Below are 115,343 nucleotides of genomic sequence, written 5' to 3' on the forward strand. Positions count from 1 at the left end.
GGCGGAAATGGCGGCCTTCATGGCTGTGTACCGGATGCGCCCCATTTCCGTGCCCGAGCTAGCCGGCTTCCGCGAAGCGCTGCTCAGCCTCAGCCGCGACCCGGAGCTAGGCACCCACGACACCGTAGATATAGTAGGTACCGGCGGCGACGGTAAAGACACGCTCAACATCAGTACGCTGGCTTGCTTTGTAGTGGCGGGCGCGGGCTACAAGGTTACCAAGCACGGCAACATCGGCGTATCGTCGGTGTGTGGCTCGTCGGATGTGCTAGCGCAGCTTGGGGTTGATTTTGCAGTAAGCAACGACGTGCTGAAGCGGCAACTGGAGCAAGCCAATATTTGCTTCCTGCATGCGCCCTCGTTTCACCCGGCTATGCGCTTGGCAGGGCCAGTGCGGCGGGAATTGGGTGTGCGTACCTTCTTCAATATTCTCGGACCGCTCATAAATCCGGCCCGGCCGCGCTACCAGGTAGCGGGTACCTTTAGCCTGGAGCTGTTGCGCCTTTATCATTACTTGCTACAGCAAACTTCCACCTGCTATACTGTTGTGCATGCCCTCGATGGCTACGATGAACTGTCGTTGACGAGTTTGGCCAAGCTGGCTACTGTAGATGGCGAGCAAGTAGTATCGGCTGCCGACTTTGGCTTGACTGCCACCACGCCCGCCGAGCTAGCCGGGGGACGCAACGCCGCGGAGTCGGCACAGCTGTTTTTGAACGTGTTGGAAGGCCGCGCTACCCGCGCTCAGCGTGATGTAGTAACGGCCAATGCCGCCCTAGCCATCCGCTGCCTGGAACCTAGCTTCGGTTTCGCTGAGGCCTTGGCCGCCGCGCAAGAGTCATTGGACTCAGGGCAGGCACGGACGGCGCTGCGGGAATTGCTAGCTGCCACGCACAGCAAAGCCGTAGCTGTATAATGACCCGACCCAGCGTCTTGTCATTCCTATGCAGGAGGAGTCTAAGTGATTTTGGTTGAACCTATTTATTCAGATTCCTCCTGTATAGGAATGACAGCCGTAGAGTTAACGGTTAACCTAACAACGATTACCCTTCAACAAAGCGCGAAGCACCACCAAGTTCGCGCTACATCTAAACCGCCGCAAGCTGAGAGCTAGCGCTACTGAAATGCCGACCATCCTCGATAAAATCATCACCCACAAGCGCCAAGAGGTGAGTGACCGACAAGCGCTGGTGCCCGTGAAACTGCTGGAAAAGAGCCTCTACATGGATTCGCAGCCACTGAGCTTGCGGCACTATCTGCTGCGCGACGACTTGAGTGGCATCATCGCCGAGTTCAAGCGTAAGTCGCCAAGCAAGGGCGTAATCAATGCGCACGCGCCAGTGGAGCGGACCACGTTGGGCTACATGCAAGCCGGTGCCTCGGCGCTGTCGGTACTCACGGACGCCGAGTTTTTCGGGGGCAAGAACGAGGACCTGACTGTTGCCCGGCGCTACAATTTCTGCCCTATTCTGCGCAAGGATTTCGTGGTGGATGAGTACCAGATTCTGGAGGCGAAAAGCATTGGCGCCGATGCCGTACTGCTGATTGCAGCCGTGCTGACGGGTGAGGAGGTGCTGCGCCTAGGCCGTTTCGCCAAGAGCCTCGGCCTGGAAGTGCTGCTCGAAATCCATAATGCCGAAGAACTCGACAAAACCTTGCACCCCGACGCCGTGAGCTTGGTGGGGGTCAACAACCGCAACCTCCACGACTTCTCCGTCAGCCTCGACACCTCCGGCGAACTGGCCCAACGCATTCCCAACGACTACGTGAAAGTGACGGAAAGCGGGCTAAGCTCAGCGGCCGACATCGAAGCCCTGCGCGCCGTCGGGTATCGGGGCTTCCTCATCGGCGAGACCTTCATGCGCCACGGCCGCCCCGAAAAAGCCTGCGCCGCTCTGGTACAGCAGCTCCGCGCCACCGAAGCCGTAACCTTGCTCTAAAGTTGCTTCGTGCCGTCGCACTCCTTTCCAACCATGACCCCAACAACGCCTTACTTGAAAGTTTGCGGCATGAGGCAGCCAGAAAATCTGGCCGCTGTTGCTGCCTTGCGTCCGGATTTTTTGGGGTTCATCTTCTACCCGAAATCCAGCCGGTACGTGGGCACGCAGCTAAGTGAAACCGAGCTAGCAGCGCTGCCAACCGGAATTCGCAAAGTGGGGGTGTTCGTAGATGAAAGCGAGGATGCCGTGCTGGCGCGCGTAGCGGAGCTAGGGCTGGATCTGGTGCAGCTGCACGGCCACGAAACGCCTGCGCAATGCGCGGCTATTCGAGCTGCCGGCATACCGGTTATCAAGGCCTTTTCGGTAGGAGAGGAGTTCGACTTCGACGTACTGTATCCTTATTTAGGCAGCGTCGACTACTTTCTTTTCGACACCAAAGGCAGCCAGCCGGGCGGCAACGGCACTGCCTTCGACTGGAACTTGCTGACTGCTTACAACTTGCCGGTGCCTTATTTCCTGGCTGGCGGCCTCAGTTTAACCCAAGCCGACGCGCTACGGAACTTGCGCCTGCCGGGCTTGTTTGCACTGGACCTGAATAGCCGCTTCGAAATTGAACCGGGCCTGAAGGACGCCGAAATGCTGCGGCAAATGTTTACTGAACTACGAACCCAACAGGATTTGCCGTAATAGACCGAAGTGGACAGCCGCCAAATTTTGCGCTACGCCCCGAATCACTCCGCAAGCAACTGCATCATCCCCACCGAAACCCTACGAGCCATGACGCCTACAACCTATAAAGAACCCACTGCCCGCGGCTACTACGGCCAATTCGGGGGCGCCTTCATCCCCGAAATGCTCTATCCCAACGTGGAAGAGCTGCGCGACAACTACCTCACTATCCTTGCCGACCCGGAGTTTCAGCGCGAGTACCAGCAACTCCTTCGCGACTTTGTGGGGCGGCCTACGCCGCTGTTCGAAGCCAAGCGGCTGTCGAAGAAGTATAACACGCGCATCTTTCTGAAGCGGGAAGACCTTTGCCATACGGGCGCCCACAAGGTCAACAACACGGTAGGGCAGATTCTGCTGGCGCAGCGCCTCGGCAAAACCCGCATCATTGCCGAAACCGGCGCCGGGCAACACGGCGTAGCCACGGCCACGGTGTGCGCGCTGATGGGCATGGAGTGCATCGTGTATATGGGTTCAGTGGATATGGAGCGGCAGCGCCCCAACGTGGAGCGGATGCGGCTGCTCGGTGCCGAAGTTCGCCCCGCTACCAGCGGCAGCCAAACCCTCAAGGACGCCACCAACGAAGCCATCCGCGACTGGATTTCCAATCCTGTTGACACCCACTATATCATTGGTTCGGTGGTAGGTCCGCACCCTTATCCGGATTTGGTAGCGCGTTTGCAAGCCATTATCAGCGAGGAAATGCGCAAGCAGTTGCTAGAGAAAACGGGCTCGGAACTGCCGCAGTACGTAGTGGCTTGCGTGGGCGGCGGCTCCAATGCTGCCGGCGCGTTCTACCACTTCCTCGATGAGCTTTCGGTGCAGCTGATTGCGGTGGAAGCGGCCGGACACGGCATTACCTCCGGCCACTCGGCCGCGACGTCGGTGTTGGGCAAGCCCGGTATCATTCATGGCTCGCGCACGCTGCTCATGCAAGACGAAGATGGACAAATTACCGAGCCGTATTCGCTGTCGGCGGGTCTAGACTATCCGGGTATTGGGCCGCTGCACGCGTATCTGGCAGCGGAAGGCCGCGCGCGGTTCATTTCCATTGAAGACGAACCAGCTTTGCGGGCGGTAGCGGAATGTAGCCGTTTGGAAGGCATTATTCCAGCGCTGGAAACCGCCCATGCGCTGGCTGCTCTCGGTCAGCTAGGCGCCGGGCCTGATGATGTAGTCGTCATCAATCTTTCCGGCCGCGGCGACAAGGACCTGGAAACCTACATGAAGTACGCTGATACTATTAAGTAAGAATTAGCCCGCAGGGGCGCAGATGGTTTTGTGAAAGTTGCAGAACCCCGTGCCCTTTGTGCAATCCTCCGTGCCTGCCGCGGAAACCCGATAATGAACAACCGAATCCAACAAGTCTTCCAAAAGCAAGGCAAGAAGCTGCTCAACGTGTATTTCACCGCCGGCTATCCGCGCCTGCATGACACGGTGCCGGTGCTCAAGGCCCTGACCACTGCCGGTGCCGACCTCATCGAAATCGGAATGCCATTTTCCGATCCTCTCGCCGACGGCCCCGTGATTCAGCAGAGCAGCACCGTAGCCTTGCAAAACGGCATGAACATGCGGGTGCTGTTCACGCAACTCAAGGACATCCGCAAGGAGGTGCCCGAAACGCCGATTTTGCTGATGGGCTATCTGAACCCGGTGATGCAATTTGGGGTGGAAAACTTCTGCCGCGAAGCTGCTGCTGCTGGCGTCGATGGCGTTATCCTGCCCGACTTGCCACTCGACGATTATGTGGATGAATACCAGGAAATATTTCGGCGCCACAACCTGAAGCCGGTGTTCCTAATTACGCCCCAAACGGCTCCTTCCCGCATCCGCCGCATCGATGAGCTAACGGATTCGTTTCTGTACCTCGTCTCGGGGCCAGGTACTACGGGCGGTGCCAACACGCAAGGCGAAGGCGTGCAGGATGCTTATTTCCAGCGCATCGAGGACATGCAGCTGCGCAACCCGCGCCTCATTGGTTTCGGCATTGCCGATAAAGCGTCGTTCCAGCATGCCTGCCAGTACGCCGAGGGTGCTATCATCGGCTCAGCTTTCATCAAAGCGTTGGAAAATACCGATGATGCCCCCGCCGCCGCAACGCGGTTTGTGCAGTCAGTTCTTAATTAAATTATTTTCCTGCCGAGTGTGAGCTATCAGCTCTTCTTCATCTGTCATCCTGAGCTTGCGAAGGACCTTCTCACGCGTAAACAGCCCGCGAGACAGTGGCTCATGCTAGCGTGAGAAGGTTCTTCGCAAGCTCAGGATGACAGATGACGGATGACAAACCACATATGCAGGAAAATATTGGCCAATTGGGCCTAGTGCCTTTTGATTTCTAAAGTATGATCATCCAGCTCGATCCCCACATCACCGAAGCCGCGAAGGCGGATATTCTGGCGCACATCAAGGCTGTTAAATACAAGGCCACGGACGTAACCACGCAGCGGGCGCACTACCTCGTGGCCATTGGCAAGGCCGACTTCGACCTGCGTACCATCGGCCAACTGCCGGGCATCCTCGACATTCATCGGGTGTCCGACGACTACAAGCTGGTGAGCCGCAAGTGGCGAGTGCGCCCGACGGTGCTCGACCTCGGCGACGGGGTGCGCATTGGGGAAGGCAGCTTGACGCTGGCCGCCGGCCCGTGCAGCATCGAGAGCGAGCTGCAAATGGAGCTAATGATGCAGCACCTTATTGATAACGACGTGCGCATTATGCGTGGGGGCGTATTTAAGCCACGTTCGTCGCCGTATTCATTTCGGGGGTTGGGCATGGATGGGTTGAAACTGTTCCACCAGATGGCCCGGGCCCGCGGCATCAAAATCATTACCGAGGTGATGCAGGTGTCGCAGGTAGAAGAGATGCACGACTATGTGGACGTGTTTCAGGTGGGTGCTCGCAATACACAGAACTTCAACCTGCTCGATGCCTTGGGCGGTGTTGATAAGCCGGTGATGATTAAGCGCGGCATTTCGGGTACGCTGGAAGAATTGCTGTCGTCGGCGGAATACGTGTTTTCGGGTGGCAACGAGAAGCTGATCTTGTGCGAGCGGGGTATTCGGACCTTCGAAACAGCCAGCCGCAACACCCTCGACCTAAACGCAGTACCCATTCTGAAAGAGAAAACGCACTTGCCCGTCATCGTGGATCCATCGCACGGCATTGGCATCCGGGAGTACGTACCTACTATGGCCCTGGCTGGCGTGATGGCCGGTGCCGACGGCATCATCTACGAAGCCCACGAGAAACCCGAAGAAGCTGCCTCTGACGGCGCCCAAACCCTGAACTTCGAGGAGTCGGGACGCTTGATTCGTAATCTGCGCAGGGTGTACGCGCTGCGGCAGGAGTTAGAGTGAGTTAGTGCTTCGGGCCGCGTGCTTGGTGCTTAGTTGGTAGGGATATGGTATACTTAGGTTGTCTGATTATCATGCACTAAGGATGACCTTCTATTTCAGCGCCTACAGTAGTTTGTTGCTGCCTTTCTTTCTGCAAGGAGTGGTAGTGAGCATGGTGCTGCTGACGCGTGGGCGGCGGCATGGCACAGCTTCCGACGGGTGGCTGGCTTTGCTGCTGCTGCTGCACACCATCCGATTGGCGCAGTGGATGCTCGGGTTTGGGGGCTGGTACGATGCGCACAATGCGCTGTCGACCTTTATGTTTTACTTCCCTTTTGCGAATTGGCTGGCCCTAGGCCCGACACTTTACTTCTATTTTCGCAGCCTTACCAATCAAAACTTTCGGTTTGAGCGGCGTCAGATGCTGCATTTTGTGCCGGCGCTACTGTATTTAGGTTGGCGGGTACTGGCATTTGGCATCGATGTAGGGTGGGAATATAGCGTACGCGGAGTGCCGTTTCCGTACCACTTCGGTACGAAAGGCCAACTAGCGGCCATGCAGGAGCGGGTGGGCTTTGGGGTGGAGGCACTGGGCTACGTATCGGTGGCGTGCTACGCCTGGCTGACCCTGCGCGAGTACCGACAATACCGCCGCTACATCAACGATTATTTCTCGGATACCGAGCAAATTCGGTTTGTGTGGCTACGCAACCTGCTAGTGGCTATGCTCTTGGGCGTGAGTATCACTTTTCTGTTCTCCGTGGTGAACGTGGGTGTGATGTCGCTCAACTACTACCAAGCATGGTATGAATTCCTGGCCACGGGCATCCTGATTTACTTTCTTAGCATTGCCGGCCTGCTCACCAACGACCGGCTGGCCGCGCCGCTGCATTTCAGTCCTGCCCCTGCCATAGCCAACGGGTTACAGCCTGATGCGCCGTTTGTAGCGGTGCCCGAGCACCCAACGGAAAGAGAACCCGCCATTCGTGCAGCGCCTGGTATGGTTGCTACTTGGCAGCCTACTGCTTTCGATGCGGTATCGGCCGCCGGAGCATTGGGCGGAGCAGCCATTGAATCCACCCCGCCCGTTGCGGTTGCTGAATCGGCAGCGCCCGATGCCGCCGACCCGGAAGTAGCCCGTTGGGTGGCGCGCCTGACTGACCTTATGGCTACCGACCAGCCCTACCTGGCGCCGGAACTAACGTTGCCGGAACTGGCCGCTCGCTTGGGCACCAACACGTCGCTATTGTCGCGGGTTATCAATACGGGTTTCCAGCAAAACTTCAACGACTACGTGAACGAGTACCGGGTGCGCGAGGCTGAGCGTCGCCTCCGCGACCCGCGTTTCCGGCACTATACGTTGCTGGCAGTGGCGTTGGAATCGGGGTTCAACTCGAAATCCACGTTCAACAGGGTGTTCAAAAAGCTGCGTGGGGCAACGCCAAGTGAGGTTGCGGCAGGCCTCAATTCATAAGTTGGGACGTCCCGGAAAGTAATCTGAGGCGCTTGGGGTGGGAGTGAGGTGGTCCTTTGGGGCATTGTTTCACTACCCCTAACTCCTTTGCTTATGCATGCGCTGGTTGCCCTTCACCGTCAGTCCCCGTTGGCTTTATTTGCTGGTTTGCTGTTGCTAGCTACCGCGTGCTGGGGCAATGTTCACTCCAACTTATTTATTGAGCCCGGCAAGCAGTTTGTGCTGGGCGGCGAGCAGCGCAGGGCTTTCAAGATAGCTGCGCGCAACGTGGGCAAGGTGCCCGTTGAGTTAAAAGAGCGGCCTGCTAACGGAGCCCTCGTCGGCAAAGCTACTCTCAAGCCCGGCCAGCAAGCTACCCTTCGTTTTGCCGCTGGCTCTGCGGCCGTACTGGTCAATACCACTAGCACGAAAGCCAACTTGGATGTGTACATCACGGGCGAATCCGGGCTGAGAATGAGCACCGAGGACAACAATCAAGGAAATTGAACCCCAACTTCTATCACTATCAATTCCTTGCTTTGCTCTTATCTCGCCATGAAAAAGCTCTTGTTTGCCACCCGACCCTTCTCGTCCCGCTTCGCCGACATGGCTTGGCTGTTTTTCCGGCTGCACCTCGGGCTGTCCATTGCCATTGGCGCCGGTTGGGCAAAACTCGTTAACCTAACTACCACGCAGGAAGCGGCCAAGCTAGCGGCCGGTACCACCCCGCTGGGTCCGCCCGACTGGTTTGTGTTGCAAGTCGCTGATCTGGGCTTCACGTATCCCACGCCTTATCTGTGGGCGTGGCTGGCGGCGTGGGGCGAATTTGCGGGCGGCCTGCTGGTAGCAGTGGGTTTGCTCGCCCGTTGGAGCGGGCTACAGTTAGCTTTTCAGTTTCTGGTAATTGCCTTTCTCTGGTATGGCGAGCCCGAAGTTGTTCTGGGCATGTATTATCAGCAACTGCTGTTCTGGTCTTTTGTGCTCGTGACAGGGGTTGGTGGCGGGCGCTACTCACTGGACTGTTGGCTGGTGCAGCGCAGTGGCAGTTTTCTCCCAAGGGTGCCACTGAGCAGTGCATTGAAAGCCCAAACGACAACTGTGCTGGTATTCCTGATGGTTGGAATGGCCGTCGCCCAGGCACCAACTGCTCCCACTCAAGTGACCATGCATGAGCTGAATGCTATTGCCCAACAATGGCAGGGCTCCCTCACGTACCTCGACTACACCACCAAGAAGCCCGTCACCCTTGCTACCTCACTGAGCGGAAGGCAGTCTAGCCCGCAGGAACTGGTGTTGAATTTCATCTACCAAGAACCTGGAGGCGGACAGGTAAAAGGTTCTGACAAGTTACAGCTCTCCCCCAACGGGACCCGCTTGGTTTGGGACGGTACCCCACTGGAAATTCACCGAAAAACGCGCATGCCCAATCAGTCATTAGAACTGGTACTTGAAGGCCGCGGCCAAGATGACAACAAGAATTGCCTAATCAGGCGCACACTCATGCTAGGAGCGCACCAGTTTTCCGTGCTCAAAGAGGTGAAGTATGATGCTGCTATGGGCTTTATCGTTCGCAATAAGTATGAGTTTCACCGTTAGAATCCCAAGCCTATAGTTCTAATGGCATCTACATCAAAAATGCCTAATATTTATAGAAGCCCCTTGAATGTAAAGGGGGTATAGCAGGAAAAAGTAGTGGATGAGTGTGTTTTGCCATTCAGTTAAAAGGGGGATATTGTTATTTTTGTATAAATTTTTGTTTGTTCATAAAAAAGAGAAGCTCGACTGATACATCTTGTTTTCTAAATTCTATATATTTGTTGCCATGATGTCGTGCCAGCAAGTGAAACAATTCTGTCTATCCAATATTCGTCCCGCGCGGGACGGAGTCGGGCTGCTTTGCCGGTACGGAAGCTAGAAGCGAATTATGACGCTTAACCTCTGAAACCTTATAAGCCCGACTCCTAACACAAGGAGCCGGGTTTTTTTCTGCCTTATACCCATGTTACAGCAACACTACGACCGGTACACCGCCCATGACCAACTGGTTTGGAAAGTATTGTTCGACCGCCAAACGGCTCTGCTGCACAAACGTGCCTGCCAGGCTTTCGCCGATGGCCTGCAACGCGTTGGGTTTCACCGCAACGCCATTCCTAATTTCGAGGAGACGAGCGAGCGGCTGCGGCAGGCTACCGGTTGGCAGTTAGAACCCGTGCATGGCATGCTCAACGATGCCGAGTTCTTCGGTTTGCTGGCGCAGCGCAAGTTTCCCGCCACCGTCTGGATTCGCTCCATGGCACAGTTCGATTTCATCGAGGAGCCCGATTTATTTCACGGACTATTCGGGCACGTGCCGCTGCTCATGGACAAGGCCTTTGCCGATTTTCTGCATTTTCTGGGGCACGTCGCGGCGCAACATTTAGATGAGGCCGCCGCCCTGGAGCGGCTGGAGCGCCTCTACGGTTTCACGGTGCAGTTTGGGCTGGTCGAGGAAAATGGCGCTACCCGTATGTACGGGGCTGGTTTGCTGTCGTCATCGGGCGAGATTCACCATTGCATTGCCGATGACAGCACCCGCCGCCCTTTCGACTTGGCCACCGTGCTGCACACGCCCTACAGTGAAGCGCATTTGCAGGAGCAGTACTTCGTGCTGCCCAACTGGGAGCACCTCACCGGCAGCGTAGCCGAACTAGCAGCCATTCTAGCTTCCGACTGGCAACTTAAACCGGTAGAGTAACTTCTTTATCTTCATAAATACAACAAGCAATAGTGTAGGAGCCTGTTCTGCTACCTTTTAGGTTGTATGAAGCAGGGCAGTGGGAGGGGGGATACTAGTACCGCCACTGCTTCCAACTTGAAATAGCCGGGTGGGTTTCTACTCTATTTGCTTGTTGAAGTGAAGCTTAACGCATAAAGGTTATCCGTTAGCCTATAGTAAGCTTTTAGAATAGATCCTTAATGATTGAATTTTCTTTGCTAAGCAAACGAAACAACGTCCTCAGCAAACAGTCTAAATAACTAAGAACGGTTTATATCATAGTTGCTTTTACTAGTCTAGTTTGTATCAAGTCAGTAAATCCGTCAAAAGCCCGCTTGTACTTACAGGCGGGCTTTTCCTTGTTGGCGTCGTATGTTCTTGAAGTTAGTTGCGACTCTTGCGGCGCAGGTGGCGTAGCGCTAGGGCACCGCCGGCAGCGAGCAGCAGGGAGACGCCGCCGTCAATGGGCACCGCGGTTGGCGTTGGTCCGCCCGAGCCAGGGCCCTGCGCCTGGGTTGGAGAGGACACCAAGATCAGCATCAAAGAAGCCAGCAGAGCGCTGAGAGAAAATCGGAAATTGATTGTCGAAGATTTCATGGAACTAGAAGCTGGAAACAAGGAATGAGAACATAGCTGACGGATACCAGAGTAGAAAAAACAGAGCTTGCTTTTTATTCGATTATCAAACGCTTTGTGGCTATTCCGCTAAGCGTAGTTAAGCGGAGCGAGTAGATTCCTTTGGCCATACCGCTCAAGGATAAGGTGTGCTGCTCGCTCCCTTGGCCTGCCAGTAAAGTGTATGTGCGCACCGACTGCCCCAACTGGTTCAGCAGCGTAGCCGTGACGGCTTGTTTGTGCATGGCTGTTGGCAAGAGCAGCGTGGCGGCATCGTGGGTAGGATTGGGGTAAAGCTGCACTTGGTGGCTGAGAAGGCTGCTAGCGTTAGTTAAGATGCGAGCGTAGCTGAGCAGCAGTGTGAAGCGTGAGCCACTGAAAGAGGCATCCATGCTAAAAGAGTAGGCTGGGCGCTGGTCTAGATCAATAGTTGCACCGGTTTGCGCATCCTGCAAGTAGGCATAGCAGCCGGCAGGCAGGTTCTGCACTTGAACGGCTTCCAAAATATAGGTGCCTGTAGTTGGGACTCGAACACTTAACGGTACGGCTACGTCGGCACGGGTTAGGGTAGGTAGGCCGCTGATAGAAAGTTGCTCGGCGCCAGCCACAAAAGCTATCTGGAGCCCGTTGCTGTTGCTGAGCTTATGGGCATCGAAAGCCCGGTCGAAGTTCGGAGTGGCACCTTGTTCGAAGTAGAGTATAGCGGCGTCGCGCCGGGTGCCACCTACCAGATCAAGCTGTATTAGGGGCCGAATTTTTGCGTTCTGATTCCGATTGAAATCCGGGTTCAGATAAGAGGTGAGGCGAGCTGCATTTGTGAAGGTTAAGTTACCAGGACTGCCCGGGGTGCTTGCCCGCACAAAAAACGCCTGCCCCACGGCAATAAAGCGGGCATCGCCGACGCCATTCACGTAGCTGCTGTAGCTGCCCTCATAGGGTCCCGATGATTTAAACACGTACACTGCATTATCGAGCCCCGACAGGCTGAGCCCCGTCGAAGACCAATCGATAGGTGCCGGATAGGGGTTGCCGAGCAAGTGCCAGCCCGATTCAGTTTGGGTTCCATACGTGAGGCCGGAACGGCTTATTGGGCCGTTGTTGAGCGTGCCCACAAAGTCAACGGTAGCAGTTGCCGCGATGTTGACTGTGAAGCCCAGACCCGGCAGCATAACGCTGGAGAGGGCAGTCGGCGAAAACCAGCCTTGCTCAAATGAGGGAGCCGCACTGGTAATACGGGTTTCATCGAAGCCGAATATATTAGGATAAGGCTGCACCGCCGCCGGATTCGATGCCGTATTGAAAGCCGGATTCACGACCGGAGTGAAGCCTAACGTAATTAGGTCGGCTAGGGTAGTGTTGCTTACTGGCGAGCTATAGTGCCGGTAGCCGTTATCTGGGTTCAGTGAGGGGCTAATGTAGCGTTGTACCGTTGCAGAACCTACTACTGTTGCGGCGCCATTATTAACAACCATAGCCGTGCCCGTAGCATTAGAGAGTAGGGTGAGCGGTTGCGCGTTGGTGGTCAAAGTGCTGTTGAGGGTGAGCATCCGGCTTACAGCCACCGGGCCGGCAAGCTGAGTTCCGCTGCCACCCACCGTGAGTTCCCCCACCGATATCAGGCCGCCGCCGCCCACGCTCTGCTGTGCGCTACCCGCCGTAACCAAGGTGCCCGGTCCGGTGCAGCTGCCATTAGCTAGCAGGGTGCCCGTGAAGGTTAAAGTGCCGTTGGTAGCTAAGGTGAGCGTGGCGCCGGTGGCAATAGTGAAATTGTTGGTGCTGGCTGCCGTGCTCAATACCGGCATCCGAACGGCCGAAGCCGGAATCGTGACGTTGGTGATACTGGTCGGCAGCACATTGTTGCTCCAGTTGGCGGGTTCCGAGTATGCGGTACTCACATTGCCCGTCCATTGCCCGTTAACTGCTGTGGGCGGATTTACGATAACCGTTATTGGAAACTGCCGGGTGGCTACCGGGGTACCATTGTCGGTAGCTGTAATTAAAATAGTGGAGGTGCCTACATTACAAGGGCCTCCGGTCACGCTTAAATTTAGTGTTGGATTGATGCCCCCACTTATTGTGAAAAGGGCATTACAGAGCCCATTAGTATTCACGGCTAGCGTAATAGCTTGGCCGGCCTCGGGCCCCGAAAACTGCGGAGCAATGCTGACGGTTTGGCCCTGATTTACGGTGATAGTGTTATTTAGAGGCAAGTTTGTGGCCGATGGTGGCAGGTTGCCACTAGAAAACAAGGTGTAGGAAATGCACTGATCATCCAGCCAGTTTACCCCGCTAGCATTCACGTTGTCGGGGTGCGAGGCATCATTGAGGTTGAAGCGTCCAGTTTGAATAAACTCATTGTTGATGCCCCGGTTGGCACCCACCGTGGCTAGCGTACCACCAAACCCACTAACTCCACCCGATGCACTGCCTGTTGTCCATTGCATATCGCCGTAGGCAAACAGGGCATCATCGGCTACGGGAACTGTGGTGTTGGAGCGCAGTACAATCTGAAATGTATTTTTCTTATCAATCTGATTAGCAAAATAGCCTACCCGATTCCACGTCACCACCAGCCGGTCTGGGTATATCTTATACCAAACCCGGCCACTGTTAGCAGGCCGCGTATCCACATCAGCCCAGAAGCCAGCCACCATCGGTGTGCTGATCGGGAAGCCCGAGGCCGAATATTCAGAGAGCGGCGCGTTGAATGTTATGTTGCCGTTTGTGTTGATGTAGACCGACGTGTAGGGCGTGCCGAAAAGCGTATAGGTGAAGCCTAAAGCAACCGGTCCGAACGAGCCGTCGTCGTTGCGCGGAATGGGTATGTAGCCGCCGGCTGAAGGAGCCGATACAGAATCGAGCGGTTCGAAACAAGCGGGCAACTGTGCGGCTGAACTTGTAGTGATACTTCGAAATTGATTTGGCGCCGCGCTAACGCCACTAAGACTAGCTTGACGTAGCTTACGGATGGTGTACAATGGGTCAGTGCTGGCCGGATCGTGGACCTGTGGAGTGGTTTGGGCTACGGCTTCCTGCTTTACTAATCCGGCTAAACAAAGGCTGGACAGCAGCCATACTACTGGCAAAGAGAAAAGATTTCGCATAAGTGAATAAATTGAAGTTGAAATTGGCTGGTGCGAGGCGGTATAGTGATACCCACCGAGCTTAAGAAGATGCCAGCAGATGAGTTATTTATTAGTTTTATTGAATATATGGGCATTATATATTTAATGAAAATATGTCTTAGAAAATTTATATAAAATTTGTTGCAGTCTATATCTTCCACAGCCAGTTTACTTTAGACGGTATTATCCTTAGGAAACACTGAAAAAGAAAAGGAACCACCTGTTGAGGCAGTTCCTTGATAATATGGCTTCAGGTCATAGATGGGTCAGTGCCGAGCTTTTAGATTTTCAGCTTGAAGTTTTTCTTGAGGTAAGCCACCGACAAGGCGTGAGCGTCATCGCCGAAGGCTTTGTTGTACTTGGGGTTGGAAGGATTGGCAAAGGCGTGGTCGGCGTCGTAGCTCTTGATGGTTACCTTCTTCTTGGCAGCGGCCATATCCTTCTGAAACTGCGTTACCACTTCCGGATTGATCCACTTATCCTGGCTGGCGAAGATGCCGAGTACGTCCGTATTCAAGTTTTTAAGCTTGGCAACGTCTTTTTCTGGCATTCCATAGTACATCACGCACCCGACGGCCTGTTTGCCGGCCAGCAGCGCAGTTTGCAAGCTCCAGCCCCCGCCGAAGCACCAACCGACACTTGCCACCTGAGCTTTCGGGCCAGCGTATAACACCGCCCCTCTGACGATGGCCTGCGCGCGGTCGGTTTTTACGGCTTGCATGTAGTTGCCAGCTTCTTCGGGGGTGCTGGCCACTTGGCCGTCGTAGAGGTCGAGGGCAATGATGTTGACGCCAGGCAAGTCTTTGGCGTATTGCGCGGCTTCCTGCTTGATGTAGTCGTTCAGGCCCCACCACTCGTGAATCACGAACAAATAGTTGTCAGATGGCGTGCCGGCTTTGATTTCGAAGCCTTTGCCGGTTTTGCCGTCCGGAGTTTTGAACTCGATAGGTTGGCCTGCGCCGGCGTAGCGGAAAGGTAGAGGCGCATCGTGGCCACCCGAGAAATCCTCGTTGGTGGCGAGCATGGCAAATGCCTCCGTCGCGTTTTGGCTGGTGGGTTTTGCGCAGCAGCTCATGGCACTTTGGGCCGAAGCCATGGTAAGAGTGCTTAACAGCACCGCAAACAGAGTCCAGATTTTTTTCATGGAAATAAAAGTGGGTGAAAAGTAGTCCCGCTCACACCTACTCCTGTAGCGACACGAAGTAAGGGCAAGCGGGACGCCGCAACGGGCAAGCTAGGCAACGATTTAAGGGAAGTGCAACTAAGCGGCGGCTGTGCGTACTACGGCCCGCAGTTCCGTGAGCAAAGCGTAGAGCCCTACGTACGTCCGGTTCAGGTAAATGAAATGCTCGGAGCCGCGCGGTTCGCGCTGCTGGCGTAGCTCGGGCTGCTGCATCAGGTCGTCGCCGAGGGCGTAGAGCGCCTGCATGTACGAGGGGTCACCGAAGTCGAAAACGTCTTGCCGAAACGGGCGGCCTACTAGCTCCAGCGACGCTTGCATGGTGTTCAAGTAGAAGTCTTGCCGGGTAGCGGCATCATCGGGCCGCAGAATGCCGGCTTCGGTAAGCAAGGTGGCCAAGCGGCTGCGGTCGGCCAAGGTTTCGGGCGTAAGCAGGTCGTTGAAAAGGCGGTGCACGTTGGCGGGCACTTCTTTCACGCAGCCAAAGTCGAGCACGCCGACGGTGCCACCGGCTTCGGCGCGCAGCAGAAAGTTGCCGGGGTGCGGGTCGGCGTGCACCATGCGCAACTCGTTGAGCTGAAACATGTAGAAGTCCCACAGCGCCTGCCCTAGCTGATTGCGTATGGCCTGGGTGGGTTCGGTAACCAGGAACTCCTTGAGGTGCAGGCCGGGCAGCCAGTCCATGGTCAGGATGCGGGCCGAGGACAAGGCCGGATAATAAGCGGCAAATTCCAAGTGGGGCAGCGCGGCACACTGCGCGGCTATTTCCTGTCCGCGCCGCAACTCTAGCGCGTAATCGGTTTCCTCGATGAGGCGGGTTTCCACTTCCTGCAAGTACGGACGCACGGTGGCTTCGTCTAGGCCCAGCACGCGCAACGCAATGGGCTTCACCAGCCGAATATCCGAGCGGATGCTGTCGGCCACGCCGGGATACTGCACCTTCACGGCCAACGCCTTGCCGCCTTGGCGCGCAAAGTGCACCTGCCCGATGCTCGCCGCTTGCCGGGCGTTGATGTCGAACTCCTCGAACACCTCGAACGGCGACTTCCCGAAAGCATCCCGGAACGCCTTCACCACCAATGGCCCCGATAGAGGCGGCGTTTGGTATTGCGCCTGCGCAAACTGGTCGGCGTAGGCAGTAGGCAGCAGGTTCTTCTCCATTGCCAGCATCTGCGCCACTTTCAGCACCGAGCCTTTCATTTCGCTCAGCGTGCCGTACAACTCGGCCGCGTTAGCCGCGTGCAGATCATCGGTCGTGCTTTCGGCGCCGACTGCGCGCTTGGCATAGTGCTTCACGTAGTTGGCTCCTACGTTGAGGCCGGTACGAGCGAAACGGGCTGCCCGCGCTACTTTGGTGGTGGGAAGGGAGGAAAGAGAGTTGCTCTCGGGTCTGTCGGACATATGGGATTGTACCCCGAGTGGCGTTTCAGCCGCAGGGAAGTAAAAGAAGCGAACTAAAGGAGTGTCATGCTTCGAGAGGCGGACGCCAGATCGAGCATGACGTTCTCTTCTTCAAATTGAGGAGCACTGCCTAGCGGCGGCGCCGGCTGTGCAACAGAAAGCGAATGAAGTCGGTGGCGGAATCTAGCGTGTTGCGGCCGACTAGGTCGAAGCTTAGCGTCACGGCTTTTTCGATGGCCGCATCGGTGCGCTCGAAGTTGATGCTTTCATCTTTGGCGAAGAAGCCGAGCACAAACAGTTGCTGCTGCCAGAAAAACCGCGGATAACCGTCTTGGATTAGCTGGCGGCTGGCTATTTCGTCGGTGCGGCGGCCTTCGCGCAGAATTTCATCTACGAAGTCCTCAAACTCCTGCCGAAAATCATCAAGCACCCGAGGCGTCAAACCGGGCATTTTCGAGAGGGAACGGCGCAGGGCATTAAGGGCGTAGCTACGGTTGCGCTTAAGAATCTCGATGAGCGTGTAGTAGAAGGCCAGCAGCTTTTCGCGGGCGCCGTACTGCTCCCAAACGGGCTCCTTGGCGGCCGTAGCCCGCGCCTCCCGGCCAAAATCAGCCCACAACTCCCGGTCAATGGCATCGAAGTTGGCGTAGTGCAGGTAGAACTCCTGCTCCGGCAAGCCTAGCTTCTTGGTGAGCTTGTAAACCGACGCGGGCTGGTGGCCTTTGTCGAGAACATAGTCGAGGTAGGCTTGCTTGATCCGGACTTTATTGGCGCTAGCTGTCTCGGGCGTTGCTTGAGGCGAAGGTTGCTGTTCCATAGTGCTGCTATAACCATCGGGACAGCCGATTAGTTGAGTTTATTTAAATCTGCTTCAAGCTCTGCGCTTACGCTACACAGTTGCCGCTCGGTACGCAGCGCGCAGGGTCTCAATGGCTCGTTGCCGCGCAAATTTGTGGTCCACGATGGGCGCCGGATAGGCGCTGGTGCCGTATTCGGACACCCATCTTTTCACGTACGCAAGCTCGGGGTCGTACTGCTTGAGCTGGCTTTCGGGGCTGTACACCCGAAACCAGGGCGCGGCCACTACGCCGGTACCGGCCATCCACTGCCAGTTGCCCACGTTCTGGCTCATGTCGTAGTCGAGCAGCTTGTCGGAGAAGTACTTATCACCCCACCGCCAATCAACGAGCAGCTGCTTTACTAAGAAACCCGCCGTGGCAATGCGGGCCCGGTTGGGCATGTAGCCGGTTTCGTTCATCTCGCGCATGCCGGCGTCTACCAGCGGGTAGCCGGTGCGGCCTTCGCACCACGCCCGGAACTCGTCTTCGTTGTTGCGGTAGGGTACGTGGCGCAGGCGGGGCTCGTAGCTTTCGGTGGCGGTGTTGGGGTAGTGCCAGAGCAGCATCATGAAGTAGTCGCGCCAGATAAGCTCGGCCAGCAGCTTGGGGTTCAGCGTCTGCGCCTGCCGCATCAGTTCCCGCACGCTCAGCGTCCCGAACCGTAGATGTACCGAGCGGCGGGTACTGCTATCCACCCGGCCCGGCGAGTTGCGGGTGAGGTGGTAGTTGCGCACCAGCTCGTCGGTAGGCAGTTCGGCAGCGGGTACAAACTGCCGGAACTCCTCGAACCCCATGTCGGCCAGCGTGGGCCGGGGCGGCGCGTCCGGGAACTTGGCGAGGTGGGAGGCATCGTAGAGCTCGGCGGAAGGATACGGTTGCAGGTGCTCGTCGCGCAAGGCTTCCAGCCACGCCTTGCGGTACGCCCCGAACACCTTGGACGGCTTGCCCGACTTGCCGAGCAGCTCGTTTTTGGCGAAAATAACTTGGTCTTTCAGCGCCTGAAACGTGGCGCCGTGCTGCTGGCAGAGCTGGGCCACGGCCGTGTCGCGCTCGGCAGCATAGGGCTCGTAGTCTTCATTGGTGTACACGGCGGCTACTTCGTGCGTTTTTAGTAGCTGCGCGAAAACCTCCAGTGGCCGGCCGTAAAAAGCCAGCAACTGCCCGCCCGCTTGGTCGGTCTTGCGTCCTAGTCGTTCTACCTCGTCGTAAATGAAGGTGACGCGGGCATCGCGCCGGCTCGGCAGCAAATCCAGAATTTCCCGGTCGTAGATAAAGAGCGGCACCACGGGAAAGCCGCTTTGCAAAGCCGCGGCCAAGCCTGCGTTGTCGTGGAAACGGATGTCGCGCCGGTGCCAAAAGAGCGTGATTTTCATGGGCGGTAGGCTGTAGCGCGAAGCCTGCGCTGCGCGCATCATTAAACAATAAACAACACTGTTGGTACGGGGCTAATCACTCGACAACACGCGAAGCTCAGGCTTCGCGCTACAGCCTACTTCAATCGGCCCATCCCGCCGTCTACGGGCATAACTTGGCCGGTGATAAAGGAACTGTGGTCGGAGAGCAGGAAGGAAGCCATGTAAGCCAGGTCCTGCGGCTGGCCGATGCGCTGCAAGGGGTGGCGTTTGGCGCCGGCTTCCACCTTTTCGGGGGTGTTGAGCAAGGCCGCAGCCAGGGGCGTATCCGTCAGGGACGGTGCTATGGCGTTGACGCGGATGTTGCTGGCCGCATACTCGGCGGCCAGGGCGCGGGTAAGGCCCTCCACGGCGGCTTTGGCGGTGGCAATACTGGTGTGGAAGCTCATGCCCGTGTCGGCGGCTACTGTGCTGAACAGCACCACCGAGCCGCCGCCCGCCTTCTTGAGCCGCTTCATCGTGGCTTGCAGCACTTGCACGGCGCCGAGCACGTTCAACTCGAAATCAGCCCGAAAATCAGCCACCGGAATCCGCTCGAACGGCCGCAGCTTGATGCTGCCGGGGCAATACACCACGCCGTGCAGCTCCTCGGGCAACCCATCGAGGGCGGTGCCAATGGGCTGCGTTACGTCTAGTTCCAAGAAGGTAGTGCCTAGCTCGGCCAGTTCCGGGGAGAGGTGGCGCGACGCCGTGTAAAGGTGAGCGTTGAGCTTATGCAGCAACCGGGCCGTGGCTAGCCCGATACCCGACGAAGCCCCAACGAGCAAGATGTTCTGGTTAGCAAATTCCATGCAGTGAAGTCAGATGAAAAGGGTTTCATGACAACTGAATGGTGCATCTAAGGTTTGCCGACCACTTCAATCAGTACAGTTACTTACTAAGGCTGTAGTAGCATAAATCTTAATAGGCAGATGAAAAGCTGAGTAATTTGACAATTTCTGCCTGGAATTATTTTGAAAAGTACTTGTAAATAAAAGTGAAAGCGAATTTTCGCTCCTATTTCCCAACTCTTTGAGTAGCTTGCCACACGCATTCTTGTTCTACTTTAACACCGCATATTTCAAGATGAACATTCGCAAGCTGCTAGTCGCCAACCGGGGCGAAATTGCCATTCGCGTCATGCGTGCTGCCACCGAACTCGGTATTACAACGGTAGCGGTTTACACTTACGAGGACCGTTATTCGCTGCACCGCTACAAAGCCGACGAGGCGTATCAGATCGGGCGCGATGACGAGCCGCTGAAGCCTTACTTGGATATTGAAGGTTTGATTCGGACGGCTAGAGAAAACGGCGTTGATGCGATTCATCCGGGCTACGGCTTCTTGTCGGAAAATGCCACGCTAGCCCGGCGGTGCGCCGAAGAGAACATCATCTTTGTGGGGCCGCGGCCCGAGGTGATGGACGCGCTAGGCGACAAAGTAGCCGCCAAGAAAGTGGCCGTGCAGTGCCAGGTGCCCATCATCGAGAGCAGCACCCAAGACCTTACTGACTTACCGATTGCGCAGGAAGAAGCGCACCGCATCGGCTACCCGGTGATGCTGAAAGCGGCTTCGGGTGGGGGAGGCCGGGGTATGCGGGTTATTCGGGACGATGAGGAGTTGGAGCGCGGCTTCTTCGAGGCTCGTAACGAAGCCTTAAAAGCCTTCGGCGACGATACCGTGTTCCTGGAAAAGTTTGTGGAGCAGCCCAAGCACATCGAGGTGCAGTTGGTAGCCGACAACCACGGCGGCCTGGTGCATCTCTACGAGCGGGACTGCTCGGTGCAGCGGCGCTATCAGAAAGTGGTGGAAGTGGCGCCCTCGCTGAACCTGCCCGACCACATGCGCCACCTTTTGTACGAGTACGCGTTGCGCCTGGGCCGGGCCGTGCGCTACAACAACGTGGGTACCGTCGAGTTTTTAGTAAACCCCGAGCAGGACCGCATCTACTTCATCGAGGTGAACCCCCGCATTCAGGTGGAGCACACCGTTACGGAGATGATTACGGGCGTGGACCTCATCAAAACGCAGCTTCACATTGCTGATGGCAAGCGCCTCACGGACCCCGAAATCGGGTTGGGCGGCGACAACAAGCCGCTCAAAAACGGCTACGCTATTCAGTGCCGCATCACCACCGAAGACCCCATCAACGACTTCAAGCCCGATTATGGCACCATCACCGCGTACCGTTCGGCCGGCGGCTTCGGCATCCGGCTCGACCAAGGCTCGGTGTACACCGGCGTGAAAGTGTCGCCCTTCTTCGACTCCTTGCTGGTAAAAGTATCGGCCCACGCGCCCACGCTCAGGGAGGCAGCCACCAAAATGGCCCGGACGCTCGACGAGTTCCGGGTGCGCGGCGTGCGCACCAACATCCAGTTTCTGCAAAATATCATTGCGCACCCTATTTTCGGGAGCGGGTCGGCCACCGTCGATTTCATCAAGGACCACCCCGAACTGTTCAAGTTCAAAACCCGCCAAGACCGCGCCAGCAAAGTGCTCAACTTCCTGGGCGAAATCATCGTGAACGGCAACCCCGACGTGAAAGGCCTCGTGGATGAGCGCAAAGAACTGCGCAAGCCGCGCCTGCCGCAATACGACCCCGACACGCCCTTGCAGCCCGGCACGAAAAACAAGCTCACGGAGCTAGGCCCCGAGGAATTTGCGAAGTGGCTGCGCGACGACCAGCAGATTCACTACACCGATACCACCCTGCGCGATTCGCACCAAAGCCTGCTCGCTACCCGCATGCGGACCTCGGACATGATGAAAGTGGCTGAGCGCTACGCCCACCAGCACCCCCAAACCTTCTCGCTGGAATGCTGGGGCGGCGCCACCTTCGACGTGGCGCTGCGTTTTCTGCACGAAGACCCTTGGGCTCGCCTAGCGCAGTTGCGTAAAGCCATTCCCAATATTCTGCTCCAAATGCTGATCCGCGGGGCCAACGGCGTGGGCTACAAGGCCTATCCCGACAACCTGACCGAGCGGTTTGTACAGCAAGCCGCCGAAACCGGCATCGACATATTCCGCATTTTCGACTCGCTGAACTGGATGCCGGGCATGGAGGCGTGCATAGGCTTCGTGCGCAACAAAACCGACCGGTTGGCCGAAGCCAGCATCTGCTACACCGGTGACATCCTGGACCCCAAGCGCAACCAGAAGTACAACCTCGAATACTACCTGCGCCTGGCCCGCCAGATCGAGGAAGCCGGCGCGCATATCCTGTGCATCAAGGACATGGCCGGGCTGCTGAAGCCCTATGCGGCTACCGAGCTTATCACGGCCCTGCGCGACACCATCAGCTTGCCTATCCATCTGCACACCCACGACACGTCGTCGTTGCAGGCGGCTACTTATTTGAAGGCGGTGGAAGCGGGCGTTGATGTGATTGACGTGGCGCTGGGCAGTTTGTCGGGTTTGACGTCGCAACCCAATTTCAACTCCGTGGTGGAAATGCTACGCGGGCAGCCGCGCCACCGCGAGTTCAACCAACCCTCGCTCAACGAGTTCAGCAACTATTGGGAGACGGTGCGGGAGCACTACTACCCGTTCGAGTCGGGCTTAAAGGCGGGCACCTCTGAGGTGTTTCAGCACGAAATTCCGGGCGGGCAGTACAGCAACCTGCGGCCCCAAGCGGCATCGTTGGGCCTGCTCGACAAGTTCGAAACCATCAAGAGCACGTTTGCGGATGTGAACCTGCTCTTCGGGGACATTCCCAAGGTGACGCCCTCCTCGAAAGTGGTGGGCGACATGGCGCTGTACCTGGTTTCCAACAACCTCACCACCCAAGATGTGGTGGAACGCGGGGAAAGCCTCAATTTCCCAGAATCGGTACGCGACCTGTTCCGCGGCGACATTGGCCAGCCCGAAGGCGGCTGGCCCGAGGATGTGCAACGCGTTATTCTCAAAGACGAGCAGCCTTTCACTGACCGGCCTAATGAGCACTTGGCGCCTATCGACTTCGAGGCGGAGTGGCAGAAGTTCGAGGAAAAGTTTGGTACCCGCGCCAAGTTCACGGACTTACTGTCGTGGCTGCTGTACCCGAAAGTGTTCGAGCAGTACTGGGCGCACTTGGTGCAGTACGGCGACGCCAGCATCGTGCCCACGCCCGTGTTCTATTATGGCTTGCAGCCGGGCGAAGAAACCATTGTGGATATTGCCCGCGGCAAAAGCATTATCGTGGGCTTGCAATCCGTTGGTACGGTGAACGAAGATGGCAACCGCACCATCTTCTTCAACCTCAACGGCCAGACCCGCAACGTGGAAGTGCGCGACCTAAGCGTGGAGGTGAAGCGCGTACTGAACCAGAAAGCCGACAAGGTGAACACCAAGCAGATAGGCGCGCCGCTGCAAGGACTGCTTTCGAGAGTGCTGGTAAAAGACGGCGAAGAAGTGAAGCGCAATTCTCCACTCTTCATCATCGAGGCCATGAAGATGGAAACCACCATCACGGCTCCCGAAGATACCACTGTGCAAAGCCTGCACCTGCCGGAAGGCACCCTCGTCAACGCCGACGATTTGGTGCTGACGCTGGCGTAGTAAAAGTGGAAGCTATTATATTGTTTGAAAAGTGGCAAAGCTTGAAATAAAGGCCATTAACCACTTTTCAGATATAGTTTAGTTCTTAAGGTATGACTGCGCATTTGTTTTCTATTGCTGTTTTGCTGCTAGTTGGTTCGGTGGCTTCTGCCCAAAGTGCCTCCCCACCGCCCGCCGAACAAACCGGCGCGGCGGCGCGGGCCAATATCGATGCGCTCGGCCGGGGAGACGCCGCCATCATACGCAAACCCACCAGTGCGGGAGTGATAGGGTCGCCGTACGTCGACAATCGGTGGCTGTTGGCGCGGCTCACGCTTTCCACCAAGCTACCGTTGGCACCGGTGCCGCTTAAGTACGATGTGCTGAATCAGCGCCTACTCATGCGGCCCCTCAACCGGGCGGCCGATTCTCTGCAACTTGATGATCGGGCCGTGACGCGTTTCGAGTTGGCAGAACCGGTTGCGGGTACTACCACGACCCGACAGCGGGTGTTTCGGCGTTTCGAAGAAGCGCCCGTGCCCAACCAGCGCACCGACTACGTGGAGGTACTGCACGAGGGGCGTTACGCACTGCTGAAGCGGTACGTAAAAGTGCTGCGCAAAGCGGGCAATACGGGCGCTTACAACACAGGAGAGCAATACGACAGAGTCGAAGATAAAAACGTGTATTATCTGCGCCGCCCCGATGCCAGCCTGTTGCCGGTTAAGCTGAATGTGAAAGCGCTGCAAGCTGCCGTTCCTGAGTTAGCTACGGCCCTCAAGCAATCGGCAGCAGCTCAAACGGCCAAAACCGATGTTGATTGGGTTGCCGTGCTCGATGCCATTGACCCCAAGTAGAGAAGAATGTTCGGAAGACGAGTTCCGTGTAGTGGCGTCAGAACTGGTATTTCTGGTGCCGCTACACGGGCTGACTTGTTTAAATGCAGAGGTATCGGTTTCGAGGGAGTAGGACGCTTTTTCATCGAAGCAAAGCTTGCCACGCGGCGCTAGCGCAGATACACTGCGTGGAGCACGGCTTCGGGCTGCGTTGCTGCCTCTGCGAAAAGCCGCAGCGTGTCGCCGCTGATTTGGTAGGTGCGTGTATTTGCCAGGGCGTTTAGGAAGCTAGTTTCGGTGGCGAGAGCCGGACACGCCATTTTGGTGGAAAGTAGCGGCCCAAAACGAAGTTGCCCATCGGCGGGGAGTTCAAAGGAACCCCGGAACCGGTTGCAGCCGGCGTTGCCCTCGGTATTCAATTCGTTGGCCCGTAGTAGCAGATACACTTCGCCTTGGGTTGGGGTGGGAGCGGGCTGGCCATTCAGGGTTTGAAGCACCCAGCGCGTGTTACGCAAGGAGGCCAATGGGGTGGTAGGTGATGACTGCGAAGTTGGGGCTGTGGATCGACAGGCGGCCAGCAGCGAGAGTAATCCGAGTGCTACACGGAGCAGAAAAAGCATAAGGCGAAGTAGAATAATGTGCACTGCCAACTAAAATACGAGAAGGTAGCAATTGAATTGTACAAGCAGACGAGCAAAACGGTTATTTTGCGTCATGCGTAAATTCTTCCTTCCCGTTCTGTTTCTATTGCTCTTTGCTTTTCAGTTACAAGCCCAGAAAAAAAGCACTCCCGCACCAGTCGGAGAGGTTTCGGCAACTACTGTGGAGCGCGTGATACGCACGTTGGCGGCCGATGATATGCAGGGCCGGGCGGCCAGCCAGCCGAGTGGCTTACGGGCCGCGCAATTCTTGAGCACCGAATTTCAACGGATTGGATTGCAAATGCTGCCCGGTATCACCAGCTACGAACAGGTTTTTCCGGCGTATGAGACGCGCGTGGAGTCCTTGCTGGTGACGCTCAACAACGCGCCCGTAGCCAAGGACAAGGTGTTGCTTGTTTCCAGCCAGCCCAGCCTGAACTGGACCGATACCGACGAGCCTGCCACGCGGGTTCTGGTTGTGGGTCCGCAGGAGAATCCCCAGCAATATATGCGCGATATGTTGCGCCCTCGCGAGAATACCATGGTGCTGCTCGACCCCGCGCATGTCGCTAATTTCAAACGCATAGCCGACTACGTAAGCCACAGCAGCGTACGGGCGGAAAAAACGGGTAGCCCCTTCTCCAGCGTTGTGGTGCTGACGCCGGCACTGCCCGCTGGCAAGGTCACGTTCAAGGTGGCCGCCAGCACAACGGTGCGTACGGTGGAACTGCGCAATGTGGTGGGGGTGCTACCGGGCAAGAATTCCGCCCGCGCCGCCGAACAAGTCGTTTTTTCGGCGCACTACGACCACATCGGCTTTCTGCCGCCCGTGGCCGGCGACTCGATTGCCAATGGGGCCGACGATGATGCTACTGGTACCACAGCTGTGGTAGCTTTGGCCGAATATTTCAAGAAGAAAAACGACAACGCGCGCACCTTGGTTTTTGTAGCTTTCACGGCCGAAGAAATTGGGGGCTTCGGGTCTCAGTACTTCTCGAAGCAACTCGACCCCGCCAAGATTGTGGCTATGTTCAACATCGAAATGATTGGCAAGCTATCCAAGTTTGGGGCTAATGCTGCTTTCATCACCGGCTTCGAGAGGTCCGATTTTGGCCCGTTGCTGCAAGCCAACTTGCAGGGTACTTCCTTTCATTTCGAGCCAGACCCATACCCCGAGCAGAATTTGTTTTACCGCTCCGACAATGCCACGCTGGCCCGCTTGGGCGTACCAGCGCACAGCATCAGCACCGACCAAATCCCCACCGACAAGCTTTATCATTCGGTAGACGACGAGGTGGAATCACTGAATCTAGCGAATATGACAGCTACAATCAGTGCTATTGCCCGTAGTGCTACAGGCATCATAGCCGGCCAGCAAACCCCCACGCGTATTGCGCCGGAAGCCGCTGCTACGCAGAAACCTTAAATGAACAAGCTGATCGGAATTTTGCTTGCTTAGCAGAACGGCTCAACCACTTCCCTACCAACAACCCAAGATGGACGCGCGGGCTTCAATGCACAAAGTGTAGGCTCAGGCAGCGGTATGGGTTTGAAACGACGGCTGACTTCGAGCTGGGGTAACCTCGAAAATCTTACCGGCAATGGGTAGGGTCACCCATACCACTGCGCCACCTTCCGGGCCCGCGCTCATGCCCAAGGTGCCCCCGTGGCATTCAGCAAAAGTTCGGCATAACTGCAAGCCTAAGCCCGTGCCTTGAGCCCGACCATCGGAAGTAGTGACTCGTAGTTGCGGCTGCTGTGGGTGCAGCACTTGCTTTAATTGGCTGATGGGCATACCTGGTCCCGTGTCTGTTACAGATACACAGATCTGCGTTGGGTCGGTGGTATCGGGGGTGGCTTGTAGCCGAATGGTGCCGCCCGTAGGAGTGAATTTAAGGGCATTGCCAACAAGGTTACGCAGAATAGTGCGCACCATATTCTGGTCGGCGTACAAAACCAGCTGTGGATCCGCGCTATATTGGAGCTGAATCCGATTGGAATGAGCAGAAGTCTGAAACAACTCGTAGCACTCCGACAAAAGCTCGCGTATGGGGAGCCGCTCGGGTTGGCAACTCAATTCTCCCGTCTGACTGACAGCCCAATTCAGTAGGTTATCGAGCAGTCCGTTGAGGCTTTGTGCCGACTCCCGTACTAGTTCGGGCAAGTGGCGCAGCCCTTCCTGGTCGTTGGTTCGTTGATAGAAATTAATCAGTTCGGTGACCCCAGCAAAGGCCATCACGGGCCCGCGCAGGTCGTGCGCGATAATGGCATAGAGCCGAGCCTTGGAATCGGCTAGTTGGCGAAGCTCATGGGCGGCATTCTCCAAGGCCGAGTTTTTGGCAGCCACTAGTTTGTGTTGGGCGGCTAGCTCTTGGCGGCCTCGCAGAAGCTGACCGTAAAGCAAGCTTCCTACCGCCACAAGCAACAGCAACCCGCCCACAATCACCCCTAACAGGCGAACTTGGTCCTCGTCCCGATCGGCGCGTAGCTGCGTTACCTTTTGGCGTTGAGTTAGAAGCCGGATATTGTCTTCCTGTTCGCGCGCATTGTAGCGGCTTTGCAGCGTAGCCATGGCCCGTGTGTTCACATCCGTTACGAGGCTATCACGCAGGCGCTGAAAGCGTTGCTGCATGACGTAGGCCCCCTGGTATTGTCCTAGTGCGGCGTAATTTTCGGCAAGCTGCTGGTAGGCGTTCTGCAAGCGTTCGGGCGAACCTACTTGCCGTGCGTAGCGCATACCTAGCTTGGCAGCATCCAAAGCCGGTCGTAGCTGCTGCTGCGCCTGCAGCACTGACGATAAGTACGTGTACGTTCCAGACAAGCCATATTCATCGCCCAGCACACGATACAACATCAAAGCCTCCAACAAACTTGTCCGTGCCGAATCGGGCTGTTGCTGTCGGGCCTGCACCTTGCCTAGCGTGAAGAGGCTATTAGCTTGACCGGAAAAGTTGTCGAGAATTGTGAACAGCAACAAAGCCCGCCGGATATACTCACTGGCCTGATGAGAGTTATCTTGCTGCAAGGCCAAATCGGCCAAATTACTTAAGAATAAAGCTTGATCAGCCGAGTCGTGCCGTTGCTCGGCCAAGAGCAAACCCTTGCGGTAGAAGGTGGCTGCGGTAGCGAGATGATTGTGCAGGATATGACATTTGGCAATGCCGTTGTAAGCGTAGCCCATAGCTTTTCTCATGCCCAAGGTCTCAAAGAGGCGCAAAGCAGCTAAATGCTGCCGCAGCGCTTCGTCAGCGCTACCGGCCAGGGCCAAGCAGGTGCCTAAATCGTTGTGGCAACGAGCTTCACCGCGCGGATAGTTGAGTTTTTGAGCTAGCGCAATGCCTTGCTCGGCGTAGCGGCGGGCGCGTGGCAAATCAGAGTGGCTCAGGTTCCAGCAAAGCTCATCGAGCAGCAGTACACGCAACGTGTCAGTGGGCTTGGTAAGGGCTAGTTGCCGTTGCAAGCTGTCAAGAACGGCTGGGCTAGCACTTTGCGCCTTTACCGTCAAGATGCTGAAACTGAATAGCGTTAAAAAAAGTAAAAGTGTTTTCACGATAACCCGGCAAGAATAGCCATAAACTTAATTATCAAATCTACGTATTATTCTATAACATATTCAGTTAAGAAAATCTTAACTTCTACAAATAAGGTAATCAAATGAATTTAATACAAAGATTAGGGCGCATATCCAGTAGCGGCGAAACGTTCTGTATACACTGTGGTGATTTTAGTACATTTGGAGTGTCCCCAAGTCTATTAGATATCTTTTAACTTTAAATAAAATGCACAAGTGAAATTGAAACAGGCGTTTGCTGGTAAAGTGAAAATATTTTGTATCATAACTATTTTTATAAAGTAAGAAAGTCTTCATACATATAATTATTGAATGCCTGCTCGTTGTCACGCATTGTAAGGGCAACACGCAGAAGAAAGAATGGAAACATAGGTTGATAGGAAGCTGTTAATTATGCAATTAAATCTTAGTGCTGCTCTTCGCCATGCCGTGCGCTGCCAAGAGGTATATAGTTTAGCGAAGAAACCGAAATGCTTACCTAAAAGTCTATTCAAAGCTAAGGTGCCTAAGTACTGGCCGCCAGTAGTGTAAGCGGCTTTGAAGCCCCGTTGCCAAAAGCCTAAGTCAGCCTCTAGTCTGAAACGCTGAGCGAGTTGTTACGACATCAGTAAATGGGCAGTTGGCTCATATACTTTGTCGGTACAAAAAGCATCACCCTTGCGTAGCGCCATTTCAGCCAGTACCACCTGAGAGCGGTAGCCCTGATTGGATGAAGCCAACATTATTGCCCCTCCCGTGAGCGGCGCGAAGCCCGATGGACCTGTTACTGGGGTTGAAACCGACGGTCTGAGGTCAGGTGCAGGCTGGGCCAGCTAGCGTAAGACCGGCGAGAGTCAGCAGGTATAGTTGTGCGTATTCTTTCCCGCCGCCAGTATGCTGAAAAAAGGTCTACTATGTTGGAAACGTATCCTATGGGAAGTGTGCTCCGCCTGGAGCAAACTCAATGCTGCACGGTGCCTCCCACTTAATAGGTGATAGGCAAGAAGTACAGCGTAGCGGCCGTTGCTAGCTTACTGAACTGATTGCTAGCTATAGATACTTCTATGAACCGCTTCGCAGCGCCCGGCAGTGGGTAATATCACCCTATGGTGGGCAGGATTCCTTCCAACATCGCCCACAACTTTGTTAAAGACCAGTATGACGACGCCGGTGGGGTTCCTAACGCCATACTAGTCTTCGACGAAGCTAGAAGCCTTGCCCGGGCTAAAAAAGCAAGCACACTAGTTTAATGGGTAGCGTGGCTAGTCATCTTCATAATCCAGGCCCAGACACTGGTTTAGAGCCTGTTGCAACTCGCTGGCGGCGTGCATCTGACCAGCTTGGCGGCTCACGCGCAGTCCTTCGCGGTAAACCTTTTCGGCCTCTTCCGGCTTCTGAATCTGTTCGAGCAGCTTGCCTGCGTGGTAATAAGTGCCCACGTAGTCGGGGTGTTCAACAAGGAGCTTCTGAAAATATTCCAAAGCCCGTAGCGGCTCAGTTGCCTTGTATTCGGTGGCTAAGGCATATATCGTAAACGGGTCGTTGGGCTCGGCTTGGTAGAAGGCCAGAAGTTGTTGTAGGCGGCTAGGTTGGGTTTCCATCAGGCAGGAGTTTTCAGTATCTTTGCCCCAAATTTGGGGCTTTCCCGTAGTTTATCCTCCCATTCAAGCAGCCGTAGATGAAGTTTCTCGTTTGCATCAGCAACGTACCCGACACGACCACCAAAATTGCCTTCACTCCCGACAACAAGGAGTTCAACAAGGCGGGTGTCCAATTCGTGATTAATCCTTGGGATGAATATGCCCTCACGCGCGCCATTGAGCTAAAAGAAGCCCAGGGCGGCGGCACTGTTACGGTGCTCAACGTGGGCGAAGCCGACACCGAACCGAACATCCGCAAGGCCTTGGCTATCGGGGCCGATGATGCTATCCGCGTGAATGCATTTCCGAAAGACGCTTTCTTCGTGGCGCAGCAAATTGCCAACGTAGCCAAAGAAGGTGCTTATGATGTGATTTTGATGGGCAAGGAGAGCATCGACTACAACGGCTTCCAAGTGCACGGCATGGTAGGGGAATTGTTGGAGATTCCAACGGTTGCGCCCGCCATGAAGCTTGACATGAGTGGCAATACCGCTACGCTCGAGCGTGAAATTGAGGGCGGGAAAGAAATCGTGCAAGTGAATACGCCCTTCGTAGCTTCATGCCAGCAGCCGATGTGTGAACCCCGCATTCCGAACATGCGCGGCATCATGACGGCCCGCACCAAGCCCTTGAAAGTGGTGGAGCCTACCACCGACGCGCCTCGTACTGCCGTAGCAGAGTATGCACTTCCACCCAAAAAGCAGGGCGTTAAGCTTATTCCCGCCGAAAATGCCGGTGAGCTGATTAGGTTGCTCCGCAACGAGGCAAAAGTGATTTAAATCAATTAAAAATTAAAAATTGAGAATTAAAAATTGGCGTTCACGAGCGTAAACCGCTTACCATATACTATTGGCTGCCAGTTGCCAAGCCTCAATTTTTAACTTTTAATTCTCAATTTTTAATTGAAAAGAGATGTCTGTTTTAGTTGTTGTTGAATGTGATGGCGGCGAGGTGAAAAAATCGTCGCTGGAAGTGGCTTCCTATGGCAGCCAGGTAGCTCAAATGCTCGGCACCACCGCCACGGCAGTTGCCGTAGGCGAGGCTACCGAAGCAAACTTGGTTAAGCTAGGTGAGCAAGGCATCACGAAGGTGCTTTATGATGCGGAGCCCCGCCTCAAGGACTTCGTGAATGGCGCCTACACCAAGCTGATTGCCGCGGCCGCCCAGAAAGAAGACTCCAAGATAATTGTACTAGCCAACTCCAACATTGGTGCTTCGGTGGGCTCGCGCCTCTCGGTGCGGTTGCAAGCCAGCTTGGCTACCAACGTAGTGGAACTGCCCAAAACCAATGGTGGCAGCTTCGTAGTGAAGCGCGGTGCTTTCTCGGGCAAAGCCTTTGCTGACGTGCAGCTGGAAGGTGAGCGGAAGATTATTGCCGTTAAAAAGAACTCCATTGAGGCGCTGCACGAAGCCGGCAAAACGGCGCAAGTGGAAAGCTTCTCGGCCCAACTCACCGATGCTGATTTTGCTGATGCGCCTAAGCAAGTGGTGATGCAGGACCAGGCCGGTGGCATTCTGTTGCCCGAAGCCGATAAAGTGGTTTCCGGCGGCCGCGGCATGAAAGGACCCGAAAACTGGAACCTGATTGAGGACCTAGCCAAGGCTATTGGTGCAGCTACGGCTTGCTCCAAGCCCGTTTCCGACGTAGACTGGCGCCCTCACCACGAGCACGTAGGTCAGACGGGCATCACCGTGTCGCCGAACCTGTATATCGCCTGCGGTATTTCGGGCGCTATTCAGCATTTGGCTGGCGTTAACTCATCGAAGGTGATTGTTGTTATCAACAAAGACCCAGAGGCTCCGTTTTTCAAAGCGGCCGATTACGGCATTGTTGGCGACGTATTCGACGTGCTGCCGAAGCTGACGCAGGCTGTAAAAGAGCTAAACTAGAAACTTGGGGACTTGGTAAACTGCTGCTTTGGATGAAACCAAGTGTCGGCTTACCAAGTCTTTTTTCGTTTCTTTTAGTACGAGCCGGAAGCCTTTGTTTTCTTTGCACGTAGTAAGGCCGAAATCCAAGTCTTAAGTCTCAAAGTCACCAAGACCCTTGAAAAAAATACCGCTCGAAATCCTCGGCCTCTCCTCCAGCCAGTCGCAGTCCGGTTCTTTCGCCTTGATACTAGGCGAGAAAACCGGCAACCGCCGCCTGCCCATCATCATTGGTATGTTCGAGGCACAGAGCATTGCCATCCAGATAGAAAAAATAAATCCTAATAGGCCGCTCACGCACGACTTATTTAAGTCTTTCGCTGAGCATGTGCACGTGGCCGTGCTGGAAGTGATAATCTCGGACCTGAAAGAAGGCGTCTTCTACTCGAAAATCGTGTGCTCTGACGGGGCCACCACCTTTGAACTAGACTCCCGGCCTTCCGATGCCATTGCCATTGGCCTGCGCTTCGGAGTGCCTATTTTCACGGTGGAAAGCGTGTTGAGCGAAGCCGGTATCATCCTGTCGGAGCTTGACGAAAACGCCGAAGATTCCGATGATGAAGATGATGACGACGACGATGACAGCCCAACCGGGCCCGCAAAGCCCGAGCCTGCACCCCGCGACCCTAGCGGGCAGGTATCGTTGGACGAGCTAACTAAAATGCTGGCTCAGGCGCTGGAACGCGAAGATTACGAGAAAGCCGCCAAAATCCGGGACGAGCTAAACAAGCGCGACGGTTAATTTTGCTTTCAAATAGCCGTAAAAACAAGGCCACATCTGCTCGGGTGTGGCTTTGTTTTTACGGCTAGTTGAGGCGGTAGCGCGAAGCCTGAGCCTCGCGTCTCGGCGAACGAGTCGGCGGGAAGATACTGCGCCAACGATACGCGAAGCTCAGGCTTCGCGCTAACGCCTAAGAACTGTTCTGAATGCGTAGACTTGTGCTGCCTTAACGGGTATTTCGTTGGGCGCTTATTCTAATTACCATGGATGTTTCCCCTGACTTGCGCTATCCGATTGGTCAGCCCACGCTGCCCACGGGGCCGCTAGAGGCCGGCGCGCGCACGGCCCACATTGCGCACATTGCCTTACTCGCCGATCAGGTACGGGCTGCCGTTACGGGCCTGAGTGTAACTCAGCTCGACACGCCTTACCGTCCCGGTGGCTGGACTGTGCGCCAAGTAATTCACCACTTGCCCGACTCGCACCTAAACAGTTACACCCGATTCCGGCTGGCTCTCACCGAAGAAAACCCCACGGTACGACCCTACGACGAGCAAGCCTGGGCCGAACTGCCTGATATAGCAGCTACGCCGCCCGCCGTATCATTGGCCATACTGGAGGCCCTGCACATTCGATGGACCATCCTGCTGCGCAACCTCAGCAACGAGCAATGGCAGCGCACCTTTTATCACCCTGGCACCCAGCGCGACTTTACGCTGGATCAGGCGCTGGTATTGTACTCCTGGCATGGCCGCCATCATCTGGCGCATATCACTGAACTGCGCAAACGGCAAGGCTGGTAGGCGGCTGTCAGGGCGAGCAAAGCCAAGCAATTCGTCCTCTCGAAGACGTATCTTCTCTAAACCAACAAGCCCTTGCTACCACGCGGGGAACAAGGGCTTGTCGCATTTCTAGGTCTCAGCACTTAGAGGAAGGATTGCTTCGCTCTGCTCGCTCTGACAGCGGAAGCTATACTTCCGATAGGGGCTCGTTGGCCAGGGCTTCGAGGCCGCCTTCTGATTCTTCGTCGACCCGTTTGGCGGCCCGGACGAGGCTGCTACTGAAGATGAACTCGCGGAGCTCCGGCACTTTGGCGTTCAGAATCTCATCTTTGTTGCCGTCCCAAAGCTTCTCGCCTTTGTGAAGGAAGATGATATGGTCGCCAATTTCCACTACCGAGTTCATGTCGTGGGTGATGACGACGGTGGTGATGTTGTACTCGTGCGTGATTTCGTGGATGAGTTCGTCGATCTTGATGCTGGTAGCGGGGTCGAGGCCGGAGTTGGGTTCATCGCAGAAGAGGTAGGTACAGTTGGGCGCAATGGCGCGGGCAATACCTACGCGCTTTTTCATGCCGCCCGAAATCTCAGATGGCATCTTGTTGCCCGCATTTTCGAGGCCTACACGCTTGAGGCAGAACTCCACCCGGTCGCGGCGCTCTTCCTTGCTCATTTCGGGCGTTAGCATCTTCAGCGGAAACTCGGTGTTCTCATACACCGTCATCGAGTCGAACAGAGCCGAGCCTTGAAACAGCATCCCGATTTTGCGCCGGATTTCCTGGCGGATGTCCACCTTGTTGTTGGTGAACACCGTGCCGTCGAAGGTGATGCTGCCCAAATCAGGCTTCATCAAGCCCACAATACACTGGAGGAGCACACTTTTGCCGGTGCCCGAGCCGCCGAGCAACAGATTGCACTTACCCGTTTCGAAGATGCAGTTAATTCCTTTCAAGACGGGGTTGCCGTTGAAAGCCTTCTGAACATTATGTATTTCAATCATACTACAAGGATCTAGTCGAGAGCCGCTAACAGTGAGAAGACGATAAGCCATTCTCCCCACTGTTAGCTTCTTGTTAATTAGAGGAGTAACGCAGCCAATACGAAATCGGCAAGTAGAATGGCGATGATGGAGTTGGTAACCGCTCCGGTACTGGCAGCCCCTACTTCCAGTGCGCCTCCTTCGGTGTAGTACCCTTTGAAAGCGGATATGGCAGATACAAGGAAGGCAAACACCACCGACTTGATTAAAGCAAACGTGATGTTGTAAGGAATAAAGTCGCTGCGAATGCCTTCAATGTACTCCGAGGCGGATATTGCTCCGGTAAGTGTGCCCGCCAGGTAGCCGCCGAGAATGGAAAGTAGCATGGCCAGAATAACCAGCAGCGGGAACATCAGGATAGACGCTATAATGCGGGGTAGCACCAAATACGACGCCGAATTAATGCCCATAACCTCGAGCGCCGATACTTGCTCGGTGATGCGCATAGTGCCTAGTCCACCCGCAATGCTCGACCCAACTTTTCCGGCCAGCACGATGCTGGTGATAGTGGGGGCGAGTTCCAAAATAGTCATCTCGCGCACCATATACCCAATCGTCGATTTTGGAATGAGGGGGCTAACGAGGTTATAGGAGATTTGCACGCAGGTAACGGCGCCAATAAAGGCCGCCACGATAGACACAATGAAAACCGAGTCGGTACCGATGAGGATACACTCGTCGATAGTACGGGCCCAGAGCACTGCAAACCGCTCTTTCCGAACGAGCATGCTCTGGATGAAGAGAAGAAAAGAGCCGAAAGTTTTGACCATAAGGAGGGAAGTGAGAGTAAAAGCGGAAACTTGCGGCAGAACGCCGATAGCAGGTTCAAACGGCTGCAACCTCTTACGTAAAAAGCGCAACAGTAATCAAAGGAATGGAAAAATATGTCGTGGTAACTGGAGGAACAAAGGGTATTGGGCGGGCCGTGGTACTACGCTTCCTACGGGCCGGGCGGCCGGTCGTTACGTGTGCCCGCTCCGCGCCCGACCTCACCGAACTGCAAACAGCCACAAGCAAAGAAATTCCCGGTGCCGTACTGCATACGTTGCCCGCGGACTTAAGTAAACCCGAGGATTGTCGTCGTTTCACGGATTTCGTGTTGGGCTTGGAAGGAGAGGTGGATGTGCTGGTTAACAATACGGGTGCTTTTTTGCCCGGAAGGTTGCAAGACGAACCCACCGATGGCTCTCAATTGCGCCAAATGTTAGCCGCTAACCTGCTCAGCGCCTACGACGTGACCCTGCCGCTGCTGCCCGGCCTGATTGCGCGGCGCCAAGGCCATATCTTCAACATCTGCTCCACGGCCAGCATTACGGCCTACCCGAACGGTGGCTCCTACGGCATTGCCAAGCATGCCCTTTTTGGCCTAACCCGCAACTTGCGCGAAGAATTGAAAGAACATGCTATCCGCGTAACGGCCGTATTGCCCGGGGCTACCCTCACCGCCAGCTGGGCCGGCGTAGACTTGCCCGCCGCGCGCTTCATTCAGGCCGAGGATGTCGCCGAGGCCATCTTTTCAACTTACAGCCTCTCCCCGCATGCCGTAGTGGAGGAACTGCTTATCAGACCCCAGCTAGGAGATTTGTAGGTGCTATTATCGTACCGGTCGGCGCACGTACGTTACGTATATAAAATCAAGTAACACGGCCCAAAAACTCACAGCCAGCAGACTTTTCACCCAAGGAAGAAATAGGCGGGCGGAGATGCCCAATGTCACAGAAAACAAGCTTAGCGCAATCATTAGGCTTAGCTTGAGATAAGCTAATCGGCTCTTGTGGAGCTTGCGTTGAAACCAAACGGCGTAAGTGCTTAGCAAGATTATTCCGCTGCTGGTTAAAAGAATAGCACCGCCTTTCCAGTGTGAAATGAGAAAAAGCAATCCAACGCACAAGCCTAAAAAGCCTAGTAGGAGCGGTAATAGGAAAGACATAGCGTGCCTTATTGTACCGTGCCAAGCGACGAGTAGCAGCAGGCTAAAAGCTACTAGTTGACAGCCAAAAGCCAAGGTGTTTGAAGGTGTTGTAAACATAAATCGAAGCGGAAACTGCCCCTTACTCCCGCACTACGTTGCCTTTGCCGGTTATCCGGATTTCAGTTTGAGTGGGGTTGCCGGTGTAGTAGATAGTGCTGGTCCCGGCGTGGGTCCCGTTGAAGATGCCGGACGTGTTGATATAGATTGCCCCGTCGGCGTAGAGGGAAAGATCGAGGTAGCAGTAATTGGCCACCTGTAAGCCAGACGCTAGAAAGCGGCCTAGCCCGCCGCCGCTTAAGTGTAAATCATTGGTTTTGCCTCGCAGGCGGTAGTCGCCTAGCTCGTACTGATCGATCCAGAGATACTTGCTGTTGATGTCCAGGTCGTAGTCGCCGGCGCCTTTCAAGTGCAGGAAAAGGGTGTCCTTTTGGAATTGGCTTGCAGTCCGGATGTTGCCTTGGCCGTACAGTGACATATCCGGGAGGGAGGGCACGTGCAGCGTTACGTCGTGCGGCACCGAGTAGCTGCGGGCCCAGTTGCAGGTGCTTTCGTTGCTGAGGTAGAGGTGCTGGTCGCGGACCTCAAGCTTTAGGTCTTCTTGCAAGTGGGAACCCGTGCGGACCTCGGCGTAGGTTTCGGTGTCCGGCACCAGGGTGATGTTGACGTTGTCGGTGGCGGTGAGTTCGTTGAAGGCCGCTAGCTCGCGCCGTTCGGTGGTTACGGGACCGGCACTTTTCAGGCAATCATTGTCTTGGCAGGCTGTTAATGGCCATGCGAGCAGGAGCGCGCGTAAAACCCAGTGTAGGCCGCTAACTTGCGGCGCGTATCCAATCCGAATCATCATCTTACAGCCATGGAACTAAGCGGCAAGGTAGCCATTATCACAGGCGTCAGCAAAGGTATTGGGCGCGCTACCGCCGACGCGTTGCTGGCCAAAGGTGCCCTCGTGGCTGGTTGGGGGCGCACCGCGCCGGAAGGTCTTGCGCACGAGCGGTTCCAGTTTTTCGAGTGCGACATCCGCGACGAAACGTCGGTGCAGGAAGCGTGCATGAACACTCGCCGGGAGTTAGGCGCTGAAATTCATGTACTGGTCAACAACGCCGGCATCGGCAACTTCGGGCCTATTGACGGTTTTTCTTCCGAGGAGTGGCACGCCATGTTCGATACCAATGTGCACGGAATGTTCTACTGCACCAAGGCGGTGTTGCCGTACATGAAACAGCAGCACGAGGGCCATATCGTGAATGTAGGCTCGTTGGCTGGTACGGCGGGCACGGCAAATCTGGCGGGTTACTGCGCCACGAAGTACGCCGTACGCGGCTTCTCCGACGCCTTGTTCAAGGAAGTGCGGCCCGATGGTGTGCGCGTAACCTGCATCATGCCGGGCTCGGTGGAAACCAACTTCAACGGGGCCGTCCCCGGCCAGGAGCCTAATCCGCACATGATGCAACCCGAAGACATTGCCGCCGCCATTGTGCACGCGCTGGAAGCTCCTTTCGGCGTCATGATTTCCGAAGTGCAAATGCGGCCTACGCAGCCGAAGTAAAACCAAAAAGTAGCGTGAAGCTCCAGCTTCGCGTATCGTTGAACGATTCAGGCCGCGCTATTGTGGTGTCGTTTAACATCAGCAATGACGCGCGAAGCTGGAGTTTCGCGCTACAGTATATGGTAGAAGTTAAACATTTGACGAAGACCTTCGGCGCTCAAACCGCCGTGAATGATATATCTTTCACGGTTGGGAAAGGCGAAATTCTAGGGTTTCTGGGGCCAAACGGCGCCGGCAAATCCACAACCATGAAGATGGCTACCGGGTATTTGCCGCCTTCGGCGGGCACCGTCCTCATCGAAGGCTACGACGTGCTGACGGCCCCGCTGGAAGTGCGCCGCCGCGTAGGCTACCTGCCCGAGCACAACCCGCTCTACCTGGATATGTACGTGCACGAGTACCTGGAATTTATCGGTTCGGTGCATGGGCTACGCGGCGCAGATTCTCGCCGCCGCGTGCAGCAACTCGTGGATAGAGTAGGGCTGGGCCGCGAGCAGAACAAGCAAATTGGTGCCCTCTCGAAAGGCTACCGCCAGCGGGTGGGCTTGGCCCAAGCCCTCATCCACGACCCCGGCGTGCTGATTCTCGACGAACCCACCACCGGCCTCGACCCCAACCAAATAGGCGAAATCCGCAGCCTCATCCGGGAGCTGGGCGAAGACAAGACGGTCATTTTCAGTACCCACATTCTGCCCGAAGTGGCCGCGTTGTGCAGCCGCGCCGTCATCATCAACCGTGGCCAGCTAGTAGCCGACTCGCCAGTATCGGAGCTAGGCGCAGGCGCTAAGGGGGAAACCGTGATTCGCGCCGAGTTCGAGCAGGCTATTGATACCACATTGCTGCAAGCTTTGCCGGGCATCAGCCAGGTGGAAGCGGAAACCGGCAATACCTACCGCATCCGGGCCACGGCCGGCACCGACCAGCGCGGCGCTATTTCGCGGCTGGCTGCCCAGCAAGGGTGGGTGCTGCTTGGGCTGCGGCAGGAAGAGCAGTCGTTGGAAAAGGTGTTCCAGTCGTTGACTAAATAAATTGGTGAAGGGCTGCATTGTTAAAAGGTTGGTCGTGCTGCGACCCACGCTAACAATCAACCTTTCAACAATTCAACAATTAAAATTAGATGTACGCCATCCTTCGCAAAGAATTCAATTCCTTCCTTAACTCCCCGGTAGCCTACGTGGTCATTGGGGTGTTTTTGGTTGCTACTGGCCTGTTCGTGTGGGTTTTCCCGGATAGCTCGGTGCTTGATTACGGCTTTGCCGACTTGCAGACGCTGTTCAACATGGCTCCCTGGATTTTCCTGTTCCTGATTCCGGCCATCACCATGCGCACGTTTGCTGAGGAGAAGAAAGCCGGCACCATCGAGCTGCTGCTCACCCGGCCGCTCACCGATGGGCAGATACTAGGCGGGAAGTACTTGGCTTGCCTGTTGCTGGCGTTGCTGGCGCTGCTGCCCACGCTGTTGTACTACTATTCGGTGTACAAGCTAGGAAACCCCGAAGGCAACATCGACTCGGCGGCCACCGTCGGCTCCTATCTTGGGTTGGCGCTGCTGGCGGCGGTTTTTGCGGCTATTGGCGTCTTTGCCAGTGCCATCACCCGCGACCAAATCATTGCCTTTCTGGTGGCGGTAGTTGGCTGTTTTCTGGTGTATTCCGGCTTCGATTCCTTGGCTTCGGTTTTCGACGGGGCGCCGGCTTACTACATCGGGCAACTCGGCATTGCGGCCCATTACCGCGACATCAGCAAAGGCCTGATTGACTCCCGCGACCTGATGTACTTTTTCAGTTTAATTATCGGCTTGCTGTTGGCTACCAAGCTGGTGCTGCAAAGCCGAAACTGGTGAGTTGCCTCACCCCCTAGCCCCCCTCCTTCAGAGAGGAGGAACTAGCTCCTAGTTTTTTAAAGCTAGTAATAACAGAAAATTAAATAACCAGAAGTTAGTTTCCCTCTCTTTTGGAGAGGGGGCTAGGGGTGAAGCCCCTCGATAAAACATGCCCGAACAACAACTCCCAAATCAATCCCGCAAACGCCGTGACTTGCTTCGCTTTCTGGCGGTTATCGGGGTATTGCTGCTTGTCAACTTCATCGGCCAGCAGTTCTTTTTCCGGCTCGACCTCACGCAGGAAAAGCGCTACACCATGTCGGCGGCCACTCGGCAGCTGCTTACGGGCTTGAAGCAGCCTATCACAGTGACGGTGTACCTGGATGGGGACTTCCCGCCGGCGTTTCGGCGCTTGCAGCAGGCCGTGCGCGAAACCCTCAACGAAATGCAGGTTTACGGTGGCGGCAATCTGAAATACGTGTTCATCGACCCGTCGGCGGCCGGTACGGAAAAGGCGCGCAACGAATATTACCAGACCTTATTTAAGAAAGGTCTGACCCCCACCAACCTGGGCGCCAACGAGAACGGCAAGCGGGTCGAGAAAATCATTTTCCCGTGGGCCTCGATTTCAACGGGAGGCAAGGAGCAGCAGGTACTGCTGCTGCGCGGCAACCAGGCCGCTCCTTCGGATGTGCGCCTCAACCAAAGCATCGAAGGCTTGGAGTACGAACTGGCCAGTGCCATCCGCAAGCTCAGCCCCGGTAAGCGCAAGCTGATTGGCGTGGTGGAAGGCCACGGCGAGCTAAGCAATGCGGAAGCCGGGGACCTGATTGGCTCGCTTGGCCAGTACTACGAAGTGTACCGCGTCGACCTTAGCAAAGTGCGCGACCTGCGGGCCCTTAGTGCCGTTATCGTAGCCAAGCCCGCCACGCCCTATACCGAACCCGAGAAGTTCAAGCTCGACCAATTCATCACGCAGGGCGGCAACGCGCTGTTCTTCGTGGACGCCATGCGCGTCAACCTCGACAGCGCCGCGCGCACCGGTATGCTGTCTTTCCCGCAGCCCGTGGGCCTCGACGACTTGTTCTTTAAGTATGGAGCGCGCGTCAACGCCGACCTGATTCTGGATCTTAATTCCGGCGTGATTCCGCTCGTAACGGGCAAGGAAGGCAACAAGCCGAAGGTGGAACCCATGCCCTGGCAGTTCTACCCGCTGGTCAACAACTTTAGCACGCACCCCATCACCCGCAACCTCGATGCGGTGTACACCAAGTTTGTGGGCACTATCGACACGGTAAAGGCTACGGGTATTCACAAAACGCCGCTGCTCTTCACCTCGCGCTACTCGCGCGTGCTGCCCTCGCCGGTGCCCGTTAACCTGAACGATGCCCGCCTGCAACCCGACCGGAAGCTCTACAAAGACCAGTTCGAGCCCGTTGGCTACTTGCTCGAAGGCCAGTTTCGCTCCCTCTACGCCAACCGCGCCCAACCCGGCACCACGCAGTTTCAGCCCGCCGTTTCGCCCCAGGCCAAGCCCTCCAAAGTGCTTGTGGTTTCCGACGGCGACTTTGTGCGCTCGGAGCTGGACCCCAAAACCGGCCGCCCTTTCCGCCTCGGCTTCGACCGGCTCGCCAACACCGAGTTTGCCAACCGCGAGCTGGTGCTAAACGCCGTCGATTACATGCTCGACGAAACCGGCCTTATCGGCGTGCGCAGTAAGCAAATCACCCTGCGCCCCCTCGACAAGCTCAAGGTTATCGAGCAGCGCCGGAGTTGGCAATTACTGAATCTGGTGGCGCCACTGGTGCTGCTAGGCGTGTTTGGTGCCGTGCGCGCCTGGCGCCGGAAACGGCGGTATGCGCGGTTTTAAAACGACATAATTTTTATAAATTACTGCATGTCCCTTGTGCTATAAATCAGAAAGCTAGATGGAACAAGTATTGGGCTTCATACTAGAAGGTATAACAGAAGGAGTTGTCAATACTTTAGTATTTGCCTCAATTGGTTTTTTGTATCTGTACCTACGATACCGTAACCGCATACGAGTACGGCGGATACTAATCAAGGAGTACGACACCAGCTATACGAATGCCGGACAGGTGGTTGTGCTGAATACCGTAGCAGCTATCGGCATACTACTAGTGGTAGGCTTGATCATAGCTACATTGGTTTAGTCAGTAGCTTGTTAATTTCAAATCAACCGCATAGCGGCTACAGGTTGGTAGAAGTTTGAGTATCACGTTTGGTAGTGCCGCATAGTGGTACTAGAAACACTGAATGCTCTGTCACTGCTGTGGCTCAACTTGTTTTCAACCAAGAAATTAAAGCTTACAGAATAGTAGAATACAAAAGCCCGGCAAGTAAAGCAAACACCGCGTCTGCTCTACTTGCCGGGCTTTACCCGTTTCGGGGGTAAAGCCGGTTACAGTGTTACGTTGCCGGTGAGGCGGATGTCGCGGGAGGAACTGCCGACGAGCACGCCGAATTTGCCGGGCTCCAATACCCATGCCTTCTTGGCCTCATCATAGAATTGGAAGGCGTTGGTATCAAGGGTCAGTGTTACGGTCTTGGACTCGCCGGGCTGGAGGAATACTTTCTGGAAGCTTTTGAGCTCCTTTTCGGGGCGCTTCACGGAAGCTTGGTCGTCGTGCACATATACTTGCGCTACTTCGGCGCCAGCTACCTTCCCGGTGTTTGTGACGGTGAACTTGACAGTGGCGTTCTGCTGGCCGGGCGTGACGGTGAGGTTGTCGTACTTGAAAGTGGTATAGCTCAGTCCGTAGCCGAAAGCGTACTGCGGCGCCACTTTGTAGGTGTCGAAGTAGCGGTAGCCTACAAAGATGTCATCCTTGTAGTGCTCGACCACAGCGTTGAGGTCAGAAGGATTGTCGGTGGGGTAGTTGCCGAGTTTGTGCGCCGGCGAATCGGCCAGCTTCACCGGGAAGGTCATGGGTAATTTGCCCGAAGGATTGACCGTGCCGAGCAACACTTTGGCTATGGCGTTGCCGCCTTCCATGCCGGGGTACCACGCTTCCACAATGCCTTTAGCCTGCTTTTCCCACGCCGACACATCGATGGGGCCGCCGCCCATCAGCACTACTATGGTGTTGGGATTGGCTTTGAGTACGGCCTGGATGAGCTGGTCCTGGCCGAAGGGCATGTTCATGTCGGGCTTGTCGGGGCCTTCGGCATCGTAGGCGTTGTCGTCCCATACGGCGTAGTTGTAGCCGTGCGTCCAGCCGCCAACTACGATGGCTACATCGGCTTTGGAGGCGGCATCAACGGCCTGCTGAATCATGGCAGCGTCGGCTTTCTGGTTGCGGGCTATTTTGTAGCCTTGCACGTAATTCACCGTCACGCCGCTGCCTAGCTCGTTTTTTAGGCCTTGCAAGGGTGTGATTTCATACTTGGCTTTCACCTGCGAACTGCCCCCGCCCATCGAGTTGGCCCGGTCGGCATTCTGCCCGATAACGGCAATGGTTTTGATGGAAGCTTTCTTAAGTGGTAGGATGTTGCCCTCGTTTTTCAGCAGTACAATACCCTCTTCAGCTACTTTGAGGGCCGTGGCGGCGTGCTCTTTGGTGGCGTAGGCCCCAGGCGTACGCTTAGCGCCGTCCATCATGTTGGTTTTGTACATCACGCGCAGAATGCGGCGTACTTTATCGTCAATCAGCTCTTCCTTCACCTTGCCGCTTTTCACCAGCGTCACTACGGTGTCGCCGAGGAAGAACTTCGGGTACACGGTGCTGAGCTCCACCTTCTTAGCGGGGCCACCTGCCGTCTGCGACACAGTTTGGTTCATCAGCAGCAGGTCAGTACCCATTTCCATGTCGGTGCCGTTGTTGATGGCTTCCATGGTGCTGTGCACGGCGCCCCAGTCACTCATCACAAAGCCCTTGAAACCCCACTGATCCTTCAGAATCTTGTTCATCAGGTAGTCGTTGTGGGTGGCCCATTGCCCCCGAAACTTGTTGTAGGAACCCATAAGCGTGTTCACCCCCGCTTCCTGCACAGCGGCCTTGAAGCCGGGCAAGTAGATTTCGTTTAGGGCCCGCTCACTCATGTCCACGTCAACGGTAGTGCGCTTGGTTTCCTGGTTGTTGGCCGCGTAGTGCTTTACGCAGGCCGATACGCCCTGGTCCTGCACCCCTTTAATGTAGCCCACCGCCATGCGCGACACCAGATAAGGGTCTTCGCTCTGGTACTCGAAGTTGCGGCCGTTGACCGGCGTCCGGATAATATTGATGCCGGGTCCAAGAATCACGTCTTTGCCCCGGAATTTCGCTTCGCTCCCCAATACCTGACCGTACGCGTAGCCTAGTGCCGGGTTCCAGGTGGCGGCTAGTGTGTTGCCAGTGGGTAGATAGGTGCCCGCGTCATTGACGTCCTTGTCGGGGGCCCAGTCGCGGCCGAATTCGGGGCGTACGCCGTGCGGGCCATCGGAGGAGGTGAACTCAGGAATGCCCAACCGCTGCACGCCGCCGGAAGTGAACGAGGAACTGCCGTGAATCATGGCCACCTTTTCTTCCAACGTCATCTTCTTGATGAGGGCGTTGATTTTGGCGTCGTTGGTAGTGAGGGTTGCCTGCTTGTTTTGCGTTGAAACCTGGCCTGACTGCGTGGTCAACTTCTTTGGAGCGGCAGCTGGCTTGCTTTGCGCTAGGCCTGCGCTACAGTGCAGCAAGCAAGCGGTAGTGCCGACAAGCAGGAAATAAGGATGGGGTTTGGAAGGCATACAGACAGTGGTAATTAAGAAACTTTTATGTGGGAATTTTCAATGCAATTACGCGTAACAGCGCTTTAGCTCCGTGTCGGTAGAAACTAAAGTGCAGCCGTAGCAAGACATGCTAGTCCTGCTACGGCTGCGCGGTCGGTGCCGCCAGCAAGCGCATGGTGTACGTGTAAGAATATTTCTTGTCGAGCAGGCGGTACTGGTCGTGGGGGAGGGCGCCCCAGCTGTTGTCGCCGCCGAGGCCGCGCTGCTTGAGGTCGAGGTGCAGGAATACGGCATCGTGCCGTTTCACGTCGTTGAGGTGCTGCTGCTTTTTGCTTAGGCCGGGGTCGAGGTCTTCGGTGCTGGTGTTCAAAGCGCTAAAGCAGAGCGGTTGCAGGCCTTCGAGGCGCAAGCCCTGACCGGCTTTGTTTTGCAGCATCAGCCAACGCACATCGGTGTGGTAGCCGTTTTCCTGCGGCCGGATGTAGTTGCTGGTGAACATACCAGCTACAGAATCTTGATACTGCCCCAGCAAGGCCGCAAAATTTCGGTCGTTGTAGTTTTCCCACGGGCCGCGGCCATAGTAGCTGACGCGGTTGTATTGGCCCGGCAGCTGCAAGCGCATGCCAAAACGGGGCAACTCGGGCAGCTGCTTACCAGTCACGTCCAAGGCGGCCGTTACTTGCAGCGCGCCGTCGGGCTGCACCAAGTAGGTTACCATGTAAGGCACCTGCAAATCAGTTAGCAAGTATTCCATCGTAACTCGTACGCCGTCTGGGGTTTGCTCACCAACGGTAGCTTTTTGCAACGGCCGGTTGGCATGTGCCGTGCGCCACGCCCCAAGGCGGCGCGGCATGTCGTTGCCGAAGTCGTTGTCGGTGGGGGCGCGCCAAAAGTAGGGTTCCGGGTACTGATTGATAACACTAGGCTGGTCGCCGTTCCGGTAGTTGGTGAGGCGACCCGTCTTCAAGTCAAACGAGCCGCGCACGTCGCCGGCCGTAAACGTGAGTCGGTCGCCGGTGCGCTCCACTTGCAGGTTGCCGGTAGCAGTGGCTGGCGCTTTCTTCGGGGCGAAATAGGAAGAGGGGGTTAGCATAAACTGTTCTCGCGCCACTTCGTGCCCGGCGGGTATTAGTTCGGTGGCGGCCTTGGTGCGCGCAAAAACCGCCAGCGTATATTCGGTGCCGGGCTCCGCCTTTAGCTTGGGCAGGGCCAGCTTCACCTCTCGCTGCTGATGCGGGGCCAAGCTTACTTTCACTGCACCATCCTGCACTAGCTGACCGTTGCGGGAAAGTTGCCAGCGGATATCGTAGCTGCTCAGATCGGTAAAGTCGAAGCCATTGTAGACGCGGATGCGGCCCGTAGCCGGCTGGTCGGCGCTGAAACGAATGTTCTGGTAGCCTTTTTTCACTTCGTACAACTCGGGTTGAACGGCCCGGTCGGCCGAAACCATCCCGTCGGCCACGCCATTCTCGTCGTTGAAGCGGTCGAAGCCGCCCAGGTCGCCCCCGTAGGCCCACCACTTCTGCCCGTACGGCGTGGTTTGCTTGATGCCCTGGTCCACCCAATCCCAGATAAAGCCGCCTTGCATGTGCGGGCTGCTCCGAATAATATCCCAATACTCCTGAAAGTTGCCGTTGCTGTTGCCCATGGCGTGCGCGTATTCGCACATGATGTAGGGCCGCTTTTTGGTGTTGTCGTTGGCATATTTTTTCATCGACTCGATGCCGGGGTACATGGGGCACACAATGTCGGTATCCACGTCTTCGCCGGCCTGCTCGAACTGCACTGGCCGGCTGGGGTCGCGCTGCTTGATCCAGGTGTAGGCTTCGTGAAACACCGGCCCGTTGCCGCACTCGTTGCCCATGCTCCAGATGATGACCGAAGCGTGGTTCTTGTCCCGCTCCACGGCCCGCTCGATCCGGTCGCGGTGGGCGGGAGCCCAGGAGGGGAGGTAGGCTACGTGCTTGGTTTTGTCGAAAGGGCCTTGCAGCTCGGCGCCCATGCCGTGGCTTTCAATGTTGGCCTCGTCCACCAAATACAACCCGTACTGGTCGCAGAGCTGGTACCACAACTCGTCGTTGGGGTAGTGGCTGGTGCGCACCGCGTTGATGTTGTGCAACTTCATCAGCTGAATGTCCTTCACCATCAACGCCTTGGTTGGAACGTGGCCGTTCACTTCGTCGTGCTCGTGGCGGTTGACGCCGTGTACTTCCACGGCCACCCCGTTCACGAGCAACTGCGCATTCTTGATTTCCACCTTCCGGAAGCCCACTTTGGTGCTCGTCACGCCACCGGGCACGGGTTTATCGGCGGCGTCAACCAAGGAAAGCAGGCAGGTGTAAAGCACCGGCGTCTCGGCGCTCCAAGGCTGCACTTTCGGCACCGCCCCGCTGAAGACGAGCTGCTCGTCGGCGGCCGTACCGTTCAGCTTCAAGGTTTTCAGCAGCACCGGTTTGCCTTGCGGACTCAGCAGTTCCAGCCGCACGGCTGCCGGCCGGGGCGTTGCCGCGCTACCCTCGCGCCCGAAGCGCCGCACACTCACGTTGGCGCCGAACTGCCCGGTTTTGTAGGTGGCATCCAGGTCGGGCTTCAGGAAAAAGTCCCACAGGGTTTCAGCGGGCAACTCCTCCAGATACACGTCCCGCTCGATGCCGCTGATGCGCCAGAAATCCTGGTCTTCGAGGTAGCTGCCGTCGTGCCAGCGCACCACCTGCACGGCCAGCTGGTTGTCGCCGGGCTTGATGTACTTGGTTACGTCGAACTCGGCGGGCGTTTTGGCCACCTTGCTCATGCCCACCCGCTGCCCGTTCACATACACGAACGCGCAGCCCGTTATCGACCCGAAATGAAGTAGCACCTGCTGCCCGGCCCAGGCGGCGGGCACGTTGAAGCTGCGCCGGTAAGTGCCCACCGGATTATCGCGCCCATCAATGTAAGGCGGGTTTTTCGGGTGCGGGTATACGATGTTGGTGTAAATCGGAATTCCGAACCCATGCAGTTCCCAGTTGGCGGGTACGGCTAGGCTGGCCCATTTCGTGTCGTCGAAACCCGGCGCAAAGAAAGTAGTCGGCGCCTCGGCGGGCCGGGGGGCGTAGTGGAATTTCCAAGTGCCATTCAGCGACTGATAATGCGAGGAACGCGCCCTGTCGGCGGTCTGCGCGTCGGCCGCCCGGTCGTAGACGTAAAACGAAGCCCGCGGAGTTAGTTGATTTTGGTTAAGCAGCTTTTCGTCTTGCCATTCCGTCGGGGTTGGCGCCTGCGCACCGGCAAGCCGGGCCGCTAATAAACCAGTTAGCAGAAGTAAGTTGTTTTTCATAGGAAGTAGGGGAGGGAGGCTGCGTAAACCCGTATCCTCTCCGAGAGGAAGTGAGATGGGTTTACACTTAGTTCAGGTAATTTCTTGGTCAGGTAGTCATCGGGGTTAGCTGCGGGCTTGTGGTTGCCGGTACTCCGTATTCGACTGCTCCTTTAGCTGCTCGCTGCTAATTTGAAAAGTTTGAAGGAGTAGCCAAGTGCCCCTCGACAACCTTTGTCGATCCGAATTTGGACCGGTTCAAAATTGCCCTTGAATCATCTGAAATCAAACCATAAGCTGCCACGAATGGGGGTGTAGTTGAGCATTATGTTCTTTTGGCTCTGCGGCCCCATGGCGGCAGCGGCCTGAAACTTGGTGCCAATGGGCGCAATAGCGTTCAGGAAGCCAAGGTTTCCTTCGGGGAAAGCCGGCGAAGTGTTCTCGTTTTTAGCTCCCACCGGGCGGGCCGGCTTCAGCATTTGCAGAAACAAGGATTGGTCGTCGGTGTAGACCGTGAAGGGCGACTCCTTGTTTTCCACCACCACCCAATACATATCGGCGTGGTAACCCTTGAACTCGGGGTACTGCCAGGTTTCGCCGGTGATGGAGTTATTGTACTCCTTGTGCCACACGCCAAACTGCTGGCCTTTCATTCGGTTTTTCCAAACCCGGTACGGCCCCCGGCCCAGCCATTTCATGCCCGTTATTTTCTCTTCGGGGTAGTTGAAGATGATGCCCATGAAATCAGCCTCGCCCTTCTGCGAGTACTGGTATTCCAGCTTAGCTGGCTTGCCCGCCTCGAAAATCCATTTCACTTGAAAGTTAGAAGGACCTTCGTAGATTGATTCCACTACGTTAGTAGCGCCTTGCACCGAATGTTTGAACTGCTTCAACGTGTGCGCCACGCCCGCCTGCACCGGCCCCCCCGACAAGGAAATGTCGCCTTTCGAGTTGGTGACCTTCTGCACGTAGCCCGTGGTTTTGTCGAAGGAGTAGCTAATGCCATCTGCTTTTACTACCAGCGTGTTCGTCTCGTCAACCACTTCCACCTTCCCGGCAACTTGCGTTGCCGCGTACTTCTTCGTTATGCTTTTGGGGTAGCTGATCGGCCAGCTCCACGTGAATATTTCGCGCTTGTCGGGGCCATAGGCGGTCAGATACAGAGCGTTGCTGTTGCCCCAGGTGGCGGGTAGTTTCAGCGTAAGCACGCCCTTCTCACCGGGCGCCAGCGCCCCTGGCTGACCAGTGCCGGCAGCGTCGGTCTTGGGGGTCGTGGTTTTCTCGGCCGGCAGCGGAAACGAAACCAGCTTCCAGGCGAAAGTGCACTGCCTGAGGTTGGTATACAGGTAGCGGTTCTCGATTTCCAAACGGCCATCGAAGCCGGGCGCCAAAGATTTCCGGTCGATAACCACCGGCGACCATAGCTCCTGAATGGTGAAGAAGCTGGCTTCTTTCTCGCGGTGCGGACCCAAGATGCCATCCGGGCCGGAGTTGCCGGCGGCGTCTAGCTTGCCGTTTTGGTCGGTGCGGGCCACCGCCTCGTCATGAAAAGACCACAGAAAGCCCCCGCCGAAGTAGGGATGCCGCAGCATCAGGTTCCAGAAGTCTTCGAGGGCAGCGCCGTGGCCGCCGTCGTAGAGGCCGTGCATGAACTCGGTGGGGAAGTACACTTCCTTGTCGTAGAGGGCGGAGTTGACCACGTAGTTGTAGTCGGGGTAGTGCTTGGTGTCGGTGTTGTTGAACCGCTCCCACGGGTGAATGACCGGGCGTTTTTGCGGATCATAGAGGGCATAATCACCGTCGAGGGCGAAATTGAAGCCGCCTTCGTTGCCGTTGTCCCAGAGGATGATGGACGGGTGATTCACGTCGCGCACCACCAACTCGCGCACCAGCTTGCGGCCCACCGTCGTGTCGTATTTTGCCTGCCAGCCCGTTAGCTCATCCAACACAAACAGCCCGAGCGAGTCGCACGCGTCCAGGAAATGCGCGTCGGGCGGGTAGTGCGACATGCGCACGGCGTTCATGTTCATTTGCTTCATCAGCTTCACATCAAGCAGGCTGATTTCCTTGCTCAGCGTGCGGCCTGACTCCGGCCATTGGCTGTGGCGGTTCACGCCCTTGAGCACAATCCGCCGGTTGTTGACGAAGAGGCCCTGCTGCGGCCGTAGCTCCATAGTGCGGAAGCCAAACCGCTGCTTCACTTGGTGCACAGTGCCTTTGCTGTCGGTGAGCGACACCACCACGTTGTAAAGCTTCGGGGCTTCCGGGTTCCAGGTTTGAATGCCCTTGAATTGCTCGCGCAACGTGGTTTTCTCTTGGCCGGCTGCAACTTTTCCGGCAACCACGTTCCCAATGCGCTTGCCGCTCAACTCCTGTACTTCCACCTGAAGCTGCTGGCTGGCTTTGGCATTCACCGGAAACACATCCACGCGCAGCGAGCCGTTGGCCCTGGCATCTAGCGCAATCCGGTCGATGTAAGCGGGCGGCACGATTTCCAGGTACACCGGCCGGAAAATGCCTCCAAACAGCCAAAAATCTGCCTTACGCTCGGCTTGGTTGACCGATTCGTTGGCGGAATGCTTGCTTACTTTCACTTCCAGCAGGTTGTCGGTGCCGGCGGGCTTCAGCAGGCCTGTGATGTCGTATTTGAAGCGGTAGAAGCCGCCTTGGTGCACCGGCCCCGCCAACTGCCCGTTGATCTTCACCTCGGTGTCGGTCATCGACGCCTCGAACACGATAAACACGTGCTTGCCATTGCCCGCAGTAGGCACCCTGAACATATGCTTGTACAGGCCCTGCTCGTCGGGGTTTACTTCGTCGCGGAAATAGTTGTAGGTGCCAAAGCCTTGCTGCTCCCAGTTGGAGGGCACCGCTATTTTGTCCCACTTGCCGCTTTTCTGGCCCTTCGTGCAGTAAAAATCCCACGTCACAGTGTGGTCCTTATCAGTGCCAGAGAGGTACTGCATAACCGTTTGCTGCGCAAACGTATTCAAGCAAGCAAAGGAAAGTAAGCTACCGAAGAGTAAAGCAATTTTTCGCATCTTGAGGTTGTGTAGTTCGATTTCAGAGAGTGGCTTGTTGGTTCGGCGGCCTCGGCTAAGGAAAAGTACAGGATTTAGCGCGTAACCAGTTGTCTAAAAACGATATTAGCAGCGCAAGGCCCGCGGGTACTACGTTCAAGCAGCGCACTACTAGCCTCAGATCAAGCACTTCTTTAGGATCAAGCAACGCATCAGATTAAGGCTACCAGTCGGGGTTGTGCACCGTCGTAGGATCAATCTTAGCCTGCGGGAGCGGGCAAGCAGGGTTTGCCAGCAAGCAAGACCTCCTGGCTCTATCCCCAAGTAATTCAGGTGGCGGCACTGCTCTGGCAGTAAGGAATTGCCACTGCGAAAAGGCGCTAAAAAATAGACCCTATTACCTATCTTTGTCTCCCTTCCAAAAAACCCTTTCGCCCCCAATCTCTGTATGAAGTTCATCGTCTCGTCTTCCGCCTTGCTCAAGCAACTCCAGAGCATCAATGGCGTGGTCACGAACAATCCCGTGGTGCCGATTCTGGAGAACTTCCTCTTCGAGATTGAGGAAGGAAAGCTAACGATTACGGCCTCTGATTTAGAGACCAGCATGATGACGGAGCTGCCCGTGGAAGCGCGCGAAGCCGGCCGGATTGCGGCGCCCGCCCGCATCCTGCTCGACACGCTCAAGAACCTGCCCGACCAGCCCGTGACCTTCACCCTGGACGAGGAAACGTACACCATCGAAATTGCGAGCAGCAACGGCCGCTACAAACTGGCCGGCGAAAACGCCACTGATTTTCCCCGCGTGCCCGTGGTGAAAGGCTCGACGCCGATTGAAATTCCGTCGTCGTCGCTGGCCCGCGCCATCAACAAAACCATCTTCGCCGTCAGCACCGACGAACTGCGCCCCGCCATGACCGGCATTCTGGTGCAGCTAGCCGACAACCAAGTAACGTTTGTAGCTACCGATGGCCACCGCCTGTTGCGTTACCGCCGCTCCGATGTAGGCGCCGGCCAAACCGCCAACCTGATTATTCCGCGCAAAGCTTTCAACTTGCTGAAAGGCGCGCTGCCTTCCGAGGCTACGCCGGTAAAGGTGGAGTTCAACAACTCCAACGCTTTCTTCAGCTTCAACCAGATGCGCCTCGTGTGCCGCCTGATCGACGAGCGGTACCCAGATTACGAAAACGTAATTCCGGTGAGCAACCCCAACAAGCTCATTATCAGCCGGCAGGAAATCCTGAACTCGGTGAAGCGCATCAGCATTTATTCCAACAAGACCACCCACCAAGTCCGGCTGCGCCTCGCCGGTTCCGAACTTACCGTTTCGGCCGAAGACTTGGATTTCAGCAACGAAGCCAACGAAAAGCTGCCCTGCCAGTACGACGGCGAGGACATGGAAATCGGTTTTAACGCCAAATTCTTGCAGGAAATGTTGTCCAACATCGATTCCGAGGAAATCACGCTGGAACTCAGCACGCCCAACCGCGCGGGCCTGCTCATGCCGACTCTGGCCGACGATAATGAAAGCATTTTGATGTTGGTGATGCCGGTAATGCTCAACAACTACGTTTAAATAACTTGATGGCTGAATTGTTAATGGTTGGTCGTTCTAGCGGCCGACCATTTTTCTTATTTAGCTGCCCTGATTTTCTTTCAAATGGCTGAAAGCAGTAACCATTCAGCCGTTTATTAATTCAACCATTTACCCATGAAGAAATCCGAAATCCGCTTCAGCATTGCCCTCGACGACCAGAAAGTGCCCGAGGCCATTAGCTGGACTGCCACCGATGCCGGCCCCGATATTCACTTTGCCAAGGCCATCAACATTGCCCTTTGGGACCGGGACGAGCGAGGCACTATGAAAATCGACCTCTGGACCAAAGAAATGCCCGTTGATGAAATGAAGCGCTTTTACGTAGATACCATGGGCGCCATGGCCGAAAGTATTATCACGGCTACTAACGACTCGGTGATGGCGACCAAGATGCGCACTCTGTGCAAAGAACTCATGAGTCATATCGACGAAGAGGAGAGCAAGCAGCAAGGCTAATACGCAACACTTATTGGTCTCGAGGTGAAAGCTCCACGTAACTCATACTACAGCAACAGAAAGCCCCATCAGCAAGTGCTGATGGGGCTTTCTGTTAAAGCTAAGCAGGTTTGTTTAGCGGGTTTGCTTGGGCGCCGGTGTACGGGCTGGTGCAATAACGGCACCGCTGGTAGCTGGCGACGGATTCTGCACCGATTTCACGAAGTTGGAATTAGCGTTAGCTGAGCGCGAGGCATAATCCCGGTCGTATTTGCGGTAAGTGGAGCGGGAGCCGTAATAAGTGCTGTACTGATCGTTGGAAAGAACAGCTTGCAACTCTTTGTCTCGCTCTTTGCACACTACGTCGCACTGTTGCGTAATCAGTTGAGGGTTACCGGCATTACGCTGTTCAATGGCCGCCATCTTGGCTACTTTGTCTTCGTTGATGGCCCGCAAGCGGGTCGACTGGTAGCCGTTCAGGCGCAAGTCGCGCGCCATTTGGTCGGAAAGGCGTTTCGCGCGTTCCTGCACCTGGCTTAGGCGCGGCGACGACTGGGTTTTATCGGCAGGAGCGAGGGATGTCTGTTGCTGAGCCTGGGTGCTAAGTGTGCTAGCAAACAGCAAAGAGGCGAGGGCAAGTTGCTTTCTCATCGGTCGATATATCAGTGGAGAGTTGAAAAAGAAGACATCCAACTGCCTATCGATACTGCAAAGCGGCCGGATGTCTCTTTACTAACGAAAAACAATGCCAAGGAGTTTATTGCAAGCGCTGAGTTTCTTGAAAAACAACCAACTTGCGTTACGAGGAATCAATTAGCGCCTCACTAAAACCTGTTTTTCCACATCATCGACTCCACCGGCTTGTCGGTGCGGTCGTTGTATTTGGCGTTGGCTTTGCGGTTGTAGAAGGTTTCCACGTTGCCCTGCACCGTAAAATAGATGAGCTGGCCCACTGGCATGCCGTAGTAAACTCGCACGGGCATCGACACGCTGATTTCCAGGGTCCAGTGGTTGCAAAAGCCGATATCACCCTTACCCGCCGTCGCATGGATGTCAATACCGAGCCGGCCGACGCTGCTTTTGCCTTCGAGGAAGGGAACGTGGGCGTGGCTTTCGGTATACTCTTCGGTGACGCCGAGATATAGCACGCCGGGTAGCAACACGAAGCCCTCGGCCGGAATTTCGAATTGTTCTATCTCATTGTGTTTGCGGGCGTCCAGCACGACGTCGCGGTAGGTGGCGAGGTAGCGGCCCAGGTGCACATCGTAGGAATTGGTGCCGAGACAGGTGCGGTCGTAGGGTTCAATAATAATGTTGCCTTGCTCTATTTCGGCTAGAATCTGCTGGTCGGTAAGGATCATAAGTGCGTTCTGAAGTATTAACTGTTCTCGTCCTCGTCCTCGTAGCGGTCTTCGGGTAGCGCATTGGCGGACCGTCGAGTGGTGGGCGTACCCGTTTGGCGGTCTAGCTCGTCGGTGAGGGCGTCGAGGCGGCTGCGCATATCCGGCAACACACTGGTAACCAGGAAGAGCAGCAGCAAAAGGGAGGCGCCAGCTAGCATCAGGGTCAAGTAGTCCACCCAATCGTGCTGAATTACCTTATCGAGGGGGCGCGGGCTGCTACTAATTACCGGAGCGGGAGTAGCGTCGGGGGAGGGACCCGCCTCTTCGGCGGTGGTTGTCAGAGGAGCATCGACGTCGGCGGGCGGTACGGCGGCACCATCGGCCGCTAGCTCATCGGGGGCGGCATCCTCGGAAGCATTGAACTGCGCGGCGCTTTGCTGGATGAAGCGCTCAAGTCCGCGAATAAGCGATACCCGCTCGTCGCGGGGCAGCACCCGCACAAAGAACTCGAAGTTCTTATCGACCAGAATACTGCGCAGTTGTTTTTCGAACTCTGCTAGATCGGTGCGGTTCTGCCCGAAGCGGTTTTTATAGCGCTCCGATACGCCGTTATAATTCTGAAACAACGTTTGCAGATCAGTGCGGCCGTCGAAGTCGTTGAAATCTTTGCGGGCTTTGGCAGTGCGCAGTGAAACCGGAAATTTGCGCCGCGTAAACGATTTGTCGTACACGGTTTCCATGGTCCGAAAATTCAACTCGTCAACGGTGCGGTCGAACAGGCGTTTGTTGGCCGCCGCGGCCGATTCGGTTTGGGCCCTAATTAGACAAGGCGCTGCGAGCCATAAAACCAGGAATAGCGGCAGGAAGAGTCGAAGTCGAGGCATAGGGGCAAAGAAGTTTAGCGGCAAAGGTAACCGGTGTTTCCCCTGGAATCTACTACGAAAGCTAATTTGATAGGGGTAGCACTTGCAGTTGAATTAAGCTGTAGTTGCTCAACAAATTGCAATGGTTGTCTTATCAGATATTACCGGAATTGCGCAAAGACTCTTTGCGTAGTTTGTAAGGCTTGTTATTTATTTTGCGTAATTATTTGCGCTATACCTGCTGCTTATTTTGGCTCTTCGATAATTATTTGTTGCGCATTAGAATTATTGAAATCAGTAAAATATATTTTCTGCCATATATAGTATATGAGGTTAAAAATTGCTGCTGCATAGGCATAACCCCCTGTCAGTGAGCTTATATTGTGGTAGGCATTTGTTACTAAATTGTTAAAGCGAAGCGAAATCCAGCTGATTAATTGGATATAAGTATTTTGTACTTTACTTATTGAATTAAACTATTCTAATGTATTTAAGAATTTAGTTTCTTCACTGAACTATAAGCGTAATATTCTTATTAGTGCCACTGGATATTACATGCCTAAATTTGTCATCGATTTATTTGCTGGCTTTGGTGCTTGTATTTCTCAGTTGGTTTTAATAAAAAGTTTTCGCCGTTAATGAAAAAAAAACTACTTGGATGCAGTAGCTTGATGCTGCTACCATGCCTGGCTTTTTATCCAGTAAGCATTGGTAATCCTGCTCTTTGGCAAGCTCCGTTTGCCCAAAACACAGAGGAAGCGTTTGAAACGGGTGCCAAGACCGACTATCCTACCGGCTCGGTAGCGCTTAGCACTGGTAGCTGGGTACTGGATGATGCCGTGCTCGGCAGCTCGGTAGCCGACCACAAAAACGGAACCCAGGCTGCCCGCTTGCAGCAAGGAGGAAGACTTACGATGGGTTTCTTTCTGCCAACCGGCGCCTCTACCGTAACCGTACAACATGCCGTGTACGGCACCGATGGCAGTAGTAGCTGGGAGCTTTTCGCCCAGTCGGAATCGTGCAACTGCAACAAGTGGACGAAGGTTGGCTCCACAGTCCTGACGACATCGTCTACGTTGCAGGCAGCGGCTTTTACCGTTAATATTTCGGGCCGCGTCAAATTCGAAATTCGGAAGACCTCTGGGGGCAGTGCCCGCCTAAACATCGACGACTTCGTTGTGACGGAGTTTGGGGTAGCGCAACCCTCCATCGACAACGACAATCTGGCGCTTGGCAACCCTAGCGGCGCAATTGCCGACGTGAGCAGCCCCAACAACTACTTGCTGGTCAAGCCGCAGTTCACCGTAGGCTACAACCGCGACCAAGGCAAACCGAACTGGGTTTCCTGGCACATCGACAACACCAACCGCGGGGGCATCGACCGGCAAGACGACTTTCGCAACGATACTGCCTTGCCGGCCGGCTGGTACCAGGTGCAGAGCAGCAGCTATACCGGCTCGGGCTTCGACCGGGGCCACAACTGCCCGTCCGCCGACCGTACCTCCAGCGTCGCCGACAACTCGGCGACTTTCCTGATGACCAACATGATGCCTCAGGCGCCCAACAACAACCAAAAGACCTGGGCCGATCTGGAAAACTACTCCCGCACCTTCTTGCCCAACAACGAGGTGTACGTGATTTGCGGCAGCTACGGCGTGGGCGGAATAGGCTCTAATCCGGGTGGTGCCGTGGTGAATACGCTCGATCAGGGCCGCATTACGGTGCCCTCGCGCTGCTGGAAAGTGGTGGTGATTCTGCCGGTTGGCGACAATGATGTGGCGCGCATCAATGCCAACACCCGCGTTATTGCTATTGATACGCCCAACGACAACAGCCTGAATTCCAACTGGGGTACGTACCGCACCACCGTTGATGCTATCGAGCAGGTCACAGGCTACGATATTCTTTCTAACCTGCCGGTTGACGTGCAAAACGCGCTGGAGTCGAGAATAGACAACGGCCCGGTTTCCTGATTTCCATTTCCTTCTTCAACTGGTTTTTGCAGCCTCGCTGTCATCATATGAACATGACTTCTAATCTGTTGCGTCCTAGCCGACCGAAACGGATAATCACCAAGCTACTACTTTGCGTTTTAAGCTTCACGTTTTTTTCTCCGGTAGACGTTGAAGCCCAAGTACTTCTCACCAGTGCCGCTCCCAAAACCGAAACCTTCGACGGCCTGAGCACCAGCGTTACGGCGCCCGTGCCAACGGGCTTCAAGCTAGCAGTCGGTAGCTCGGCTTCTTATTTCGGTACTACCACCTCGGCTACTACCCGCGCCGGTGGCACATCGGGTACCGGGGCAATGAATAGTAGCTCGGGTGGGGGAGACTACAACTTTGGCAATGGCGTGACGGCCACGGCCACTGACCGGGCACTGGGCTTTTTGACCAGCAGTTCGGCGGCCTCGCCTCGGCATATTCTGCTGGCTATCAAGAACAATACGGGTTCGGTTATCAAGGACTTGACCGTAGATTTCGCTATCGAGAAATATCGCACGGGTACCAGCAGCTTCGTCTGGAATTTCTATAGTAGCACCGAAGGCACCGCCTGGACGGCGCAGTCTGCCGGTGATGCAAGCTTTGCCGCAAGTCCGGCGGGCACCCCCAATGCCGTAGTTGATCCGGCCACGTCCACTGCTAAAAGCGTTACCCTTACGGCTATCAACTTGCCGGTTGATGGCGTGTTTTATTTGCGTTGGAGCCACGTAGGCGGGCCGTCCAACGGTCAAGCCCTGGGTCTCGACGACCTGGTGCTTACGCCCACCTTGGCTACCGGCAACCCAACGCCAGTGGCCGCCATTACGACGGTGCCCTCCGCTTACAACAGCCCGTATTGCTTGAGCGGAACTGCGGGCAGTACGCCCTTTGATGTGGCTTATACCGCGTCGGGCACCTTCACGGGAAGCTTCAAAGTTCAGCTATCCGACGCCGCGGGAGCTTTCCCGGCCAACACCACCGACAACATCATTGGCAGCGGCAGCACCTCGCCCATTGCCGCAACTATTCCGGCCAGTACGCCCAACGGGACCGGCTACCGGATACGGGTCGTGAACGATGGCCTGGCCACGTATGGCAGCACTAACGGCACCAACCTGACGGTTAGCTCAACTCCGGCTACGAACACGGTTAGTGTTGCGCCGGCTGGTTCGCAGACGATTACCGCCGCGGGTACGGGCGCTACGCTAACTGCCACGGCTGCCGCCAATTCCACGTTCAATTGGCTGTACAGCACCTCCGCTACGGGGCCGTTCACGACGGCAATTGCTGGGGCCACCAATGCAACGTACCAACCTAAGGGTTCAGATTTCAGTGCTGTCGGCACCTACTACGTGGTTGCTCAGGGCACGCTCACCACTACTTGTGGTACAGTTAAGGGCCTAAGCTCGCCGGTAGCCATAATGGTGTTGACCTCGAATCCGGAAATTGTGGCAACCCCAACGGCAGTACCCGACTTTGGACAGGTTGCCGTGGGCGCTGCTTCAATGGGCAAAAGCTTCACCGTGAGTGGTACGGGTCTAACGGCACCGCTGCTCGTGACTCCGCCCGCCGGGTTCGAAATTCGGACGGGTACCAACCCGTTTGCTTGCTGCGTGATTGAACTACAGCCCACCAACGGCACCGTAAGCGCAACTACCATCGAAGTACGCTTTGCGCCTATGGCTGCGCAGCTCTATCAGGCCACTATTCCGGTGAGCAGCACGGGTCTGCCCCAGCAGACGGTAGCAGTTAGCGGCACCAGCCAGGCACCCGTGTATCCGGCTACGGTTGCCTCCACTGCGGCAACGAACGTTACGGCAACAAGTGTTAGCACCGGCGGCACGGTGGAAGCCGACGGTGGCAGTCCAATTACGGCGCGTGGCGTGGTATGGGGGCCGTTGCCGAACCCGGTGCTGGGCACTACTGCTACCAATGAAGGTAGCGGCACGGGCACGTTCACAAGCAGCATCGGCGGACTAATGCCGGGCACCACCTACTTCGTGCGGGCTTACGCGACCAACGGCGCCGGCACCACGTATGGCCAGGAATTTAGCGTAACCACAACCACGGTGCCCTTGGCGGCCGAACCCACGCAGTCGGCAACGGTAACGGCCAGCCAAGTGACGAGCACGTCGCTGAAACTGAACCTAACGGGTGGTAACGGGACCAAGCACTTGGTGGTGGCCCGCATCGGCACCACCGTTGATGCGCTGCCGGTTGACGCTACCACGTATCGGGACAGCACTGCCTTTGGGCGGGGTGCGCGGCTGGGCACCACCAACTACGTGGTGTACGCCGGTAGCAGCGACACGGTGACGGTTAGCAATCTGCGGCCTAACACCACGTACGCCTTTTCGGTCTTCGAGTACAACGATAACAACACCCTCTACGCCGAGAACTACCTGACTGCTACGCCGGGCACTTTCACCCAAGCCACGCTGGCTATTCCGGCCGCCTTGCTGCTGGAAGAAAACTTCCCGTACACGGCCGGTAGCTCGGTAACTACCAACAATTGGGCGGTCCACAGTGGTACGTCGGGGCCCGTTACGGTGGCGAACACCGGCCTCGGATATACGGGGTACGGCGCCAGCAACATCGGCAACGCGGCCACCATAACGCCTAGTGGCCAGGACGTCAACCGCCCATTTGCTCCCGTTTATGCCCGGACACCGGTGTACGCATCTTTCCTGGTGAAAGCAACAAGCGCCAGTACCACCGGTGACTATTTCTTCCACCTCGGGCCTGCTGCGTTAGGCTCCACATACAAAGGCCGGGTATATGCCCGCCAAGGCTCCGCGGCCAATAAAGTGGTTTTCGGTATCAGCGGCAGCGGCACCGCCAACACTATCACCTACACCAGCGAAGAGTACAACACCGGCGACACGTATCTGCTAGTGGTGAAATACGATTTCGATGAGGCGGGCAATACCAGCAAGCTGTTTGTCAACCCGGCGCTGCAGGCCGAGCCAGCTACCGCCACTGCCACCAGCACCGAAACCGGTGGTTCACCGTCCGATATTGGCTCGGTGGCCCTGCGGCAGGGCAGCACCACGCCTAATCTGGTGCTTGATGGAATTCGGGTGGGCACTTCCTACCGGGTGGTACGCACGGGCCTGACTTGCCTGGAACCCGCCCCGGCTTTCGCAGTGAACACCGTTTGCGTGGGCACGCCCACCGTTTTCACGGATTCTTCTAAAGTGGTAGAACCCAATGCCACCTACGCCTGGGATGTGAACAACGACGGCGTGGTAGATTACCGAACCAAAGGCAACCTTACGCACACGTATGGTGCTGCGGGCACTTACACCGCTAAGCTTATTATCACGCAAGGCACTTGTTCGGATACCATCACCAAGCAGGTAACCGTGTGCGCACTGCCAACGGCCGTGCTAAGCGGTACGGCTACCATCTGCGCCGGCACCAGTGCCCCACTGACTATTCATTTAACGGGCGCTGCTCCCTGGCAGATAAGCTACGCTGCAAATGGCGGCCCGGCTATTCCCTTGACCGTCAACGCCGCCGGGGTAGATGCCAATGGGAACTACACGTTTGTGGTAAGACCAACGGCAAATACCACCTACAGCTTGGTTACGCTAACTGATGGTAATTGCACCGGCACCACCCTAACCGGCACTGCCACCGTAACTGTAAATACGCGGCCAGAACTTGCGGCTCCTGTGGTACCAACTGCCACGGCCGCGTATGGCCAGCGCACGGCTTCCGTAGCGTTTGCCGCTGCGGCTACGGGCACTCCGGCGCCCGTTGTTACCTATTCGGTTGTGTTGAACGGCGCCGTAACGCCTATAACGTCGCCTTACAGCTTCCCGGTAGGCACTACCACCGTAACGGCCACGGCCACCAACAGCTGCGGCACGGCCACGCAAACTTTCGTGGTGACCGTGCAGGCCACGCCTGCGAGCTTGAGCGTGCTGCACCAGAACGCCGATGGGCAGCTCACCAACAATGCCATCAAGCCGAATCTGCAACTCGTCAACCTCACCAACGCGGCTATTCCGTACCAGGAACTGACCGTGCGTTATTGGTTAACAGTCGAAGACTACGCCGCCGTACAGGCGGTTACGGACTATGCACAGCTGGGCACTGGCAACGTGCAGGCGCGCTATGTAGCGTTGCCGCAGCCTTACCAAGGCGCGTTTGGCTACGTGGAGTACAGCTTCCGGGCCGCAGCGGGCAGCTTGCCCGCCAAAGGCAACTCGGGCGCTATTCAATCGCGCATCAACAAGCAGACGCAAACCAACTTCAGCGAAGCCGACGACTATTCGTATGCCGCCAGTAGCTCGTACCAAACCAACGACCGCCTGACTGTTTACCGCAACGGCCAGTTGGTAGGCGGGGTGGAGCCAGCCCCGGTAGCCGCCGCCCAGAAGCTAGCCGTATGGTCGCAGAACAAGAGCAACCGCGCGGTGTCCAATACCATCAGCACGTATTTGCAGGTGCGCAACCTGGGCAACACGCCGGTGGCTTACCAAGACCTAACGGTACGCTACTGGTTTAGCCCGGAAGGCGCGCAGCAACTTAATTCGTATCTGGATTATGCGGAGCTGGGGGCTAACAATGTGCAGGTAAGCTTCGGCCGGGCCGGCACCGAAACCTACGCAGAACTGCGCTTTACCGCCGCGCTAGGTAGCTTCTCGCCGCTTAGCAACACGGGCAACATCCAGTATCGTCTGGCCAAAGCCGATTGGTCTGATTTCAATCAAGCCAACGACTTCTCGTACCAGGTAGCCGCAAATGCTTTAGCGGAGAATGTACGCATTACAGCTTATGTGCAAGGTCAATTGGTGTACGGTGAGGAGCCCGCTGGCGCCACCCAAACCAGTGCCCGCGGACAAGGCACCACAGCACTGGCCGCAAAGCTGGCCGCTGGGGCCAGAAACGTGGTCAGTAGCTACCCTAACCCATTTACGGGCCGCACGACCATCGCCTTCACCGCCGCCCAAGCCCAGGATTACCAGCTGGACATCTATGATATGCAGGGCCGCTTGGTTAAGCGTCTGCAAATCGGCAAAGCCCAGGCCGGGCAAGTGGTGCAGGTGGAGTGGCAAGCCGATAGTGCTCCGGCGGGCGTGTACATGGCGCGCCTCACTACTGGTGCTACCGTGCAACAGCTAAAGTTGGTGGTTCAATAAATCCAATATCAACGCACAAAAAAGCCGGCCCTGTGTAGGGCCGGCTTTTTTCGTTTACTGGTAATAGCGGAAATGCAAAGCTTGGCTAACGGGGCTCAGAGGCTACAACCCGTGCGCCTCGCGCATGGCCTCACGGCAGGCCGTAAGGTAGACCTCCACCAATTCATCGGTGATGGCCGTGCTCACGAACAGAGCTTCGTACTGGGCCGGGGCCAGGTAGATGCTACGTTGCAGCATGGCGCGGAAGTAGCGGCCAAACGCCTCAGTGTCGGAGTGCTTGGCGTCAGCTAGGTTGTTGACCGGCCTATCGGTGAAGAATACGCTGAACATCGAGCCTACCTGGTTGACCGTGTAGTTCAGACTCAGCTCGGCGGCAATCTGGCGGGTGCCGTCGGCGAGGCGGGTGGTGATGCGGTTTAGCTCGTCGTAGAGTTCGGGGTGCTGCTGGAGGTAGGTGAGCTGAGCAATGCCAGCAGCAGTGGCAATGGGGTTACCGGAGAGCGTGCCCGCTTGGTACACTTTGCCCGCGGGGGCCACGTTGTCCATGATATCCTGCCGGCCACCATAAGCGCCGACCGGCATGCCGCCTCCAATGATTTTGCCGAGCGTGGTCATATCGGGGGTGATGCCGTAGAGTTCTTGCGCCCCGCCCGCTGCGAGGCGGAAGCCGGTCATTACCTCATCGAATATAAGGACGATGCCGTGCTGGGTACACAAGTCGCGCAGGCCCTGCAAGTAGCCTGGGTGCGGCGCTACCAAGCCCATGTTGCCCACTACGGGCTCCAGAATCAAGGCCGCCACTTGGCCGTCGTTTACCGCCATAATTTGCTTAACAGCCGCCAAATCGTTGTAAGGCACCGTGAGCGTATCCTGGGCTACGCCTTCCGTTACGCCGGGCGAATCGGGGGTGCCGAGGGTAAGGGCCCCAGAGCCGGCCGCAATCAGAAACGAGTCGCCGTGACCGTGGTAGCAGCCCTCGAACTTGATGATCTTGTTGCGCCCCGTGTAGCCCCGCGCCACCCGAATAGCCGACATGGTGGCCTCCGTGCCGGAGTTTACGAGTCGCACCTTCTCGATGCTCGGCACCATTTGCTTGATGAGTTCGGCCATTTCCACTTCGCGGCGCGTGGGCGCCCCAAACGAGAGCGAAGCCGGAATGGCCGCCTGCACGGCATCGAGCACTACGTCGGGCGCATGTCCCAGAATCATTGGGCCCCAGGAGTTGATGAAATCCAGGTACTGGTTGCCGTCGACATCCGTTAGCCAAGCTCCTTTGGCTGACTGCATGAACACGGGGTGGCCCCCCACGGCGCGGAAGGCCCGCACTGGCGAGTTGACCCCGCCGGGAATGTGGTTTTTGGCGCGCTCGAAAAGGTCGGCACTGGTTTGCAGGGCAAGTTCGGGGGCGGTGGTAGGCGAAGGAAATGGCATAGCAGAAAAGTAGCGCGAAGCTCCAGCTTCACGTATCGTTAAACAAGTATTGTGACGACAACACAAAACAGGGCGCAAAACTGGAGCTTCGCACCACCATCAATACAACCTAGCGGATGCCCACCGGGTTCAGTACTTCCAGCTCCAACCGCTCTAATTTGGTAAGCGGCACGTACTGATTATCGTGCGCGCCGCCGGGGTAGCCGATGCCCTGAAACACGGCTCCCGATACCGGGCCGGCGTTGGTAAGCTGCTGCTGAAAAGCCGGCCCATGAAGGTGCAACTGGGAGCCGAAATAGTACAGCAACTCGAAGCCCGTAAAGGCAAACACGGATGGCGGTAGGTTCTGGCGTTGCATATACAACTGCCGAAACCGCTGCACCCCGAAACTGGTACGGTCTATATACTTCGGATGCACAAAGTACACGTCGCGCGCATCAAGTTGCCCTAGGCCGATGCGGTTGTTGTCGAGCCAGGAAGAATAGGTGAGCAGGGGCGGCCGGGCATCCTGCGCTTTCAGGGCACTCAGCGTATAAGGCCCTATCTTTTTAGCGTCGGAAGCAACTACCAAGTGCCCAACGTTTTTCAAATCGAGGCCGGCAAAGCCCGCACTCAACGATTCTTCCACGTTGGAATTGATGCGGCGTAGCTCTACTACCCGGCCGCCCAGCGCCTCGTAAGCCTGCTTATAAGCTAATCCGAAGGCCGCTTCATCCCGGGTATCCTCGTGCAGCACCACGGCTGTCCGCGTCCCGCCCAGCCGGGTATAGGCGAATTGCGCCGCCTGCCGGGCCTGCGTGACCATGCTCGGCTCGAAGAGGTAGTGCCAGGAATTGTCGAGCACCAGGTCGCCGTCCTGGGAAAGCGGATTCACGCAAACAATCTGCTTCTGCTGCGCATACCGGGCCAAAATCTTGCTGCCCGACTTATACACCGGGCCGATGATGAGGTCCATGCCCGCCAACTCTGGCAGGGTCAGCACCTGTTTGAGCTGTAGCGTATCAGCGCCGGTGTCGTAGGCGAAAAGCTGCACCGGATGGCCCTCGCGCTGCAAGGAATCCTGCGCGAGGCGCAGACCCGCGTACAGGTCCGTCACGAACTGATTTTTGCGGCGCGTTTCCCAACTCGGGTCGTTGAATTCGAAAGGCAAAAGCACTCCTATGTTATAGGTGCTCTTCTTGAGGGCGCGGGGGCGCGGCGTGTAGCGGCTGCGGTCCAGCGCAAACTGCGTAACAAGTTGGTCGAGTTGGCCTTTGTCGGCGTCGGTGTACCAGCCCCCGTTGGCCAGCTTATCGGCGTAGGCGCGCCCCAGCGCCACTTCCTGCGGATAAGTTTTCAGCAGGTTTTGGAAAGTAGGCTTGTCTTTTACGCGAGGTAAATACGCCGCTTTCATGTTTTCCCGCTCTTGCACAAGCTTGTCGGTGGGGAGCAGGGCTAGCACCTTCAGGGCATTATCGAAGTCGTTTTGCTCGAACGACACTTGTCCTTGCAAAAACAACGCGTCGGGCATACCGGGCCACTGGGCATACTCGCTGCGCAACAAATTCAGCATTTGCTCGGCTTCGGCCCATTTCTTGGCCCGACTAGCCGCCACGGCGTAGAGGTAGGCGGCTTCGGGAGCTTGCTTAAACTGATTGCCAGCGGCCGCAACAGGCTCCAACTCAGTCATGGCCAAGTCGTAGCGAGTCTGGCCGATGAGGGTTTTGCCATTTTTATAGCGGGTGTTTAGGTCCGAAGAACCCAGGTTAGCGGGCAGGGGCGGACCAGTGGGTTTGGGAGGCGTGCTAACTGGTTTCGAGGCCGTAGTTGCGCCCTCAGCAATTGATTTGGTTGCGGCGGACACTGTCGATTTAGTGGCTGAGGTTGTGTTAGTAGCCGCTGGTTTGTTGGCCGCTGTGCTCATTTTGCTGGCAGCCGGGGTAGCAGATTTGTTGGTGGCCGGGGTGGTTGGCTTGCTAGTGGTTGGGGTAGCAGGCTTGCTGGTAGCAGCCGGCGGACGGGTAGCCGCGGGCTTGGGTGTGGCTTGTTGGGCTTGGTTGGGCAGGGCCAGGGCCAAGCAGCTACCCAACGCGGCAAGTCGCACAAAAGAGAAAAACGGCATAAGCCAAAAGCCAGAAAGTGAGGCGTGATAGAAACCAAGCTGCAACACCGCAGTTTGTCAATCAAATGTACGAAGGAAGGCTGGGGAAGGTATACAAAGCAAAGGCTGTCCGCCCTTGCTACTGCCCGTCAGTGTGCCCAACCCCAGGCCATCCTACCTGGGGTGTAAGCAGGATGGAACAAGGTGTCGGAAACTAAGAATTTGTTTAGTGAGTCTCCAACCGTCATGCCAACGTCGCCAAAGCGCCTGTTTCAATAATGGGTTACTCAGCAGCTTGCTGTATGCGAATGAGAGTGTTGAGGGCTGTTGCTCTATTCAAACCGGAAACACTACGAGCGTGGTCTACGTTGTTGCTGATGGAATGATGTTGCACGTTGACGCCACCCACCTATGGCCCTGCTACCTGGCTTAAAGCGCCGCCCCCGAACCTATAGCGACGAAAACCCCCGTGACCCCAGCAAGTGGGGCTGGTATATTATGGCTGTTATTGCCGTGTTGTGGCTGGCTTACTCCTTGTTTTTCAACAAGTAGCCACCGCCGCTTTTCAGTGAATGCGTTGTAACTTTCAGTGCTGTGCCAGTCTATAACTGCCTGATTGGATACAATCTGCCGTTGAATTTTCCGTTCTTGTGCCTATGTCGGTTCCTCTCGCCACTCTAGCGCTGCCCCAAATCCGGCAGCGTCTCAACCTGATTTTACTCCTAGGAGCTTCTCTGGCCCTGAGCGTAGTGCTGATTGCGTTTCGAGTGTTTTTCACCCACCAGATTACGTTTGTATTTCTGCTCTGGAACTTGTTTCTGGCGCTGATTCCCTTTGGATTGAGTACCATGCTGGGCCTTTCGGCTGGCCGCCTAAAAGCACGGGTACTATTGCCCGTGGGGTTGGTGTGGCTGCTGTTTTTTCCTAACGCCCCGTACATCCTCACCGACTTATTTCACCTCGAGCGCCGCGTGAGCGTACCGTACTGGTACGACCTGGCACTTATTCTGAGTTGCGCCTGGAATGGGTTGATGCTGGCCTACGCCTCTCTTATTGATATGCAGGCTTTGGTAGCGCGGCGGCTAGGCGCGGGCGCGGGCTGGGCGTTTGCCACGGTAGCGTTGCTGCTGAGTTCGTTTGGTATCTATCTGGGCCGCTACCTGCGCTTCAACTCCTGGGATGTTGTTACCAACCCGCTTACTTTGTTTTTCGACATCGTAAGCCGCTTACTACATCCTTTTGCCCACCCTGGCACTTGGGGTGTAACACTGCTCTACGGAGTTTTTTTGGTGTTAGGCTACGCTACCGTCCGGCTGCTAGGCCGCATGGGGGAGCCGGTATAACTCTCATCTGTTCGCCTCCCATAACTAGGCTAGCAGCTAGCTTATTTTTATACGAAAAAGTCGCAACTGAAAGCCAGTTGCTACAGGCAATAGGCTCCAATTAAGGAGCCTATTGTTTTGAAAGGACCTTTTCAAAACGGATGTGACGCTAAAACTTCTTCTTAATGAAGAGAGCCATAGCCCTGCTATGTTGGCTACTGCAAGCAGGTTCTAACTGTTAGTACAAGGTAATGCTATCAAGTATGCATTTTATAATAATAGCAAGATGATGCATGTCATTTTGAGTTAAGCATTCGTTTGCATAAGCAACAAAGTGATATATAATTAGCATAATTTACTCTCATACTTTAGTTTCTATTCAGTTATACGGTTGAGATTTTATATTTTTTATTTTTTCAATAAAAAGGTAGCAACTGAATGAAATAAAATTATCTTGCTTTATCATTCAGTCTGTATTAATCAGACTATCTCTTATTATTGCTTTGTTGTCAACGTCCATGTTTCCCTCTCCGATTGTGCATGCTATGCGGCTGTGGCAAGATATGCTAGGCCAAGAACACGAAACTCCTCGCTCTTTTCTGTGGCAAAATGTGGAAGACATGGAGCCCGACGAGGCGGGGGCTATTGATTGGCGAAACCAACAGGTCAAGACGCGAATTTACTTTAAAGGCGACAAAGTCATTTGCGTTCTGGGCGAATACAGCTACTGGCGTCGGCAATGGATGGCATTCGCCAAATGGCAGGAAGTACCGCTCACACAGGCAAGGCCAAATTAATCGAGGATACCTTTTACTTGCCCTCTACGGAGCTTCGCAGGCAGGTATTCTCTTTTGTGCTTCTATTGTAGGCAGGTTATGGCGGTAGCTAACGGGGTGGGAAGTGGTTGCTGAACACAAACAAGCATATTTCTTAAGTGCAGGACCAAGAAGCAGGTTTTAGGCCTTTGCCGTACCTTGCCATCCTGATGATGCACCTCCAAACCGATTTTTCCAACACGCCGGCCATGACCTGGGAACGGTTGCTGAGTCGCCGCCGCTACCCCGAGCAGCCCCAGTTGCACGTTGTGACCGATGCGCCGCCCGTGCGCGGGGCATTTGTGGCTGATTACGACCGGGTGGTGTTCAGTTCTGCGTTTCGGCGGATGCAGCGCAAAACGCAAGTGATGCCGTTGCCCGAAACCGACTTCGTGCACACCCGCCTCACGCATTCCTTGGAAACTGCCTGTGTAGGCCGCTCCCTAGGGCGCCTCGGGGGCCGGCTGCTGCTCGAGGAAACCGAGGGCTTGGCCCAAACGCTGCCCCATCTCGATTCCGACTTTGGCGATATAGTAGCGGCCGCCTGCTTGGCCCACGACATCGGCAATCCGCCTTTTGGCCACTCCGGTGAAGACGCTATTTCCACCTACTTCCGGAGTCCGGCTGCCGAGCCCTTTGTGCGAGTACTCAACGCCGCGCAACGCGCCGACTTGCAGCGGTTCGAGGGGAATGCGGCTGGCTTTCGGACCCTTACGCACACTTATGCGGCTCACAGTAGTGGTTCGGCAGGGTTGGGCTTAACGTATGCCACGCTGGGGGCTTACACCAAGTACCCGCGCCCGTCGGTGCTTGAAGAAGAAGCGAGTACCCGCGGTACCAGCGAGAAACGGCACGGTTACTTTCAAACGGAAGCCACTCGGTTTCAGGAAATAGCGCAAGAACTTGGCCTGTTGCCCAAGCCACCCGGCTCGGCCGCCGGTTTTTACCATCGCCATCCGTTGGCCTTCCTCGTAGAAGCCGCCGACGATATATGCTACCGCATCATCGACTTCGAAGATGGTCTCAAGTTGAATTTGATTCCTTGCCAGACAGGCCTGCGCCTGCTCCGCGAAATGCTCGGCGATGCTCCCAACCGCAGGGGCTCTGTGGAGTGGCGCGACTGGCGCGAAGAGTTGGGGTACTTGCGTGCGCGTCTCATCAACCGGCTTGTGCAGCAAACGGCGCGCCTCTTCGCCGATCGAGCCCCTGCTTTTCTCCACGGCCGTGCGGACGAACCCCTGGTGCAGCAACTCGACTGCTGGGAGCAGCTTCAGCAGATGCATGCCCTCACGGTAGAGCACCTCTATCACAGTCGCCCCGTGCTGGAAATAGAGGCGGCTGGCTTCGACGTAATGGCTGGTTTGCTCGACGCTTTTCTGCACGCCACCTTCGACCCGTACGCGGGCTCTCGTTCTCGCAAGCTTCAGCAGCTACTACCCGTACAGTTTCGTGCCAACGGCCCCCACGGCTCCCAAGAAGGAAGCTCGGCCTACGAGCAAATTATCCTGCTCACCGATTACATCGGTGGCCTTACCGACCAGAACGCGCTGAGTTTGTATCGCACCATTCGGGGTATTGACCTGCCGAAAGTGTTCTGAAGCAAAGGCGCTGCTTTGTGTAGCTGCTTATGCGGGAGGTTCTGACAGTAAACCTTTATCAGGCCGATCCTTTGTGCTTGAGCAGGTTAGGTTTCGTACTGATCTAGTACTTCGCGAAGGTCGTCTAGGCGCCGGCTGATCAGCGTTAAAATATCGTCAGGAATAGGAATTGGGCTGCCGTGGCGGGTAGCCAGGTAACGCACCAGCGCCAGAAGACCTTGTAATTCTTCTTGCACTTGATTGCGAAGTAGCCGCCATTGGTCTTCCCCCAATTCAGGGCTTTGCAGGCAGCAGTGACGCACTGCCACCATTTGGCTAACTAAGGTGGCTATCTGTTCTAAAAGTTGCTGCTCGCCCTCGCTTAAATAGCGCGGCTGAAAGTCAATTATGCATAACGAGCCAACGCGCCGCTCATCGGGCATGCGTAGGGGGGCTGCTGCGTAAAAACGAAGCTTTTTGTCTCGGGCAGCTTCAGCTGCTTGAGGAGTGATAAGTGGCGAAGATTCGTGGCTTAAATCAGCGTATACTACGGCTTTGCTGTCGAGGATAGCCGTTGAGCAAAGTGCTTCTTCCCGAGGCTGAGCCAGTAGGTTTGAGAGGCCGTAACTTGCTTTATAGTGAACCTGCTTCTCTTCGATGAGAGCAATCAATGAGATTGGTAGATTGAAAATACGAGCTGCAAGTGCTACAAATTCGCCAAAAACAGCTTCCTGCAACGAGTGCGTAACGTCGTATCGATGAATCGAACGAAGGCGTTGGATTTCGTCGGCAGGAATGAGTATTTGGGGAATTGCGGTCATGCGATAAGTAGATGATAACTAACTAGAAGAACCTCTTCTAAAGCAATTTGAGGCTTTAGAAGATAAGAAAAAAGAAAGAATTAGCACTTCTTTATAGACCACTATTTATTCTACTAATCATTCACATCTTTTCTTTTTTCTGTGCGTTGCAATAGCCGCAAAGTAGTGTCTAGGCGTTGGGTGCGGATAAGCTGTTGGTACTGCTGCCGTAGGTGCTCTTGCTGCTGGCGCTGCTCTTGCTTCTGAAAAGGACGTACTTTGTAGGGGGTGCCCGGCTGCCGGTTCAGGTTCACGAAAATTAGTCCCCGGCTGGGCCGGTTGGCGGCTTCGCCGCTTTTAATGCGGGCCACCCGCTTTTCATTATTGCCAAATAAGGCCTGCATCGGACTCAGCCCCACGTACAAATTGGCTTGGCCATCGAGGCGGTACTCACCACTTACGGCCAAGTCGGTTAGATTGCTGTTAAGGTGCAAGCCCGGCACCACTACCCGGTTGCCATCCAGCACGAAACGAGGACTGACTGGTTCGAAATACAAATGATTTGTGCGCTTGTCACGCAAAAATTTCAGGGCTTGTGCCAGGGCCTCTACATCCAGTAATTCCAGGTCACGGAGGTCGGTTTTCAGGTAAGCATAGGTTTCCGTGAGGTTGGGCAGAAAAACGGCGTTGAGGTTGGTATGCAAATCGGCTTCGCAACGCATAGTGCCCCGAATGTTGGCGGGGCGGAGCACATCGAAGCGCAACGCTTCCGCCACCCGGAATAGCGCCGGTAAATCCACATCCTGGAGGCGCACTTGCGCGCGTAGGGGGTACTGAGCAGTGCCTGCATCAGTTTGCATGCGTCCCTGCAAGGAAACAATTCCGCCGAAGGCGCGCAACGAACAACTTTCCAGTCGCGCCGCACCGGGTTCTAAGTGGCTGATCAATTGAAAATTACTGCCTCGTATCACAGCATACTGGACTCGGTCGGCCGAAACGCGGACTTGTGCCGTCACGGTGCCGTCTAAGAAGGGTGAGGTGACCGGCCGCGGCTGAGCGGTAGTTGTAAACTGAGCTTTCGCTGAAGACGGTGGCGTCAGGGCTGCCAATAATCCAAGCAAGCGTTGCACATCGAGCGTGCCGTAGCGCAGATCTACTTCGGCGTGCGCCGCCGCTAATTGGCCCTCCGCAAGCCGGGCACTGGCACTTACGCGGCCTCGTCCCCCGGCACTGGTGCTAAAGTTCAGATAAGGAACTTGAAAAGTTAGCCCTGCTTTATGGATGCGCAACTGAAGGTTGGTTAGGTTCTCGCCGGCAGGTAAGCGCAGAGTTTGCACAGTCGCTACCACTTGGCCATTGGCACTTAGCAGGGCTTGGTACAAACTAGGGTCGGGAGGAGCGGAGGAGGTGGTAACCGCGCGGCGAGGCCGGCTGAGTAGAGCCAGCAGGCGCTGGTATCCTATTGTATTGAAGCGTAGGGCCAGTTGCACGTTCACGGGACGCATCCGCAGCGTATCGGTGGGCCAACTGATAGCGCCACTCACGAGGCCGCCCCACACCTGAGTTTGCAGGCTGGTAAGCTGCACATAGCGACCGTTGTGGCGTATTGTGGCCGCTAGCTGCCGTAGGGTATCGGCGGGCAGCACCAGTCGGCCGCATTGCAGCCGGATGTTGAGATGAAGACCAGCAGGCAGCAGGTTCATAGCCCGCGCGGCTAGTTCTTGGTTGCGCGGGCGGCCAGGGCGCCCCACTCGGGGGGCGCGGCGCGGCCGCCCTATCGGTGGCGCCAACAACTGGCGCAGGCGGTCGAGGCGCAGTTCATCTACCACGAAGCTGCCCGTAACGGTGGTAGTTGGGTGCTGCCCGTTGAAATACGAAAGCAAATAAGTGGTAGTAGCATTAGCGCGGACGTTCATACCGTTGAGGCGGCCCGTCAGGTTTTCCAGCAGCCACGAGCTGTCGCGCAGTCCTAGCCGCACATTCAACCCCGACATATCGGCCCCACGGCTGGGTATCAGAAACGAGGCGTTTTCGAGGGTGATTCTCCCGCGTACGGCCAGAGGCGGTGAAGTACGGACAGGAACGCTGCTAGCCCGGCTGGCTCGCCGAATTGCCCGAGTTGGTATTTCGGGTAGGGGGCCATTGAGCGTCAAGTCCAGAGTTGCATTGCCGTGGCGGGCCCGCCATAAGCCCGGCGCTACCACGGCCGCTAGCGTTTGGAGTTCCGTGCGCCCGCGCACCCGGCCGCTCAGGATAGGGCGGGTGAAGTCGCGCGCGGTGATGGCAGCGTCCAGTTCTCCGGCCGAGGAATATAAGCGGCACTGCTCGAAAGAAAGGGAGGTGGTACGTGGGGAGTGCTCGGCTCCATTGTCGAAAGTGCCGCGGGCGTCCCAACGGCGAATACGCCGCAAAGAATCCGTCCACTGCAATTGTGCATTGCGCAGTTGAAACTGTAGAATAGTGCGCGGGCGAGCAGTAGGGCCACTCACCCCTTTGATGGTGTACCAAATGCGGGCATGGCTGGTGCTGCGGGCTCCGAGCAAATAGCGGTGCATACCATTGGGAAGGGCCACGTGCAACACTTCAAGCAGCGGTTGCGAGCCAACCATGCGCAAGTCGAGACGGGTACCGCGCGATTGTCCTGGTGCTGGCGCCTGATGAGTGCCTCTAATAAGTACAGTGTCGCCGTTGAGGGTGGCGTGGGTACGCAGAAATGTGCCTTTGCGCTGCTCGAAATTGTATTGGTAGCTGACCCATGCCCGCACTGATTCTTGCACAAACAGGTTGCCGCGCCCACTCCGCAAGTATACTAGCTGCCCGTCTAGGGTGCCGCGCACCTGGGCCGTACCATCTCGGCCGCGGGCCCATAGCCGCGCCTGCCGCACAACGGCCTCGAAACCGCTGTTTTGCAGATCGTTGCGGTCCACCATGCGGAAATCAACGAGCGTAAGCGAGTCCAGATCGAAGTTGGGCGGAGACGCGGCAGTGGACCGGCGGGGCCCTTTGCCGTGCAAGCCCCAGTCGTGGCCCGTGGAATCGGTGAGCTGGCGGAACTCGGTGTTGTAGAGCGTGAGGTGGTGGACGTGCACCCGCCCCCGCAGCAACTGGCTGAGTTGTAGCCTGGCATCGGCATGACCAATGCGCAAAACCGGCACTACCGCCCGGGCAGTGGTATCGGTGAGTTGGAAGTGGCGCAGCGAAACCGTGAAATCCGGGAAGTGGCGCAGCAGTGAGAACTCTACGTTGAAAGGAGCCAGCACTAAGTCGGAATTGCGGGCCAGCTGCTCCCGCACTAATTGCTCTACTCGCCTTTGCCCCCAGCTAGATCCTAGCAAAACTGCCCCCACTAAGAGGGCAAGCAGGAAGCCCAGCAACGAAAAGCCCAGCAATTGACGGAATGAAGGGCGTTTCATATAAAATAGGAGGGCAGCATGAAAGCAGAATCGGAAGGTGGTCAGCGCTTGCCGCTTCTACGCAGAAACTACTGTTGTGGTACGACGCCTATTAGCAAGGCCATCCAGCAGCCATAAAGACGTTGCCAGTAAGGCAGGATGAAAGCAAAAAAAAGAATTTATTTAGACATTTTCTAAATAATTATACATTTGGGCCTCTCATTCTCTCTGTTGTTATGGCCCAATTCTTTCATCACAACGATTTTGGCTATTGTGCCCGCTGCCCACGTACCTGTCATTTGCACCTTTGCTTCGGCAATGTAGCCTTAGCCGCAACTCCCCCCGAATTCGCGGAGTTCCGTCAGGTAGTTGCAGACACTTGGCAGCACCATTGCCTGCGCACTACCGACCCCGAGGTGCGCTGTATTGCATTGCGTACACCGGCTCCGCACCTGGCTTTGGTTTTCTCGCTCGTTGAATTAACCCAACTGCGCGATATTCTGGAAAATACGGCGCTGTTGCTGGAGGTAGAGCAACTGCTAAGCCCCAAAACGTTTGAGTAGTAGGCCGCAAATGCGAAAGGCCGCATTACGTTGCAAACCTTTTCTGCGAGTGCTTCGCTTGAAGTATTCCTGCCTAGCATAACCTGCCGTCAGCAGCAAAAGCCGGTGTTTTATACCTCGGCCGGCGAGGCTTTGCTGAAACTAAACAAGCAGCCGAGGCGGCTTCTAACGCACGAAGGGCCGCCAGCACAATGCCAGCAGCCCTTCACTCAGTTATTCAATTACTCACTTGCCGCCTATTCCCACTCGATAGTAGCTGGCGGCTTGCTGGAAATGTCGTACACCACGCGGTTGATGCCGCGCACTTGGTTGATAATTTTATTGCTGATTTCGGCAAGGAATTCATAAGGCAGATGAGCCCAGTCGGCGGTCATGCCATCCACGCTGGTTACGGCGCGTAGGGCCACTACTTGCTCGTAGGTGCGCTCGTCGCCCATCACGCCAACACTTTGAATAGGAAGCAGCATCACACCGGCCTGCCAGGTTTGGTCGTAGAGGCCATGGGCTTTTAGGCCGTTAATGAAGATGGCGTCGGCGCGTTGAAGCAAATCCACTTTTGCAGGGGTGATGTCGCCCAGAATACGAATGCCTAAACCGGGGCCGGGGAAGGGGTGACGGTGCAGAATGTTGGTCGGCAACCCTAAGGTGTGGCCTACTTCGCGCACTTCATCCTTAAACAAAGCCCGCAGCGGCTCCACCACCCGCAAGTTCATTTTGGCTGGTAGGCCGCCCACATTGTGGTGGCTCTTAATGGTTACGGCTGGTCCTTTCACCGACACCGACTCGATAACATCGGGATAAATCGTGCCCTGGGCCAGCCAACGGGCGCCGTCTACTTTTTGCGCCTCCCGGTCGAACACCTCAATAAAGGTGCGGCCAATGGCTTTGCGCTTCAACTCGGGGTCGGTGAGGCCCGCTAAGGCCGCGTAGAACTCCGTGGAGGCATCTACGCCCCGTACATTCAACCCCAGGTCCTTATAGGAGTGCAGCACATCTTCGTACTCGTCTTTGCGCAGCAGTCCGTTGTTGACGAAAATGCCGTGCAGCCGACTCCCGATGGCGCGGTGTAGCAGCAAGGCTGCCACGCTGGAATCGACACCACCCGAGAGCCCCAAAATCACCTGGTCTCGCTCGCCAATGGTGCGTTGCAGCGTATCCACCATCGAATCCACAAAATGCTCGGGCGTCCAACTTTGGTCGAGGCCGCAGATGTTTACCACAAAGTTCTGGAGCAGCGTTTTGCCGTCGGTGCTGTGCGTAACTTCCGGATGGAACTGGATGCCGTAGGTGGGCTGGTTTTCGATATGAAAAGCGGCTACATCCACTTCTGGTGTGCTGGCTATAATCTGGAAACCGGCCGGCAAGTGTTTGATGGTATCGCCGTGCGACATCCACACCTGCGACTCGGTAGGCACGCCATGCAGCAAGGGGCTTTCATGGTTGACGTGCGCCAGACGGGCCCGGCCATATTCCCGGATGGTAGCGGGCATTACTTCGCCGCCCTGCTGATACGCGAGTAGCTGCGCACCGTAACAAACACCGAGTACTGGCACGTGACCAAGATAGGCGGAAAGGTCGGGGTTAGGCGATTCGGCGTCGCGCACGGAGCAAGGGGAGCCGGAAAGCACAACGCCCCGGATATCCTCAGTGAGGTCCGGGGCGTGCGTATAAGGGTGAATCTCGCAGTAAACGTTCAACTCCCGAATGCGTCGGGCAATAAGCTGAGTGTACTGCGACCCAAAATCAAGAATCAGAATCTGTTGAGGCATAGGCAAAGGTAAGCAGGGACTAAGGCAGCACAAAATTATGAGCCTCTACCAGCTAATATTCCCTGTTTGGCCATGAAATTGTATAATTAATGTCCAATCAAATAGTATTAGTTTAAAAATTAATTGTCTTATACATTGATGTTATAAATATTCTATATATACTTGTATCATCAAACACTGGTTTGCTAGTAATGCCAGCTGTAATACTACCTCTTTACTCGTCCCATTATCCCCCACACCTGCTGCATGAAATTATTTGTACACTTCCTCTTTATCATGACAAGCCTTTTCTTGTCAACAGCTGCTAAAGCGCAATACGCTACCAGCACAACCTCAAACTCCCGGACAATGCCTAAAATGGCCATTGCCATGAGCATTGCACCAGTACCCACTCCTTCAGCCGCACCGATAAAAGAAGATGTTCCTCTGGAAGTAAAAAACTTTAAAGGAACAGTGATTGATGAATTAGGAGAGCCTCTGGCGGGGGTAGTGGTATCAGTGGTGGCAAGTAAAAATCAGTTCAGCCTCGCAACTACTACCAACGCGGAAGGGGAGTACTTGCTACAGACCACTGCTGCCTCGCCCGTGTTATTGGTGAGCTATGCTGGCTATGAGGATGTACAGCAGCAAGCTATGCCCGCCCGTCCCATCACGTTCCAACTCCAACCAATTGATGGATATGAGCGCCAGTTGAAGAAGAGAGTTAAAGCCGCCGAGAAAGCTTGGCAGAAGTAGTCCTCGACGAAAACAGTGGCTGCATAGCTATTAATGCCCTCGTTGATTATCGATAGTGAAAAAGCTATTTAATTGTTTATTAGCAAGTTGATTATTATAAAATTGCTTTAGTACCGCTCTTATATAAACTGAATAACTCACCTACTTACCTCGTTCTATCTCCCATAGCGCCGCTTTGCTCGAACACCATCCTAGGTCTACTTTCAGCTCTAGGTGGTGTTTGGTAAAGCAGCGCTTTTATGCTTATGACACCCTACAGCGAACTGCTTTCAACTGAAGCAAGGGCAGAGCCCTTGAAAATAAAGCGCCTGATACTCTGACGATAGGTGACTGAAAAGATAAAAAAACAAGCATTTATAGGGTAAACAGCGTGATTCGTTGCTATCTTTGCACCCGGCGAGTCAGAACGACCAGCTCCTGTTGAACTCCCCCAGGACCGGAAGGTAGCAAGGGTAGACGGTTGAGCGGTGCGATTTTGGCTCGCTTTTTTTTGCCCATAAGTCTCGGAAGTAACCGGATTTGTAAGGGCACGGAATCCAGCCATTAGCAGTCGTAGTATCCGATAAACCTAGCTAAATCCGGGATACGTGGTAGCTTTGAGGACTTGTTGTTTTCAATTGATTCTGCTTCTACCACATGAAATTTTTCATTGATACGGCCAACCTGAAGGATATTCAGGAAGCTGTGGAACTTGGGGTGCTCGATGGTGTAACCACCAATCCTTCGCTGATGGCCAAAGAAGGCATTAAAGGCACTGATGCTGTCATGGCTCACTACAAGCAAATTTGTGAGTTAGTTGATGGCGACGTATCAGCCGAAGTCATTGCCACCGACTACGAAGGTATTGTGCGGGAAGGTGAGGCACTGGCAGAATTGCACCCCAACATTGTGGTGAAAGTACCGATGATTCGGGATGGTGTGAAGGCCATTCGCTACTTTGCCGACAAAGGCATTAAAACCAACTGCACCCTGATTTTTTCGGCCGGACAAGCCTTGTTAGCTGCCAAAGCAGGCGCTACTTACGTGTCGCCGTTTGTGGGTCGCCTTGATGATATTGGGGCCGATGGAATGTTGCTGATTCAGCAAATCGTGGATATTTTTTCCAACTACGGTTACCCAACCCAAGTGCTGGCCGCTTCCGTGCGCCACATTCCGCACCTGATTCAGTGCGCTGAACTGGGGGCCGATGTCGTAACCTGCCCGCTCAGCGTTATTACCGGGCTGCTCAGCCACCCGCTCACCGACAAAGGCCTTGCTACGTTCCTCGCCGACCACGCGAAAGTGAACAACTGATTAGCCGCAAGGTGAGATGGTTAGTTTTTCTAGTAATCTAATAATCTAGCAAAGCGCAGCCATTTAGCAGTCAAACAACTCAATCAGTCAGCCATGTATATCATTAAAGTCAAAGGCAAAGCCAAGATTCCGGATTACATTCAGTTGCGCGACGAAGAGTTTGTGCTCATTGCTTATTTCCGTGCCGACCGGCCCCTAAAGGACTTACACCGCTACGGGCTGGAAAACAAGGAAACGGCATTAGCAGCTGTTATTGATGGCCTTGCTTTCGGCAAGCTGCAAAAGCTGGAAATATGAATTTTGGGCTTAGTGCTTGGTTGTCGGGGTATAGGTTGTCCTGTTATCTGTAAGATACCAAGCCTCAGTAATCAAGTACTAAGCCCTAAAAACCAAGCACTGAATTATGTCCGTTGTCGAGCTGCACGATGCGTATATCATGCAGGATGTGAACACCATCCTGCAAAAGGTCACGTTTACGCTGGAGAAAGGAGAGTTTGCGTATCTGGTGGGCCGGACGGGTTCGGGTAAGAGTTCTTTGCTTAAGACGCTGTACGCCGATTTGGGGTTGGGAGCAGGTACGGGAACGGTAGCAGGTTTTGCCTTACCCCGAATCAGTAACAGTAGCAAGGTGCCGTACCTGCGCCGTAAGCTGGGCATCATTTTCCAGGATTTTCAGCTGCTTTTCGATCGAACCGTAGCCGAGAATCTGCTCTTTGTGCTCAATGCAACTGGCTGGAGTGGTAAGGCGCGCAAGCAACAGCGCATTTCCGAAGTGCTCATGCGCGTGGGCTTGGCCAACGTGGCGGGCAAGATGCCGCACCAGCTTTCGGGAGGAGAACAGCAGCGCGTCGTTATTGCCCGTGCCCTGCTCAACGAGCCGTTACTGCTGCTTGCCGACGAACCTACCGGCAACCTCGACCCTGATGTGGCCGACAGTATTATGCGCCTTTTCGTGGAAATCAACAACTCCGGCACGGCCGTGCTGATGGCTACCCACAACTACCAGATTATTCAGCAGTATCCGAAGCGGGTGCTCAAGTGTGAGCAAGGACAACTGATGGACTCTGCGGTGACGCCTTTCCAACTGAAAAACGAGTTTTAGAAAGTCAAGCGTAGGCGCGTAGGCGCGCACAACCATTGTCCACTTTATGCCCACCTTTAACTTGTAGCAGAGGTTGATTTAAAGTGTTAGCTTGACTGCACATTCAGCTTACTAACGCGTCAGCAATCTAAGTTTTGGGTTCTCAACTTCCCTTATAATCCATGCCCGGTCTCTCCGTATTGATTCCGGTTTTCAACCGCGACGTGACGCCTTTGGTGTATGCGTTGCAAGCTCAGGCTAAGGATTGGGACGGTCCGGTGGAAATCCTGTGTCTGGATGATGGCTCCCGGGAAGTGGAGCGGTTGCCCAACCATCAGCTAACCAAGCTGGTTGGCGTGAGCTACGAAGAATTGCCGCGCAATATCGGGCGGGCCGCTATTCGCAACCGCCTGGCCAGCGCCGCCCGCCACGAGTGGTTGCTGCTCCTCGACAACGATAGTCTGCTACCTGACTCTCAGTTTCTGGCTCGGTATGCTGCCGCCCGCACGCAGGCACCCGTGTTGGTGGGAGGAACCACCTACGAACACAATGCCCCCCCGACTTCGGAACTGACGCTACGCTGGCTTTATGGTCGGTTGCGCGAAGCTCGGCCGGCTGCCGTGCGGCAACGTGCCCCGCACGGTCAACTTACGCTCAATAACATGCTGGTTGAAACCAATCTGTTTCGCCAGTTTGGTTTAGATGAGCAACTAACCCGCTACGGCCACGAAGACACCAAGTTTGGGTGGCTGCTACGCCAAGCCGGCATTCAGGTTCAGCATCTCGACAATCCGGTGTTGCATGATGGCTTGGAACCTGCCACTATGTTTTTGCAGAAAAGCCACGAAGCCGTTCGTAATCTAGCCTTGCTCTACCGGGCCGAAGGACTGGGCAGCGACACCAAATTGCTGAAGGCAGCCCTGCAACTGCACCGCTGGGGTTTAAGCGAAGCCGTGCGGGCAGCTTTCAAGCTACGGCAAACGCAGGTGCGGCGCAACTTGCTTTCCGTACACCCGAGCCTGCGCCAACTGGACGCGCTGAAGCTGTATTGGATGTTGACGGAACTGGCAAAATAAGTCGCCTTTTCGCTTAGCTGTGTGTTCAGTTGGGCTTTTAAGCTGCTGTAGCCCGCAGCTGAATTCAAACAAAAAGCCGGTTCCGTATTTAGAGCGCCGAAATTGGCTTCCAAGCACAGATGGGGGCAAGGCTGGCGTTCTTAGTTTTTCTTGTCGCCTTTGCCATCGAATACGCCTTTCACGGCCCCGCCTACTTTCTTGCTTACTTTCACGGCACCTTGCCCCACCTCTTTGCCTGCTTCCTTTACATCGGAAGCGGTGTTGCTGGCGGCTTGGCCTACTTTGCTGCGTTCGTCGGCAGTTTCTGCTTTCACTTCTTTTGCCTCAGTGCTTACGGCCGCAGCACCCTGCGAAGCACGGGCTTCCGACTTGTCGAATGATTTGAAGGCGGCGTATTTCAGTTTTTCCTTTTGAATTTCCGCTAAGTCGCGCGCCGATATATCACCTTTCACTTTGTCGTAGGCTTCATCCAGGGCCCGCCATTCGGCGTTGATGTTGCGCCAATCGTCGAGGTCGTACTGATCTTCGTTTTGCTTGATGTTTCCAACAAACAATTCGTAGGTGGCACGCGCATTGGTGGCCGTGAGTTGGGTTGCCGGGTTGCTGGGTTTGTAATATTTTCCCCTCTTTGGAGCGCCGCTAGCAGGGCCAGTAGTGTTTGTGGGAGCCGCCTGATCGGTAGAGAAGGTACGCTTGCTAGCATTGGTCCAAGCGGCTGCGCGCTTGTCGAAGGCTTCGGTGTAGCGGGTGCGTAAAGCTTCAACTTCCTGCCGACGCGCATCGTCGTACTGGTCGGCATATTTGTCAACGGCCGCTACTTTGGCATCGAAGTCAGCTTTGAGCTGGGCGGTTTCCTGTTCGTGGTCGGCTTCGGCTATTTCTGCTACATTGTTGGCCTTGGCTTCTGCATCGGAGACGAACGTTTGGAAATCCTTATAGGCTTGGTCGCTCTCCGCCGACACTTCTTTTTTGTCGGGCTGCGAACAACTGGTGTAGCTTAAGGCACCACCAAGCAGCAACAAGGAGACGAGGGCGTTTGCCGTGAAACTTTTCCTGAGCATGGCATGGGAGTGTTAGAGCGGGAGAGAAACGCAGTGTTGTGGGCAAGTCGCCAGACTGCTTTGTGGCCCGATAACGCAAGCCTTGCACTCCAGGTTGCCCGGTTTAAAGCTCGTCTCAGGCGTCCTTTTATCTTTGAGTTCGTTCATTCGCTGCCTTTTGTCTGTGCCTACTTTCTCTTTGCCCTGCGCGCCCATTCACATGCTAGACCTGCGCGCGCAGCATGCCCCTATTCAAAACGAGCTGGACGCTGCGCTGCACCATACCTTAGAGGAAGCGGCCTTCATTCAGGGCCCGGCCGTGGGGCAGTTTGCCGAAGAGCTAAGCGCGTATTTGGGTGGCCCCTATGTAGTGCCCTGCGCCAACGGCACCGACGCGCTCCAATTAGCACTAATGAGTTTGCGGTTGCCGGCTGGTGCCGAAATTATTGTGCCGGCTTTCACCTACGTTGCCACCCTCGAAGCCGCCGCCGTGCTCGGCTTGGTGCCTGTGCCGGCCGATGTGCGTCCCGATACCTTCAACCTGGACCCAGTGGCGGTAGAAGCGGCTCTCACGACGCGCACCGGGGCCATTATAGCGGTGCACCTGTTCGGCCAGTGTGCCGACTTAGCGGCGTTGCAACTCCTAGCCGACAAATACGGCGTTGCGCTACTCGAAGATACTGCCCAAGCCATTGGGGCCACCTTTACTACCCAGACGGGCCAAACTTGGGTGGCGGGCACGGTAGGGGAGGTAGGCACCACTTCTTTTTTCCCTAGCAAAAACCTTGGTGCCCTCGGCGACGGTGGTGCCCTATACACCCGCGACCAAACACGCGCTGCGTATCTGCGCCAGCTAGCCAATCACGGTCAGACCCGCAAGTACCACCACGAACACATCGGCCTTAACTCCCGCCTCGATACGCTGCAAGCAGCCCTGTTGCGCGTAAAGCTGCGTTACCTGCCGCTGTGGACCAGCGCCCGCCAGCGCATAGCGGCGCGTTACGATGCAGCTTTAACGGGTATTTCCAGCTTGCGTATTCCGGCCCGTGACCCGCGTAGCACGCACGTTTTTCATCAGTATACGCTGGTGGTAGAAGAAGAAAGCCTGAGCGGACCTAACCGTCGCGACCAGTTGCAGGCGTGTCTGCGGCAGCACGGCATCCCTAGTGTTGTTTATTATCCTTTGCCCAACCATCTCCAGCCTGCCTACCAGTACTTGGGCTACCAGGTGGGCCAGTTTCCCGTGGCCGAGCGTCTTTGCCGCACCGTGCTGTCCTTACCCATACACCCCACCCTGACCGACCAGCAAGTAGACGTTGTTGCAACAGCCGTGCGTACCTGGGCAATGGCGTAAGATAAGACAACTGCCGTGTGGGCACGGCCACGCCTGAAGTAAGAGCGAACTGTTGGGTTGGCACTGTTTTTTCTTTCTGCCGTATTACTTGTCGTAAAATCTAGATTCTCTTTATGCGCCGTTCTTTTCTTGCATTGCTCTTGCCGCTAGCCGGGGTAGTCGCTCTCACCTCTGCCACTAGTACCAAGCCGAGCCAAGGCTTCAACATCTTTTCTGTTCAGCAGGATATTGAATTAGGTGCCAAAGTAGCCAAGCAAACCGATTCGCTTTACCAGGCCAAAGGCCAACTGCTGGCGCGTTCGAGCAACGCGCGTGCGTATCAATTGCTCGATGGTGTAGTAAAACGAGTGCTCGACAATGGCAACCTCAAGTACCGCACTCAGTTTCCCTGGGACGTGCAAATTATCAAGGACGACCAAACGCAGAATGCTTTTGCTACCCCTGGCGGCCACATCTACGTCTTTTCAGGACTAATTAAATTTCTCGACGATGAAAACCAGTTGGCTGGCATTCTAGGCCACGAAATAGCCCACGCCGACCGCCGCCACAGCACGCAGCTGCTGCAAAAGCAATATGGCATTAGCATACTGACGGGGGTTGTATTAGGAAATAACCCGAACCAACTCGTGCAAATGGCCGCCGGCATAGGGCAGCTGAAGTTCAGCCGAGCCTATGAAACCGAAGCCGATAAATACTCCACCATCTACCTCAACGGCACGCGCTACTACTCTTGCGACGGAGCCGCAGGCTTCTTCATCAAAGCCGAAAAGCAGGGGGGCGGCGGTACGCCCGAATTCCTGAGCACGCACCCGAACCCCGGTTCGCGCGTCACCAACATTCAGCGCAGTGCCCAGCAGCTAGGCTGTACGGGCCGCAACGTCAGCAACTCTTCCTTCCAGGAACTGAAGCAGCTATTGTAGCTCAGCCAGAAGTTTCGGTCAGCCAGAAGTTTCGGGTAGATAAACACTGCGTCCTAGCGTGTAAGGCAACAGCCGCATGCTGGGGCGCTGTGTTCGTTTTGGGGCCAATAAGCACAGGCACATAAAAGAACTGAAGTTTTTTCGCAGCTTGCTGCTCTTTCTTGCCTCTAAAACCCATTGCCTTTGGCTGATTCTGTTTCTGCGGTTCGCTTTGTTGTTTGTGGCGTGGGGCATATTGGCCGTCGCCATGCTTCGTTGGTGTCTCGGCATCCGGGGGCTCAACTGGCAGCTCTTATCGATACGCGCGCGGAATTAGCTTCTGAATTAGCCTCAGTGTACCCGGGAGTGCCCTTTTTCTCTTCTTTAAACGAATACTTAGCGCAAGGCCCTCAAGCTGATGTACTAACTATAGCTACACCAAATTACCAGCATGCGCCACAAGCTATAGCTGGTTTGCAGCGTGGTTTGCACGTAGTTATCGAGAAGCCGATAGCGCTGCGCAAGGTGGATGCAGAAGCCATCGTGCACACGGCGCTGCAAACCGGACGACTGGTATTTGGCGTGATGCAGAATCGGTATTCGCCCCCCGCAGCTTGGCTGAAACAAGTCTACGACGAAGGCCTACTGGGTGAAATATACTTAGTTCAGCTCAACTGCTTCTGGAACCGCGACGCCCGCTACTACAAGCCTGGCACTTGGAAAGGCACCCAGGCTCAAGATGGGGGCACGCTCTTCACGCAGTTCAGTCACTTCGTTGATTTGCTTTATTGGGTGTTCGGCGACATCACCAATATCTCGGCCCGTTTCCGCGACTTCAACCACGCGGGCCTCACCGAGTTTGAAGACAGTGGCCTCGTTGCCTTCGATTTAGTACGCGGTGGCAGCGGCACGCTGCAATACAGCACGGCCGTTTGGGACCAGAATCTGGAGAGCAGCCTGACAGTAATAGCCGAACACGGGAGTTTGCGCCTCGGCGGCCAGTATATCAACAAAGTGGAGTACTGCCATCTGCGCAACTACGCACTCCCGGAGTTGCCCCCCACCAACCCGGCTAATGATTACGGCCCGTATCAGGGCAGCGCTGCCAACCACGTACAAGTAATAGAAAACGTTGTGGACACCATTCAAAAGCGCAGTTTCGCTACTACCAATGCGTTGGAGGGTTTGAAAGTAGTGGAGATTATTGAGCGGATATACAGCTTAAGATAGTGGCGAAGGATGAGGCTAGGGTGTCAGTTTCGTTTGCATATTCCGGGCTTCGTTCTGCTAAAAGCAAGGCAGCAAAGGGCATTCCACTGAAATGCCTACAAATTGTCCTAAGCAAAGGAATAATTAAGCTTTATTTATTTTTTGTAGTAACCGATGAATGAACAGGATATTGGTAAGATTCGTATCTTGCCGATACAGATGAGTTGAATCCGAGTTGAAAACGACGGGAAAACACGTCTCACATCATCGAAAGTATGAGCCTGACCCAACAAATCATCCAAGAAATTGACTTACTGCCACCCACTGAGCTGGAAGTCATCTACCAAGAAGTAGCCAAGCGCATGAGTCATATCAGCCGCGCCACCAAACTGCTGGCCAAGTATAAGGGCAAAGGCCGCGGAATCTGGTCGATGGACGCGCAGGAATACGTGCAGCAGTTACGGCAGAGTACGCGTGGCTAGAATATTCTTCGACACTGCTCCCTTCATCTATTTAGTTGAAAACCATTCGGGCTATTATCAGAAAGTGGCTGACTACTTAACGCAGTTGCTAACCGATAATGCCATGCTGGAAACAAGCGTGCTTACGTACACCGAGTTCTGCGCCAAGCCCGAGCAGCTAGGTCGTCCCGATCTGCTGCTCGATTTTGACGACTTGCTGCGAGATTTCGATTTTCAAATGCGCGAGATAACCCTGGGGGCGGCCACGCTGGCTTATCAGTTGCAAGCCAAATATGCCGGTCTCAAAGGCATTGATGCCATGCAAATAGCCACGGCCGTCAATGCGGGCTGCGACGTTTTTCTGACAAACGACAAGGAACTGAAGAGTGTCCGCGAAATACAAGTAGTGGTTGTAGCCGAACTGTAGCGTCAGTTCGGGCTTGCCAGCGGGCACTAGGCAGCCTGTACAGCGCAATGCGCGTAAGCTTCTCTTATGACGCCCGACGAAAAACAGGCTTACGATGAGCTACTAGAGTGGCAAAAGCAGATGCAGCAACCGCCCTCTATGCTGAACCGTTTGGCGCGGCGGGTGCAAGCGCGCCTTAATGCGCTGCTGCCCGAGCGAGTGCACAAAGCCATTACGGCTACCATCAAGCAAATGGTGCGGGCCGTGCTGTTCGGGTCAACGTATATCACGCCCCAGCCTCTGACCGGCATGCCGCTGGCGGCCCGCGAAACGAGCGTGCGCACCCGCATTCGCTACTACCGCAACACCGCTGCTGCCGAGGGAGCCGTGACGGGTGCCGCCGGCTTTTTCCTCGGGCTCGCCGATTTTCCCTTGCTACTCGGCATCAAGCTCAAACTGCTGTTTGATATAGCGGCCCTCTATGGCTACGACGTGAAAGAGTATCCGGAGCGGCTTTACATTCTGCACATTTTCCAGCTGACTTTCAGCAGCCAGCACACGCGCAATGAAGTGTATCGTCGCTTAGCCGACTGGGAAAACTATCGCCGCACGCTGCCCGCCGATGTCAACGTATTCGACTGGCGCACTTTTCAGCAAGAATACCGGGACTACATCGACCTGGCTAAACTGGCGCAACTGCTGCCCATCATTGGGGCGGCGGTAGGGGCGGTGGCCAACTACCGCCTACTGGTGCAGCTCGGCGAAACGGCGATGAACTGTTACCGGATGCGACACTTCGCGAAAGAGAGCGGAACGCTTCCGCTTTCCTGTTGATGTAGAGAGCCTTTGTACTACGTAGAAAAGCCGCACTGACAACGTCGATGCGGCTTTTTTAGGGTAGGCGGATGGCCGACTAGCTTTTCATTTTGCGGTTGGTCTTATGCTTTTCCAGCTTTGCGGCGCGCAGTTGCGTGTACTTGGCATACTGCTCGGCATTTAAAATCTGCTTGAGCTGCGCTTCGTACTTCTCTTTGCCGGCGCGCATTTCCTCGCGCTGCTTGGCTTTATCAGCAGAAGCGAATTGAGCACGTTTTGCTTGCATCTCCTGGTGGCGGGTTAAGTCTAGCTGGCGAACCTGCTCGGTTTGGGCGGCAGTTAGGTTCAGGTTTTTAGCCATTTGCTGAGCCGTGTGGGTAGCCTTTTGCTCGGGCGTCTTTTTCACTTTGGCCGATTGGTCGGTTTTTACTTTGTTTTTCACTTTAGCGGGTGCAGTTTGAGCTGAAGCAACCCCAGCAGAAATCAAGAAAGCGGCGAGCAAAACAAAAGTATTTTTCATGTGTCAGTAATTGAATTATTGAAATTTCAAGGAAAGATAAAGTGTCAAGGAAAGTTGACTTTTTCGCTTCCTGCAAGGCCAATTGCAACTCAGATGCCAATTTCAGATCCAATTGAGCTTTCCGATAAAATAAAAAAAGTCAATCCTGTCTTTAAACCTTTACGCTTGCTGCGTGTCAGGTTGCGCTGGAGCGTTCAAGAGCGGATTTCACAGGACTTCGCCCTGACGGAAGTGTATTCCGTTAGTGCAGTGCAGCTAGCTGCCAGCAGTTGGTTGTATTCATTCTATTCTTTGTCTATTCTCAAGGCATGGCACGCGTCTCCCCAACTGTAGCAGCCGAACGGCTATTTCCTTCTGCTGAGCAAACCGACGCCATGCTGCGCAACATCACGCAGCGCTATGCCGGCACCGACCCCGATGGGTTACACTTTTGCATGGCCATGGGCCGGTTATTCAATAGCTTGTTTACCAGCATGGACAAGCACTTTACGCATCTAGGAATCACCCAAGGACGCCTAATTGTGCTACTACACCTCAACGGCGCAACAACGCACATTAGTCCATCGACCTTGGCCCTGCACTGCGGCGTGTCGCGGGCAGCCATAACCAAGCTGCTGGCAGGACTGGAGAAGCAAGGCTACATCCAACGGGTAGTGGCTGCCACCGACCGGCGTGCCCTCACGGTGCAGCTAACCCCGGCCGGCCGCAAATTTTTGGATGAGACCATGCCCAACGACCAGCGTCGGTTGGCGGTCATCATAGAGCAGCTTAGCGTATCGGAGCGGCAAGACCTGCTGCGTTTGCTTACCAAAACGGCGCAGTTGTTCCGTACGGCTGCGGAAGAAGAAAGTAAGGAACTGCCAATGCAGTAGGACGTTGAAACGCGCCTTTGCAGTAATGGGACCTGCTTGAGCGGAAGGCATAACAAGCAGCCTGGCAAGGTATCGGCCTCAGGTGGATGGCTGTTCAACCGCTTTAGTTAACCGGTTAACTATTTCGGTAAGACTTCGTAAGGAAATATACTGGCGCGTTCGTGCGGGTTTGGCGGCACCTACCTACCCTGACAACAGTGGGGGCAATGCAAACAAGAAAGATTTCCCGCCGCCTGAGTTGCCGGTGTTAGGAGTAAACAGTGCACTGCCTCAAACCTTCAAAGGAAGTTGGCTGTATTCAGTAACAGGACGCCTAATAAGCTGATCTGGCTGTGTAAAGCAACTAACTGCCCTGTCATAACTGGTTGTTAAATAAGAGCTTACTCGATGTGATTGCAGAAAAAATACGTACGCTGTTTCATTCAACGCGCGAAGCTATTCCTCTCGGGCTAGTGCTACTGCTCGCCGCAGCAGATGCCGCGGCGCAAGGCCGGCCGGCCGGTTCGCAGCCAGCGGGGGGCGCTCAGCAGCAAAGCAGCGGCCAGCAGGGAATAGGCGGTCCGCCTGCTGGGCAACAACAGCAACAGGAGCTGCAACGCCGACGCCAGCAAATGCAGCAAACCAACGAGCAGCAGAATGCGCAGCCTAGTTTAAATCCGGTAAATACCTCGAGTGCGCCTGCCTCCTTGCCCCAGGGACAAGCACCGAGTCAAATAAGAGCTGGCCAAGGTGCGCAACCATCTGGGACGGGCGGCGCTGGTTCTCCCGGCGAGCCTCGGGGGGCTACTACACCGCGTGCTCCGCTTGGCGGGGCTATGCGCAATTCAAGTAGCCAAGGCGTGCAAACCGGCGCGGCCCGCGTGCTGGCCGTGGCCCCGGAGCGTTTAAGCTTGGCCGATGCCATGGTTATCGGCTTAGACAACAACTTAACCACGTTGCTGGCTACCGAGCAGGCCGAAGAGGCGCGTGCCCTCCGGCAGCAGGTACGGTCTTTTCTGCTGCCTAATATTATCGGCACGGCTTATCAGCAAAACCGCACGCTTAATCTGGCCGCGCAAGGTTTGGGCGGCGGGGGCGAGGAAATGATGGGCGGTAGCACGGGCGGCGCATCCATTCCGTCTTTTGTGGGGCCATTCAACACGTTTGATGCGCGGCTCAACTTCTCGCAGACCATTCTCAACCTGGCGGCGCTACGCGAATACAAGAGCAGCAAAGCAGCCGTGCAAGTAGCCGACCTGACCACCCAATTAGCCCGCGAGCAGGTGGCCACTTTCGTGGCGTTGGCTTACCTCACCGCTCAGCGCAGCAACCTAGAAGTGAAGGCCGCCCGCGCCGATTTTGCGCTTGCGGAAGCGTTGCGGGAACTGGCCGTTAAACAACGAAACGCCGGCGTTGCCAATGGCATTGATGTGGTGCGCGCCGAGTCGCGGGCGGCGCAGGAGCGGCTACGGGTGGTGCAGGCCGAAGCCAACGCCGAGCAAACCCGCCTCGACCTAGAACGCGCTGTTGGCTTGCCTCAAGGCAGTTCCACGCAGTTGGTTGATACCTTGGGCGTCCGTGCCGAAGTGGTACCGCCTTTGGATGCCGCGTTGCAGCAGGCCCTGGCTTCGCGACTCGATACGCGCATTGCCGAGCAGACTATCGAACAGCGCGCCCTCGACCGCCGTGCCCGTGCCGCGGCCCGTTACCCTGTCGTCAATGCCGTCGGGGATTATGGGCAGTCAGCCAATACGCCCTTCAAAAACGACCGTGCCACGCGCACTTACGGCGTGCAACTCAGCGTGCCCGTGTTCGATGGTGGCTACACCCGCGGCCGGATAAACGCGGCCCTGAGCGAGCAGCGCCAAGCCGAATGGCAGTTGGGCAACAGCCGCGGCCAAGTGGAGCAAGACGTGCGTACGGCCTTAGTAGGCTGGCGCTTAGGAGTAGAGCAAGTGCGGGCCACTGAAGAGCAGTTCCGCTTGGCGACGCGCGAATTGGAACTAGCCACCCAACGCTTCCGGGCCGGCGTAGCCGACAACACCGACGTGCTGGAGGCACAGGCTGGGTTGGCCAACGCCCGTGCTTTACGCGTGCAAGCGCTGGCGCAGTACGGCGCGGCACGTCTCAATTTTGCTGCTGCTACCGGCACAGCGCAATCTTTCCGTCTGTGAACGAGCTAGATAAAAGCGTGGTGAGTTGTTGGTACACATAGGCATTTAAATGCTTCACCCCGCCATTACTTCGGCACTTCGCTGAATCACTTATTTGCTGAATTAATAATTCCCCGCCAGATGGCAGACCATACAACCCAACCCGCCGCCCGCAGTGCCCCCCGTGGCTTGGCCCAGCGGCAAACGGCCGACCCCTCCGATGCCCCAGACCTTAGTGCCCGAGGCCGGCGGACCGTGGAGAAGCAGTCCGCGGATGCGCCTGATGAAACTACGGAAACCCCCATTTATAAGCGGCCCTGGTTTGTAATTGGCGCCATTGTCCTGCTGCTGGCGGTGCTGTTCTTCGGGATTCGCTACTACCTGCACGCCCGTGCCCACGAGTCCACCGATAACGCCTTCATTGAGGGGGATGCAGTGCGAGTGAGCCCCCGAGCGGCGGGTACGGTGCGTAAGGTGTATGTGCGTGACAACCAACTGGTGCAGGCCGGCACTCTGCTGCTAGAGCTGGACCCGCGCGACTATCAAGCGCGGCTCAACCAGGCGCAGGCAGGAGTCGTGAGTGCGCAGGCCCAGCGGGAAGCGTCTGCGCGGGCTGCTACGTCGCGGCGCAGTGTGATTGATCAGCAGCGGGCCCAGTTGGCGGCGGCGGCGGCTTCGCTCGAGCAAGCCCAGGCTGAAGAACGAGCCGCACAAGCCCAAGCGGCTCGTGACGCCCGCGACGAGCAGCGCTACGCCGAACTCTACAAAACCGATGCCGTGTCGCGCCAGCGCTACGACCAAGTGCAGACGGCAGCTCGTACCACGGCGGCTCAGGCTGATGCCGCTCGCAAGCGCACCCAAACCGTGCGTGCCCAGGTTGGGCAGGCGCGCGCCGCCGTAGCGCAAGCTGAAAACGACTACCGCCAAGCCACCGAGCAAATCAGCGTGACGGCAGCCCAGATAGGCGAGGCGCAGGCCGCCGCCGATGAAGCCAGGTTGCAGCTTTCCTACACCAAAATCTACGCCGCCGAAACCGGACGCGTCACGCGCAAGGCCGTGGATGAAGGGCAAACCGTAGCGCTGGGGCAGCAACTTATGGCTCTTACCTACGGCCAGCTATGGGTGACGGCCAATTTCAAAGAAACCCAATTGGAAAAGATGCGGGCTGGTCAGCCAGTTGAGTTGGAGGTAGATGCCTATCCAAGTGAGAAATTTCGGGGCAAGGTAGAGAGCTTTCAACGCGGAACGGGGGCCCGCTTTAGCTTGCTGCCCGCCGAAAATGCCACCGGCAACTACGTGAAAGTAGTGCAGCGAATCCCAGTCAAAATCGTGTTCGACGGCCAACCCAACTTGCACTTGCTGGCCCCCGGCATGTCGGTGGTGCCGGAGGTAGACATCAGCATAGAGCCCACTGAGAAGCCCGCTGCTCCTGATAAGGCTACCCGCTCCCGCGCCGCGATAGTACGCTGAAAGCAAACTGCCTGCTATTACTGCTGAACCGCCTGTCTAACTGCACTTGGCAAAGCAAAACGATGCCCTGTTCAGCGTCGGCACAGAGATACTTCGTTAAGCGGCTGCTAGGTCAAGCACAACGGCCCAAACAATCCAGTAGAATCCACTATCAATGGAAACCCAACCTCCTAATGCGTCTGGCCGCTGGCAAGCTGATCTGAACGACTTCTTCGCCACTGTAGACCGCGAAAATCAGGCGTTTAGCCGCAACCTTACCCGGCAGGGTACCTTTTACACCGAAGTGGCGCGTCCGGCCCTAGAAGCGGCGGCCGAAGCGCTGCGCCAACACGGCCGCACCTGCGAAACCGGCCTCGATCAAAGCCGAATCTACCTGATTGTACATCGGCCTGAAGGCCCCGTGGAGTTTCAGTATGCCGTGGTGGCTGAAGCCCGCATCGAAACCGTCACGCCCTACATCCATTGCTGGTTCGAGGAAAACGAGCTAGCCGCTAAAGCCGCCGATGCCGCCGGCCAGAAAGCAGCGGAAGACGACCAGGAAGAGCCAGAACAGGACGATGCGGCGGAAGGGGAGGACGGGGAAAAAGACGAAAAGAAAGACGACAAAAAGCCTGCCCGCACTAAAACTATCGAGCTACTTAGCACCTGGGCGGAAGGGCGCGAAATCGAGAGTGTAACGCGTGCGGAAATCCTGGCCGATTTCACCACCCACTACAAGGAAGCCGTGACGCAGCTACGCACGCACTTGCACACCACGCCGCAGTAGAGCGGCCCGAATTTTCAGCTGATGAGCCAGACCAAAACCTTGAAAAAGCCTGCGGGCAGCGTTGCCGCTAGCCACGGGGACAACCTGAAGTGGCTAATTGCGGTGACGGTGGCCATGGCAACCTTCATGGAAGTGCTGGATGATACCAGTGTATCGGTGGCACTATCGCAGATTGGGGGCAACCTAAGCGCCGCCGAAGACGAGGTAACGTGGGTGGTAACGGCCCAACTGGTGTCGAAGGCGGTGGTGCTACCGGTGGCCGGGTTTCTGGCTACGGTGGTGGGGCGCAAGCGCCTGTTCTCGATTTGTTTGCTGGCTTATGGTGCTACTTCGCTGCTGTGCGGCTTGTCGCCGACCATTGGGTTTCTGGTGTTTATGCGGGTGATACAGGGGCTGAGTGGCGGCATGCTTTCGCCCATGGCCCAGGCCATCCTCACCGATACGTTTCCGCCGGCGCAGCGCGGGCTGGCTTTTGCGGCCTATGGGGTGGCAACGGTGGTAGCGCCCACCGTAGGCCCCACGCTAGGCGGCTACCTCGTAGACAATGCCAGCTGGAACTGGGTGTTTTTCGTGAACGTGCCCGTGGCCATCGTAACGGCTTTTCTGGTGTCGATTCTAGTGAAAGATCCGCCGGCGCTGGTGAAAGAGAAAGCCGCCAAATGGGCTGGCGGGCTGAACGTGGACTATGTCGGGCTGGGTTTGCTGGCGGTAGGACTCAGCGCGCTACAATACGTATTGAGCCGGGGCGAGCGGGAAGAATGGTTCAGCTCGGGCGCCATCACAGTGTTGGCTGGGGTAGCGGCCATAGCTTTAGTAGCTGGAGTGATCTGGGAATGGCGTTCCAAAGACCCGGTCATTGACTTGAAACTGCTCAAGCACCGCAATTTCGCGGCGGCCGTGCTGGTTATGTTTTCCGTGGGCGCCGTGTTGTTTAGCAGTTCTACGCAGTTGCCCTTGTTTCTACAGAATCTGCTGGGGTACACGGCCATAAAGAGTGGCTTAGCCATTTCGCCGGGTGGGGCGGCAGTGCTCTTACTTATGCCCGTGGTGGGTGTGCTGGCCTCGAAGGTGCAAGCCCGCTGGATGATTCTGCTGGGGTTGATTATCAGTACGTTCGCGCTTTTCAATTATGCCGGTGTGCTTAGCTCCGATATCGACTTTGCGAGCGTGGCCAAGGCCCGGGTGTTTCAAAGCGTGGGATTGGCTTTCCTCTTCGTGCCGATTAGTGTGGCGGCCTACGTCGGGATAGCCAAAAACAAAACCAACCAGGCCGCAACCCTTATCAACCTAGCGCAGTCGTTGGGTGGTAGCTTCGGTATTGCCGCCATCACCACCCTGATTGCCCGCCGGGCGCAGTTCCACCAAAGCCGTATTATCGACAGCCTCACCTTCTCTAATCCCAACTACGAAGCGGGACTGCAAAACCTAGCTTCCACCCAAGCCGCCGCTGGAGGCAGCCTGGCCGAAGCAACCGAACGCGCTCAAGCTACCATTTACGGCGCCGTGCAGTTGCAAGCCAACATCTTGTCCTACATCGATTCCTTCTACTTGCTAGGGTTTGCCTGTTTGTTGTCAATACCCCTCGTGTTCCTGATGCGCGCCAACAAGCCTGGCCAAGATGGGCAGACGGAAGCGGCCGGGTAGGGGTTATTCAAAATCTATTTCGTGTTTGTTGGCTAGCGTTAGCTTGCTGGAGCAGTGCCGCCGCCGATTATTCTCAACTATAACTACGCATTTGGGAATGCGCGAAGGCCGGCCTTACCTTTGCGGCACCAATTCTTTACCGACGAAGGATTGTTTTTATACAGAGGCGCTGAGAGACAGGCTCCAAGACGCGCCGGCAACCCCCGCACCCCGCGGAACGGTGCCAACCGATGGTCAGCAGATTCACTGCCTGACGACTATATAAAAACAAGTTACCGTGCCTCACTCACTAAATACCCCGCTTTCTGTTGTTGCTGTTTCATTCGCCGGGCCTGCGGGCCGGGAGTGGGCTTGTTGTGGCGGGGGGTGTTGTTGCTGCTGAGCGGTAGATAACTGTGGCCATGGTGCCAGAGCTTGCCTTTGTGGAGGCGTAAAGCAGTAGCCAGCTACTACCTGCCCCCATTTTCATTGTTTCTTTTACTGGTCAGGGCCTAGCTGGCGGCGTATATCCGGGCGCTTTCCTGCGCTTACACTACCAGCTGCTTAGCGCATCCCCTAGGCTTTATTCAACGGGTAAACGCGGTATAGCGCGTGCCTACACAACTTTCTATGCTCAAAAAATCACTGGAGCTGCTGCGGTTAGAAGCTGCCGAAACGGGTTCCCACACACTGAAACGAAGCTTGAACGGCTTCAACCTGATTACGATTGGTATCGGGGTAATTATTGGGGCGGGCCTGTTCTCGCTCACCGGCATTGCCGCCGCCAACAACACCGGCCCGGCCGTTACACTCTCGTTTGTGGTGGCCGCTATTGGCTGCGCGTTTTCGGCCCTTTGCTACGCCGAGTTTGCTTCCATGGTGCCGGTTTCGGGGTCCGCCTATACCTACGCCTACGCTACAATGGGTGAGCTGTTTGCCTGGATAATCGGGTGGGATTTGGTGCTCGAATACTCGGTTGGGGCGGCCACGGTGGCTATTAGCTGGTCGCAATACCTAGTGAAGTTCCTGAGCAAGTACAACCTGCACATTCCGGCGCAGCTGGTGATGTCGCCTTTCGAAACGGCCACGTTGGCCGACGGTACGGCGGTGCATGGCTTCGTGAACGTGCCGGCCATGCTGATCGTGCTGGCTATAACGGCCATTATCATTCGGGGCACGTCGGGTTCGGCGTGGTTTAATGCGCTGGTGGTCACGCTGAAAGTGGCGGTGGTGCTGGTGTTTATTGCCTTGGGTTGGCAGTACATCGATCCGGCCAACTACCAGCCGTACATCCCGGAGAATACCGGCACGTTCGGGGAGTTTGGCCTGAGCGGGATTTTGCGCGGGGCGGGCGTTATCTTCTTCGTGTTTATTGGCTTCGACATTGTGGCCACTATGGCGCAGGAAACCAAGAATCCGCAGCGCAACATGCCCATTGGCATCATCGGCTCCCTGCTGATTTGCACGGTGCTGTTCGTACTCTTCGGGCACGTCATGACGGGTTTGGCCAACTACACCGAGTTCAAAAACAGCGCGGCGCCCGTGGCCATTGCCATCGAAAAAACCCCGTATGCCTGGCTGTCAGCCGCCGTTATTCTGGCTATTATCATCGGCTACACCTCGGTTATTCTGGTGGATTTGCTGGGGCAGAGCCGGGTGTTTTTCTCGATGGCCAAGGATGGTCTGCTGCCGCCGGTCTTCGGGCGCATTCACCCCACGTTCCGCACGCCGCTGCAATCCAATCTGCTGCTGGGCTTGTTTATTGCCCTGTTTGCAGGCTTCGTGCCAATTTCAGTGGTCGGTGAAATGACCAGCATTGGAACGCTGTTGGCCTTTGTGATGGTGTGCTTGGGCATTCTTATTATGCGCAAAAAAGAGCCGAACGCGCCGCGCGGTTTTCGTACGCCGTGGGTGCCCGTGGTGCCCATTCTCGGTATCCTTACTTGCCTGGTGATGATGGTATCGTTGCCGTGGGAAACGTGGTTGCGGCTGGCCGTTTGGCTGGCTATCGGCTTGGCTATTTACTACGGCTACGGCAAGAAGCACAGTAAGCTCCGACAGGAGCAGAATAGAGCATAAGCGCCAGCTTGTATAGCTTAGTACCATAACAACGCCCCGGTCCTCTAAGGCCGGGGCGTTGTCTTTACTCGTCACAAAGTACAGCGCAGAAACTGTCTGGTTGTAGAGACGCGACACTTCGCGTCTCGGCGTTGCTGAGGTTGTTCAACGCCGAGACGCGAAGTGTCGCGTCTCTACATTGTTCTTGCGGCCAGATAGTTTGTAACTCTACGTTTCCGTCTTACCTACATAAACACCTTTCGCAGCGCCCATAAGCTCCAGACTATCACCATTAAACCCACGCCCACGAACATCCCACGCACCGGAATGCGGCCGGCGAGGCGGGCAGCCAGGGGTGAGGCGGCCACGCCGCCCACAATCAGGCCCAAAATAATCTGCCAGTGCGAAATGCCCAGCGTAGCAAAGAACGTGACAGCGCTGGCAAACGTGACGAAGAACTCGGTGACACTCACCGACCCAATGACGTACTGCGGCGTGCGGCCGCCGGCAATGAGCGTGCTCGTCACGAGGGGCCCCCAGCCGCCGCCGCCAAACGAATCCAGAAAGCCGCCGGCTGCCGCCAGTATCCCTAGCTTCTTGTGCTTTTTGCGCGCGCCAGGTTTCGAGAAAGCCTTGGAAATGATGCGGATACCCAATAGCAGCAGGTACACCGCCAAGAAAGGCTTCACGTAGCGCGCATATTCCTCGCCGAACGTGGCCAACAAATAAGCGCCCGTAACAGCGCCCAAAATGCCCGGAATGAGTAGAACTTTGAACAGCTTTTTGTTGACGTTGCCGAAGCGGTAGTGATGGTAGCCGGAAGCGCCGCTGGCAAACATTTCGGCGGTGTGAATACTAGCGCTGACCGCGGCCGGTGAGATGTTCAAGCTCATCAAGCTAATTGCCGTCACCACGCCGTAGCCCATGCCGAGCAGTCCATCAATGAGTTGAGCGCCAAAACCGATGGCCACAAAAATGTAGAACGTATCGGCGTTGCTCGCTACTTCCCAGGCCTGCTGCCAAGTGACGTAGTAAGAAATAATATTGAGAACAATAATGCCCATAAACGCCAGCAGCGACATCGTCGCTCGCCGCCGCCACATGGCCGCCGCCGGCGACTCGTAGGCGGGCCCGCCGGTTAACTCGGCCGTCACGGCGTTCAGGGAGCGGACTTTGTGGGCAAAGTCGCCGCCTACTTTCTCCCGAATCGAGGACATGCGTTGCAGCACGTCGTTCAGCTCGTCGGGTAGGGCCGAGGATAGCATTTCGCGCAGCCGCTTGGCAATGGTCGGCGACTTACCGTTGGTGCTGATAGCAATTTTGAGGTCGCCTTTCTGCACGATAGAGCCTAGGTAAAAGTCGCAGGCGTCGGGCGTATCGGCCACGTTGCAAAGCAGCCGCTGCCGGGTAGCATCGGCCTTGACGGTCAAATTCAAGGCTTTATCGTCGGTGGCTACGACAACTAAATCGTGGCCCACAAGGTCGGTAATCTGGTAGGGGCCTTCACGCAACTGCACGGCTGGGTGGCGGGCGGCTAGCTCCCGCAACTCGGGCAGAAAGCGGGTAGCTACCACCGTCACGGCGGCGGCCGGACTGTTGTTCAGAATGGCCGCCAACTTCTCTAAGCCCACGTTGCCGCCCCCTACCAGCAGCACATGCAACTGCTCCAGCTTCAGAAAAATGGGAAACAGCCGGTTCTCGCCAGTTGGGGGCGGCTCGGACCGCGGCTGCGGAAGGTTATTATCAGAAAGAGGCATGGATGGTGTTTTGGAAGGCTAGGGTATTTGCTGGAAAGCGCCGCTGCGAGAGTGGGGGCAGTTATATGAAAAAAGAACATCGTGCTGAGTGGAGTCGAGACACAACGTTCTTTCTCGTATATATCATTACTGATGGAAGTCGAGTCCGTGCGTGGTGGCTTGCACGTAACCCCGGCGGATAGTGAAATCTCCAAACCGCTCCAAAGGCTGGCGGTTCGCGGCGTAGTCGGCAAAAATGGGTGCTAGTTCCTGCACAATACCGTCTTCATCCAGCATTTCTTTGTAGAGCTTGTTGAGCCGGTCACCGTTGAAGGCGGCCCCCAAATACAAGTTATAACGACCTACGGAACGGCCCACTAGCCCAATTTCACCTAAGTAAGGACGGGCGCAGCCATTGGGACAACCTGTAACTCGCAGCAAGATATCATCTTGGGTTAAATTATAGGTTTTCATACTTTCCTCCAATCGGGTAAGTAATTGGGGAAGATAGCGCTCGGCCTCCGCAAATGCTAACGAGCAGGTGTTCAACGCTACGCACGCCAACGCCCCGCGCCGTAGCCCCGACAGGTCGTTGCCGGCTACCACCACGCCGTGCTCCGCGAGCAACGCCTGAACGCTGAGGCGGTGGGCGGGCGCGACGTTGGCCAGAATCAGGTTTTGGTTGCCGGTGAGGCGGAAGTCGCCGGTATGGAAGCCGGCAATTTCGCGCAGCGCAGTTTTCAGGGTGTGGCCGGGTCGGTCGGCCACGCGGCCGCCTTCCACAAATAGCGTGAGGTGCTGCCCGCCATCGGGGCCGGTCGTCCACCCGAAGGCGTCGCCGGAGCTTTTGAACTCGTAGGCGCGGGCGGGTGCCAACTCATAGCCCAGCCGCTGGTTCAGTTCTTCCTGAAACACGTCGAGCCCCACCCGGTCAAGGGTGTACTTCAACCGCGAAAACTTGCGGTTTTCGCGGTTGCCCCAGTCGCGCTGAATGGTTACCACTTTCTCGCAGAGGTCCACTACTTGGTCGGCGGGCACAAACCCGATGACGTCGGCCAGGCGCGGGTAGGTATCGAGCATACCGAAGGTCATGCCCATGCCGCCCCCAATGGCCACGTTGAAGCCGAGCAACTTTCCTTTTTCCTCGATGGCAATCAGGCCGAGGTCGTTGGCGAAGATGTCGGTGTCGTTGTGCGGCGGGACGGCCAGCGCAATTTTGAACTTGCGCGGCAGGTAGGTTTTGCCATAAATCGGCTCGGCATCTTCCTCACCCTCGTTGGGCGCGCTGATGTGCTGCTGTTCCCCGTCCAGCCACAACTCCCAGTACGCCGACGAGCGCGGCGTGAGGTGGGCACTGATGCGGCGCGACAATTCATACACCTGCCCATGCACCTCGGATTGATGGGGATTAGGGTTGCACATCACGTTGCGGTTCACGTCGCCGCAACCCGCAATGCTGTCCATAAACACCTGGTTGAAGCCAAGAATGGTCTTTTTGAGGTTGCGCTTGAGCACTCCGTGGAGTTGAAACGTCTGGCGAGTGGTAAGCTTGAGCGTATTGTTGGCGTACTGCTTGGACAACGCATCCATGCGCAGCCACTGCTCCGGCGTGGCAATGCCGCCCGGCACCCGCACCCGAATCATGAGCGAGTAGAGGGGCTCCAACTTCTGCCGTTTCCGCTCGCTGTCCAGGTCCCGGTCGGTTTGCTGGTAGGAGCCGTGGAACTTGATGAGGTGAGTATCGTCGGGGTTGAGGGCGCCCGTTATCGGGTTGACGAGGCTATCGGCTAGGGTGCCGCGCAGGTAGTTGCTGGCGTCCTTGACGTGTTCGACTTCGGAAAGCTTTATGATGGTATCGGCCATGATCTTATTGCGGCGTGGGAGTTGGAACGGGCGGCGGAGTAGGCCGCAAGTCGAAATTATGAAAGTAAAACACCCGGATAGTGTGTTGGTTCCGGTAGGTGCTGCCCGCCGGAAGCTGTTGAAACAGATGCATATAGCCGGCGTGCAGTTGCCCGTGTTTGTTGGCCTGATACACCAAGCCCGCAAACAGCCGGTTTTGGTCGAAGTAGTTGTAGCGAATCTCCTGGCCGAAATTCATCATCACCTCGTTGTTGAGCAGAAACTGTAGCCCACCCGGCTCGAAACCGCGTTTGGTGAGTGGTAGGAAAAGCGCGGCGTTGTAGCGGGTGCGGTAGTTGAAATCGTAGTCGGAAGTTTGCTCGTTGCTGCGGATGGTGGTACGAAACCGCTCTTCCAGCCGCACCCACTGCATCAGGCGGGCCTTGGGGAAGCGCGTAAACCACTGCACCTGCTGCCAGGGCCGATGCTCGGGCTGGCCCACCGTGCGCGCCCCATCCGGGAAGTGGTGTACATAGGCATAGCCACCCGTCAGCCGCACGTCATCGGTCAGGTAATACGTGAGCCCCACCCGCGCCACACCCTGAAACAGATCCTGCACATACCGGTCGTGCAGGCGCAGGTGCAAGTCCGTCCAAGTGCCCCAGCGCGGCGTGAAGCGAGTTTGGTTGAAAAATCCCAGCCACGTCTGCTGCTCGCGCACATACTGTTTCTGTGCCCGCGTTGGCAGGGCCACCAGAAGCAATAGAGCAAGCAAGGGGAAAAAGCGGTTCACGACTGGAAGGCGGCGGTTAGCGGATTATCGTGTTGTCGAAAGTCAGGGCCACGTAGTACAACCCACCGATGGTGGGGCCGGCGGCGTACTGGATGTAGCGGTTGTTGAGCAGGTTGGTGCCGCCTAGCTTGATGGTGGATTTCAGGGCGGGAATGCGCACGTTCACTTGGGCATCCACGTTCTGATAGGCCGGAATCTGGCCGTTGGCGAGCTGGCTTTCCCACAGGAACGAGTCCTGGTAGCGCCACACCACGTTGAAGCCCACATTGCGCACAATCTCGCGGTTGCCGAAGCTCAGGTTGGTGGTCCACTTGGGTGTGTTGAAGCCGGTGATGAACACGTCCTGCGTGCTGTTGGTGGCAATGTTGTTGTAGTTGGCGTTGCCGGCCACGGTGAATTTCTGGTAGAAATTGTAAGTCACGCCCACCGCCGAACCGTAGCTGCGGTACTGGTTGCGGGCGTTGGCGTACACCCGGTACCGGTCCTGCTGCCCGCGGACCAGCATGTCCTGCACCGACGCATCCGTACCCACCGGCCCCGACTTCGGCACGGCCACTTCCACCTGCCCCAGGAAACCAGAGTAGACATTGTAGTACGCATCCAGGTCGAGGGCCAAACGGTTGTCGAAAAGCACGCTCTTGTAGCCCACTTCAAACGCGTTGATGCGCTCCGGCTCCATGGTTGGCAGGTTGGCTACTTGCAGCACGTCGCGGTTGTTGAGGGCGGCACGTTGCTGCTTTTGCGCCGTGGTGCCAGTGGGGTCGGCGGCTACGTCGCGGCTTACGGCGGCCGTGAAGTTGTCGAGCGAAGTGAGGGTGTACGAGTTGTCGAGGAAGCCGAGGCCCTCGTTCACGCGGGCTAGGCCGCCCACGCGGCGCACGTTGCCGTTGTTCACGAACGACAAAGCCTCAAACAGCGCCGGGAAGCGCCAGCCGTTTTGGTAGGAAGCCCGGAAGTTATGGTTTTTGGCGGCCGTATACACGGCGGCTATCCGCGGGTTGAGCTTGGGGTTGAACTCGGGATTGTAGTCGAGGCGGAGCGAGGCGTTCAGCTTCAGGCGGTCTTGCAGTAGCAGCTTGGTGGCTTGCGCAAAGCCACCGAACTTCTTGTAGTACACGTTGTTGCCGCCGGGTGTGGTGCGGTCAGCCAGCGGCTTCGAGAAGTCCACGAAGTTGTTGCCGTCGGGTATCACCTCGTACACGCGGGCATCAGCCCCAAGTACCACATCGGCAAACTTGATGCGCCGGCCTACGTTCCACTGCGCCTCGTTGTGGTAGGTGCGGCTACGCTGCCAAAGAGCAGCGCCGCCGGTGGCCGGTGCGCCGGGCACGTTCACGCCACTATCCCAATTGTTGATGCCCGTGATGGTGTTCTTGAGTTGGTTGAACGCCTCGGTGCCGGGCTCGGCGCGGCCGGCATCCGCCACGGCGCGGGCTTGCTGCATGGCGGTGGCCAGGTCGGTGCCATTGTTTACTTGGCTCTGCAACTCGGTCCGGAACTTGTTGCCCCACACCGTGTTCGAGCCGTTGTTCAGGTCGAGGTTGAGGGCCAGCGGGTTCAGGTTGTAGGAGTCGCCGGTGTTTTCCACCAGCACGTAGCTGCGCACATAGTAGTCGGCGCCGCGCAGTTCCAGCTTGTGGTTCTGCACGGTCACGTCCTTGAGTTGAATCTTGTTGCCGCGCTGGAAAATGCCGTCCATCAAACCGTAGCGGTAGCCGTAGGAGAGTTCCAGCTTTTCGGTGAGCTTGTAGAACAAACCACCATCAAACTTGAGGTTGCGCACCGTCGGCGAAACCAAATCCTTCTCGTAGTAGCCGGTGCGGCGCACGTTGAAAGTCTCGGTGCGGCCCCCGTACTGAATAGACACTGGCACGTTGCCACTCCGGTCGTCGCCGTAGCGGTTCCAGAGGTCAGCGGCTGGGTTGTTGGCGCCCGCAAGCTCGGGGAAGCGTGGGTTGGCCGAATTCAGATTCTGTGGGTTCTGGTCGGTTTGAGTGTCTGACAACCAGTCAGTACCGCGCAGATAGCTGAAGTTTAACTTGAAGGCAAACTTGTTGTTAAAGGCCTGCGCGTAGCGCACGGCCGTTTCGGTGAGTGCGCTCGGGTCCCGGTCTCTACCATCTACGTGGTTGACGCCCACTTTCTGGTACACGCTCAACCCTTGATAGGTGAAGGGGCTTTTGGTGGTCAGGTTGGCCATGCCATTGATGGCGTTCATGCCGTACAGCGCCGACGCCGCGCCGGGCGTGATTTCCACGCTGGCAATGTCCAGCTCCGTCGGCCCGATGGCGTTGCCGAGCGGTACGCCGAGCGTGGCGGCCTGCATATCCACGCCGTCCACGAGTTGCATGAAACGGAAGTTGTTCGGGATGTTGAAGCCGCGGGTGTTGGGCACTTTGAAGGTCAGGCTGCTGGTGGTCATTTGCACGCCCTTCACGTTTTCCAGCGCGTCGTAGAAGCTTGGCGCCGGCGTTTCCTTGATGGCCCGGATATCCAGCTTCTCAATGGCCACCGGCGACTTCAGCCGGCTTTCCTCCACCCGCGACGCCGATACCACCACCTCGTTCACGGCAATAGCCCTCGATTCGAGCTGCACCGCAATCGGCTGGCTACCGCTGGCTACTTGCAGTTCTCGCGCCTCGTACCCCACAATGTTGAATACCAGCGTAAACGGAAACCGCAGCCGCGACTTTAGCTCGAATTTGCCGTTCGCGTCGCTCTGCGTACCCACCGAGCCGCCCTTCACACTAACACTCACGCCTGGTAGCGGCTGCTGTGTGCCTTTCTCGAACACGGTGCCGCTAATGGCTATCAGCGCATCCTGTGCTCGCGCCGGAGCAGCCAGCGCCAAAGCCGGAACCAGCAATAAAGAAGCGTAGTGTGCTTTCATTTGAATTTGTATCGTGGATTGGAAGGGTTCTTTAGTTGAGGTTACTTGTTGATCCGACCGCCGGGAGGAATCTGAGGTATTTCGTTCTAAAGTTTCACTCAGATTCCCCCGGTGGTCGGATCAACAGTTCTGTTAATACACGTCCTCTAAGTAGCGGCGCGACTTTTTCAGCTGCTTCAGGTAGTCGGCAGCGTACTCAGCGTCTTGGCCGCTCTGCTGCTCGATGATGGTCAGTAGCGCCTTGCGGACGTCGGCGGCCATGCGGGTTTTGTCGCCGCAGACGTAGAAGTAAGCACCGTCTTCCAGCCACTTGAATACCTGCGGAGCCTGCTCCAAGAGGCGGTGTTGCACGTAGATTTTCTCGGCTTGGTCGCGGGAGAAGGCTAGGTCCAGGCGGTGCAGCGTGCCTTGCTTGAGGTGCTGCTGCCACTCGGTTTGGTAAAGGAAGTCAGTGGTAAATGCCGGGTTGCCGAACACCAGCCAATTGCGCCCCGTAGCCCCCGATTCGGCCCGCTCCGCCACAAACGAGCGGAACGGTGCCACGCCCGTTCCCGGCCCGACCATAATAATATCGGTAGCCGGATTTTGTGGCAGCTTGAAGTACTCGTTGCGGTCCACCCACACCCGCGTTGTGTCGCCGATGCTCAAATGGTCGGCTTGGTATACCGAGCAGGCACCGTGCTTTTGGCGGCCGTGGGCTTCGTAGCGCACGGCGCCCACTGTCAAGTGCACTTCGTTGGGATGCGCTAGCAAGCTGCTGGCAATGGAGTACGCCCGCGCGGGCAGGGGCCGCAACACCGCCGCTAGGTGCTGCGCCGACAAGTCGATAGGAAAGTGCGTAAGCAAATCCACCACGTCGCGGCCGTAGAGAAACGCCTGAAGCTGCGTAGTATCTGCCAACGCTTCGTGCAACTGCGGATACTGCGGCGCCAGGGCGGCGTAGCGTTCCAGCACGTCACGGGTTAGCACCGACAGTTCCAAGCGTTCAGTGAGTGCCGTGGTTAAATCCAGTTCCGTGCCTTTCAACTGCACTGGCGCCGTGGCATCGAGGCGGGACGCCCGGATAACATCGGCTACCAGATCGGGGCGGTTGGTGGGTTGCACCATCAACGCGTCGCCGGGCTCGTAGTACAGGCCGGAATCTTCGAGAGAAAATTCAAGGTGGTACGTCTCCTTAGTAGAGCCCCGACCATTAAGCTGAATCTTCTCCAACAAGGGCGCATCAAGCTGCACTTCCTCGTGCAACACGGTCGGCTTGGGAGCGGGTACCAGACTGCTCGCCACCCGAAACGCGGATATATCGGCCTGGCTACCACCCGTCAGCGAGCCAGAAGCGGCGGCTTGCGCCAGGGTAGCCCCCGTGCTTGGGCTGGCTTGGGTTGTAGTGGAAGTTACTTCCTGCGTCAGCACGTCCAGCACCCGGTCCGCCCACTGCGCGGCCGACTCCTGGAATTCCACGTCGCAATCCACCCGGTCGGCGAGGCGCTGCGCCCCTAGTGCGGCCAGTCGCTCGTCGAACTCGATGCCGGTCTGGCAAAATTGCAGGTAGCTTTTATCGCCGAGGGCCAGCACCGAGTAGCGCAGGGCCGGGAGTTTGGGCGCGCGCGGTCCAAGCAAGAACTGGTGAAAATCTTCGGCGGCAATGGGTGGGTCCCCCTCGCCCTGCGTGCTGGTAATCACCAACAACTGCTGTTCCGAAGCCAAGGTGCGGGTCGGGTAGTCGTTCATGTCCCGCACCGTCGGCTCCAGTCCCCGCAGCCGGGCGGCTTCCGCAGTTTGCAGTGCCACTTTCTTGCTGTTGCCGGTTTGGGAGCCGTAAAGAATCGTGAGGCGCGACGGGGCCGCTGCCGGAGTTGGGGCGGTTTGGGTGGCGGCCGTAGTTGCCACCGCGGCCGTAGCCTGCGTACTGGCTGTGGCGCCATTCTGCGGGGCATCCACAGCGCGGCCGTAGAGGTAGCCACTGAGCCACACCAGTTGCTGCTGAGACAGGCTCGCCGTCAGGTCGTTGAGCGCCTTGTCGTCAAGCCCGATGGGAAGCGAAGAAGAGGAAATGGACATAAATAACAAATGGGAAGCGGTGGGTTGATGCGGAACTGTTATTCCGACGCAGGAGGAATCTGAGTGCTTTGATAAAGGAGGATAACTCAGATTCCTCCTGCGTCGGAATGACAGGCTGTTAGGCTACCTCGGCGTACGCCGCGGCAAAAGCCGGAAATGACAGGCCGGGTAGTAACTCGGCTGCCTCGGAAGAAGCGGTAGCCAGTCGAGTTACTTCACCGATGATGATGATGGCCGGAGCGCCAATGCCCGCGGCCGCGGCACGAGCCGGCAGTTCGGCCACGGTACCCGTTACCAGTCGGGCAGTCGGCAAAGTGCCGTTTTGGATGATGGCCGCCGGGGTATCGGCCTGTCCTTGCTGACAGAAAAGCGCTGTGATACGCTCCAACTCACCTAAGCCCATCAAAATGACGGTGGTCGTGCGCGTACCGGCGGCCTCGCGCACACTGCCCGACAATTCGCCGGTGGCGGTGGTGGCCGTAATCACCCGGAATCCTTCGCTGGCCCCCCGGTGCGTAACCGGAATGCCCACGCTGCCCGCCGCTGCAACGGCGCTGCTAATGCCGGGTACATAGTCGGTAAGCAAGCCGTGCTGCTCGGCGTACAGCATTTCCTCGCGCCCTCGCCCAAACACAAACGGGTCACCACCCTTCAGGCGCACTACGTGGCCGCACTGGCGCGCATACTCCACAATCAGCGCGTTGATTTCATCCTGACTGTGGCTGCGCATGCCGCGGCGCTTGCCCACAAAAACCGTTACGGCATCGGGGCGGGCGTGGGCAAGCAAGTCGTTGTTAGCCAGCGCATCATAAAGAATCACGTCGGCTTCGCCTAGCACCCGCGCCCCTTTCAGGGTGAGTAGCTCCGGGTCGCCGGGGCCGGCGCCAAGTACGGTGAGGCGAGGGATTTTAGTGAGTGACATGAAGGATAGTTAAGCAGCAAAAAAGAACGTCATACTGAGCGAAGGGGGAGCCATAGTCGAAGCATCTCGCTAGTGTGGCAACCTCATTAGCACCACAACATCAGCACGCGAGATGCTCTGCCTTCGCTCAGCATGACGTTCTTTTTGCAAAAAGTTAGATAGAAAAGGCCACCGGCGGCGCCAAGGGAGCCGTGAAGTAGTCGGCGTTGGCGGCGCCAATCAGGCCGGCGGCCACTGTGTCGCCGCTCTGCTCATCAACCAGAATGAAGGCGCCGGTCACGCGGTTTTCGTGATAGTTGTCGACGGCCAGCGGGACGGCCGTTTTGATGCGCACCCGCACGATGTCGTTGAGTTGGGCAGAGTCGGCGGCGCCGCGGGCGAAGGTTTGCACGTTCACTTTGTGCAAAATGGTAGGCACGGCCGCTTTCACCACCGCCGAATGATGCTGCAACAGTAGCTTGCGACCCGGCCAGAGCGGCTGCTCGCTCATCCAGCAAACCGTAGCTTCAATTTCGCGCGTGAGGTTGGGCACGTGCTCCACCGGAATAATGGCGTCGCCCCGGCTGATGTCCACATCATCGGTGAGGCGGAGCACCACGGCTTGCGGCGCCACAGCAACTTCCACTTCCTGCTGATTTACTTCAATGGCCTCAATCACCGATTCCAGGCCCGAGGGCAGCACTTTCACCCGGTCGCCGCGGCGGTACTGACCGCTCTGAATCTGACCGGCGTAACCCCGGTAGTCGGGCAGATCGGCAGTTTGCGGTCGGATGACATACTGCACCTGGAAGCGGGGCTCAGCATTAGCTGCTTCCACGGCGGCTGGCACGCTTTCGAGGTGTTGCAACAGGCTCGGGCCCGTGTACCACGCAATACGGTTGGAGTGTTTCACCACGTTGTCGCCGTGCAGGGCACTGAGCGGAATGGCGGTTGCGGCGGGTAGCTGGAAGTGGTCGGTGAGGGCGGCGTAGTCGGCGGCAATCTGGTTGAAGATGGTTTCATCGAAGCCCACCAAATCCAGCTTGTTGACCGCCAACACGAAGTTGCGGATGCCCAGCAGCGCGGCCACCAGCGTGTGGCGGCGCGTTTGCTCGACCACGCCCTGCCGCGCATCGACCAGCACAATGGCCAGATCAGCGTTGCTGGCGCCCGTTACCATGTTGCGGGTGTATTGCACGTGGCCCGGGGCATCGGTGATGATGAACTTGCGGCGCGGCGTGGTGAAATATTTGTAGGCAACGTCAATCGTGATGCCCTGTTCTCGCTCGGCCCGCAAGCCGTCGGTGAGTAAGGCCAGATCCACGGTGCCGTGCACGGTAGGGCGATTTTCCAGCGCCGCCAGTACGTCCAGCGATACCGAGTCAGAATCGTAGAGCAGGCGCCCAATCAGCGTGCTTTTGCCGTCGTCGACGCTGCCGCAGGTTATAAATCGGAGAAGGTCCATGAGCTTGATGTGCTGATTGTTGATGTGATAATGTGTTGATGTACGACGAGTTGATGTGCTATTTTGCCGACGGTTTGGCCTTGCTGTTCATTAGCACATCAGCACATCAACTCATCAGAAATAGCCGTTGCGTTTTCGGTCTTCCATACCGGCTTCCGAAATGTTGTCGTCGAGGCGGGTGGCGCCCCGCTCGCTTACTTTGGCCAGCAGCAAGTCCTGGATGATGTCTTCCACGGTGCTGGCGTCACTTTCCACGGCGGCCGTGCAGGTGGAGTCGCCTACGGTGCGGAAGCGCACCTGCCGGGTCACGATTTCGTCTTCCTCGTCAAGCTGCAAGTGCTCCGATAAGCCCAATAGCTGGCCGCTCGGCAACACCACGCAGGTCCGCTCGTGGCCGAAGTAGATGTCGGGGAGCTGAATGTTTTCGCGCTGGATGTAGCGCCACACGTCCAGCTCGGTCCAGTTGGAAATCGGGAAAACGCGCACGTTTTCGCCTTTCTGAATGCGGCCGTTGTACACGTTCCAGAGTTCCGGGCGCTGACGCTTGGGGTCCCACTGCCCGAACTCGTCGCGCACCGAGAAGATGCGCTCTTTGGCGCGCGCCTTTTCTTCGTCGCGGCGCGCCCCACCGATACAAGCGTCGAACTCGAACTCCTCGATTACCTCCAGCAGCGTGTAGGTTTGGAGCGGGTTGCGGCTCGGGAACTTGCCGCCCGGCTCGCGCAGGCGCTGCCGCTTGATGGTGTCTTCCACGCTACGCACAATCAGCTTTTCGCCCAGCTCGGCGGCCAACTGGTCGCGGTAAGCCAGCACTTCCGGGAAGTTGTGGCCCGTATCGACGTGCACCAGTGGGAAAGGAAAACGGCCCGGCCGGAAGGCTTTTTCGGCCAGCCTGGTGAGCACAATAGAATCTTTGCCGCCCGAAAAGAGCAGCGCAGGCCGCTCAAATTGGCCGGCTACTTCCCGCAGGATATGGATGGCTTCGGCTTCCAGCCGGTCGAGGTAATCGAAGGAGTGCGCACTCATGGTTTCTAGGATATGCTGTTGCTGGGGCAGCGCCGGGAGTTCAAGTTGCATGGCTTCTGATGGTAATGGCGCCGCGTATATTGGCTTGAAGCAGTTGCTTCAGATGTGAGAATAAGGACGAGGTTATTGAGTTTCTTCAACTGGCTCCACTACCGGGTCGGGGCCGTCGTGGTGCGTAGCGGCGGTGGAGTGCAGGCCGCATTCCTTGGCCGAAAGGTCTTCCCACCACCAGCGGCCGGCCCGGAAGTCCTCGCCGGGCTTGATGGCGCGGGTGCACGGCGCGCACCCGATGCTCACGAAGCCTTGCTTGTGCAGCGGGTTTACCGGAATGCCGTTCACTTGGGCGAAATCCACGGCTTGCTCCCACGTCCAGTCGAAGAGCGGGTGAATCTTGGTGAGGTTGTGCGCCGCGTCCCACTCCACCGGGTCCATAGTTTGCCGGTTCTGCGACTGTTCGGCGCGGATGCCGGTCACCCACGCCGCCTGGCCGGCCAGGGCACGGTTCAGCGGTTCTACCTTGCGGATGTAGCAGCACTCCTTGCGGTTGTCGACGCTCTCATAAAAGCTGTTGGGTCCCTTGGTGCGCATCAATTCTTCCACGCTTTCCTGGCGCGGAAAAAATACCTCAATGGGTTGTCCGTACTTGAGCAAGGTCTTGTTCCAGGTGGAATAGGTTTCCTGAAAGTTGCGGCCCGTATCCAAGGTGAAAACTTTGATAGGTAGCTCGTTATCGAAAATTAGATGGCTGATAATTTGGTCTTCCAAGCCAAAAGAAGTCGAGAAAATGGCCTTCTCGGGGAAGTGAGTGGCTACAAGGCGTAGCCGTTCCAGGGCAGAAGCGGATGTGAGCTGAAGGCGCAGATCGTCCAGCACGGGAACGACCAACGCGGCAGAGGCTGCGGGCATGACAAGAAAAATGAGGAGGGTTTGCCGCGTTGGCAAAGGTCCGGTCGGAGAATAGCCTCGGTGGGTAGCAACGCGAAGGCGCGGCAAAGACCAGTCGGAGGCAGAAAGCGGAACGGGCGAAAACGGAGCAGAACTAGGTGTGCAGACGCACTAGCTCACCGAAATCAGCGCACGAACCAAGAAAAAGGAGGGTGGCGCTACTTCTAACAACAGCAACCAAAAGCCACGGTCATACAGACGGGGCTTGCCATGCCACAACATCCATGCTGTAGAGCATAGAAGGCGGCAGAAGAGGTGGCGGCGTTGATAGAGCGTTTCACGGCAACTTGTTTTTATATGGTCAGGACTTGGCACCGTTCCAGATGATCTGGGGGTTGCCGGCGTTTCGTCGAGCCTGTCTCTCCACGCCTCTGTATAAAAACAATCCTTTTGGGGGTAAAGAATTGATACTACAAATGTACTAGCCGAAATTTTATACTTCCAAATTTATTTACTGCGAATACAATGAACAACCGCTGCCGCTGCCTTATTTCAACAAGTATGCTTCAGAACTAATTGGCAAAAACTAAGTTTTGAATCGAGCAGAAGGAGCTTTAAAACGTCGTAATCATCATAATTAAGCTGAAGTTCTTGTTTTTGGCTGCGCTTTATAGCAGTGGCTGAAGTAGGGAATAGCAAGCCAATAATTATATGACAATTTAACGGCAAGAGTCGGCGGAATGTGTATTACTCAAGCATTTTACTGCTTAACAATAGCTGTAGTGGGATCTAAGCTGGTCCGCGGCGAAGTAATTTTTGCAGTATCTCCCGAACCTGGGGTTCGGCATTAGTGACCAGCAGCAGCCCGCCGTACAGCACCGTAAGCACACTCGACCGCAGCAGCATCGTGACCAACAAGGAGTGCACGAAAGGTACCAGCCACGCCGCCAGGCCCGCGGCGGCGGCCAGCAGCAGAATAAGTGGCACGCGCCGATCAAAAGGCTGCAACCCGAAGCTGTGCCACACAAACCAGGTGCGGGCCAGGTTGATAGACAGCAGGGCCACCGAAGCGGCTACCGCGGCGCCAGTCAGGCCCATTCGCGGAATCAAAAGTAGATTCATGACTACCGTAGCCAATGCCAGCGAAGCATTGAAAATCAGGTCGTAGCGGTAGCGCGGCGACGTGACGACGATGAGGCCATTGAGGCCCGTAATACCATCGAAGAGGCGCCCGGCCAGCAAAATCAACACGGCCGAAGTACCGGCGGCGTAGGCTGGTTTCATTTGGGTGAAGATGAAATCCAGATTCAGGGCGATGCCGAGCGCCAGATAGCAGCCGAGCATGGTGTTTAGGCGGGTAGTGCGCTGGTAGAAGTCGGCCATGCGCGGCAAGTCGTTGTTTTTCCAGTACTCGGCCAACAGTGGAAACGCAATCTTGTAGAGTGCCCGAAACGGCAGCACCAGCGCCGTGCTGATGAAAAACGCGGTGGCGTAAATACCCGCACCTTCCAAATCAACTTTGGCGCCCACCATAATCGAGTCGATGCTGGAAATAACTACGCCCGATACGTTGCCAAGCAACGCGAAGGCGCCGAAGCCGAGCATTTCGCGCAGTGGCCGCACCCGCAGCGCCGCCGTGGTAGGTCGTAAATGCAGCTCGCCAATAAAAGCTGTGTACACCGTGAGCAGCAGCGCAATGCAACTGATGGCCCCCACGTACCACAGCACGTAGCCGTGAAAATCGAGGTAGCCGCCCGCAAAGAGCAGCGCCCCGGCCGTGACGAGCAGCCGCAGCACGATTTCCTGGGTGAAAGACGAAAAGGCAGTGTGGTACAGGGCCTTCAGGTAGGCGTCTTGCAGGTTGATCAGCAAGACAAACAGCGTCAAAACCAGTCCCCAGCTATAATAGCGGCCCAACAGCGCGGCATCCTTACTGTACCAGTACAAGACCAACGGCCGGCCTACTACATACAGCACAGCTATGAGCAAGAAGCCGAGCAGGGGCACTCCCAGCAGAAACGGTAAAAAGCCGTGGTGCCCAGTTTCCGGCTTGCGGAAATAAGGGAAAAACCGCACTCCCATGTTGCCGAACCCAAACGCCGATACCTGCGCAAACAGGGTGGCAATGGCCATCAGCACACTGGTCAAACCTATTTGTTGCGGCTCCAGCACCTTTGGCAGCACCAGCACCGTGTTCACGAAGCCTAGCCCCAACCCAGCGTAAGAAATAATGGTATTGCGCAGCCCCTGCCGCTGAACGATGCCCAAAGAGGTGAGAGTGAAATGGTGAATGAGTGAAGTAGCTTCTGGCGCGAATGGCGCGAAGTAGGTAAACGTCTGCAAACGTAGACTACTTCGCTCATTCACTCATTCATTCATTTTCTCGCAGATGTCGCGGCCGTTAACGAAGGCGGAATTGTGGCTGCGAAGGTACTGCATCAATTCGGCGAACTGGCGCGGACCCGTGGTTTGGTTGGCGGGGTCGAAATGGTCGTTGTGCCAAAGCAGCGTGCAGACTCCCCCGAATCGCTCAATTTCCCGGAACATTGGCAGTAGGGCCGGCAAGATTTCGTCTGGAGCTAGCTGCAAATAGTTGGGGTGATGCAGCGTGACGTCCATCACGGTGAGCGGGATTTCGAGAAAGTTGCAGTAGCCGCCCGCTGCGAAGTCATAAGGGAAAAACGGCTGGCAATAAGAATTGCGGAAGCCAAAATGCTCGGCGAAACCTAATGTGGAATCGTAAAGAAAATTGGTCTGATTGAGAATGGTAGGCGTAAGGCGTGGTTCCCACTGCAAGTAATGAAACCGATTGCCAGCAATAAGCTTCGGGAGCTGTTGCTTTTCCTGTTGCAGCCGTACCGCATCGGTGGAAGTGCCAATACTGCCATGTACAGCCAATTCAGCGCCTCGTTCGGCTAAGCCTTTGAGGCGCTTCTGCGTAGCGGCAACGGCTAATTTATAGTCGGCATTAGGAGTGCCATTGGCGGCCTTACGGTGTTCAGCCAGAAAGAAAAACGTGCTTTTCGCGTTGAAACGATTCACAATCTGCTGCACCGATTCTAAATTGTTCCAGGCGTCAGGTTGGGTGAGGTGTTGCCAAAGCCGCCGACCGAAGCGCAACCAGTTACGGCGGTATAAAGCGTCTTTGGCGGGCGCTTTCCAAGCACTATGTAACTCGTCGACATCGTGGGTAACGAACGTGGCGAACGGCGCATTGTCAGTCCATCGGCGTGGTAGTAGTGGCTTACCGGTCACGTGCTCGATGGCCGTTTTCAGAATATCGAAGTAGTAATTCACGACGGGCACCGTCACGAAACCGTAGCGGTATTGCACGCTGGCGGCGTATGGAAAGCGCCCGTGCCGGTCTCGCTCGGCAGAGAAATATTCCTGCCAGCCGCTGAGCAGGTAAAAGGCCGCCGAGATAATGTCAGTGTGGATATAAGCACGGTTATCGGGCAAGAACTCCACTAGCGGTTTATCAGAGGGCGGCCCAAAGAAAAACGGCAAGTGCTGATTCTGCCATTCCTGCCAGACTGGCTCAGAAGGATAGGGCTCTTCCGCATCAAAAAAACCGGCCGCATGGTCTGCTATCTGTAACGAATCGTCAGGGTAGCGGCCTCCTACGCTAATATTGGTATACGTAGTAGATTGATAGGCCGCCCAAAAATGGCGCATAACGTAGCCAACCCGTACATCACGCGCTATGAACTGATGATGACTTTCAGAAACAGACCGAGCGTTGGTGTTGCCGATATTCATGCGCTAACGGAAATCTGGAAAGCACTTCTGCTATTGAAACCTCGGGCACAAGCTAAAGCTTATGTTACAGTTTTCAGCCACTCATTCAGTAAGCGCACGGCTCGCTCACGGCTGCGGCCTTCATCCGGAGTGCCTAGCGTGGCATTGTAATACGCAGCGCGCCGGTAGATGTCAAGCGGCTTGTGCTGCTGGTACTTGGCAAGCAAAGCAGATAGTTCAGGCAAGGTGTTGGCCCGTTCAACTAGGTTGTGCGCTACGTAGCCGTAATAATCGTCGGTGGTGGCGTGGGTGTTGAACCGGTAGTAAAGACCCACGACGTTCAGTAGGGTGGCTTCGAGGTGGGTGCTGGTATCGGCGGCAATGAGGGCATCCTGCTTGATTAGAAACTCAAACACGCTTTCCTGCTTGGCGTTAGAGAATTGCAACTGTGGATATTGGCGCTGTATGAAACTAAAGTCGCGGGTGTCGCTGGGGTGGGCGCGAAAGGTGAACGTAAGGTCTGGAAACTTCGGCAGTAAATAGTGTAGCGTAGCGGTTAGAGCCTCCGTTTCATCGAGTACGTTGCAGGCCAGCCCGACCCGTTGCGCGGCGGGGTTTTGGTTTTTCATGCTCAAGAACTCGTCGGCTTTGGGCATGCCTACTAGCGCAATCTGGCCTTGTATAGGACCGCACTGGCGGTATTTGTCGAGTGCATCTTGGCCTTCGAGTAGACTTAAATTGAAACCCAGCGGAGGAAAGCTGGCGCTGACGCTGGCGTGCTGAATGTAGGCAGTGGGTATGCCTTCGGTACGGCAGGCTAAAAGCAGCGCCCGGCTATCATCATTGTGGTCGTTGGCGAAAACAACGGCCCGTGGCCGGTGCTGCCGAAGCGCCCGGCGGTACACCTCGTAGTAGCCAATGGCGCTGTAAATCAAATCGAAGAACCGCCAGGCCCGTTGGCCCTCCGTGCGCATAAGGCCTGCCAGCACCAGCGGAAACTGCCAGTAATACAGCAGCTTCCGCCGGAGCGAGAGGCGGTTCACTGCGGTATTGTACCGCCCGATTTGCTTGCTTTGCCCGGCCACCAGCACTGCGTCAGGCAGGGCTTCTCGTACAAAATGCAGGGACTCGTAGTTGTTCTGACTGACTACGTATAACCACACCGCGCCCCGCAAACTTTCCGGGTTGCGGATCGGCTGAAAGACGTTTCCGACTAAGCGTAGCGCCGTATAGCCCAGTACTTTGCCCAGGCGCCGCAACGAATTAGCAGGCGAGATAGACTCTAAAGCATGCTGTGGAAAGCCAGCAAAATGATCAGTGAAGCGGACATACAAAATTTCCCGAAGCCGGTCGGTCAGGTGTCCGAGCATAACATTGTGTAAAAAGCCTAGCCTATATGACGAATCAACATGAATGCCTCGGCAAATGGCTGCCCAATAACGATGCCCCAGCGTTGAGCTAGTATCCGCAGAGCTTCAGGAGAGCGAGGATGCGGATACGGCCGCTTCTCAAATTCATACGCTTCCATACCCGCAACTTTAGCAGCAACATCCTCTTGCGTTACTGCCAGGAAAAAGTTTGGCAGAAAGGGATTTGGAAAATTAGCCGCCTGCCATTCCGTGGAAGAAGGCGTTTCGCAAGCTAAAATAGTGCGCATGGGTTCACCTGGCAGCGGACGGCAAGCGGTAATAACTGCCTCGAACGTGCGACGATGGTCGATATTCGTGTCGCCACCATGGTGCGTGAAGACAAGGTCAGGTTGAAACTCTTCTTTTTCCTGCTCTATTACTTTGACAAGATCAAGCAGATCCACCGAATCAAAACGATTGTCAGCGAAATCGTAGATGCCAGTAGAGGCATAGCCGATAGCTGTTGCCGCTCGCTCGATGTTACTGCGGTGAACAGCCAATTCCTCCGCCCAATGTTCCGGGTCTCGTACAGTTGCTCTTGAGGTAATGCCTTCTCCTAGTATAACGGCTCGTGCCGTGCATCCATGCCGGGTTACTAGCCGGTGAATTGTTGCTCCTAAGCCCAAAAGCTCATCATCAGGATGCGCGACTATCACTAAAACTTTACGGTTGCTGAAGTCCATCTAATCCAAAGAAACTGCTAGAAGCCGACGGTATTCTTCGGGTAGGACAGAGGAAAACGGCTGGCCTGTGTAGAATTTGATACCCCGGCGGCGCAAAAAGTCGCGGAAATCCTCTTCCACTTCCGTAAAGCTTCCTGCCGTCTGCATAGTGTCAAGATGGAAGACAACCTGATTGCAGCGTAGCTGCTGCGCAGTAGGATCATAAGAAAGC

At 56.2% G+C, this 115,343-nt stretch carries 89 protein-coding genes, 1 other RNA gene and 2 riboswitches (2 of these 92 cut by a window edge); of the genes, 50 read left to right on the top strand and 40 right to left on the bottom strand.

Translation table 11 applies throughout. The features are described from left to right. From trpD to ACFE7X_RS00220, 10 genes are all read left to right on the top strand, one after another. Positions 1-916 carry the 3' portion of an anthranilate phosphoribosyltransferase gene (gene trpD, locus ACFE7X_RS00175; protein WP_375433626.1) on the top strand. It extends 98 nt beyond the left edge of the window, so only the last 916 of its 1,014 coding nucleotides appear in the window; its start codon lies off the left edge, out of view; its stop codon occupies positions 914-916. A gap of 208 nt (positions 917-1,124) precedes the next feature. After that, entirely contained in the window at positions 1,125-1,940 is an 816-nt protein-coding gene (trpC, locus tag ACFE7X_RS00180; protein WP_375433627.1) for an indole-3-glycerol phosphate synthase TrpC, read from the top strand. A gap of 69 nt (positions 1,941-2,009) precedes the next feature. Continuing rightward, positions 2,010-2,627: a phosphoribosylanthranilate isomerase gene (locus tag ACFE7X_RS00185; RefSeq protein ID WP_375433628.1), complete on the top strand. Its 618-nt coding sequence runs from the start codon at positions 2,010-2,012 to the stop codon at positions 2,625-2,627. Between the two features lie 90 nt (positions 2,628-2,717). Further along, a complete protein-coding gene (gene trpB / locus ACFE7X_RS00190; protein ID WP_375433629.1) occupies positions 2,718-3,917 on the top strand; it encodes a tryptophan synthase subunit beta in 1,200 nt (399 codons plus the stop codon). Between the two features lie 93 nt (positions 3,918-4,010). Continuing rightward, positions 4,011-4,793 (top strand): tryptophan synthase subunit alpha, encoded by a 783-nt coding sequence (gene trpA / locus ACFE7X_RS00195; protein ID WP_375433630.1) that lies wholly within the window; start codon positions 4,011-4,013, stop codon positions 4,791-4,793. A gap of 215 nt (positions 4,794-5,008) precedes the next feature. Next, complete coding sequence (aroF, locus tag ACFE7X_RS00200) at positions 5,009-6,022, top strand: 3-deoxy-7-phosphoheptulonate synthase (protein WP_375433631.1); 1,014 nt, start codon at positions 5,009-5,011, stop codon at positions 6,020-6,022. A gap of 82 nt (positions 6,023-6,104) precedes the next feature. Then, on the top strand, positions 6,105-7,475 hold the full coding sequence (locus ACFE7X_RS00205) for a helix-turn-helix domain-containing protein (protein ID WP_375433632.1): 1,371 nt from the start codon (positions 6,105-6,107) through the stop codon (positions 7,473-7,475). A 93-nt stretch (positions 7,476-7,568) separates the two neighbouring features. Further along, positions 7,569-7,961: a hypothetical protein gene (locus ACFE7X_RS00210; RefSeq protein WP_375433633.1), complete on the top strand. Its 393-nt coding sequence runs from the start codon at positions 7,569-7,571 to the stop codon at positions 7,959-7,961. Positions 7,962-8,009: 48 nt separating this feature from the next. After that, a complete protein-coding gene (locus tag ACFE7X_RS00215) occupies positions 8,010-9,050 on the top strand; it encodes a DoxX family protein (protein ID WP_375433634.1) in 1,041 nt (346 codons plus the stop codon). Between the two features lie 403 nt (positions 9,051-9,453). Next, a complete protein-coding gene (locus ACFE7X_RS00220) occupies positions 9,454-10,188 on the top strand; it encodes a phenylalanine 4-monooxygenase (protein ID WP_375433635.1) in 735 nt (244 codons plus the stop codon). A 405-nt stretch (positions 10,189-10,593) separates the two neighbouring features. Here the strand turns inward: ACFE7X_RS00220 and ACFE7X_RS00225 are convergent, their stop codons facing one another. The 7 genes from ACFE7X_RS00225 to ACFE7X_RS00255 form a co-directional block, all read right to left on the bottom strand. Beyond that, entirely contained in the window at positions 10,594-10,806 is a 213-nt protein-coding gene (locus tag ACFE7X_RS00225) for a PID-CTERM protein-sorting domain-containing protein (protein ID WP_375433636.1), read from the bottom strand. A 74-nt stretch (positions 10,807-10,880) separates the two neighbouring features. Then, positions 10,881-13,928: a nidogen-like domain-containing protein gene (locus ACFE7X_RS00230; protein WP_375433637.1), complete on the bottom strand. Its 3,048-nt coding sequence runs from the start codon at positions 13,926-13,928 to the stop codon at positions 10,881-10,883. A 301-nt stretch (positions 13,929-14,229) separates the two neighbouring features. Beyond that, positions 14,230-15,093: a dienelactone hydrolase family protein gene (locus tag ACFE7X_RS00235; RefSeq protein WP_375433638.1), complete on the bottom strand. Its 864-nt coding sequence runs from the start codon at positions 15,091-15,093 to the stop codon at positions 14,230-14,232. A gap of 117 nt (positions 15,094-15,210) precedes the next feature. After that, entirely contained in the window at positions 15,211-16,530 is a 1,320-nt protein-coding gene (locus tag ACFE7X_RS00240; RefSeq protein ID WP_375433639.1) for an ABC1 kinase family protein, read from the bottom strand. A 130-nt stretch (positions 16,531-16,660) separates the two neighbouring features. Then, the gene (locus tag ACFE7X_RS00245) at positions 16,661-17,347 is read right to left on the bottom strand and encodes a TetR family transcriptional regulator C-terminal domain-containing protein (protein WP_375433640.1); all 687 of its coding nucleotides are present in this window, start codon (positions 17,345-17,347) and stop codon (positions 16,661-16,663) included. A gap of 72 nt (positions 17,348-17,419) precedes the next feature. After that, positions 17,420-18,742: a cryptochrome/photolyase family protein gene (locus ACFE7X_RS00250; RefSeq protein WP_375433641.1), complete on the bottom strand. Its 1,323-nt coding sequence runs from the start codon at positions 18,740-18,742 to the stop codon at positions 17,420-17,422. 116 nt (positions 18,743-18,858) lie between these two features. Then, positions 18,859-19,572: an SDR family NAD(P)-dependent oxidoreductase gene (locus tag ACFE7X_RS00255; RefSeq protein WP_375433642.1), complete on the bottom strand. Its 714-nt coding sequence runs from the start codon at positions 19,570-19,572 to the stop codon at positions 18,859-18,861. A gap of 274 nt (positions 19,573-19,846) precedes the next feature. Between ACFE7X_RS00255 and ACFE7X_RS00260 the strand changes: the two genes are divergently transcribed. Both ACFE7X_RS00260 and ACFE7X_RS00265 read left to right on the top strand, forming a co-directional pair. Further along, positions 19,847-23,296: a pyruvate carboxylase gene (locus ACFE7X_RS00260; RefSeq protein WP_375433643.1), complete on the top strand. Its 3,450-nt coding sequence runs from the start codon at positions 19,847-19,849 to the stop codon at positions 23,294-23,296. 92 nt (positions 23,297-23,388) lie between these two features. Beyond that, complete coding sequence (locus ACFE7X_RS00265; protein ID WP_375433644.1) at positions 23,389-24,132, top strand: hypothetical protein; 744 nt, start codon at positions 23,389-23,391, stop codon at positions 24,130-24,132. A gap of 149 nt (positions 24,133-24,281) precedes the next feature. Here the strand turns inward: ACFE7X_RS00265 and ACFE7X_RS00270 are convergent, their stop codons facing one another. Beyond that, on the bottom strand, positions 24,282-24,731 hold the full coding sequence (locus tag ACFE7X_RS00270) for an META domain-containing protein (protein ID WP_375433645.1): 450 nt from the start codon (positions 24,729-24,731) through the stop codon (positions 24,282-24,284). A gap of 94 nt (positions 24,732-24,825) precedes the next feature. Between ACFE7X_RS00270 and ACFE7X_RS00275 the strand changes: the two genes are divergently transcribed. Further along, the gene (locus ACFE7X_RS00275; RefSeq protein ID WP_375433646.1) at positions 24,826-26,178 is read left to right on the top strand and encodes a M20/M25/M40 family metallo-hydrolase; all 1,353 of its coding nucleotides are present in this window, start codon (positions 24,826-24,828) and stop codon (positions 26,176-26,178) included. Positions 26,179-26,283: 105 nt separating this feature from the next. On the opposite strand, the gene ACFE7X_RS00280 is transcribed toward ACFE7X_RS00275, so the two are convergent. After that, on the bottom strand, positions 26,284-28,302 hold the full coding sequence (locus ACFE7X_RS00280; RefSeq protein ID WP_375433647.1) for an ATP-binding protein: 2,019 nt from the start codon (positions 28,300-28,302) through the stop codon (positions 26,284-26,286). Between the two features lie 1,262 nt (positions 28,303-29,564). Next, entirely contained in the window at positions 29,565-29,903 is a 339-nt protein-coding gene (locus tag ACFE7X_RS00285) for a tetratricopeptide repeat protein (RefSeq protein WP_375433648.1), read from the bottom strand. Positions 29,904-29,980: 77 nt separating this feature from the next. Here ACFE7X_RS00285 and ACFE7X_RS00290 point away from each other — a divergent pair, with 77 nt between their 5' ends. From ACFE7X_RS00290 to ACFE7X_RS00305, 4 genes are all read left to right on the top strand, one after another. Further along, entirely contained in the window at positions 29,981-30,721 is a 741-nt protein-coding gene (locus ACFE7X_RS00290; protein WP_375433649.1) for an electron transfer flavoprotein subunit beta/FixA family protein, read from the top strand. A gap of 133 nt (positions 30,722-30,854) precedes the next feature. Further along, on the top strand, positions 30,855-31,832 hold the full coding sequence (locus tag ACFE7X_RS00295; protein WP_375433650.1) for an electron transfer flavoprotein subunit alpha/FixB family protein: 978 nt from the start codon (positions 30,855-30,857) through the stop codon (positions 31,830-31,832). 157 nt (positions 31,833-31,989) lie between these two features. Further along, positions 31,990-32,613 (top strand): bifunctional nuclease domain-containing protein, encoded by a 624-nt coding sequence (locus ACFE7X_RS00300; protein ID WP_375433651.1) that lies wholly within the window; start codon positions 31,990-31,992, stop codon positions 32,611-32,613. A 242-nt stretch (positions 32,614-32,855) separates the two neighbouring features. Then, positions 32,856-33,395, top strand: coding sequence for a YfiT family bacillithiol transferase (locus ACFE7X_RS00305; RefSeq protein ID WP_375433652.1), 540 nt, complete (start codon positions 32,856-32,858; stop codon positions 33,393-33,395). A 166-nt stretch (positions 33,396-33,561) separates the two neighbouring features. Here the strand turns inward: ACFE7X_RS00305 and ACFE7X_RS00310 are convergent, their stop codons facing one another. Next, entirely contained in the window at positions 33,562-34,371 is an 810-nt protein-coding gene (locus ACFE7X_RS00310; RefSeq protein WP_375433653.1) for an ABC transporter ATP-binding protein, read from the bottom strand. A gap of 77 nt (positions 34,372-34,448) precedes the next feature. Further along, positions 34,449-35,180 carry an MlaE family ABC transporter permease gene (locus ACFE7X_RS00315; RefSeq protein ID WP_375433654.1) on the bottom strand — a complete coding sequence of 244 codons (732 nt, stop codon included), beginning with the start codon at positions 35,178-35,180 and terminating at the stop codon, positions 34,449-34,451. A 104-nt stretch (positions 35,181-35,284) separates the two neighbouring features. Here ACFE7X_RS00315 and ACFE7X_RS00320 point away from each other — a divergent pair, with 104 nt between their 5' ends. Continuing rightward, the gene (locus ACFE7X_RS00320; protein ID WP_375433655.1) at positions 35,285-35,998 is read left to right on the top strand and encodes an SDR family oxidoreductase; all 714 of its coding nucleotides are present in this window, start codon (positions 35,285-35,287) and stop codon (positions 35,996-35,998) included. A gap of 463 nt (positions 35,999-36,461) precedes the next feature. Here the strand turns inward: ACFE7X_RS00320 and ACFE7X_RS00325 are convergent, their stop codons facing one another. Then, complete coding sequence (locus ACFE7X_RS00325; RefSeq protein WP_375433656.1) at positions 36,462-37,226, bottom strand: GIN domain-containing protein; 765 nt, start codon at positions 37,224-37,226, stop codon at positions 36,462-36,464. A 9-nt stretch (positions 37,227-37,235) separates the two neighbouring features. Between ACFE7X_RS00325 and ACFE7X_RS00330 the strand changes: the two genes are divergently transcribed. The 4 genes from ACFE7X_RS00330 to gldG all read left to right on the top strand — a co-directional run bounded on the left by ACFE7X_RS00330 (position 37,236) and on the right by gldG (position 41,620). After that, positions 37,236-37,928, top strand: a complete 693-nt coding sequence (locus tag ACFE7X_RS00330) for an SDR family oxidoreductase (protein ID WP_375433657.1) — start codon at positions 37,236-37,238, stop codon at positions 37,926-37,928. A 119-nt stretch (positions 37,929-38,047) separates the two neighbouring features. After that, positions 38,048-38,956: a gliding motility-associated ABC transporter ATP-binding subunit GldA gene (gldA, locus tag ACFE7X_RS00335; RefSeq protein WP_375433766.1), complete on the top strand. Its 909-nt coding sequence runs from the start codon at positions 38,048-38,050 to the stop codon at positions 38,954-38,956. A gap of 89 nt (positions 38,957-39,045) precedes the next feature. Further along, on the top strand, positions 39,046-39,771 hold the full coding sequence (gene gldF, locus ACFE7X_RS00340; protein ID WP_375433658.1) for a gliding motility-associated ABC transporter permease subunit GldF: 726 nt from the start codon (positions 39,046-39,048) through the stop codon (positions 39,769-39,771). A 148-nt stretch (positions 39,772-39,919) separates the two neighbouring features. Continuing rightward, positions 39,920-41,620 (top strand): gliding motility-associated ABC transporter substrate-binding protein GldG, encoded by a 1,701-nt coding sequence (gene gldG, locus ACFE7X_RS00345; RefSeq protein WP_375433659.1) that lies wholly within the window; start codon positions 39,920-39,922, stop codon positions 41,618-41,620. Positions 41,621-42,172: 552 nt separating this feature from the next. Here the strand turns inward: gldG and ACFE7X_RS00350 are convergent. From ACFE7X_RS00350 to ACFE7X_RS00360, 3 genes are all read right to left on the bottom strand, one after another. Next, complete coding sequence (locus tag ACFE7X_RS00350) at positions 42,173-44,485, bottom strand: glycoside hydrolase family 3 C-terminal domain-containing protein (protein ID WP_375433660.1); 2,313 nt, start codon at positions 44,483-44,485, stop codon at positions 42,173-42,175. 121 nt (positions 44,486-44,606) lie between these two features. Then, positions 44,607-47,783, bottom strand: a complete 3,177-nt coding sequence (locus tag ACFE7X_RS00355; protein WP_375433661.1) for a glycoside hydrolase family 2 TIM barrel-domain containing protein — start codon at positions 47,781-47,783, stop codon at positions 44,607-44,609. A gap of 254 nt (positions 47,784-48,037) precedes the next feature. Then, positions 48,038-50,803 carry a glycoside hydrolase family 2 TIM barrel-domain containing protein gene (locus tag ACFE7X_RS00360; RefSeq protein WP_375433662.1) on the bottom strand — a complete coding sequence of 922 codons (2,766 nt, stop codon included), beginning with the start codon at positions 50,801-50,803 and terminating at the stop codon, positions 48,038-48,040. 427 nt (positions 50,804-51,230) lie between these two features. On the opposite strand from ACFE7X_RS00360, the gene dnaN reads away from it, so the two are divergent. Together dnaN and gldC are read left to right on the top strand one after the other, a co-directional pair. Beyond that, positions 51,231-52,355: a DNA polymerase III subunit beta gene (dnaN, locus tag ACFE7X_RS00365; protein WP_022823582.1), complete on the top strand. Its 1,125-nt coding sequence runs from the start codon at positions 51,231-51,233 to the stop codon at positions 52,353-52,355. A 135-nt stretch (positions 52,356-52,490) separates the two neighbouring features. Further along, complete coding sequence (gldC, locus tag ACFE7X_RS00370; protein ID WP_375433663.1) at positions 52,491-52,832, top strand: gliding motility protein GldC; 342 nt, start codon at positions 52,491-52,493, stop codon at positions 52,830-52,832. Positions 52,833-52,946: 114 nt separating this feature from the next. Here gldC and ACFE7X_RS00375 read toward each other — a convergent pair whose 3' ends face one another. From ACFE7X_RS00375 to ACFE7X_RS00385, 3 genes are all read right to left on the bottom strand, one after another. Beyond that, the gene (locus tag ACFE7X_RS00375; protein WP_375433664.1) at positions 52,947-53,462 is read right to left on the bottom strand and encodes a hypothetical protein; all 516 of its coding nucleotides are present in this window, start codon (positions 53,460-53,462) and stop codon (positions 52,947-52,949) included. A 173-nt stretch (positions 53,463-53,635) separates the two neighbouring features. Then, positions 53,636-54,172, bottom strand: coding sequence for a dCTP deaminase (gene dcd, locus ACFE7X_RS00380; RefSeq protein ID WP_375433665.1), 537 nt, complete (start codon positions 54,170-54,172; stop codon positions 53,636-53,638). Positions 54,173-54,189: 17 nt separating this feature from the next. Further along, on the bottom strand, positions 54,190-55,038 hold the full coding sequence (locus ACFE7X_RS00385; RefSeq protein WP_375433666.1) for a hypothetical protein: 849 nt from the start codon (positions 55,036-55,038) through the stop codon (positions 54,190-54,192). 617 nt (positions 55,039-55,655) lie between these two features. On the opposite strand from ACFE7X_RS00385, the gene ACFE7X_RS00390 reads away from it, so the two are divergent. Then, positions 55,656-56,990, top strand: a complete 1,335-nt coding sequence (locus tag ACFE7X_RS00390) for a DNA/RNA non-specific endonuclease (protein WP_375433667.1) — start codon at positions 55,656-55,658, stop codon at positions 56,988-56,990. A gap of 53 nt (positions 56,991-57,043) precedes the next feature. Then, positions 57,044-62,146 carry a cellulose binding domain-containing protein gene (locus tag ACFE7X_RS00395; RefSeq protein ID WP_375433668.1) on the top strand — a complete coding sequence of 1,701 codons (5,103 nt, stop codon included), beginning with the start codon at positions 57,044-57,046 and terminating at the stop codon, positions 62,144-62,146. Between the two features lie 102 nt (positions 62,147-62,248). Here ACFE7X_RS00395 and hemL read toward each other — a convergent pair whose 3' ends face one another. After that, positions 62,249-63,577 carry a glutamate-1-semialdehyde 2,1-aminomutase gene (gene hemL / locus ACFE7X_RS00400; RefSeq protein WP_375433669.1) on the bottom strand — a complete coding sequence of 443 codons (1,329 nt, stop codon included), beginning with the start codon at positions 63,575-63,577 and terminating at the stop codon, positions 62,249-62,251. Between the two features lie 109 nt (positions 63,578-63,686). Continuing rightward, entirely contained in the window at positions 63,687-65,678 is a 1,992-nt protein-coding gene (locus ACFE7X_RS00405; protein WP_375433670.1) for an ABC transporter substrate-binding protein, read from the bottom strand. Positions 65,679-66,068: 390 nt separating this feature from the next. On the opposite strand from ACFE7X_RS00405, the gene ACFE7X_RS00410 reads away from it, so the two are divergent. The 4 genes from ACFE7X_RS00410 (at position 66,069) to dgt (ending at position 69,392) form a co-directional block, all read left to right on the top strand. Further along, on the top strand, positions 66,069-66,209 hold the full coding sequence (locus tag ACFE7X_RS00410) for a hypothetical protein (RefSeq protein ID WP_375433671.1): 141 nt from the start codon (positions 66,069-66,071) through the stop codon (positions 66,207-66,209). 104 nt (positions 66,210-66,313) lie between these two features. After that, the gene (locus ACFE7X_RS00415) at positions 66,314-67,000 is read left to right on the top strand and encodes a DUF1361 domain-containing protein (protein WP_375433672.1); all 687 of its coding nucleotides are present in this window, start codon (positions 66,314-66,316) and stop codon (positions 66,998-67,000) included. A 497-nt stretch (positions 67,001-67,497) separates the two neighbouring features. Beyond that, positions 67,498-67,776, top strand: coding sequence for a hypothetical protein (locus tag ACFE7X_RS00420; protein WP_375433673.1), 279 nt, complete (start codon positions 67,498-67,500; stop codon positions 67,774-67,776). 188 nt (positions 67,777-67,964) lie between these two features. Continuing rightward, complete coding sequence (dgt, locus tag ACFE7X_RS00425; RefSeq protein WP_375433674.1) at positions 67,965-69,392, top strand: dGTP triphosphohydrolase; 1,428 nt, start codon at positions 67,965-67,967, stop codon at positions 69,390-69,392. Positions 69,393-69,478: 86 nt separating this feature from the next. On the opposite strand, the gene ACFE7X_RS00430 is transcribed toward dgt, so the two are convergent. Both ACFE7X_RS00430 and ACFE7X_RS00435 read right to left on the bottom strand, forming a co-directional pair. Further along, positions 69,479-70,192: a GAF domain-containing protein gene (locus tag ACFE7X_RS00430; RefSeq protein ID WP_375433675.1), complete on the bottom strand. Its 714-nt coding sequence runs from the start codon at positions 70,190-70,192 to the stop codon at positions 69,479-69,481. A 113-nt stretch (positions 70,193-70,305) separates the two neighbouring features. Then, positions 70,306-73,584, bottom strand: a complete 3,279-nt coding sequence (locus tag ACFE7X_RS00435) for an AsmA-like C-terminal region-containing protein (protein WP_375433676.1) — start codon at positions 73,582-73,584, stop codon at positions 70,306-70,308. 215 nt (positions 73,585-73,799) lie between these two features. Here ACFE7X_RS00435 and ACFE7X_RS00440 point away from each other — a divergent pair, with 215 nt between their 5' ends. Beyond that, a complete protein-coding gene (locus tag ACFE7X_RS00440) occupies positions 73,800-74,126 on the top strand; it encodes a DUF6686 family protein (protein WP_375433677.1) in 327 nt (108 codons plus the stop codon). Positions 74,127-74,362: 236 nt separating this feature from the next. Here ACFE7X_RS00440 and guaA read toward each other — a convergent pair whose 3' ends face one another. Beyond that, entirely contained in the window at positions 74,363-75,895 is a 1,533-nt protein-coding gene (guaA, locus tag ACFE7X_RS00445; RefSeq protein ID WP_375433678.1) for a glutamine-hydrolyzing GMP synthase, read from the bottom strand. Positions 75,896-76,141: 246 nt separating this feature from the next. Here guaA and ACFE7X_RS00450 point away from each other — a divergent pair, with 246 nt between their 5' ends. From ACFE7X_RS00450 to ACFE7X_RS00475, 6 genes are all read left to right on the top strand, one after another. Continuing rightward, positions 76,142-76,630: a carboxypeptidase-like regulatory domain-containing protein gene (locus ACFE7X_RS00450; protein ID WP_375433679.1), complete on the top strand. Its 489-nt coding sequence runs from the start codon at positions 76,142-76,144 to the stop codon at positions 76,628-76,630. Positions 76,631-77,023: 393 nt separating this feature from the next. Beyond that, positions 77,024-77,120, top strand: an RNA gene (ffs, locus tag ACFE7X_RS00455) — signal recognition particle sRNA small type. Positions 77,121-77,266: 146 nt separating this feature from the next. Then, complete coding sequence (gene fsa, locus ACFE7X_RS00460; RefSeq protein ID WP_375433680.1) at positions 77,267-77,923, top strand: fructose-6-phosphate aldolase; 657 nt, start codon at positions 77,267-77,269, stop codon at positions 77,921-77,923. Positions 77,924-78,016: 93 nt separating this feature from the next. Continuing rightward, positions 78,017-78,220, top strand: coding sequence for a fructose-6-phosphate aldolase (locus ACFE7X_RS00465; protein ID WP_245124171.1), 204 nt, complete (start codon positions 78,017-78,019; stop codon positions 78,218-78,220). Between the two features lie 106 nt (positions 78,221-78,326). Beyond that, on the top strand, positions 78,327-79,025 hold the full coding sequence (locus ACFE7X_RS00470) for a cell division ATP-binding protein FtsE (protein ID WP_375433681.1): 699 nt from the start codon (positions 78,327-78,329) through the stop codon (positions 79,023-79,025). 161 nt (positions 79,026-79,186) lie between these two features. Next, positions 79,187-80,080: a glycosyltransferase gene (locus ACFE7X_RS00475; RefSeq protein ID WP_375433682.1), complete on the top strand. Its 894-nt coding sequence runs from the start codon at positions 79,187-79,189 to the stop codon at positions 80,078-80,080. Between the two features lie 140 nt (positions 80,081-80,220). On the opposite strand, the gene ACFE7X_RS00480 is transcribed toward ACFE7X_RS00475, so the two are convergent. Then, positions 80,221-81,141 carry a hypothetical protein gene (locus ACFE7X_RS00480; protein WP_375433683.1) on the bottom strand — a complete coding sequence of 307 codons (921 nt, stop codon included), beginning with the start codon at positions 81,139-81,141 and terminating at the stop codon, positions 80,221-80,223. 163 nt (positions 81,142-81,304) lie between these two features. On the opposite strand from ACFE7X_RS00480, the gene ACFE7X_RS00485 reads away from it, so the two are divergent. The 6 genes from ACFE7X_RS00485 to ACFE7X_RS00510 all read left to right on the top strand — a co-directional run bounded on the left by ACFE7X_RS00485 (position 81,305) and on the right by ACFE7X_RS00510 (position 86,283). Further along, a complete protein-coding gene (locus ACFE7X_RS00485; protein ID WP_375433684.1) occupies positions 81,305-82,474 on the top strand; it encodes a DegT/DnrJ/EryC1/StrS family aminotransferase in 1,170 nt (389 codons plus the stop codon). A 113-nt stretch (positions 82,475-82,587) separates the two neighbouring features. Continuing rightward, positions 82,588-83,394 carry a M48 family metalloprotease gene (locus ACFE7X_RS00490; protein WP_375433685.1) on the top strand — a complete coding sequence of 269 codons (807 nt, stop codon included), beginning with the start codon at positions 82,588-82,590 and terminating at the stop codon, positions 83,392-83,394. Between the two features lie 183 nt (positions 83,395-83,577). Then, positions 83,578-84,603: a Gfo/Idh/MocA family protein gene (locus ACFE7X_RS00495; RefSeq protein ID WP_375433686.1), complete on the top strand. Its 1,026-nt coding sequence runs from the start codon at positions 83,578-83,580 to the stop codon at positions 84,601-84,603. A gap of 254 nt (positions 84,604-84,857) precedes the next feature. Further along, positions 84,858-85,064 (top strand): hypothetical protein, encoded by a 207-nt coding sequence (locus ACFE7X_RS00500; protein ID WP_375433687.1) that lies wholly within the window; start codon positions 84,858-84,860, stop codon positions 85,062-85,064. Continuing rightward, a complete protein-coding gene (locus ACFE7X_RS00505; protein WP_375433688.1) occupies positions 85,057-85,470 on the top strand; it encodes a type II toxin-antitoxin system VapC family toxin in 414 nt (137 codons plus the stop codon). Before ACFE7X_RS00500 ends, ACFE7X_RS00505 begins: the two co-directional genes overlap by 8 nt. 66 nt (positions 85,471-85,536) lie before the next feature. Then, complete coding sequence (locus tag ACFE7X_RS00510) at positions 85,537-86,283, top strand: EcsC family protein (protein WP_375433689.1); 747 nt, start codon at positions 85,537-85,539, stop codon at positions 86,281-86,283. Between the two features lie 79 nt (positions 86,284-86,362). Here ACFE7X_RS00510 and ACFE7X_RS00515 read toward each other — a convergent pair whose 3' ends face one another. Further along, entirely contained in the window at positions 86,363-86,785 is a 423-nt protein-coding gene (locus ACFE7X_RS00515; RefSeq protein ID WP_375433690.1) for a hypothetical protein, read from the bottom strand. Here ACFE7X_RS00515 and ACFE7X_RS00520 point away from each other — a divergent pair, their 5' ends adjacent. The 7 genes from ACFE7X_RS00520 to ACFE7X_RS00550 all read left to right on the top strand — a co-directional run bounded on the left by ACFE7X_RS00520 (position 86,786) and on the right by ACFE7X_RS00550 (position 95,727). Then, complete coding sequence (locus tag ACFE7X_RS00520) at positions 86,786-87,118, top strand: hypothetical protein (RefSeq protein ID WP_375433691.1); 333 nt, start codon at positions 86,786-86,788, stop codon at positions 87,116-87,118. It abuts the gene before it with no gap. After that, positions 87,094-87,657, top strand: a complete 564-nt coding sequence (locus ACFE7X_RS00525; RefSeq protein ID WP_375433692.1) for a MarR family winged helix-turn-helix transcriptional regulator — start codon at positions 87,094-87,096, stop codon at positions 87,655-87,657. Before ACFE7X_RS00520 ends, ACFE7X_RS00525 begins: the two co-directional genes overlap by 25 nt. A gap of 452 nt (positions 87,658-88,109) precedes the next feature. After that, the gene (locus tag ACFE7X_RS00530) at positions 88,110-89,810 is read left to right on the top strand and encodes a TolC family protein (protein WP_375433693.1); all 1,701 of its coding nucleotides are present in this window, start codon (positions 88,110-88,112) and stop codon (positions 89,808-89,810) included. Between the two features lie 120 nt (positions 89,811-89,930). Continuing rightward, positions 89,931-91,259, top strand: a complete 1,329-nt coding sequence (locus ACFE7X_RS00535) for an HlyD family secretion protein (RefSeq protein WP_375433694.1) — start codon at positions 89,931-89,933, stop codon at positions 91,257-91,259. Positions 91,260-91,413: 154 nt separating this feature from the next. After that, a complete protein-coding gene (locus tag ACFE7X_RS00540) occupies positions 91,414-92,025 on the top strand; it encodes a hypothetical protein (RefSeq protein ID WP_375433695.1) in 612 nt (203 codons plus the stop codon). 21 nt (positions 92,026-92,046) lie between these two features. Then, positions 92,047-93,669, top strand: coding sequence for a DHA2 family efflux MFS transporter permease subunit (locus ACFE7X_RS00545; RefSeq protein WP_375433696.1), 1,623 nt, complete (start codon positions 92,047-92,049; stop codon positions 93,667-93,669). Between the two features lie 153 nt (positions 93,670-93,822). Continuing rightward, a riboswitch (SAM riboswitch) is annotated at positions 93,823-93,935 on the top strand. 343 nt (positions 93,936-94,278) lie between these two features. After that, the gene (locus tag ACFE7X_RS00550; RefSeq protein ID WP_375433697.1) at positions 94,279-95,727 is read left to right on the top strand and encodes an amino acid permease; all 1,449 of its coding nucleotides are present in this window, start codon (positions 94,279-94,281) and stop codon (positions 95,725-95,727) included. Positions 95,728-95,951: 224 nt separating this feature from the next. On the opposite strand, the gene ACFE7X_RS00555 is transcribed toward ACFE7X_RS00550, so the two are convergent. The 14 genes from ACFE7X_RS00555 to ACFE7X_RS00620 form a co-directional block, all read right to left on the bottom strand. Then, on the bottom strand, positions 95,952-97,463 hold the full coding sequence (locus ACFE7X_RS00555; RefSeq protein ID WP_375433698.1) for a TSUP family transporter: 1,512 nt from the start codon (positions 97,461-97,463) through the stop codon (positions 95,952-95,954). A gap of 126 nt (positions 97,464-97,589) precedes the next feature. Beyond that, the gene (locus ACFE7X_RS00560) at positions 97,590-99,305 is read right to left on the bottom strand and encodes an NADPH-dependent assimilatory sulfite reductase hemoprotein subunit (protein WP_375433699.1); all 1,716 of its coding nucleotides are present in this window, start codon (positions 99,303-99,305) and stop codon (positions 97,590-97,592) included. A 4-nt stretch (positions 99,306-99,309) separates the two neighbouring features. After that, positions 99,310-100,059, bottom strand: coding sequence for a DUF2490 domain-containing protein (locus tag ACFE7X_RS00565; protein WP_375433700.1), 750 nt, complete (start codon positions 100,057-100,059; stop codon positions 99,310-99,312). Positions 100,060-100,093: 34 nt separating this feature from the next. Then, on the bottom strand, positions 100,094-102,967 hold the full coding sequence (locus tag ACFE7X_RS00570; protein WP_375433701.1) for a TonB-dependent receptor: 2,874 nt from the start codon (positions 102,965-102,967) through the stop codon (positions 100,094-100,096). Positions 102,968-103,099: 132 nt separating this feature from the next. Continuing rightward, complete coding sequence (locus ACFE7X_RS00575; RefSeq protein ID WP_375433702.1) at positions 103,100-105,025, bottom strand: sulfite reductase flavoprotein subunit alpha; 1,926 nt, start codon at positions 105,023-105,025, stop codon at positions 103,100-103,102. Between the two features lie 118 nt (positions 105,026-105,143). Next, positions 105,144-105,947 (bottom strand): uroporphyrinogen-III C-methyltransferase, encoded by an 804-nt coding sequence (gene cobA, locus ACFE7X_RS00580; protein WP_375433703.1) that lies wholly within the window; start codon positions 105,945-105,947, stop codon positions 105,144-105,146. A 154-nt stretch (positions 105,948-106,101) separates the two neighbouring features. Next, complete coding sequence (locus ACFE7X_RS00585) at positions 106,102-107,391, bottom strand: sulfate adenylyltransferase subunit 1 (RefSeq protein WP_375433704.1); 1,290 nt, start codon at positions 107,389-107,391, stop codon at positions 106,102-106,104. A gap of 114 nt (positions 107,392-107,505) precedes the next feature. Beyond that, on the bottom strand, positions 107,506-108,417 hold the full coding sequence (cysD, locus tag ACFE7X_RS00590; protein WP_375433767.1) for a sulfate adenylyltransferase subunit CysD: 912 nt from the start codon (positions 108,415-108,417) through the stop codon (positions 107,506-107,508). Positions 108,418-108,540: 123 nt separating this feature from the next. Next, the gene (locus tag ACFE7X_RS00595; RefSeq protein ID WP_375433705.1) at positions 108,541-109,323 is read right to left on the bottom strand and encodes a phosphoadenylyl-sulfate reductase; all 783 of its coding nucleotides are present in this window, start codon (positions 109,321-109,323) and stop codon (positions 108,541-108,543) included. Between the two features lie 329 nt (positions 109,324-109,652). Then, a riboswitch (SAM riboswitch) is annotated at positions 109,653-109,744 on the bottom strand. Positions 109,745-110,091: 347 nt separating this feature from the next. Beyond that, positions 110,092-111,570, bottom strand: coding sequence for a lipopolysaccharide biosynthesis protein (locus ACFE7X_RS00600; RefSeq protein WP_375433706.1), 1,479 nt, complete (start codon positions 111,568-111,570; stop codon positions 110,092-110,094). 99 nt (positions 111,571-111,669) lie between these two features. Continuing rightward, entirely contained in the window at positions 111,670-113,061 is a 1,392-nt protein-coding gene (locus ACFE7X_RS00605; RefSeq protein WP_375433707.1) for a DUF7033 domain-containing protein, read from the bottom strand. 59 nt (positions 113,062-113,120) lie between these two features. Then, positions 113,121-114,410 carry a hypothetical protein gene (locus ACFE7X_RS00610; RefSeq protein ID WP_375433708.1) on the bottom strand — a complete coding sequence of 430 codons (1,290 nt, stop codon included), beginning with the start codon at positions 114,408-114,410 and terminating at the stop codon, positions 113,121-113,123. Between the two features lie 17 nt (positions 114,411-114,427). Then, positions 114,428-115,132 carry a PIG-L deacetylase family protein gene (locus ACFE7X_RS00615; protein WP_375433709.1) on the bottom strand — a complete coding sequence of 235 codons (705 nt, stop codon included), beginning with the start codon at positions 115,130-115,132 and terminating at the stop codon, positions 114,428-114,430. Continuing rightward, on the bottom strand, positions 115,133-115,343 hold the 3' end of the coding sequence (locus tag ACFE7X_RS00620; protein ID WP_375433710.1) for an acyltransferase. It continues 722 nt past the right edge of the window; 211 of the gene's 933 nt are visible here — the last part of the coding sequence; its start codon lies beyond the right edge, outside the window; it ends in the stop codon at positions 115,133-115,135.

This window comes from uncultured Hymenobacter sp., assembly GCF_964242765.1.
In the GTDB taxonomy this organism is placed as follows: domain Bacteria; phylum Bacteroidota; class Bacteroidia; order Cytophagales; family Hymenobacteraceae; genus Hymenobacter.

Coding starts and splice junctions, on each gene's coding strand:
- trpC (WP_375433627.1), top strand. CDS start 1,125: ATGCCGACCATCCTCGATAAAATCATCACCCACAAGCGCCAAGAGGTG.
- ACFE7X_RS00185 (WP_375433628.1), top strand. CDS start 2,010: ATGAGGCAGCCAGAAAATCTGGCCGCTGTTGCTGCCTTGCGTCCGGAT.
- trpB (WP_375433629.1), top strand. CDS start 2,718: ATGACGCCTACAACCTATAAAGAACCCACTGCCCGCGGCTACTACGGC.
- trpA (WP_375433630.1), top strand. CDS start 4,011: ATGAACAACCGAATCCAACAAGTCTTCCAAAAGCAAGGCAAGAAGCTG.
- aroF (WP_375433631.1), top strand. CDS start 5,009: ATGATCATCCAGCTCGATCCCCACATCACCGAAGCCGCGAAGGCGGAT.
- ACFE7X_RS00205 (WP_375433632.1), top strand. CDS start 6,105: ATGACCTTCTATTTCAGCGCCTACAGTAGTTTGTTGCTGCCTTTCTTT.
- ACFE7X_RS00210 (WP_375433633.1), top strand. CDS start 7,569: ATGCATGCGCTGGTTGCCCTTCACCGTCAGTCCCCGTTGGCTTTATTT.
- ACFE7X_RS00215 (WP_375433634.1), top strand. CDS start 8,010: ATGAAAAAGCTCTTGTTTGCCACCCGACCCTTCTCGTCCCGCTTCGCC.
- ACFE7X_RS00220 (WP_375433635.1), top strand. CDS start 9,454: ATGTTACAGCAACACTACGACCGGTACACCGCCCATGACCAACTGGTT.
- ACFE7X_RS00225 (WP_375433636.1), bottom strand. CDS start 10,806: ATGAAATCTTCGACAATCAATTTCCGATTTTCTCTCAGCGCTCTGCTG.
- ACFE7X_RS00230 (WP_375433637.1), bottom strand. CDS start 13,928: ATGCGAAATCTTTTCTCTTTGCCAGTAGTATGGCTGCTGTCCAGCCTT.
- ACFE7X_RS00235 (WP_375433638.1), bottom strand. CDS start 15,093: ATGAAAAAAATCTGGACTCTGTTTGCGGTGCTGTTAAGCACTCTTACC.
- ACFE7X_RS00240 (WP_375433639.1), bottom strand. CDS start 16,530: ATGTCCGACAGACCCGAGAGCAACTCTCTTTCCTCCCTTCCCACCACC.
- ACFE7X_RS00245 (WP_375433640.1), bottom strand. CDS start 17,347: ATGGAACAGCAACCTTCGCCTCAAGCAACGCCCGAGACAGCTAGCGCC.
- ACFE7X_RS00250 (WP_375433641.1), bottom strand. CDS start 18,742: ATGAAAATCACGCTCTTTTGGCACCGGCGCGACATCCGTTTCCACGAC.
- ACFE7X_RS00255 (WP_375433642.1), bottom strand. CDS start 19,572: ATGGAATTTGCTAACCAGAACATCTTGCTCGTTGGGGCTTCGTCGGGT.
- ACFE7X_RS00260 (WP_375433643.1), top strand. CDS start 19,847: ATGAACATTCGCAAGCTGCTAGTCGCCAACCGGGGCGAAATTGCCATT.
- ACFE7X_RS00265 (WP_375433644.1), top strand. CDS start 23,389: ATGACTGCGCATTTGTTTTCTATTGCTGTTTTGCTGCTAGTTGGTTCG.
- ACFE7X_RS00270 (WP_375433645.1), bottom strand. CDS start 24,731: ATGCTTTTTCTGCTCCGTGTAGCACTCGGATTACTCTCGCTGCTGGCC.
- ACFE7X_RS00275 (WP_375433646.1), top strand. CDS start 24,826: ATGCGTAAATTCTTCCTTCCCGTTCTGTTTCTATTGCTCTTTGCTTTT.
- ACFE7X_RS00285 (WP_375433648.1), bottom strand. CDS start 29,903: ATGGAAACCCAACCTAGCCGCCTACAACAACTTCTGGCCTTCTACCAA.
- ACFE7X_RS00290 (WP_375433649.1), top strand. CDS start 29,981: ATGAAGTTTCTCGTTTGCATCAGCAACGTACCCGACACGACCACCAAA.
- ACFE7X_RS00295 (WP_375433650.1), top strand. CDS start 30,855: ATGTCTGTTTTAGTTGTTGTTGAATGTGATGGCGGCGAGGTGAAAAAA.
- ACFE7X_RS00305 (WP_375433652.1), top strand. CDS start 32,856: ATGGATGTTTCCCCTGACTTGCGCTATCCGATTGGTCAGCCCACGCTG.
- ACFE7X_RS00310 (WP_375433653.1), bottom strand. CDS start 34,371: ATGATTGAAATACATAATGTTCAGAAGGCTTTCAACGGCAACCCCGTC.
- ACFE7X_RS00315 (WP_375433654.1), bottom strand. CDS start 35,180: ATGGTCAAAACTTTCGGCTCTTTTCTTCTCTTCATCCAGAGCATGCTC.
- ACFE7X_RS00320 (WP_375433655.1), top strand. CDS start 35,285: ATGGAAAAATATGTCGTGGTAACTGGAGGAACAAAGGGTATTGGGCGG.
- ACFE7X_RS00325 (WP_375433656.1), bottom strand. CDS start 37,226: ATGATGATTCGGATTGGATACGCGCCGCAAGTTAGCGGCCTACACTGG.
- ACFE7X_RS00330 (WP_375433657.1), top strand. CDS start 37,236: ATGGAACTAAGCGGCAAGGTAGCCATTATCACAGGCGTCAGCAAAGGT.
- gldA (WP_375433766.1), top strand. CDS start 38,048: ATGGTAGAAGTTAAACATTTGACGAAGACCTTCGGCGCTCAAACCGCC.
- gldF (WP_375433658.1), top strand. CDS start 39,046: ATGTACGCCATCCTTCGCAAAGAATTCAATTCCTTCCTTAACTCCCCG.
- gldG (WP_375433659.1), top strand. CDS start 39,920: ATGCCCGAACAACAACTCCCAAATCAATCCCGCAAACGCCGTGACTTG.
- ACFE7X_RS00350 (WP_375433660.1), bottom strand. CDS start 44,485: ATGCCTTCCAAACCCCATCCTTATTTCCTGCTTGTCGGCACTACCGCT.
- ACFE7X_RS00355 (WP_375433661.1), bottom strand. CDS start 47,783: ATGAAAAACAACTTACTTCTGCTAACTGGTTTATTAGCGGCCCGGCTT.
- ACFE7X_RS00360 (WP_375433662.1), bottom strand. CDS start 50,803: ATGCGAAAAATTGCTTTACTCTTCGGTAGCTTACTTTCCTTTGCTTGC.
- dnaN (WP_022823582.1), top strand. CDS start 51,231: ATGAAGTTCATCGTCTCGTCTTCCGCCTTGCTCAAGCAACTCCAGAGC.
- gldC (WP_375433663.1), top strand. CDS start 52,491: ATGAAGAAATCCGAAATCCGCTTCAGCATTGCCCTCGACGACCAGAAA.
- ACFE7X_RS00375 (WP_375433664.1), bottom strand. CDS start 53,462: ATGAGAAAGCAACTTGCCCTCGCCTCTTTGCTGTTTGCTAGCACACTT.
- dcd (WP_375433665.1), bottom strand. CDS start 54,172: ATGATCCTTACCGACCAGCAGATTCTAGCCGAAATAGAGCAAGGCAAC.
- ACFE7X_RS00385 (WP_375433666.1), bottom strand. CDS start 55,038: ATGCCTCGACTTCGACTCTTCCTGCCGCTATTCCTGGTTTTATGGCTC.
- ACFE7X_RS00390 (WP_375433667.1), top strand. CDS start 55,656: ATGAAAAAAAAACTACTTGGATGCAGTAGCTTGATGCTGCTACCATGC.
- ACFE7X_RS00395 (WP_375433668.1), top strand. CDS start 57,044: ATGACTTCTAATCTGTTGCGTCCTAGCCGACCGAAACGGATAATCACC.
- hemL (WP_375433669.1), bottom strand. CDS start 63,577: ATGCCATTTCCTTCGCCTACCACCGCCCCCGAACTTGCCCTGCAAACC.
- ACFE7X_RS00405 (WP_375433670.1), bottom strand. CDS start 65,678: ATGCCGTTTTTCTCTTTTGTGCGACTTGCCGCGTTGGGTAGCTGCTTG.
- ACFE7X_RS00410 (WP_375433671.1), top strand. CDS start 66,069: ATGGCCCTGCTACCTGGCTTAAAGCGCCGCCCCCGAACCTATAGCGAC.
- ACFE7X_RS00415 (WP_375433672.1), top strand. CDS start 66,314: ATGTCGGTTCCTCTCGCCACTCTAGCGCTGCCCCAAATCCGGCAGCGT.
- ACFE7X_RS00420 (WP_375433673.1), top strand. CDS start 67,498: ATGTTTCCCTCTCCGATTGTGCATGCTATGCGGCTGTGGCAAGATATG.
- dgt (WP_375433674.1), top strand. CDS start 67,965: ATGATGCACCTCCAAACCGATTTTTCCAACACGCCGGCCATGACCTGG.
- ACFE7X_RS00430 (WP_375433675.1), bottom strand. CDS start 70,192: ATGACCGCAATTCCCCAAATACTCATTCCTGCCGACGAAATCCAACGC.
- ACFE7X_RS00435 (WP_375433676.1), bottom strand. CDS start 73,584: ATGAAACGCCCTTCATTCCGTCAATTGCTGGGCTTTTCGTTGCTGGGC.
- ACFE7X_RS00440 (WP_375433677.1), top strand. CDS start 73,800: ATGGCCCAATTCTTTCATCACAACGATTTTGGCTATTGTGCCCGCTGC.
- guaA (WP_375433678.1), bottom strand. CDS start 75,895: ATGCCTCAACAGATTCTGATTCTTGATTTTGGGTCGCAGTACACTCAG.
- ACFE7X_RS00450 (WP_375433679.1), top strand. CDS start 76,142: ATGAAATTATTTGTACACTTCCTCTTTATCATGACAAGCCTTTTCTTG.
- fsa (WP_375433680.1), top strand. CDS start 77,267: ATGAAATTTTTCATTGATACGGCCAACCTGAAGGATATTCAGGAAGCT.
- ACFE7X_RS00465 (WP_245124171.1), top strand. CDS start 78,017: ATGTATATCATTAAAGTCAAAGGCAAAGCCAAGATTCCGGATTACATT.
- ACFE7X_RS00470 (WP_375433681.1), top strand. CDS start 78,327: ATGTCCGTTGTCGAGCTGCACGATGCGTATATCATGCAGGATGTGAAC.
- ACFE7X_RS00475 (WP_375433682.1), top strand. CDS start 79,187: ATGCCCGGTCTCTCCGTATTGATTCCGGTTTTCAACCGCGACGTGACG.
- ACFE7X_RS00480 (WP_375433683.1), bottom strand. CDS start 81,141: ATGCTCAGGAAAAGTTTCACGGCAAACGCCCTCGTCTCCTTGTTGCTG.
- ACFE7X_RS00490 (WP_375433685.1), top strand. CDS start 82,588: ATGCGCCGTTCTTTTCTTGCATTGCTCTTGCCGCTAGCCGGGGTAGTC.
- ACFE7X_RS00500 (WP_375433687.1), top strand. CDS start 84,858: ATGAGCCTGACCCAACAAATCATCCAAGAAATTGACTTACTGCCACCC.
- ACFE7X_RS00510 (WP_375433689.1), top strand. CDS start 85,537: ATGACGCCCGACGAAAAACAGGCTTACGATGAGCTACTAGAGTGGCAA.
- ACFE7X_RS00515 (WP_375433690.1), bottom strand. CDS start 86,785: ATGAAAAATACTTTTGTTTTGCTCGCCGCTTTCTTGATTTCTGCTGGG.
- ACFE7X_RS00525 (WP_375433692.1), top strand. CDS start 87,094: ATGGCACGCGTCTCCCCAACTGTAGCAGCCGAACGGCTATTTCCTTCT.
- ACFE7X_RS00535 (WP_375433694.1), top strand. CDS start 89,931: ATGGCAGACCATACAACCCAACCCGCCGCCCGCAGTGCCCCCCGTGGC.
- ACFE7X_RS00540 (WP_375433695.1), top strand. CDS start 91,414: ATGGAAACCCAACCTCCTAATGCGTCTGGCCGCTGGCAAGCTGATCTG.
- ACFE7X_RS00545 (WP_375433696.1), top strand. CDS start 92,047: ATGAGCCAGACCAAAACCTTGAAAAAGCCTGCGGGCAGCGTTGCCGCT.
- ACFE7X_RS00550 (WP_375433697.1), top strand. CDS start 94,279: ATGCTCAAAAAATCACTGGAGCTGCTGCGGTTAGAAGCTGCCGAAACG.
- ACFE7X_RS00555 (WP_375433698.1), bottom strand. CDS start 97,463: ATGCCTCTTTCTGATAATAACCTTCCGCAGCCGCGGTCCGAGCCGCCC.
- ACFE7X_RS00560 (WP_375433699.1), bottom strand. CDS start 99,305: ATGGCCGATACCATCATAAAGCTTTCCGAAGTCGAACACGTCAAGGAC.
- ACFE7X_RS00570 (WP_375433701.1), bottom strand. CDS start 102,967: ATGAAAGCACACTACGCTTCTTTATTGCTGGTTCCGGCTTTGGCGCTG.
- ACFE7X_RS00575 (WP_375433702.1), bottom strand. CDS start 105,025: ATGTCCATTTCCTCTTCTTCGCTTCCCATCGGGCTTGACGACAAGGCG.
- cobA (WP_375433703.1), bottom strand. CDS start 105,947: ATGTCACTCACTAAAATCCCTCGCCTCACCGTACTTGGCGCCGGCCCC.
- ACFE7X_RS00585 (WP_375433704.1), bottom strand. CDS start 107,391: ATGGACCTTCTCCGATTTATAACCTGCGGCAGCGTCGACGACGGCAAA.
- cysD (WP_375433767.1), bottom strand. CDS start 108,417: ATGAGTGCGCACTCCTTCGATTACCTCGACCGGCTGGAAGCCGAAGCC.
- ACFE7X_RS00595 (WP_375433705.1), bottom strand. CDS start 109,323: ATGCCCGCAGCCTCTGCCGCGTTGGTCGTTCCCGTGCTGGACGATCTG.
- ACFE7X_RS00605 (WP_375433707.1), bottom strand. CDS start 113,061: ATGAATATCGGCAACACCAACGCTCGGTCTGTTTCTGAAAGTCATCAT.
- ACFE7X_RS00610 (WP_375433708.1), bottom strand. CDS start 114,410: ATGCTCGGACACCTGACCGACCGGCTTCGGGAAATTTTGTATGTCCGC.
- ACFE7X_RS00615 (WP_375433709.1), bottom strand. CDS start 115,132: ATGGACTTCAGCAACCGTAAAGTTTTAGTGATAGTCGCGCATCCTGAT.